Genomic DNA, 112622 nt, shown 5'->3' with positions numbered 1-112622 from the left:
GGCGAGGAACACGAGGTAGTAGTTCAGGAGCCGCCCGTCGGCGCGCACGCCGAGGATATCTCCTTCGGCGAAGCGGAACGCGGGCGTCAGCGCGCGCGGGATGCGCAGGGTCATGCCGTCCTCGCCGCCCGTCAGCCCGCTCATCTGGCTGACCAGCACCGCCACGGCGGATGCCACGGCGAGGGTGATCATGGCGAAGAAGATCGCCCGCACCCGCAGGCTGAAGAGCGCGATCGCGAAGGCCAGCGCGGCGGCGAGCAGCGCCCCCGCGACGGTGCCGAGCAGCACCGGCGTCCAGCCCCGCTCCATGTTCTCGACCGCGATGGCCACGCCGTAGGCGCCGCAGCCGAAGAACATGGTGTGCGCGAAGGACACGATGCCGGTGTAGCCGAGCAGGAGGTCGTAGCTGGCGACCAGCACGATGAAGACGCAGATGCGCGCCGCGGTCTCGACCGAGCGCACGCCGGGGAACAGGAACGGGGCCAGGGCGAGGCCCACGAGGATCGCCAGCAGCAGCAGCGAGAGCACGCGCGAGCGGGGGCGGTCGCCGGAGAGGAGGGCGGTGAGCATGGCTATTTCGCCTTCACGACGGGCATCATCCCCTGGGGGCGCCACATGAGCACGGCGGTCATCAGCCCGATGTTGCCGATCAGCGCCGCCTTCGGCTCCAGGAAGGCGACGTAGTTCTGCAGGAGGCCCACGAGGAGTGCGCCGATGAACGCGCCCTCGACCGAGCCGAGGCCGCCGATGATGACCACGATGAACACCAGCACCATCATCTCCTCGCCCATGCCGGCGGTGAGCACCTCCTGGTAGAGCGCCCACATCACGCCGCCGAGGCCCGCGAGGGCCGAGCCGGCCACGAACACGCCCACCAGCACCCGGCGCAGGCGGTAGCCCATGGCCTCGACCATGGGGCCGTTCTCGACCCCGGCGCGCACGATCAGCCCGATCTTGGTGCGCCGCAGCACGAGGCGCATGGCCAGGAACACGGCGAGCCCCACGGCCACGGCGAGCAGGCGGTACTTCTCGAGGGCCGCGCCCGCAAAGGTGACGGCGCCCTTCAGCGTCTCGGGGCGGGCGAAGAAGATCTCGTCCGGCCCCCAGAGCATCACGATCACCTGCTCGATCACGATCAGGCCGCCCACGGTGATCAGGATCTGCTTGAGGTGCGCGCCGTAGACGGGGCGCACGATCACCCGCTCGAAGGCCCAGCCCAGCGCGCCGGTCACGAGCGCGGCGGCGGCCACGGCCAGCATCACCGCGGCGAGGTTCAGCGCCAGCGACGGCGCGCCGGCCCAGGTGCCCAAGGCCAGGATCACGGAGACGCCCACGAAGGCGCCCACGGAGATGAACGCGCCGTGGCCGAAGTTGATCACGTCCATCAGCCCGAACACGAGGGTCAGGCCCGAGGCCATGATGAAGATCATCATCCCCATGGCGAGGCCCGAGACCGTCAGCGTCAGCCAGCTCGACGGGTTGCCGATCAGGAGGAAGCCCACCGCCACCAGCACGGGGACGAGGAGGTAGGGCGCGGCCCGACCCACCCGCTCGCCCCAGGTGGGGGCGTCGAAGGTGGGGCGATGCTCGGGGGCGTCGTCGCGGGCGGCGTCGCTCATGGCGCGGTCTCCAGGCTCAGGCCCATCAGGCGCTCCTGCAAGGCGGGGTCCGCCGCCAGCTCGGCCATGGCGCCGGTCCAGACGACGCGGCCGTCGTCCATCACCGCCGCATGGTCGCCGAGCGCGCGCGCGACCGCGAAGTTCTGTTCGACCATGAGGATCGAGGCGCCGCCGCGCTTCAATTCTCCCAAGGCGCGCGCCATGGTCGAGACGATCGCAGGGGCAAGGCCCTTGGTGGGCTCGTCGATGAGGTAGAGCGCGCGCTCCTCGGCCACCGCGCGGGCGATCGAGAGCATCTGCTTCTGCCCGCCTGAGAGCGTTCCGGCCGCGCCGCGCCAGAAGGTGCGCAGGGGCGGAAAGGCGGCGAAGATCCACTCCAGCCGGGCCGGGTCGAGGGGGCCGCCGATGGCGGCGAGGATCATGTTCTCCTCGACCGTGAGGTCCGAGAACACGTCCATGGTCTCGGGCACGTAGCCGATGCCGGCGCGGGCGCGCTCCGAGGTGGGCAGGCGGGTGACGTCGGCTCCCATGAGGCGAATGGCCCCCTCGCGCGCCGCGAGGTGGCCGACGACGGTGCGCAGGGTGGTGGTCTTACCCACGCCGTTGCGGCCCAGCAGCATGGTGACCGCACCGCGGGGCACGTCGAGGTCGACGCCGTGGAGGATGCGGTACTGGGCGATGTCGGCGTGGACGCCGCGAAGCTGAAGGGCGGGCTCAGACATCGGCGAGCGCCCGGCCCATGTAGGCCTCCTGCACCACGTCCGAGGCGATGACCTCGGCGGGCGGGCCGTCGGCCACCAGTGCCCCGTTGTGCAGCACCACGATGCGGTCGGCGAGGGTGCGGATCACGTCCATCTTGTGCTCCACCAGAAGGATCGTGCGGCCCTCGCGCCCCTTCAGCCCGGCGATCAGGTCCAGCACGGCGGGCGCCTCGGCGGCGCTCATGCCGGCGGTGGGCTCGTCGAACATGTAGACGGCCGGGTCGAGGGCGATCAGCATCGCGACCTCCAGCTTGCGCTGGTCGCCATGGGACAGGCCCGAGACCGCCTGCCCGGCCAGTCGGTCCAGCCGGACCTCGCGAAGTAGGGCGTCGGTCTCCTCGGCGATGGCGCGGTGGCCCGCGGCCATGGACAGGAGGTCGAAGCCCCGGTGGCGGCGCGACTGGATCACGAGGCGCAGGTTCTCGTGGACCGTGAGTGCGGGAAAGAGGTTGGTGAGCTGGAAGGCGCGTCCGATGCCGCGCCGGCAGCGCTCGGCCACGCTCATGCGGGTGACGTCGCGGCCCCGGAACAGCACCTGGCCGGCGGTGGGCGCGATCTGGCCTGAGACGAGGTTGAAGTAGGTGGTCTTGCCGGCGCCGTTCGGGCCCACGATCGCGGTGATCGTGCCCGGCGCGAAGGCGCAGGTGACGGCGTCCACGGCCACGTGGCCGCCGAAGCGCACCGTGAGGCCGCGCGTCTCGAGGAGTGGATCGGGCATGGCGGGGCTCCGGTGGGGGAGGGGCGGCGGGTCGCCGCCCCGGCCCGGGTCAGTTGCGGACGGGGATGTCCATGTCGTCGATGCCCAGCTCGCGCACCAGCACGGGGACGCCGTAGTCCACGCCGTCGCGCACCTCGGTGCGGAAGTGGTACATGGACTGGAGCGCCTGATGGTCCTCGGGACGGAAGCGCATCGTGCCCTTCGGCGTCTCCCACTCCATGCCCTCCATGGTCTCGATCAGCGCCTCGGTGTCGGTGGAGCCGGCGCGGCGGATCGCCTCGACCACGGCGAGGCCCGCCGCCATGCCGCCCGCGGTGAAGAAGTCAGGCGGGCCGTCGAAGCGGGCCTGATGCTCCTCGACCAGCCAGTCGTTCACGGCGTTGTCGGGGATCTCGTGGTAGTAGTAGGTCGCGCCCTCCATGCTGGGCAGCTCCCGGTAGGCCGTCAGGGCCGCGAGGATGTTGCCTCCCGTCGCGATCTCGACGCCGCGGCGCGCGGGGTCCATGGCGTTGATCTTGCCCATCGGGTTGCCGCCGCCGGCCCAGATGATGAACAGCTTCTTCTCGCCCTCGACGCCGTCCATGGCGTTGAAGATGCGCTCCGCGGCGGCGGTGAAGTCGGTGGTGTCGGTGGGCACGTACTCCTCATGGACGATCTCGGCACCGGTTGCGCCCAGCGCCTCGCGGAAGGCGGCCACGCCGTCGCGGCCGAAGGCGTAGTCCTGCGCCAGCGTGGCGACCTTCACGTCCGCTCCGCCCAGCGCCACGGCGTTGGCGATGGCGTCTTGGGAGGAGTTGCGCCCCGTCCGGAAGATGTAGCGGTTGAAGTTCTCGCCGGTGATCGAGTCGGCCACCGCCGGCTCCACCACGAGGATGCGTTCGTACTCCTCGGCCACGGGCAGCATCGCCAGCGCCACGCCCGAGGAGACCGGACCCACCGCGATGTGCGCGTCGTCGTCGCCGAAGGCCTCGGCCAGCATGGCGCGGCCCACCTCGGGCTTGGCCTGCGTGTCCTTCTGGATCACGACGATCGGCTCGCCGTCGATCTCCATGGTGCCGTCGGTGGCGTATTCCAACCCGAGCATGAGGCCGCGGTGCGACTGCTCGGCGTAGGCCTCCAGCGCGCCGGTCTGGCCGTAGACGTGGGCGATGCGGATCTCGGCGCCGGCGGGCGCGGCGAGCGCGGCGGCGGCCGCAAGGGCTGCGGTGGCGGTGATGCGTCTCATGGGGTGTCCTCCCGTTGCCGCGCCGCCCCCCATCCCGGGGCGGCACGTGAACCGTGCCGCACGCTAGGAACGGGGAACGGGGGGGTCAACGACGCGATGCCCGCGCAGCGGCGCCCGCGCGCAAACCCGCAGTGGGCGCGAAGGGGGGGTGGTATCTCCCGTGTTCGCCGGCCCCCGGGTCGGGGACCGGCGCCTAGGTTACTGGGCCGGCTCGAAGGCCGTGCCGGCGAGAGGGCCGCAGGATGGGCCCTCGCCCGGCGCCTCGCCGAGCGCGAAGCCCGCGCCCTCCACGGCCACCGCGCAGCGCAGGGGGAAGCCCACGCCGCGGCGCAGGTCGCCCTGCGGCTCCGACAGGATCAGCAGGCCGTCGGCGGCCTCGAAGCGGCCCGCGACGCGGCGCCCGCGCGCGGTGTCGCGCATCTCGAAGGCGCCGCCGCTGCGGAAGTCCGCCTCGATGTCGCCGGTGCGGTAGAGGCCGGGGCGCACGGTGCCCTGGCCGTCCGCGGCCTCGGCGGCGGTGACGGTGCCCGCGTCGGCCACCCCGAGCGCGGTCTCGGTCTCGCCCTCGGCGCCCGCGTTCGCGACGTCGGCGGGCGTCTCGACGCCCTCGGCCACGGCATCGCCCTCCGGCTCCGCGTCGCCGGAGATCGCCCCGGCGACGCGCTGCTCGATCGCGGCCAGCTCCTCGGAGCGGGTGGCGAGCAGCGCGGTCAGGTCGGCCAGCTCGTTCTGCACCTCGGCGCGCTGGGCCTCGGCGGCGGCCACGTCGGCGGACAGGGTCGCCTCGCGCTCCTCCAGCTCGGCCACCTCGGCGGCCAGCGCCTCGCGGCGGGCCTCGACGGCGGCCAGCTCCTCGGTGGAGCGGTCCATGAGCGCGCGCAGATCCGCCTCGGCGCTGCGCGCCTCCTGGGTGCGGCTCTCGGCGTCGGCCAGCGTCTCGGTGAGCGCAGAGGCCTCCTCCTGCAGGGCGCTGAGGGTCTCGCGCAGGGACGCTTCCTGCGCGCGGGCGTCGGCGAGGCGGGCGCCGACCTCCTCGACCTCGGCGGTCAGCCCGGCCATCTGCGCCTCGGCCTCGTCGCGGCGCGCGGTGGCCTCGGCGGCGGCGGCCTCGGCCTCCTGCAACTGCGCGGCGAGGCCCTCCACCTCGGCGGTGCGCCGGTCCAGCTCGGCGCGGACCTCGGCGAGCGAGGCCTCCACGGTCTCGGCTTCGGCGAGCGCCGCATCGCGCCGCCCGGTGAGCTCGGCCAGCTCGGCCTCGAACCCGGCGCGCGCGGTCTCGATCTCCGCGGTGACGCGGGCGATCTCGGTCTCCAGCTCGCTCTCGGCGGCGGTGCGGCGCTCGTCCAATCCGGCCAGGAGGGTCTCGAACTCGGCCTCCGACAGGGCGCGGCGCTCCTCGATCTCGGCCAGCGTCGCGCCGCCCGCCTCGACCCGCGCCTCGACGTCCCCGAGCTCGCCCGACGCCGCCTCGAGCGCGGCCAGCGCCTCGGCCACGGTCTGGCGCTCCAGCGTCGCCGCCTCGAGCTGCGCGGCGTAGTCCTCCTCCAAGCTCCCGCGCGAGGCGGCGAGCCAGATCACGCCGATCCAGCCGGCCACCGCGAGCGCCGTGGTGGCGATCAGCAGGGTGCGGGCGTTGCCCGGCGATCCCGTCGGCCCGGCGGGCTTTCCGGCAGGCGTCTTGTTGGGTTGGGCCATGGTGCTCCCTCCACGCGGCATGGTTCGGATCGAACGTCGTCGCGCCCCAACGCGAGGGGGGCGCTTTCGATCCCGTGGCTCGGCGTTTCCCGTCCGCCTCCGCCGCGTCGCGCCCCCGGGGCTGGATCGAAACCGCCCCGCGCGCCGTTGGGACAGGGACCGCAAGACGCCGGGGGACTCCCATGACTACGCACCACGCACCACCGACCGACGCCCTCCTGCGGGAGGGCACCACCTGCTGGCGCCGCGCCCGCGCCGCGCGGCTGGCGCTGATCGTCGACGCCGCCGACTACTTCCGCCACCTGCGCACCGCGCTCACCCGCGCCGAGCGGGCGGTCTACCTGATCGGTTGGGACTTCGACCTGCGGATCGACATGCTGCCCGGCGAGAGCGACGCGGACGGCCTCGCCCCCGACGGCTGGCCGAATGCCCTGGGCCAGTTCCTGGAGGCGGTGGTGGAGCGGCGCCCGGGCGTGCAGCTGCACATCCTGAAGTGGGACGGCGCCATGATCGCCGAGATCGCCACCCAGGCCTGGGAGACGATCTCGCTCAAGATGGCCTCGGACCGCATCCACTTCGCGCTCGACAGCCACCATCCGGCGGGTGCGTGCCACCACCAGAAGATCGTGGTGATCGACGACGCGCTGGCCTTCTGCGGCGGCATCGACGTGACCACGGGCCGCTGGGACACGCGCGACCACACCCCGGATGACGATCGCCGCGCCGACCCCGACGGCTCGCTGCACCAGCCGTGGCACGACGTGACCACCGCGCTGGAGGGCCCCGTGGCGAAAGCCCTGGGCGACCTCGCGCGGATGCGCTGGAGGAACGCCACCGACGAGGACCTTCCGGAGCCTTCGGGCGGTCCCTCGCCCTGGCCCGACGACCTGGAGCCGAGCATCCGGGACGTGGAGGTCGCCATCGCCCGCACCGCGCCGCGCTACCACGGGCGCGATCTTGTGAACGAGATCGAGGAGCTCTACCTCGCCGCGATCCGCGCCGCCCGGCGCACGATCTACGTCGAGAGCCAGTACCTCGCCTCGGGCTCGATCTGCGAGGCGATGGAGGCCCGCCTGCGCGAGCCGGACGGCCCCGAGATCGTGATCGTGAACCCCCAGTCCGCCCAGAGCTGGCTCGAGGACAAGGCGATGCACTCGGTGCGCTCGCGCATGATCGAGCGCCTGCGGGACGCCGACGGCGGCCGGGGGCGCTTCGCCATCTTCCACCCCGTGAACGAGGGCGGCACGCCGATCTACGTCCACGCCAAGGTGTTCGTGGTGGACGACCGGTTCCTGAAGGTCGGCTCGTCCAACATCGACAACCGGTCCATGGGTTTCGACACGGAGTGCGACGTCGCCATCGACGCGTCCTCGGAGAAGGAGCGCACCCTGGTGAGGGACTTCACGCTCTCTCTCCTGGCCGAGCACCTCGATTGCGAGCCGGACGCGGTGCGCGCGGCCTGGGACGAGCACGGCGCGCTGCGCCCCGCCGTGGACGCCCTGCGCCGCGACGAGGGGCGCAGCCTCCAGCCGATCGAGGCGCTGCCGCTCGACGCGCTGGAGCGGGCGCTGGCGGACTCCAAGATCTTCGATCCCGACCACCGGCCCGAGAACCAGGTAAGCGTGAAGGACCGCGCGAAGCACGCCTGCAAGCGCGCGGTGGAGCCGTATCATCTCGAATCCGTCGGAATAGGCACGATCCTAGCCGCCGCCGGGATCGCGGTGCTCGGCGTCTGGGCGGGGCGGAAGGCGCTGCGCAGCGTCCGCGCGCGCCGCCGCCCGCCGCTGGCCGCGCCCGCCGTCGTCACGCGCGGCACCTTCCGCCCCCCGGTCCCGCCCGCGCCGCGGGACTGACGGCGCCCCCTCCGTCCGGCCCGTGCATTCCGGCGGAGCGATCGCCGTTGCGCCCCGCCCTGACCCGCGCTTAGGGTTCGGGGGCGCCGCCGGGGGGCGGCGCGCTGCCGGGGGGACTGGAATGGCCGCGACCGCCGCCGAAGGCGCCTTCCTGACGTTCGACGACGTCAAGAAGAGCTACGACCAGAAGTCGCTGGTCGTGAAGGGCTACTCCATGGCGGTGGAGCGGGGCGAGTTCATCACCCTCCTCGGGCCCTCGGGGTCCGGCAAGACCACGGTGCTGATGATGCTGGCCGGCTTCGAGAGCGTCACCTCGGGCGACATCCGCATCGAAGGCCGCTCGATCACCCGGATCGCCCCCTACCGGCGCAACATCGGCATGGTGTTCCAGAACTACGCCTTGTTCCCGCACATGACCGTGGCCGAGAACCTGGCCTATCCCCTGAAGGTGCGGGGCATGGACAAGGCCGAGGTCGGGCGCCGGGTGCGCGAGTACCTCGACCTCGTGGAGCTGGGCAGCTTCGGGAACCGCCATCCCGGCCAGCTCTCGGGCGGGCAGCGGCAGCGGGTGGCGCTGGCGCGGGCGATGATCTTCGACCCCTCGCTGATCCTCATGGACGAGCCCTTGGGCGCGCTCGACAAGAAGCTGCGCGAGCAGATGCAGTACGAGATCACCCGCATCCACGAGCAGACCGGCTTCACCGTGATCTACGTGACCCACGACCAGGCCGAGGCCCTGTCGATGTCGAGCCGGATCGCGGTGTTCAACGACGGCGTGGTGCAGCAGTGCGCGCCGCCCGCCGAGCTCTACGAGCGGCCCGCCAACGCCTTCGTGGCTGAGTTCATCGGCGAGAACAACTTCGTGGAGGGCACCGTGGAGCGCATCGAGGGCGGCCGCGCCGTGGTGGCGACGCCCGGCGGTGACCGGATCGCGGCGGTGGCGGCCGAGGGGCTTGCGGCGGGCGCGCCCTGCCGCGTCTCGGTGCGGCCCGAGAAGATCTTCCTGCCGCCCACCGACCATGCCCACGACAACGCCGTGGCCGCGCGCTTCGTGACGCGCGCCTACGTGGGCGACTTCATCCGCTACTACTTCCGCCTTCCGGGCGGCTCCGACATCGTGGTGAAGGTGCTCAACGACCTCTCGGCTCCGGAGTTCGCCTCCGGCCAGGAGGGGCGCCTTCTCTGGCTGGCATCCGACTGCATCGCCTTTCCGGGGGCGGCGCAGCCGGCGGGATAGGCGGGGCCCCGACAGCCCCCGCGCGAGACGACCAACAGGAGAGAGTCGATGACCAAGACGACGAAGCTGCTGACGGGCGCCGCGGCGCTGGCCCTCGCGGCCGGCGCGGGCCACGCGCAGGACCTCACCGTGACCTCCTTCGGCGGCGCCTACGGCGCGGCCCAGAAGGAGCACATGATCGACCCCTACATGGAGCAGTCGGGCGCCAACATCCTGTTCGAGGACTACGGCGGCGGCGTGGCCGAGATGAAGGCGCAAGCGGAAAGCGGCAACGTCCAGTGGGACGTGGTCGACGTCGAGGTGATCGACCTCGAGCGCGCCTGCTCCGAGGGCTACGTCGACGTGATCGACCACTCGGTGCTGCCCCCCGGCGACGACGGCACCCCCGCCGCCGAGGACTTCATCCCCGAGGCGCTGCACGAGTGCGGCGTGGGCAACATCATCTGGTCGGTGATCTGGGCCTACAGCGAGGACGCCTTCGACGGCGCCGCGCCGCAGACCATCGAGGACGTGTTCGACACCGAGGCGTTCCCCGGCAAGCGCGGCCTGCGCAAGCGCCCGCAGGTGAACATGGAGTGGGCGCTCCTGGCCGACGGCGTGCCGCGCGAGGAGGTCTACGAGGTGCTCGCCACCGAGGAGGGCCAGGCCCGCGCCTTCGCCAAGCTCGACACCATCAAGGACGACATCGTCTGGTACGACAGCTGGTCGCAGGCGCCCGTTCTGCTGAACGACGGCGGCGCCCAGATCGTGCAGTCCGCGAACGGCCGCATCTTCGCCGCCATCCAGGACGACGGCGCGCCCTTCGCCATGGGCTGGGACGACAACGTCTACGACCTCGACGTCTGGGCGATCATGGCCGGCACCGACAAGAAGGACGCCGCCATGGAGTTCGTGAAGTTCGCCACCGGCACCGTGCCGCTGTCGGGCATGCAGGACGTGGCCTACGGCCCGACCCGAAAGTCGGCGCAGGCGCTGATCCCCGAGGAGCTGCAGCCGAACCTTCCGTCCGCCCACACCGACGAGGGCCTGAAGGCCGACGGCATCTTCTGGGCCGACTTCGGCGAGTCGCTCGGCGAGAAGTTCAACGAGTGGCTGCTCCAGTAGCGGCCTGAACCCCGCGCCCCGCGCCGGCATCCGGCGCGGGGCCATTCGAGGAGGCGACGTGACCGACAGCAGCCTGCCCGAGCCGGGCGTCCGCCGCTCCGACGCGCTGGACCGCACCGACGCTGCCAATGCCGCGCGCAACGAGCGCCGCCGGCGGGGCCGCGCGTTCCTGTTCGTCGTGCCCCTGCTGGTCTTCATCGCCTTCGCCTTCGTCGCGCCCATCGGCACGATGCTGTTCCGCAGCGTCTACAACCCCACCACCGCCGCGCTCGTCCCCGAGACGCTGGAGGCGCTGCGCGACTGGGACGGCGAGGGCACGCCCGACGCCGAGGCCATGCGCCGCTTCGCCGTGGACATGAAGCGGATGGCGGGCGACCGCACCTCGGGCCAGCTCGCCGAGGAGGTGAACCGCCTCCTGCCCGGCACGTCCTCGGTGGTGAAGAGCACCGCCCGCGCCCTGCGCCGGGTCGACGACGCGGAGCTGGCCGCGAATGGCGACGCGCTCCTGGTCGAGGCCAGCGAGCGCTGGGCCGAGCCGGGCATCTGGCGTGCCCTGCGCCGCTCGGGCCGCACCTACACCGAAGGCTACTACCTCACGGCCTTGGACCTCGAGATGACCCGCGAGGGGGACATCCAGCAACGGGATACGCAGATCTACCTCAAGCTCTACGGCAAGACCCTGTGGATGGCCTTCGTGATCACCGTGCTGACGATCGTGCTGGGTTACCCGCTCGCCTTCTACATGGCGGGCGCCCCGCCCAAGGTTGCCAACATCCTGATGGTGTTCGTGCTGCTGCCGTTCTGGACCTCGCTGCTGGTGCGCACGACCGCCTGGATCGCGCTCCTCCAGACCAACGGCGTGGTGAACTCGACGCTGATGGCGCTGGGCGTGACGAATGCCCCGCTGGAGATGCTCTACACCCAGTTCTCGACCATCATCGCCATGACGCACATCCTGCTGCCGTTCATGGTGTTGCCGCTCTACTCGGTGATGCGGGGTATCGACCCCAGCTACATGCGCGCGGCCATGTCCATGGGCTCGCCCCCGATCCCGGCCTTCCTGCGCATCTACCTGCCCATGAGCCTGCCGGGCCTGTCCGCGGGCGCGCTGCTCGTGTTCATCATCTCGGTGGGCTACTACATCACGCCCGCGCTGGTGGGCGGCACCGACGGGCAGATGATCTCCAACATCATCGCGTTCCACATGCAGCAGTCCAACAACTGGGAGCTGGCCGCGGCCCTCGGCTCGCTGCTCTTGGCGCTGATCCTCCTCCTCTACTGGCTCTACGACCGCTTCGTGGGCGCCTCGAACATCAAGCTGGGGTAGGCCATGGCGCTTCCCGCATACTACGGGCCCCTCCACCGCGCCGGGCACTACGGGCTGCGCATTCTCGCCGGGCTGGTGCTGGTGTTCCTGATGCTGCCGATCCTCGTGATCGTGCCGCTCAGCTTCAATGCCCAGCCCTACTTCACCTTCACCGAAGGCATGCTGGCACTCGATCCGGACGCCTACAGCTTGCGCTGGTACCGCGAGATCTGGACCGACGCGAAGTGGACGCTGGCGATCCGCAACAGCTTCGCGATCGGCATCGCCGCCGCCGCACTCGCGACCCTGCTAGGCACCGTGGCCGCCGTGGGCCTCGCCTCGCCGCACATGCCGTTCAAGCGGCTAGTCACGGCGCTGCTGCTCTCGCCCATGATCGTGCCGCTGATCATCATCGCGGCGGGCATGTTCTTCTTCTACACGAACTTCGGCCTCGTCGGCACCTACCCGGGCCTCGTGATCGCCCACGCAGCGCTCGGCGTGCCCTTCGTGATCATCACCGTGACGGCCACGCTGGTGGGCTTCGACCAGTCGCTGTTCAACGCCGGCCTGAGCCTCGGCGCCTCGCCCACGCGGGTGTTCTGGGACGTGGTGATCCCCTTGATCCGCCCCGGCGTGATCTCGGGCGCGCTGTTCGCCTTCGTGACCTCGTTCGACGAGGTGGTGCTGGTGCTGTTCCTGGCCGGCCCCGAGCAGCGCACGATCCCGCGGCAGATGTTCTCGGGCCTGCGCGAGCAGATCAACCCGACGATCCTCGCGGTGGCCACGCTCCTGGTGGTCCTGTCCATGGCGCTCCTGCTGACGCTGGAGATGCTGCGCCGCCGCTCCGAGCGCCTGCGCGGGGTCGAGGCCTGACGGGGCTGGCCGGGCACACCGGTCCGGCCTAGGTCGGGAGGACGCCGCCCGAGGAGCCTCCATGACCGACGACCGCACCCCCTGGTGGAAGACCGGGGTCATCTACCAGATCTACCCCCGCTCGTTCATGGACGCGGACGGCGACGGCGTGGGCGACTTGGCTGGCATCGCGGCGCGGCTCGACCATCTCGTGGACCTCGGCGTGGACGCGGTGTGGGTCTCGCCCGTGTACCCCTCGCCGATGCGGGACTTCGGCTACGACGTGGCGGACTACTGCGGCATCGACCCGCTGTTCGGCACGCTTGAACACTTCGACGCGCTGGTCGAGGCGGTGCACGGACGCGGCATGAAGCTCCTGATGGACTTCGTGCCGTCGCACTCCTCGGACGCGCACCCGTGGTTCCGGGAGGCGCGAGCGTCGAAGGACAGCCCGAAACGCGACTGGTACCTCTGGGCCGACCCCGCCCCGGACGGCGGGCGGCCCAACAACTGGGTGTCGGAGTTCGGCGGCCCCGCCTGGACCTTCGACGAGGCGACGGAGCAGTACTACCTCCATATCTTCCTGCCCTCGCAGCCCTCGCTGAACTGGCGCAATCCGGACCTGCGGGCCACCATGCTGGATGCCATGCGCTTCTGGTACGACCGGGGCGTGGACGGCTTCCGCATCGACGCCGTGGAGCACGCCGCGCCCGACCCGGCGTTCCCGGACAACCCGCCCAACCCCGCGTGGGACGGCGACGACCCGGCGCAGGCGGTGCTGCGGACCCATTCCGCGCACCAGCCCGAGGTGTTCGAGATCGCCCGCGCCATGCGCGCGGTGGCGCGGGAGTACGAGCCCGAGCGCCTGCTGGTGGGCGAGGCCTACGGCACGTTCGAGGAGGTGGTGCGCTACTACCGCCCGCCGGCGTTCGACGGGTTCCAGCTACCCTTCAACTTCGCGCTGATCCGTTCGCCGTGGACCGCCCAAGATGTGGGCAGGCTGGTGGACGACTACGAGGCCGCGCTGCCCGAAGGGGCCTGGCCGAACTGGGTGCTCGGCAACCACGACCGCCCCCGCATCGCCACGCGCGCGGGGCGGGCGCAGGCGCGGGTGGCGGCGATGCTGCTGCTGACCCTGCGGGGCACGCCGACGCTGTATCAGGGGGAGGAGCTGGGCAAGGAGGACGCCGTGATCCCGTCCGAGATGGTGCAGGATCCGTGGGGCCGGAACGTGCCGGGGCTGGGGCGCGACCCGGTTCGGACGCCGATGGCCTGGGAGGCGGGCGAGGGCGCCGGCTTCACCACCGGCACGCCCTGGCTGCCGATCGCGGTGCCGCCCGAGGGGCCGGTGGCGGCACAGCACGCCGAGCCGGGGTCGATCCTCAACCTCCATCGCGCGCTCCTGCGCCTGCGCCGCGGCTCGGACGCGCTGCGGCTGGGCGGGTACCGGCGGCTCGACGCCCCCGAGGGGGTGCTGCTCTACGAGCGGCGCCACGGGGGCGAGGCGCTGCGGGTGGCCCTCAACTTCACCGGCGCGGCGGTGGCGATGCCGCTGGAGGGCGATGTGGTGCTGTCCACGCATGGCGGGAGCGATCCCGCCACGCTCCTCGCGAACGAGGGCCGCATCCTGCGCTGAGGGAACCCGCGGGGGCGTTTGGGGATTCGCACCCCATGGCCGACCCCGCCGCCCTCCGCCGCCTCGCATTGGAAATCCACGAGCGTCTCGCGCCCGTCTACGGCGCGCCGCTGCCGCGCTTCCAGTCGCTCGGGCCGCTCGAGGAGCTGGTGTCCTCGTTCATCAACCACCGCACCCGCAACCGCGACGCCAAGCGCGCGTACCACGCCCTGCGCGAGCGCTTTCCCGACTGGGCGGACTTGCGCGACGCGCCCACGGCGGAGGTCGAGGCGCTGCTCGCCCCCTGCACTTGGCCCGAGCAGAAGGCGCCACGCCTGCAGGAGGTGCTGCGCCGGATCACCGAGGCCCGGGGCGCGCTCGACCTCGACTTCCTCGGCGACCTCCCCGTGCCCGAGGCGCGGGCTTGGCTGGAGGCGCTGCCGGGGGTGGGACCGAAGACCAGCGCGGCGGTGCTAAGCTTCTCGACGCTGCGGGGCCGGGCCCTGCCGGTGGACAGCCACCACCACCGCGTGGCGCAGCGGGTGGGTCTGATCCCGAAGTCGGTCGCGGTCGGCCCCAGCCACGCGCGGCTGGAGGCGCTGATGCCGGAAGCGTGGGGCGAGCAGGAGGTCTACGACCACCACCAGCTCTTCATGCGCCACGGTCAGAAGGTCTGCCACTACCGCGGCCCCGAGTGCGACCACTGCGTCCTGCTCGACCTCTGCCCCGAGGGCCGGGCGCGCCTGCCGGACGCCGTGGCGCACGAGGCGGGGCCTTCCGGCGAGGCCCCTCCACCGGAGCGGCGCGACCTGTTCGGCTAGTCACGCCCCGGCCCCGCGCCGGGGCCTCCGGGTGCTATTGGCGATGAAACTGCGGAGCGAAGCGCCGGTGAACAGCGGAGGCCCCGGCGCAGGGCCGGGGCGTCAGGGACGCGGCCCCACCCTCATCCTGCCGAAAATACCTCGGGGAGCGCGAGGGGCGGCGCCCCTCGCCCACCGATCACCCCGCCGCGCGCGCCTGCCGCTTGCGCTCGTGGGGGTCGAGGAACCGCTTGCGCAGGCGCACGGCATTCGGCGTCACCTCCACCAGCTCGTCGTCGTCGATGTAGGCGATGGCCTGCTCCAACGACATCTTCACGGGCGTCGTCAGGCGCACCGCCTCGTCGGTGCCCGAGGCCCGCACGTTGGTCAGCTTCTTGCCCTTGAGCGGGTTCACCTCGAGGTCGTTGTCGCGGCTGTGCTCGCCCAGGATCATGCCGGTGTAGACCTTGTCCTGCGGCGAGATGAAGAAGCGGCCCCGGTCCTCGAGGTTCCAGATGGCGTAGGCCACGGCCTCGCCGTCCTCCATCGAGATCAGAACGCCCTGGCGGCGGCCCGGGATCGGGCCCTTGTAGGGCGCCCAGTCGTGGAACACGCGGTTCAGGACGCCCGTGCCGCGCGTGTCCGTCAGGAACTCGCCGTGGTAGCCGATCAGCCCGCGCGAGGGCACGTGGGCCACGATGCGGGTCTTGCCGGCGCCGGCGGGCTTCATCTCCACGAGGTCGCCCTTGCGGGTGCCGGTGATCTTCTCGATCACGACGCCCGAGTACTCGTCGTCCACGTCGACGGTGACCTCCTCGACCGGCTCCAGCCGCTGGCCACCCTCGTCGCGGAACAGCACCTGCGGGCGCGAGATCGACAGCTCGAAGCCCTCGCGGCGCATGTTCTCGATCAGCACGCCCATCTGCAGTTCGCCCCGGCCCGCGACCTCGAAGGCCTCGCCGCCGGGGGTGTCGGTGACCTTGATGGCGACATTGGTCTCGGCCTCCTTCATCAGGCGGTCGCGGATCACGCGGCTCTGCACCTTCTTGCCGTCGCGCCCCGCGAGGGGGCTGTCGTTGATGCCGAAGGTCACGGTGATGGTGGGCGGGTCGATGGGCTGGGCCGGGATCGCCTCGGAGACGCTCGTGTCGCACAGCGTGTCGGCGACGGTGGCCTTGGCCATGCCGGCGATGGTGACGATGTCGCCCGCCTCGCCCGCGTCGATGGCCTGCTGGCCAAGGCCGCGGAAAGCCAGCACCTTCGAGACACGGAACTGCTCGATCTTCTCGCCCTCGCGCGATAGCGCCTGGATCGTCTGGCCGGCCTTCACGGTGCCCGACTCCACGCGGCCCGTGAGGATGCGGCCGATGAACGGGTCAGCGCCCAGGGTGACGGCGAGCATGGCGAAGGGCTCGTCCTTCTTCGCGATCTGCGCGGGCTGGGGCACGTGGGCGTTGATCAGCTCGAACAGGGCATCGAGGTTCTCGCGCGGGCCGTCGAGGTCGGCGTCGGCCCAGCCGGCGCGGCCCGAGGCGTAGAGGTGCGGGAAGTCGAGTTGCTCGTCCGAGGCGCCGAGGTTGGCGAAGAGGTCGAACACCTCGTCGAGCGCGCGGTCGGGCTCCGCATCCGGCTTGTCGACCTTGTTGAGCACCACGATGGGCCGCAGGCCCAGGGCGAGGGCCTTCGAGGTCACGAACTTGGTCTGGGGCATCGGGCCCTCGGCCGCGTCCACCAGGAGGACCACGCCGTCGACCATGCTCAGGATGCGCTCCACCTCGCCGCCGAAGTCGGCGTGGCCGGGGGTGTCCACGATGTTGATGCGCGTGCCCTGCCACTCCACCGAGGTGGCCTTGGCGAGGATGGTGATGCCGCGCTCGCGCTCGAGGTCGTTCGAGTCCATGGCGCGCTCGGCCGTGCTCTCGTTCTCGCGGAACGTGCCGGACTGCTTGAGCAGCTCGTCCACGAGCGTGGTCTTGCCATGGTCCACGTGCGCGATGATCGCGATGTTGCGAAGGTCCATCGGGTGTTCTCCGGGGCGGATGGGCGCCGGGAAGCGCCGAGGGGTGGCGCGCGGTCGCGCCCTTGCGAGGCGCGCATGCGCCTGGATCGGGCGCGCCTATACCGGCTGCGGCCCTTTGACCAGATGGGGCGTCTCGCCACGCACGCAACCGCATGGCAGGAATGCGCCATGCGCATCCTCGCCCTCACGCTCGCCCTGCTCGCCGCCCCGGCCGCCGCGTTCGAGTTCCCCGCCGCCGTCACGGACGAGGCCTACCGCCCCACCGACCCCGCCGTGGTCGCCTGGGGGCGGCTGCTGTTCTGGGACCCGGTGCTCTCGGGCAACCGCAACGTCTCGTGCGGGACCTGCCACCACCCGCGCTTCGGCACCTCGGACGGCGTGTCGCTGGGCCTCGGCGAGGGGGGCATGGGGCTCGGGCCAGAGCGCGCGGGCGATTCCGCCAACCCGCCCGAGGAGCGGATTCCGCGCAACGCGCCGGGGCTGTGGAACCTCGGGGCGCACGAGTTCACCGTGCTGTTCCACGACGGGCGCATCGAGGAGACCGCCGACGGCCTGCGCACGCCCATGGGGGCGGAGATGACGGAAGGCTTCGACACGCTGCTGTCGGCGCAGACCATGTTCCCGGTGCTCTCGGACGACGAGATGGCGGGGCACCTGGGCGAGAACGACGTCTCGCGCGCCGTGCGCCAGGGCGTGATCACGGGCGAGGGCGGGGCCTGGGACCGGATCGCCGCGCGGGTGCGGGCGATCCCCGAATACGAAGCGATGTGGCGCACGGCCTTCCCCGGGGACGAGGCGCTCGACTTCACCGATATCTCGGACGCCATCGCTCAGTTCGTGGAGCACGAGTGGCGCTCGGACACCGCGCCCTTCGACGCGTGGCTGCGGGGCGAGGGCACGCTGCATCCCCGGGCGCTGGAGGGGCTGGAGCTGTTCTACGGCTCCCTGGGGTGCGCGGACTGCCATGCGGGACCGTTCCAGACCGACCACGGGTTCCACGCCACGGGCCAGCCGCAGCTCGGCCCCGGCAAGCGCGCCGCGTTCGAGACCCATGCCCGCGACGAGGGCCGCATGCGGGTCACGGGCGATCCGGCCGACCGCTTCGCGTTCCGCACGCCGTCCTTGCGGAACGTCACCGAGACCGGCCCCTGGGGCCACGCCGGCGCCTACCGCGACCTGCGCGCCTTCCTCCAGGACCACGCCGCGCCCCGCCGGGCGCTGGCCGCCTATGCGCGCGACGCCGTCCTCCCGGCGCTGGAGGGGGCCGAGGACTGGCGTGCGATGGACGACGCCGAGGAAGTCGCCGCGATCCAGGCGCAGATCCGCGGCCCGGACCGGGTTCTGACGGAGGGCGAGGTCACGGCGCTGATGGCGTTCCTGGAAGCCCTGCGCGACGAGGCGGCGCTGGAGGGGCGGCTCGGGATACCGGAGACGGTGCCTTCGGGCCTTCCCGTGGACCGGTAGCCGCAACGCACGCCCCAGCCTTGCGCCGGGGCCTCCGGCTGGGACCTGCGCGCAAAGTTCGGAGGGGTGCGCCCGTGGTGGCCAGAGGTTCCGGCGCGAGGCCGGGGCGTCACCGCTCGATCGTCACCCGCCCCGCCTCCACCCGCTCCCACGCCCCCACCGTCCCGTCGGGCCAAAGCACCCGCACCTCGGCCTCGCTCTCCCCACCGATCCCGAAATGCACCGGCCCTGCCGTCCCCCCCGCATGACCCCCGCCCACGGTCACCTCCTGCGTCTGCACCCCCAAAGCCGTCCGCACCTCCACCCACGCCCCCACGGCCCGCCCGTTCGAACCACCCTGCCGCGGCTCCACCGCCACCGCGTTGCCCGCGTCCGAGACGTTGCGCCACACCTCCAGCGGCGCGCGCCGGTTCATCACCGCGAGGTCGAGCCGCCCGTCGCCGTCGAGGTCGGCCAGCACGGCGCCGCGCCCGCGGTGCATCGAGGCGACCCCCGCCTCCACCGACGCCTCGCGGAACCGCTCGCCCTCGCGCAGCAGCAGCGTGTTCGGGTCCTCCATCGCCATGCCCGGCATCTGGTCGACGTTGCCCTTGGCGATGAAGAGGTCGGCGTCGCCGTCGTTGTCCACGTCGCCCCACGCCGCGTGCCAGCCGGTCGAGGGCCGCCCGTCGCCGCCCGCGTGGGGCCGCTGGGCCGCCGTGCCCATCTCGTAGGGGGCGCGCGCGTGGCCCGAGGGGGTCGACAGCATGAGAAGCTGATCGCCCATGGAGGTGAGGGCAAGGTCGGGCCGCCCGTCGCCGGTCACGTCGCGCGAGGCGATGCCCATGCCCCAGATCGAGGGCGCCGCGAAGCCGTCCTCCGGGCCGAGGAACCGACCCTCGCGCAGGGAATAAAGCTGCTCGGCCCCGCCGCGCACGTAGTAGTGCCGGTCGTTCGACAGGCGCAGGGTCGCCGCGCCGTCGCGGTCCTCGTCGGAGAAGAGGGCGGAGAGGGCGCAGAAGCCGGGATCGAGCACGGTCTCCGCCCAGCCCCCGCCCTCGGGGCGCACGAGAAGGTTGCGGTCGCAGGTGCCGAACGGGCCGTCGGGATCGGCGCGGTCCACGTAGTTGCCGAAGGCCATGGTTGGCCGGTCCTCGCCCTCCCACGTCGCCGAGAACGCCGTGGTCCAGGCGTCGCCGCCGTCGGGGAGGCCGCCGAAGTCGTCCACTTCGAACCCGCAGGCCCCGTCGCCGCGCAGGAAGAGGTTGGGGCCGACCCGCAGCACGGCGAGGTCGAGCGCGCCGTCGCCGTCGATGTCGAGCGGGTAGGCGCCCGTGGCGCCGGTGATCTCGGGGAACGTGCCGGTCTCGAAGCGCATCCCGCCCCGGTTGCGCAGCAGCGTCATCGGGTTCGCGCCGCCCGCGGCCAGGAGCTCGGGCAGGGCATCGCCGTCGCAGTCGAACGCGGCCAGGCCGCCGCCCACGAAGTGCTCCCAGCCTCCGGCATAGACATGCTCGGGGACCGGAACAGGCTCGAACCGGACCTCGGCGGCGGCGGGCAGCGCGGCGAGGGCGAGGAGAAGCGCCGATCTCACGCCAGCAGCCCCGGCGTCGCGCGGTCCAGCGCCAGCGCGGCGGCGCCGCGGGCCCAGACGCCGTCGTCCCAGGCGTTCACCTCGACCGGGGGCGGGTCGGCCAGCACCATCGCCGCCATCGTGTCGAGCATGCCCTCGGCCCAGAGCAGGTCGTAGCGCATGCGGCTGCCCGACAGGATGATGCGCCGCGGCTCGAACAGGTTGGCCACGTTGGCGAGGCCCACGGCCAGGTGCCGCGCCGCGCGCTCGAAGATCGCGCGCGCCGCTGCGTTGCCGCCCCGCGCCTCGGCCAGCAGCGCGTCGAGCACGTCGCCGCCCTCGGGAACGGGCGATTCCAGCACGAGGGCCGCATCGCGCACCAAGGCGTAGTCGGCCACGTAGGCCTCTAGGCAGCCGCGCCCGCCGCAGCGGCACAGCGCCCCGTCGGGATGCACGCGGGTGTGGCCCAGTTCCATGCCGAGGCCCCGCGCGCCGCGCCAGGGCCGGTGGCCGATCACCAGCCCCATGCCGACGCCGTACTCGATGGTGACCACCGCGAAGTCGGGCAGGGCGCGGCCGCGCCCGAACCACAGCTCGGCCACCGTGAGGCAGGCGGCGTCGTTGTCGATGGCGACGGGCACGCCCAGCCGCGCGGCGAGGCGCTCGCCGAAGGGCACGTCGCGGCCCTCGAGCACCGGCGACCAGTGCAACCGCCCGGTGTCGCCGTGGACCATGCCCGGCAGGCCCACCCCGGCGCCCACCACGCGCCCGCCGCACCCTGCCAGCAGCCGCTCCACCAATGCGGCGATGGCGGCGATGGCGGCCTCCGGGTCGCGGTCCGCGGGGTCGCGCGGGGCCGTTCCTTGCGCCACCGGCGTGCCGGCGAGGTCCACCAAGACAGCGGAAATCTCGCGGTCCGACAGCTTCACGCCCACCGCCAGCCCCGCCTCGGGCGCGATGGCGAGCGTCACGGGCGGGCGCCCCCGGCCCGAGGGGGCGGCGCCGGCGACCTCGCGCAGGAGGCCCGCGCCGAGGAGGTCGGAGACCACGGGCGTGACCGATCCGGGCGAGACCTGCAGCTCCTTGGCGAGCGCGGCGCGGCTGAGGTGCCCGGCGGCGCGCACGCTCTCGTAGATGCGCTGGCGCAGGGGCACGGCGGGGGCGTGCGGCGCGAGGCGCAGGGGGCCGATGCCGGAGACGTCCGCGGCGAGGTCGTGGGGGGCGGCTCCCATTCGTTCGGCTCCAGAATTAACTTTGCCGCTCGGTCGGGGTCCGGCGGCGTCCCGTGGCCCAGCAAGACGGCATCGGCGCCGATCCGTCAAATTGTTTGTTCGGTTGCCGAATATATTTGACAGGAGGCCCCGGGATCGGCCAGATCGCCGCATCCGCCTCTCGGGAGAAGGGGCGCGCAAAGGGAGAACACCATGAAGACCACCCTGCTGGCGGCGCTCGCCGCCTCCACCGCCTTCGCGGGCGCCGCCCTCGCCGACGCCCACGCCCCCACCGTCGGGGTGAGCTGGTCGAACTTCCAGGAGGAGCGCTGGAAGACCGACGAGGCCGCCATCAAGGAGGCGCTCGACGCCGCCGGCGCCACCTACATCTCGGCCGACGCCCAGTCGTCCGCCTCGAAGCAGCTCTCGGACATCGAGTCGCTGATCGCCCAAGGCGCCGACGCGCTGATCATCCTCGCCCAGGACAGCCAGGCCATCGGGCCGGCGATCCAGGCCGCCCGCGACGAGGGCATCCCCGTGGTCGGCTACGACCGCCTGATCGAGGACCCCTACGCCTTCTACCTGACCTTCGACAACGTCGAGGTCGGCCGCATGCAGGCCCGCGCCGTGCTGGAGCAGGCGCCCTCGGGCAACTACGTGATGATCAAGGGCTCGGGCACCGATCCCAACGCCGACTTCCTGCGCGGCGGCCAGCAGGAGGTGCTGCAGGAGGCCATCGACGCGGGCGACATCACCATCGTCGGCGAAGCCTACACCGACCAGTGGCTGCCCGCGAACGCCCAGCGCAACATGGAGCAGATCCTGACCGCCAACGACAACCAGGTCGACGCGGTGGTGGCCTCGAACGACGGCACCGCCGGCGGCGTGGTGGCCGCGCTCACGGCGCAGGGCATGGACGGCATCCCGGTCTCGGGCCAGGACGGCGACCACGCGGCCCTGAACCGCGTCGCCAAGGGCACCCAGACCGTGTCGGTCTGGAAGGACGCGCGCGAGCTGGGCCGCGAGGCCGGCGAGATCGCCGTGGCGCTCTCGGGCGGCACCGAGATGTCCGCGATCGAGGGCGCCGAGGAGTGGACGAGCCCGGGCGGCACCACGCTGACCGCGAAGTTCCTGGCCCCCGTGCCGGTGACGCAGGACAACCTCGACGTGGTGGTCGACGCCGGCTGGATCGAGAAGGACGCGCTCTGCCAGGGCGTCGAGGCCGACCTCGAAGTCTGCATGTAAGCCTGCACCGGCCCCGCGCGCCCGCCGCGCGGGGCCACCCCCGACACTCCACCGCGCGCCGCGCCGGAGAATCCCCATGACCGACACCACGGACACCCGCGTCTCGCCGCCGCCGGGCGCGCCCCGGCTGCGCGGCTTCCGCGCGCTCGAGCTCGACACCCGCCTCCTGGGCATGATCGGGGCCTTCGTGCTGATCGCGCTGGCGTTCCACTTCGCCAGCGACGGGCGCTTCATCACGCCGCGCAACCTGTTCAACCTCACGATCCAGACCGCCTCGGTCGCCATCATGGCCACCGGCATGGTGTTCATCATCGTGACCCGCCACATCGACCTGAGCGTGGGCTCGATCCTCGCCACCTGCTCGGCCGTGATGGCGATGACGCAGACCGCGTTCATGCCCGACGTGCTGGGCCTGCCCCTGAACCATCCCCTGACGGCGCCCGTCGCCATCGCCGTCGGCATCGTGGCGGGCACGGCGATCGGCGCGTTCCACGGCTGGCTGGTGGGCTACCGGGCGATCCCGGCCTTCATCGTCACCCTCGGCGGCCTGCTCGTGTGGCGCAACGTCGCCTGGTACCTGACGAGCGGTCAGACCATCGGTCCGCTGGATGCGAACTTCATGCGCCTCGGCGGCATCAACGGCACGCTGGGCGAGTTCTGGTCCTGGGTGGTCGGCCTCGTCGCCGTGGCCCTCGCCCTCTGGGGCCTGTGGGCCGCGCGGCGCTCAAAGATCGCCCACGAGGCGCCCGTGAAGCCGCTCTGGGCCGAGGCTGCCGTGGCCGCCGCCATCGCCGCCGTGATCCTGGGCTTCGTGGCCCTCCTGAACGCCTACGACGTGCCGAGCCGCCGGCTGGAGCGCAGCTTCGAGGCGCAAGGACTGGCGATGCCCGAGGGCTACACCGAAGGCTACGGCCTGCCGCTCTCGGTGCTCCTCGTGCTGGCCGTGGCGATCGCGATGACCGTGGTGGCGCGGCGCACCCGCTTCGGGCGCTACATCTTCGCCACCGGGGGCAACCCGGATGCTGCCGAGCTGTCGGGCATCGACACGCGCTGGCTGACCGTGAAGATCTTCGCGCTGATGGGCGCGCTCTGCGCCATCTCGGCGGTGGTCGCCTCGGCGCGCCTCGCCAACCACTCCAACGACATCGGCACGCTCGACGAGCTGCGCGTGATCGCCGCCGCGGTGATCGGGGGCACCGCGCTGAAGGGCGGGGTGGGCACGATCCACGGCGCCATCCTCGGCGCGCTCATCATGCAGTCGCTGCAGTCGGGCATGGCGATGGTGGGCGTGGACGCGCCGCTTCAGAACATCGTGGTCGGCACCGTGCTGGTGCTCGCCGTTTGGATCGACATCGAGTATCGCAGGCGCATGGGGGCGCGGGACTGATGGGCATGGCAAAGGCACCCGTGGACCGCAGCGGCACGCCGCTGGTGGAACTGCGCGACATCTCGATCGCCTTCGGGGGCGTGCGCGCCGTGGACGGCGTCTCGCTCGACCTCTGGCCCGGCGAGGTGGTGGGCCTGCTGGGCCACAACGGCGCCGGCAAGTCGACCCTGATCAAGTGCCTCTCGGGGGCCTACCGGCGCGACTCCGGCACGATCCTGATCGACGGCGAGGAGGCCGACATCCGCTCTCCGGCGGACGCCCGGCGCTTCAACATCGAGACGATCTACCAGACCTTGGCGCTGGCGGACAACCTCGACGCCCCCGCCAACCTCTTCCTCGGGCGCGAGATCACCAATCGCTTCGGGCTGGTGAACGACGCGGCGATGGAGGCCGAGACGCGCCGCATCATGGCGCGCCTCAACCCGAACTTCCGCAAGATCAACGAGCCTGTCTCGGCCCTTTCGGGCGGCCAGCGCCAGTCGGTGGCGATCGCCCGCGCGGTCTACTTCAACGCCCGCATCCTGATCATGGACGAGCCGACGGCGGCCCTGGGCGTCCACGAGACCAAGATGGTCGCCGACCTGATTCAGGAGCTGAAGGCGCAAGGTCTGGGCATCTTCCTGATCTCCCACGACACGCGCGAGATGATGGAGCTGTGCGACCGCGTCTCAGTGATGAAGAACGGCCAGCTCGTCGGCACCGAGCGGGTCGAGGACGTCACCGAGGACGACATCCTGTCGATGATCATCCTGGGCAAGAACCCGAAGGCGGCGGTGCCCGCCTGAGGCCGGGGGAGGGAGCACGCGCATGTATCTCGGCTTCGACCTCGGGACGTCGTCGCTCAAGGCTCTTCTGGTGGACGACGCGCAGCGCGTCGTCGCCGAGGCCTCCGCCCCGCTGACGGTCCGGCGGCCCCATGCCGGCTGGGCCGAGCAGGACGCCAGCGACTGGGAGACGGCGCTGCGGGACGTGGTGGCCAAGCTACGGGCGAACGCCGACCTCTCGGGCCTCCGTGCCATCGGGCTGGCCGGGCACATGCACGGTGCCACGCTGGTGGACGAGGGCGGCCGCCCCCTGCGCCCCTGCATGCTCTGGAACGACACCCGCGCCCATGCCGAGGCCGCGGAGATGGACGCCGACCCCCGCTTCCGGCGCATCACCGGCAACATCGTGTTCCCCGGCTTCACCGCGCCGAAGGTGGAGTGGGTGCGCCGCCATGAGGCCGAGACCTTCGCCCGCACGGCCCGCGTCCTCCTGCCCAAGGACTACCTGCGCCTCGTGCTGACCGGCGAGGCCGTGTCCGAGATGTCGGACGCCTCGGGCACGAGCTGGCTAGACGTCGGAGCGCGGGACTGGTCGGACGAACTGCTCGCTGCCTGCCACCTGGACCGCGCCCGCGTGCCCCGCCTCGTGGAGGGCTCCGATGTCTCGGGCACCCTGCGCCCCGCGCTCGCCGCGGACCTCGGCCTGCCGGTCGTCCCCGTCGCGGGCGGGGCGGGCGATAACGCGGCGGCCGCGGTGGGTACGGGCGCGGTCGAGCCGGGCACGGGCTTCGTCTCGCTGGGCACCTCGGGGGTGCTGTTCGTCTCGACGCCCGGCTTCGCGCCCGACCCCGCCACGGCCGTGCACAGCTTCGCCCACGCGGTCCCCGGCACGTGGCACCAGATGGGGGTGATCCTGGCCGCGACCGACAGCCTGGAATGGGCCGCGCGCCTCACGGGGCGCCCGGCGGCGGAGCTGGCGTCGGGCGAGGTCGCCGCGCCGGGCCGCCCGCTGTTCCTGCCCTATCTCGGCGGCGAGCGGACGCCCCACGACGACGCGGGCGTGCGCGGCATGCTGCTCGGGCTGGAGCACGCCACCGACGCCGCCGCGCTGGGCCGCGCGGTGATGGAGGGCGTGGCCTTCGCGTTCCGCGACGCGCTTGATGCCCTCGCCGCCACGGGCACGCGCGCGGACCGGCTGCTGGCCGTGGGCGGGGGCGCGCGATCGGAGACCTGGCTCGGCATCGTGGCGAACGCGCTGGAGCTGCCGCTGGAGGTGCCCGAGGGCGGGGCCTTCGGCGCGGCGCTCGGGGCCTGCCGGCTGGCGATGATGGCGGACGGAGCGGGGCGCGCGGTGCTCCACCCGCCCCGCACGGCCCGCACGGTCGAGCCGGACCCGGCCCTGGGGGACGCGTACCGCGCGGCGCAGGCCCGCTACCGCGCCGCCTACGCGGCCGCGGCGCCGCTGTCCTGAAGGGGGGGTCGGGCCGCGCCGCACGCTCGTGCGGGCGGCGACGGCTGGGTCGTTAGGCCGCGGCTGCGGCGCCCCGCGCCCTGCGCCGTCTCCACAGCGCGCCGCCCAGCAGCGCGCCGGCCAGCAGCGCGCCCGGGGCGGGCAACGGCACCACGGCGGCGCCGTTCACGGTCAGCACCGCGTCGTAGAGCAGGAAGTCGTTCGCGGTCCCCGACACGTTCTCGTCGAAGCCGAAGTCCAGCTTGAGGGTGTCGAGGGCGGTCGCGAACACGTCCACGTCCGCATCGTCGGTGTTGTAGTCCACCCGCAGCGACACGGTGCCGGTATCCAGGATGCCGATTTCCGGCATCCGGGTGTACAGGTTGTCGGAGATGGAGCCCTGCACGCTGCCGTAGATGTCGAAGTACCACCGCTCGGTCGGCGCCGCGCCCGTTCCCGAGAAGCTGAGCGTGAGCGTGAGGCTGCGGATCACGTAGCTCGCGAGGCTCGACAGGTCGAAGCTGTCGCGGAACGCGCCGGCCCTGTCGCCGGTGGGGCTGTCGTCCACCACCGCCGCGGTGGGCAGCATCGTGATGCTGCCCTGGGGTATGTGCTGGCCCGCGAGCGGCCCCAGGAGGCCGTAGTCGTGGGTGAACACGCCGATGGTCCCGGCCGCCGCGGGGAGCGGGGCGCACAGGGCGGCGAAGGCGAGGGCGAGCATGCGTCGCGTCATGGGGGAAACTCCTGCTTGCCCCGGTGATACCGCCGGAATGCGATCAAGGTTTGACGCGGATCGGCGCCGGTTCGCGCACGATCCGCCGCCGGGGCGGGCACCGTTTCCCCGCGCCCCGCGCCCCGCGCCGTGCGCGGGGTCGGCGGCGCCTCCGCTCCGGGCGATCCCATCCGGCCTTGCCGCGGGGTCGCACGGCAGGCATGGCGCGTTCATGACTGGGGGCGAGAGCGGACGGCGGCGCGCGACGCTGGTGGGGTTCGGGGCGGTGCTGCTCTGGGCCACGCTCGCGCTGTTCACGGCGCTGTCGGGCACGGTGCCGCCGCTGCAGCTCTTGGCGATGTGCTTCGGGGTCGGCGGCACGCTCGGCCTCCTGTGGGGCGGCGTGCCGCGGGGCGTGCCCCCCGGCGCCTGGGCGCTCGGGGTGGGCGGGCTGTTTGGCTACCACCTTCTCTACGTGCTCGCCCTGCGCGCGGCGCCGCCCGTGGAGGCGAGCCTCGTGGCCTATCTCTGGCCGCTCCTGATCGTGCTCCTGTCGGCCCTGTTCCAGCGCCTGCGGTGGTTCCACGTGGCGGGCGCGGCCCTCGGGCTCCTGGGCGCGGCGCTCGTGGTGTCGGGCGGGCGGGGCATGGCCTTCGCGCCGCTGCCGGGACACGCCATCGCGCTCGCGGCCGCCTTCGTGTGGACCGGCTACTCGGTGCTCCAGCGGCGCTACGCCGAGGTGCCCACCGCCGCCGTCTCGGGCTTCTGCCTCGGCGCGGCCCTGCTGGCGGGGGCGGCGCATCTCCTGCTGGAGGAGACGGTGGTTCCGCAAGGGACAGAGTGGCTGGCGATCCTGGGGCTGGGGCTCGGCCCCGTGGGGGCGGCGTTCTTCCTGTGGGACGTGGGCTGCAAGCGCGGCGACCTCGCCGTCCTGGGCGCGTCGAGCTACGCCGCGCCGCTCCTGTCCACACTGGTGCTGGTGGTCTTCGGGCTGGCCGAGCCCACGTGGACGCTGGCGCTGGCCTGCGCGCTGATCACCGGGGGCGCGGCGCTGGCCGCTTCGGAGATGCTGCTGCGGAGATCCTAGTCCCGGTGGGTCAGGGCCACGAACACGTCCTCCAGATCTGGCTCCTCGGTGCGCACGTCGCGGACCTCCACGCCGCCCGCGTGGACGGCGGCGAGGATGGCCTCCACCGATGCCCGCGCGCGGCTGTAGGTGAAGGCCAAGGCCCCGTCGGCGCGGCGCTCCAGCTCCACGCCCTCGGGCGCGGCGACGGATGCCCCGTCGCCCTCGGGGACCACCACCAGCGTCTTGGAATCGAGCCGGTTCAAGAGGTTCTCGGTGCGGTCGCGGACGATGAGCTTGCCCTCGCCGACGATGGCGATCTCGTCGCACATCTCCTGCGCCTCCTCGAGGTAGTGGGTGGTCAGGATGATGGTCATGCCGCGTTCCCGATTCAGGCGGCGGACGTTGCGCCAGAGCATCTGGCGCAGCTCGATGTCGACGCCCGCGGTGGGCTCGTCGAGTACCAGGATCTGGGGGTGGTGGACCAGCGCCTTGGCGAGCAGGAGCCGCCGCCGCATGCCGCCCGAGAGGGTGCGGGCGTAGGCGTCGGCCTTGTCGGATAGTCCAACCAGTTCAAGGATTTCCGCCGTCCTGCGGTCGCGGGGGGGCACGCCGTAGAGGCCGGCCTGCACCTCGAGCGCGCCCTCGGGCGTGAAGAACGGGTCGAGGTTCAGCTCCTGGGGCATCACGCCGATGGCGGCGCGGCTCTGGCGGGGGTTGCGGTCCTGGTCGAAGCCCCAGATGCGCACGCGCCCCGCGGTCTTGCGCACGAGGCCCGCCAGGATGTTGATCGTGGTGGACTTTCCGGCGCCGTTGGGCCCCAGAAGACCGAAGATGGAGCCCTCCGGAATCGAGAGGTCCAGACCCTCCAGCGCCACCTTCTCGGGGGAGCGCCCGTCGCCCGCATAGACCTTGCGCAGGCCCTCGATCTCGATCGCGTCGGTCATGGCTCGGCTCCCGGTTCGGGACGGACCTAGCGGCGGGCGGATAGGGCGGCAAGCGGGGGGCGCCCCCCGTGCACCCCCCGTACACCCCCCGTGCAGACAGAAGGGCGCCGGTCCGGCGGGCCGCTTCGGGGCGCGGGCCGCCTTGCCGCCGCGGCCCCGCGCGCCCATAACCCGACCCAGCCACGTCGGAGCCGCCCCCATGACCACCGGAACCCCCCGCTACCCCTCGCGCCAGCACGACCTGCCGCCGCCCGAGACCGAGGAGGTCACGACGCTGCGGGTGGCCTGCGACGGCGCCGGCGGCGCGCTGGGCCATCCGCGCGTGTGGCTGACCATCGACCCGCAGGTGGGCCACGTGGACTGCGGCTACTGCGACAAGCGGTTCGTCCTGGCGGGCGACGGCCACTAGGCTGCCGCCCCCGGCCTTCCGCCACGTCGTGCGCGCACGACCCCGAGAGCGGGCTGGCGCCGGCGACGATCGGGCCGAACTGTGGAGGGAACGAACGGGGCGCTCCGGCGCTTTCGTCGTGCCACCGCACTCCACCGGACCGCTCCATGACCGCCGACCTCGCCCTCGCCACGCCGCCGCCCGCTCCGGGCGCGCGGCGCGCCTACTCCCGCGGCGAGCGCCTCTCGGACGCGGCCGTCCACCTCGCCGGTCTCGCCCTCGCCATCGGCGCACTGCCGGTGCTGATCGCCTATGCGGCGACCTGGCACGCCAGCCCCTCGGGGCTGGCGGGGCTGTCGATCTACGGCGTGACGCTGGTGGCCATGCTCTCGGCCTCGCTGGCCTACAACCACGTGCCGCGCCCCGACCTCGCGGACCGGCTGCGGCAGCTCGACCTCTCGGCGATCTACCTCAAGATCGCCGGCACCGTGACGCCCTTCGCGCTGCTCTCGGGCACGGGCGCCGCGTTCCTGGCCGCCATGTGGTCGGCCGCCGGGCTGGCCGCCGCCACGGTGTTCCTGCGCCGCCGCCGCTCCACCGCGCTGTCGATCGCGATCGGGCTCGGGATGGGCTGGGCCGTGCTGCTCGGCGGGCAGGGCGTGATCGCCACCGTGAGCTGGCCCGTGCTGTGGCTGATGGTGGCGGGGGGCCTGCTCTACACGCTGGGCACGCCGTTCCTGGTGATCGAGCGGATGCGCTACCACAACACGATCTGGCACGGCTTCGTGGTGGCCGCGAGCGTGCTCTACTTCGTGGCGATCTTCCTCCACGCCGCGGACATGGCAACCGCCGCGACGTGACGCGGCGCCACGGCAGGGCCCGCTAGCGCCGCGCCGCCCCGCGTGGCACATCGGGCGCGAGCTTCGCGGAGGACGACGATGGATTTCGGCAAGGGTTGCCACCTGCACCTGATCGACGGGTCGGCCTACATCTTCCGCGCCTTCCACGCGCTGCCCCCCCTCACGCGCAAGTCCGACGGGCTGCCCGTGGGCGCCGTCTCGGGCTTCTGCCAGATGCTGGACCGCTACGTGGAGGCGAACACCGGCGCCGATGCGGCGACCCACGTCGCGGTCGTCTTCGACAAGGGGAGCCACACGTTCCGCAACGAGATGTTCGCGGACTACAAGGCCAACCGCTCGGCCATGCCCGAGGACCTGGCGCCCCAGATCCCGCTGACCCGCGAGGCGACCCGCGCCTTCAACATCGCCTGCCTGGAGATGGCCGGCTTCGAGGCCGACGACATCATCGCCGCGCTCGCCTGCCAAGCGCGCGACGCGGGCGGGCGCGTCACGATCCTCAGCTCCGACAAGGACCTGATGCAGCTCGTGGGCGGCGGGGTCGAGATGCTCGACCCGATGAAGAACAAGCGCATCGACGCCGACGGCGTGCGCGAGAAGTTCGGCGTAGGCCCCGAGCGCGTGGTCGACGTGCAGGCGCTGGCCGGGGACTCGGTGGACAACGTGCCCGGTGCGCCCGGCATCGGCATCAAGACCGCGGCCCAGCTCATCAACGAGTTCGGCGACCTCGAGACGCTCTTGGACCGGGCGGAGGAGATCAAGCAGCCCAAGCGGCGCCAGACCCTCCTGGAGCACCGCGCGCAGATCGAGCTGTCGAAGCGGCTGGTGCAGCTGGACTGCGACATGGCGGTGGACGTCTCGCTGGATGACTTGGAGATCCGCGACGCCGACCCCGACGCGCTCTTGGGCTTCCTGAACGCCATGGAGTTCCGCACCCTCACGCGGCGCATCGCCGACCGGCTGGGCGCCGAGGCCCCCACGATCGAGACCGCCGCGCCCGCCGACGCCCCCGCCGAGGTGGAGATGCCCGCCATCGACCACGCCGCCTACGAGGTGGTGCGCGACGAGGCGGCGCTGGCCCGCTGGATCGACATGATCGTGGCCGAGGGCGCGGTGGCGGTGGACACCGAGACCACGGCGCTCGACGAGATGCTGGCGGAGCTGGTGGGCATCTCGCTCTGCGTCGGGCCGGGGCGGGCGGCTTACGTGCCGCTGATCCACAAGCGGGGCGCGGAGGCGGAAGGCGAGGGGGGCGACCTGTTCGGGGCGCCGGACGCGGATGCGCTGGCCGAGGGGCAGATGGCGCCCGCGCGCGCGCTGGAGATGCTGCGCCCCGTGCTGGAGGATCCGGCGATCCTCAAGATCGGCCAGAACATGAAGTACGACTGGAAGGTGCTGCGCCGGGCCTGGGCTGCCGCGTTCGGGCCGGAGAACCCGCTCGACGTGGCCCCGATCGACGACACGATGCTGCTGAGCTACGCCCAGCACGCGGGCCTGCACGGCCACGGCATGGACGAGCTTGCGGAGCGCTACCTCGGCCACCACTGCATCCCGATCAAGCAGCTGATCGGCACGGGCAAGGCGCAGGTGACCTTCGACCGGGTGCCGATCGACAAGGCCGCGCCCTACGCGGCCGAGGACGCCGAGGTGACGTGGCGGCTGTGGCACCTGCTGAAGCCGCGCCTCCACGCCGAGAAGGTCACCAAGGTCTACGAGACCTTGGAGCGGCCCATGGTGCCCGTGCTCAGCCGAATGGAGATGCACGGGATCGAGGTGGACCGCGCCGTCCTCAGCCGCATGTCGGGCGCCTTCGCGCAGAAGATGGCCGCGCTCGAGGAGGACATCCATGCGCTGGCGGGGCGGCCGTTCAACGTCGGGTCTCCGAGCCAGCTCGGCGAGATCCTGTTCGGCGAGATGGGGCTGCCGGGGGGCAAGAAGACCAAGACCGGCGCCTGGGCCACGGGCGCCGACGTGCTGGAGGACCTCGCCACCGAGCACGACCTCGCGCGGCGGGTGCTGGACTGGCGGCAGATCGCGAAGCTCAAGAACACCTACACCGACAACCTGCAGGGTCACATCCATCCCGAGACGGGGCGGGTGCACACGTCGTACTCCATCGCGGGGGCCAACACCGGGCGGCTGGCCTCGTCGGACCCCAACCTGCAGAACATCCCCGTGCGCACCGAGGAGGGGCGGCGCATCCGCGAGGCCTTCGTGGCGCCAGAGGGACGGTTGCTGGTGTCCCTGGACTACAGCCAGATCGAGCTGCGCCTTCTGACCGAGTTCGCCGACGTGCCCGCGCTGGAAGAGGCGTTCCGGGCGGGCGACGACGTCCATGCGGTGACGGCGTCCGAGATGTTCGGCGTGCCCCTGGCGGAGATGACGCCCGACGTGCGGCGCTCGGCCAAGGCGATCAACTACGGGATCGTCTACGGCATCTCGGGCTTCGGGCTGGCGCGCAACCTGCGCATCCCGCGCGAGGAGGCGACCGAGTTCATCCGGCGCTACTTCGAGAAGTTCCCGGGCATCAAGGAGTACATGGACGCCACCACCGCGCGGGCCAAGGCGGACGGCTTCGTGCGCACGCTCTTCGGGCGCAAGGTGCACACGCCCGGCGTCGCGTCCAAGGGCCCGCAGGCGGGCTACGCGCGCAGGGCCGCGATCAACGCGCCGATCCAGGGCAGCAACGCCGACATCATCCGCCGCGCCATGGCGCGCATGGAGCCGGCGATCGCGGGACTGGACGCCAAGATGCTCTTGCAGGTCCACGACGAGCTCCTGTTCGAGGTGGCCGAGGGGGACGCCGACGCCCTGATCGAGCGCGCGCGCGAGGTGATGGTGGCGGCCAACCTGCCGGTGCGCCCCCTCTCGGTGCCGATCGTGGTGGACGCGGGACGGGGGCGAACCTGGGCCGAGGCGCACTAGGGGCCGCCCGGTGATCCTCCTCCTCAACAAGCCGATGAACGTGCTGTCGCAGTTCACGCCCGAGGGGCGGTGGCGGGGGTTGGCGGACTGGGTCGACGTGCCGGGGGTCTATGCCGCTGGGCGGCTGGACCGGGACAGCGAGGGGCTGCTCGTGCTGACCGACGACGGGCGGCTGCAGGCGCGGATCGCGTCGCCGCGGACCGCCACGCCGAAGGTGTACTTCGCGCAGGTGGAGGGGGCGCCGGACGCGGGCGCGGTGGAGGCGCTGCGCCGGGGCGTGGCGTTGAAGGATGGACCCACCCGGCCCGCGGAGGTGGAGGCGGTGCCGGAGCCGGACTGGCTCTGGCCGCGCGATCCGCCGGTGCGGGTGCGCCGGTCGGTGCCCGACCACTGGCTGCGCCTCGCGATCACCGAAGGACGCAACCGGCAGGTGCGGCGCATGTGCGCCCACGTGGGCCTGCCCGTCCTGCGGCTGGTGCGCTGGTCGGTGGGCGGCTGGACGCTGGAGGGCCTCGCCCCCGGCGCGTGGCGCGCGGCGTGAGCGTCGGCGACGACGGCCGCCCGCTGGTGCGCGCCCCGACGCGCGATGCGTTGCGGGCGTGGCTCGCGGAGCACCACGAGCGCCCCAACGCGGTGTGGCTCGCGGTCTGGAGCCGCGCCGACCCCATGGCGCTGCCCTGGGACGAGGCCGAGGCGGAGCTGGTCTGCTGGGGCTGGGCCGCGCGCCCGGTGCAGCCCGACGCGGGCGCCCGGCTGGTGGCGCGGCGCGACCCGGCGCGGGGGTGGCGCGAGCGCGAGAAGCGCCTCGTGGCGCGCGAGCGGCGGATGGGGCGCATGGAGCCGCCGGGCGAGATCGCCGTGGCCCAAGCGCGGGAGACCGGCACCTGGAGCCTCCTCGATCCGGTGGAGCGCGGCGTGGTGCCGCCCGACCTCGCGGACGCCCTGGGCGACCTGCGGCCCCGCTTCGACCTCTGGCCCCGCGCGGTGCGCCACGACGTGCTGGAATGGCTGATCGTCGCGCCCTCGCCCGGCACCCGTGCGCGGCGCATCGCCAACGTGGTGGACGACGTGGCCGCGAACCGCCCGCCGGCGCACCTCCTGCGCTAGCGGTCCGGGTCGCCGGCGGGGCGGGGCAGCGGGCTGTGGGGCAGGCCCCGCTCGAAGGCGGCGAGGCCGCGTTCGGGGTCGGGCGCGAAGGGCGCGCCCGCCTCCACCCCCTCCATGCGGTCGACGCGGAACACGCGGAACGCCCCGCGCAGCTCGCACCACGCCACCAGCGTCCAGACCTTGCCCCAGAACCACAGGCCGAGGGGGCGCACCGTGCGGCGAGTCGGCGCGCCCGCCTCGTCGCGGTAGCCGAACCGGACGTGCACCGCGCGCGCGCAGGCGTCCTCCAGGAGGTCGAGCCGGCCCGCGGTCTCGGGCGTCTGCTCCAGCGGTCGGAAGGCGTGGACGTGGACCGAGCCGGCGCGCGCGGCCTCGGGGTCGGGCAGCACGGCGGCGATCTTGTCGAGCGCCGCGGTCGCCGCGCGGCCCATGCGCCCGCCGCCCCAGGCGCGGATCAGCCGGGCGCCGCCGACCAGCGCCACCACCTCCTCGGCGGTGAACATGATCGGCGGCAGGTCGTAGCCCTCGCGCATCACGTAGCCGACCCCCGCCTCGCCCTCGATGGGCACGCGGTTGGCTTGGAGGTCGGCCACGTCGCGGTAGATCGTGCGGCGCGAGACCTCCAGCTCCCGCGCCAGCGCCTCGGCTGTGTGGAGCCGGCCGCCCCGCAGGATGTCGACGATCCTCAGCAGGCGGTCGGCCCGGCGCATCAGGCGGCCCGCGGCTCGAACAGGCCGACCGAGTTGCCGTCCGGATCCTCGGCGTAGAGGAACCGGCCCACCGGGATGTCGACCGGCGGGATCGGCAGCACCGTGCCCCCCGCCGCGCGCAGGCGGTCGGCGGTGGCATCGAGGCCGTCGGGCGCGTGGAGGTGGATCGTGGCGCCCGCGCCCGCGCCGGGCCGGCCGGGGTAGAGGTGGCCCGCGACGGCGTCCTCGGCGGCGACGATGGTGGCGAAGTCGTTGGTGGGGGCGGAGTCGCGCTGGAAGCTCCAGCCGAAGACGTCGCCGTAGAAGCGGCAGGCGGCGTCGAGGTCGCGGACGGGGATCTCGACCCAGACGACGGGGCGGGCGGGAAGGGAGGACATCGGTTCGGCTCCTTTGCGGGTTGATGCGCCTTCCGTGTCGCACCCCCCTGCTGACAGGGTGGTGTCAGCATGGTGCCATCCTCCTGCCGGAGCGTCGAGGATCAGTCGTTGGGCACGCGCCCGTCCTCCCAGCGGCCCGCCATCGCGAGGATGCGGTCCGGGGCCTCGAAGGCGGCGCGCAGGGTCCGCTCGTAGAGCGCGCCTTCCGCCGCCCGCGTGACCGCGCCGCCGATCAGCGCGCCGAGGGCCGCCTCGCGCGCGGCGACCACGCCCGAGCCCTCGTCGAACTGCGCCTTGGCGCGCCACACGAGGTCCGAGGGCAGGAGGTCCGCGCAGGCGCGGCGCAGGATCCACTTCTCGACCGTGCGGCCCGATGCGGGGTCGCGGCGCATCTTCAGGCTCGCGGGCAGGGTCTGTGAGAAGAGGAGGAGGTCGCGGTCGAGGAAGGGCGTGCGCGCCTCCAGCCCCACCGACATGGTCATGCGGTCCACGCGCTGAAGGTTGATGTTGTGCATGGTGCCCAAGGAGCGGGTCAGCTCCAGCGCCAGGGCCTCGGGGTCGTCGGCCATGCGGTGGTGGTAGCCGTAGCCGGCGAACAGCTCGTCGGCGCCCTCGCCCGTCAGCACGGCCTTGACGCGCTCGCGGGCGAGGCGGGCGGCGAAGAGGGTGGGGACGGCGGAGCGCACGAGGTCGACGTCGGCCGATTCCAGGTGGCGGATCACGTGGGGCAGGGCGTCCGCCACGTCCCCCGGCGTGAAGGTCGCCTCGTGGTGGTCGGAGCCGATGTGGGCGGCGACCCTGCGCGCGGCCACGAGGTCGGGGGCGCCCTCGGTGCCCACCGCGAAGGTCTTGAGGGGCGGGAGGCCGCGGGCCTGCCGCTCGCCCTGCGCCAGCGCGGCCATGATCGAGCTGTCGAGGCCCCCAGACAGGAACGCGCCCACCTCGACGTCGGCCACGGTCCACTTCGCGGCGGCGGCCTCCAGCAGGAGGCGCAGCTCCGCCGCGGCGCGTTCGGTATCGAAGCCCGGCTCGGGGCGGGCCTGCCCGGCGGGGATGCGCCACCACTGGCGGGACGCGGCGTCGGTGCTCCAGAGCGTGCCGGGGGCGATGGCCTCGACGCCCTCCACCGCCTCGCCGTCGAAGGCTTTCAGCTCCGACGCGAAGGCGAGGCCGCCTCCCATGCGCGCGACGTAGAGCGGCTTGATGCCGAGGGGGTCGCGCCCGGCCACGATGCCGTGCGGCGTGGCGAGCACGAAGGCGAACATGCCGTCGAGCCGGTCGATCCAGCGCGGCGCGCCCGTGGCGGCGAGGTGGAGGATGGTCTCGCTGTCGGAGTGGGTCGCGAACCGCGCCTCGCCCAGCTCGCGGCGCAGGGCGGCGTGGTTGTAGATCTCGCCGTTGGCGACCAGCGCGGCGCCGGTCCCGTGGATCGGCTGGCGCCCGTCCTCAGGGCCGATGATGGCGAGGCGGCAGTGGCCCAAGGTAGCGCCATGCGCCTCGGTGACCTGCAGGTCGTCGGGGCCGCGATGGGCGATGCGCTCCGTCATGCGCCGGGCCACGCTCGCGTCGCCGGTCCGCCAGAGGCACACGATGCCGCACATGGATGTCCCTCCCCCCGCCCCCACCCTAGCGGCGCCCTGCCGCATGTCACGCGCGGAACGGGGCGCGGGATGGCGCGTTCGGGCCGCAAAGGAGACCTGCCATGAGCGATCACGAAACGCAGAGCAAGGGCCACGACGCGGGCCCCAAAAAGGACGGCAAGGAGCTGGCCTATGATGCCGACACGCCGCTCGAGGAGCGCGAGGGCGCCACGGCGGCGATGCTGAAGGACGACATCTCGTCGGGGCGCACGGGCGACAAGACCGGCTTCCCCGACCCCGGCGCGGCCCCCCTGGGCACCGGCGCCGAGGCGGCCGGCACCCCCACCAGCCGCGAGCAGATGGCGACCGCGCGCCGCCAGGAGACGAAGCGGCCCGACGAGCGCTCCAGCAGCACCGAGGAGCGGCCCGTGAGCGTGAAGGGGCCGGGCGGCGACAAGGACTGACGCTCGGGGACCGAGACGCGGGGCGGACGCGCTAGCGCAGCGCGTCCGCCGCCACGATGGGGAAGAAGGCGCCGTTCGAGGCCACGCCGAACTGGCCGCCGCGCTCCTCGCCGAGCTCCACCAGCCGGTAGAAGCTCTTGCGGTCGATCAGCGCCTCCAGCCCGCGGCGCACCTCGACGTAAGGGGACGGCTCGCCGTCCTCGGCCAGCGCCACGCGGATCGGGTGCTCGGGGCCGGCGGCCACGCGGTCGCCCACGTTGGTCTCGAACACGATTGCTTCCCCCTCGCGCTCGAAGTCCACGGCCACGAAGGGCGCATCCTCGACCTGGATGCCGACCTTCTCGACGGGGGTGACGAGGTAGTGCCGCCCGTCCTCCAGCTTCAGGATCGACGAGAAGAGGCGCACCATGTTGGGGCGCCCGATCGGCGTGCCCTCGTGGATCCACGTGCCGTCGCGTTTGATGGTGATGTCGATCTCGCCGCAGTAGGGCGGATTCCAATGGTGCACGGGCGGCGCGCCGCGCTTGCCCTCCTTCGCGGCGGCCTGGGCGGCGGAGATCAGCCCGTCGGCCGACGGTGTCACGCGCTCGTGTTCGCTCATTGCCCTTTGCCCCCGAAGCTGGCTGCCATACGTGGGGTGGATGGTAGGCGGGGACGGAGAGGGCGCAATGGCCGACGAGCTTCTGGACGAGATCGAGGCGCTGGGCGAGCGGCTCGGCGAGGCGCGCCGCGCCGTGGCCACCCGCATCGTCGGGCAGGAGCGGGTGGTGGACCTGACCCTCGCCGCGATGCTGTCGGGCGGTCATGCGCTGCTGATGGGCCTGCCGGGCCTCGGCAAGACGCTGCTGGTCGAGACCCTGTCGCGGGTGCTGGGCCTCGACGGCAACCGCATCCAGTTCACGCCCGACCTGATGCCGTCCGACATCCTTGGGTCGGAGGTTCTGGAGACCGGCGAGGGCGGGGCGCGCGCGTTCCGCTACCTCGAAGGGCCGATCTTCGCGCAGCTCCTGATGGCCGACGAGATCAACCGCGCCTCGCCCCGCACCCAGTCCGCCCTCCTGCAGGCCATGCAGGAGCGCGAGGTCTCGGTCGCGGGCCAGACCCGGCCGCTGCCGCGCCCGTTCCACGTGCTCGCCACCCAGAACCCGCTGGAGCAGGAGGGCACCTATCCGCTGCCCGAGGCCCAGCTCGACCGGTTCCTGCTGCGCGTCGACGTGGCCTATCCCGACCGCGCCACGGAGCGGGCCATCGTGCTGGCCACCACCGGGGCCGAGGAGGCGGAGGCGCCGCGGATCATGGACGCCGCGCAGCTGATCGCCGCGCAGGGCATCGTGCGCCGGATGCCCGTGGGCGACGGCGTGGTGGAGGCGATCCTCGACCTCGTGCGCGCCTGCCGCCCCGATGACGAGACCGCGGACGACCACGTGCGCGCACACGTCGCCTGGGGCCCCGGCCCGCGCGCCGCGCAGGCGCTGATGCTGGCGGTGCGCGCGCAGGCGCTGCTGGAGGGACGCCTGGCCCCCTCGACCGACGACGTGGCGCGGCTGGCCCGCCCCGTGCTCCTGCACCGCATGGCGCTGAGCTTCGCCGCCCGCGCCGAGGGCGCGACGCTGGAGGCGATCATCGACGGCGCCGCGGACCGCGCCGTGCGCGCGCCCCGGGCGGCCTGATTGGCCGAGGCCCTCCATAGCGCCGCGTCGCTCCGGGCCCGGTCCGAGGGCGCGGCGGCGACGCTGCCGCCCCTGCTGATGCACGCCGAGCGGCTGGCCGCCACGGTGCTGATGGGCGAGCACGGGCGCCGCCGCGCCGGGCCCGGCGACAGCTTCTGGCAGTACCGCTCGGCCCAGCCGGGCGATGCGCGGCGCGCCATCGACTGGCGCCAGTCGGGCCGCTCCGACGGGCACTTCGTGCGCGAGACCGAGTGGCAGGCCGCGCAGACCGTGATGCTGTGGGTGGACGATGCCGCCTCGATGCGCTTCGCCGCCGGGGACCGCCCCTCGAAGCTGCGCCGCGCGCAGACGCTGGCGCTGGCGCTGGCCTCGCTCGCGGTGCGCGCGGGCGAGCGGGCGGGGCTGGCCAACCTCGCGGAGCCGCCGCGCGCGGGGCGCGCGCAGCTCCAGCGGCTGGCGGACGCGATGATGGAGGGTGGCGACGCCCCCGAGTACGGCGCGCCCCGACCGCAGGTCATGCCCATGGGGGCGCGCGCCGTGTTCCTGTCGGACTTCCTGGGCGATCCCGCGCCCGTGCGCGAGGCGCTGGCCCGCGCCGCCGACCGGGGCGTGGCGGGCGTGATGGTGCAGGTGCTCGACCCCGAGGAGGAGGCCTTTCCCTACGACGGGCGCACCGTGTTCGAGAGCATGTCCGGCGCGATCCGCTTCGAGACCCTGAAGGCCGGCGCGCTGCGCTCCGAGTACCTCGCCCGCCTCGAATCCCGCCGGGCGGAGCTGCGCGAGCTGGCGCGGCGCACCGGCTGGCGCTTCCAGGTGCACCACACCGACGCCGCCGCCGCCGCGGCGCTGCTGCATCTGCACACCGCGCTGGGGCCGCGGCGATGAGCGCGCTGGCCTTCGCCTCGCCGCTGCTGCTGCTCGGGCTGCTGGCGCTCCCCGTGCTGTGGTTCCTGCTCCGCGCGGTCCCGCCCGCGCCGATCCGCCGCCGCTTTCCGGGGATCGTGCTGCTGCTGGGTCTGCGCGACGACGAGGCGCAGGTGGCGACCACGCCGTGGTGGCTGCTGCTCCTGCGGATGCTGGCGCTCGCGGCCGTGATCGTGGGCTTTGCCGGGCCGATCCTGAACCCGCGCGCGGCCGGTACCGGGTCGGGGCCGCTGCTCGTGGTGATGGACGCCTCCTGGGCCTCCGCGCGGGACTGGCCCGCGCGGATGGAACGGGTCGAGGGCCTCCTGCGCGATGCCGCCCGTGCCGGGCGGGTGGCGGCCGTTCTGCCACTTACCGATCCGCTGCCCGAGGAGATCCCGTTCCAAGCGGCGGATGCGTGGATCGAGCGCCTGCCCTCGATCCTGCCCCGCCCCTGGGCGCCGGACTACGAGGCCCTCGCCGCGCTGGATACCGGCGGCGCGGAAGTGGTGTGGTTCTCCGACGGGCTGGCGCGCGAGGGGCGCGACGCCGCCGACGCGCGCGTGATCGAGAGCGGGCGCCCGATCCTGGCGCTCACGCCGCCCGCCTACGAGGACGGGGCGATCGCGCTGACCGCCCGGCGGGTGGGCGACGATGCGGCCCGCGAGGTGCCCCTGCGCGCGGTCGGCCCCGGCCCGAACGGCGCGCCCGCCGAGCTGGGGACGGCCATCGCCCGCTTCGAGGCGGGGAACGCCGAGGCCGCGGTCGAGCTGATCTTGCCGCCCGAGCTGCGCAACCGCGTGGCCCGCTTCGAGGTGGTTGCCGAGCGCTCCGCCGGCGCCGTGACGCTGGCCGACGACAGCCTCGCGCGGCGCGAGGTGGCGCTGCTGACGCAAGCGGAAGAGGAGCGGGACGACCTGCTCGATCCCCTGTTCTACCTGCGCCGCGCGCTGGCCCCCACGGCCGACCTGATCGAGGGCGACCTCGACACGATCCTGCCCGCGAACCCGGACGTCCTCGTGATGGCCGACGTGGCGCGCCTGTCGCCCGCCGAGGCCGAGCGCGTGGCGGCGTGGGTGGACGGCGGAGGCCTGCTCCTGCGCTTCGCCGGCCCGAACCTCGCCGCCTCGGACACCGCGCGCGACGCCGAGGAGCCGCTCCTGCCGGTGCGCCTGCGGGCGGGCGGGCGCTCGGTGGGCGGGACCCTGAGCTGGGGCGAGCCGCGGGGGCTGCGGCCCTTCGCGGAGGACAGTCCCTTCTTCGGCCTCGCCATCCCCGGGGACGTGACGGTGGAGAGCCAGGTCGTGGCCCAGCCCGACCCCACGCTCGCCGCGCGCGCCATCGCGGCACTTGAGGACGGCACGCCGCTGGTCACGCGCAAGGCGCTGGGCGAGGGGCAGGTGGTGCTGTTCCACGTCACCGCCAACGCCGAGTGGTCGACGCTGCCCCTTTCGGGCCTGTTCGTGCAGATGCTGGAGCGGCTCGCCGTCTCGACCCGTCCCTCCGCCCCGGACCTGGAGGCGCTGGAGGGCACGACCTGGACGCCGCGCACCGTGCTCGACGGCTTCGGCACGGCGCGCGACGCGGGCGACCTGCCGGGCCTGCCGGGCGAGGCGCTGCTGGAGCCCGTGGGCCCCGACCTCGCGCCGGGCGTCTACGAGGGGCCGGGGCAGAGCCTCGCCGTGAACGTCGTGGCGCGCGGCGCCGAGCTGCGGGCGGCGCGCTACCCCGCCGGCACTTCGGTGGAACGGCTCAGCGTCGAGGAGGAGACCCCGCTGATGCCGTGGCTGCTGGCCCTCGCGCTGGTTCTCCTCGCCGCCGACGCGGTGGCCTCGCTCGCGCTGGGCGGGCGCCTGCGCCGCGGGGCCGTGGCCGCCACCGTGCTGCTGGCCCTCGCGGTGGCCCCCGAGGCGCGGGCGCAGGAGGCGCTGGCCGTGCCGACCGACGTGGCGCTGGCCTACGTGCGGACGGGCGACGCGCGGCTGGACGACGTCTCCGAGGCGGGCCTCCGGGGCCTGTCGCAGACCCTGACCCAGCGAACCAGCGTCGAGCCCGAGGCGCCGCGCGGCGTGGACCTCGAGACCGACGAGCTGGCCTTCTTCCCGCTGCTCTACTGGCCCGTGACGGCCGAGCAGCCGATCCCGTCCGCCGAGGCCTACGCCCGCCTCAACCGCTACCTGCGCGGCGGCGGCATGATCGTGTTCGACACCCGCGACGCCGACCTGGGCGGCTTCGGCTCCTCCTCGCCCGCGAGCCAGCGCCTGCGCGACCTGGCCGCCCCCCTCGACGTGCCGCCGCTGGAGCTGCTGCCCGCCGACCACGTGCTGACGCGCGCCTTCTACCTCCTGCAGGACTTCCCGGGCCGCCACGCCTCGCGCGACGTCTGGGTCGAGGCCGCGCCCGCCACCGAGGCCGTGCCGGGCATGCCGTTCCGCAACCTCAACGACGGCGTGACCCCGGTGCTGATCGGCGCCAACGACTGGGCCTCGGCCTGGGCCGTGGACGAGCGGGGCCGCCCCCTCCTGCCCATCGGCGCGGGCTTCGCGGGCGAGCAGCAGCGCGAGATCGCCCTGCGCTTCGGCGTGAACCTCGTGATGCACGTGCTCTCGGGCAACTACAAATCCGATCAGGTGCACGTGCCCGCCCTGCTCGACCGGCTGGGGAACTAGGCCATGGCCCGCGAGATCGTCCTCGACCCGATGCTGCCCTGGTGGCTGATCGCCGCCGTGGCGGGCCTCGGCCTCCTCTCCGTGGCGCTGGCCGCGTGGCGCCGCCTGCCGGGCTGGTGGCTGCGCGGGCTGGCCGTCGCGGCCCTTGGCTTGGCCCTTGCCGACCCGTCGCTCAAGACCGAGGCGCGCGAGCCGCTCACCGACATCCTGCTGGTCGCCGTGGACCGGAGCGCGTCGCAGACGCTGTCGGACCGCGGCGCGCAGACCGACGCCGCCCTCGCGGACCTCCTCGCGGAGGCCGAGCGCGAGGGGCTGGACGTGCGCGTGGCGCCCGTGGGCGACGGCGAGGGCGACGCCGGCACCCTGGCTATGGCCGCGCTGGACGGGCTGCTGGCCGAGGTGCCCCGCGACCGCGTGGCCGGCGCGGTGCTGGTGTCCGACGGGCGCGTCCATGACGCCGCGCTGGCGCCCGACCTGCCCGCGCCGCTGCACCTCCTGCGCACGGGCCGGGCCGCGGACTGGGACCGGCGGCTCGTGATCCGCAACGCGCCGGCCTTCGCGATCCTCGACGAGGAATTCACGATCACCCTGCGGATCGAGGACGAGGGCGCGGTGCCCGCGGGCCTCGGGCCCATGGCCGACATCGTGCTCGCCGTGGACGGCGGCCAGCCGCGCACCTACCGCGTGCCCGTGGGCGAGGACCTGGAGCTGCCTATCGTGCTGCCCCACGGCGGGCTCAACGTCATGGAGTTCCGCCTGCCCGAGGCGCCGGGCGAGCTGACGGACCGCAACAACGCCCAGATCGTGCAGATCAACGGCGTGCGCGACCGCCTGCGCGTGCTGCTGGTCTCGGGCGAGCCCCATCCCGGCCAGCGCACCTGGCGCAACCTCCTGAAGTCGGACGCCGCCGTGGACCTCGTGCACTTCACGATCCTGCGGCCCCCCGGCAAGCAGGACGGCGTGCCCGTCACCGAGCTGTCGCTGATCGCCTTTCCGACGCGCGAGCTCTTCTCCGAGAAGATCGACGAGTTCGACCTCATCATCTTCGACCGCTACCAGCGCCGCGGCATCCTGCCGTCGATCTACCTCGACAACGTGCGCGCCTACGTCGAGGGCGGCGGCGCGCTGCTGATCGCCGCCGGTCCCGACTACGCGACCGCCGACAGCATCTACCGCTCGCCGCTGGCCGACATCCTGCCCGCCGCGCCCACCGCGCGCGTGATCGACGCGCCCTTCCTGCCCGCGATCTCGGAGTTGGGCGAGAAGCACCCCGTCACCGAGGGCCTGCCGGACGGCTTCGGCGAGGACGGCGCGCCCTGGGGCCGCTGGTTCCGCCAGGTCGAGGTCGAGGCGCTGCCCGGTGCGCAGGTCGCCATGACCGGCGACGAGGACCAGCCGCTGCTGGTGCTCGACCGCGTGAAGGCCGGGCGCGTGGCGCTGCTGGGCTCCGACCACGTGTGGCTCTGGGACCGGGGCGTCGAGGGGGGCGGGCCGCAGGCCGAGCTGCTGCGCCGCCTCGCGCACTGGCTGATGGGCGAGCCGGAGCTGGAGGAGGAGGCGCTGACCGCGAGCGCGCTGGGCCAGGAGATCACCGTGACGCGCCGCACGCTCGAGGGGCCGCCGGGACCGCTCGCCGTGACCGCGCCCGACGGCACCGAGACCGAGCTGGCGCTGGAGGAGGAGGCGCCGGGGCGCTTCAAGGCGCGTCTCGTCGGGGCGGAGCAGGGTCTCTACCGCTTCCGCGAGGGCGAGCGCACCGCCGTGATCGGCCTCGGCCCCGCCGCGCCGCGCGAGTTCGAGCGGACCATCGCGACCGACGCCGAGATGGCCCCGGCGCTGGAGGCCACGGGCGGCGGCGCGCTCGCCGTGGAGGCCGGCGCGCCCGACCTGCGCGCGGTGCGCGCGGGCGGCACCGCCGCGGGGCGCGGCTGGCTGGGCTACGTGCCGCGCGGCGCCTACCTCACCGCCGACGTGCGCCTCCTGTCGCTGGTGCCGCCCTGGCTGTTCCTCCTGCTGGCCGCGGGCCTCGCCACGCTGGCCTGGCTGCGCGAGGGGCGCGGCTAGGCCTCCGCTCGGGCGTGGCCTTCCCCGCGCGATCCCGCTAGGGGGATCGCGCCCCCCGGCGGCTTGCGGACCGGGGCAAACATCCCGATGCTCGCGCACGGCCCCGCCGGGGTCGAACCGACTGCGCCAGAGACCCCGGAGTTCGCGTGTCCCTTCTCCTGATCGTCGCGCTGCCCTTCCTCGGGGCGCTGCTGCCCGGCCTGATGAACGGCGCGGGCCGCAAGGTCTGCGCGCGCGTCACCTTCACGGTCACGCTGGCCGCCTTCGTCGGACTGCTGACCACGCTGCCCGACGTGCTCGCGGGCACGCCGGTGCTGTGGCGCGCGGAGTGGATCCCGCAACTGGGTCTCAACTTCACGCTGATGCTGGACCCGCTGGGCTTCTTCTTCGCCGCCCTGATCCTCGGCATCGGCCTCCTGATCATCGCCTACGCGCGCCACTACCTCAGCCGCGACGACAACATGGGCGAGTTCTTCACCTACCTGCTGCTGTTCCAGGGCGCGATGGTGGGCATCGTGCTGAGCGACAACGTCCTGCTGCTGCTGGTCTTCTGGGAGCTGACCTCGCTGTCGTCGTTCCTGCTGATCGGCTACTGGAAGCACCTGCCCGAGGGCCGCCAGGGCGCGCGCATGGCGCTGACCGTCACGGGCATGGGCGGGCTGGCCCTCGTCGGGGGCATGCTGCTCCTGGGCCGCATCGCGGGCTCCTACGACCTGAGCGTGATCCTCCAGTCGCGCGAGGCGATCCAGGCCTCGCCGCTCTACGTGCCCGCGCTGCTGCTGATCCTGCTGGGCTGCTTCACCAAGTCGGCGCAGTTCCCGTTCCACTTCTGGCTGCCCCACGCCATGGCCGCGCCCACGCCGGTGTCGGCCTACCTCCATTCGGCGACCATGGTGAAGGCGGGGCTGTTCCTGCTCGCGCGCCTCTGGCCGGTGCTGTCGGGCACGCCGGAGTGGTTCGCGCTCGTCACCGGGGCGGGGCTGGTGACGATGGTGCTGGGCGCCGCCATCGCCCTCTTCAAGCACGACTTGAAGGCGCTCTTGGCCTTCTCCACCGTCAGCCACCTCGGGCTCATCACCATGCTGCTCGGCACCGGCACGGCGTTCGGCGCCATGGCGGCGGTCTTCCACATCCTGAACCACGCCACTTTCAAGGCCGCGCTCTTCATGTCCGCCGGCATCATCGACCACGAGACCGGCACCCGCGACGTCCTGCGCCTCGGCGGCCTGCGGCGGCTCATGCCGATCACCTTCGCGATCGCCACGCTCGCCGCGCTGTCGATGGCGGGCATCCCTCTGCTGAACGGCTTCGTCTCCAAGGAGATGATGCTCGAGGAGGCGCTCCACACCACGCTCTTCGGCCTGCCCTGGCTGGTGCCGGTGCTGGCGGGGCTCGGCTCGCTGTTGTCGGCGGCCTACTGCTTCCGCTTCGTCGGCCACACCTTCCTCGGCCCCGTGCGCGACGACTACCCCGCCCATCCCCACGATCCCGGCCCCGGCCTCTGGCTGCCGCCCGCGATCCTGGTGGTGCCGGTGGTGGTCTTGGGCGTCGCGCCGTTCCTGGCCGAGCCCTTCGTGAAGCTGGTCACCGCCGCCGTGCTGGGCGGCGCCGCCGAGGTGCCCGACGCCCACCTCGCGGTGTGGCACGGGCTGGTGCCCGCGCTGTGGGTGTCGATCATCGCGGTGGCCGGCGGCCTCGCGCTGCTCTGGGCGTACAGCCCCGCGCTGCGCCTCTGGGACCGCTCGCCGCGCCCCGAGGCCAAGCGGCTGTTCGACGGCGTGATCCGGGGCGCGGTGCGCGCCGCCCGCGGCGCGGTCCTCCCCCTCCACGACGGCGCCTTCACTCGCTACGCCGCGGTGTTCGCGGTGGCCGTGGTGGCGCTGGGCCTCCACGCCTTCCTTTCGGGCACCGTCGCGCCCCCGACGCGGGCGCTCCAGGTGCCGTCGGTGGTCCACGTCGCGGGCTGGGCGATGCTGGTGGCGGCCGCCGCCGGGCTGGTCTTCCTCCACCGCAGCCGCCTCCTGTCGCTGATCCTGATCGGCATCGTCGGCCTGATGGTCACCGCGGGCTTCGTGCTGTTCTCGGCGCCCGACCTCGCCATGACGCAGCTCACGGTCGAGGTGGTGACGATCATCCTCCTGCTGCTCGCCCTCAACTTCCTGCCCAACCACACCCCGCGCGAGAGCGGTGCGGCCCGCCGGGTCCGCGACGCCGCCATCGCCGTCGCCGGGGGCGCGGCCACGGCGGCGCTGTCGTGGCACTACCTCCTGCGCGACGCGGTGGCGCCGCCGATCTCGGGCTTCCACCTCGCCAACAGCTACGAGGGCGGCGGCGGCACCAACGTCGTGAACGTGATCCTCGTGGACTTCCGCGGCTTCGACACCTTCGGCGAGATCATCGTGCTCTCGATCGCGGCCGTCCTGATCTACGCCCTGACCGAGGCGCTGCTGGGCGGCCCGGTGCGCGCGCGCCTGCTGCACCGCCGTCCCGACCAGCCGCGCGCGGGCGGGCGCCACCCGATCCCGATGGTGATGGTGACCCGCGTGATGATGCCGGTGGTGCTGGTGGTGGCGCTCTACGTCTTCTGGCGCGGCCACAACGAGCCGGGCGGCGGCTTCATCGCCGGCCTGATCGTCGCCATCGCCTTCGTGATGCAGTACATGGCCAGCGGCTTCGCCTGGACCTCGGCGCGGCTGCGCTACCCCTACCACGGCGTGATCGGCGCGGGCGTGCTGGTGGCGGGGCTGACGGGCATCGGCTCGTGGTTCTTCGGCGCGCCGTTCCTCTCGTCGGCCTTCACCTACGTGCGCATCCCGCCTTTCGAGAAGTTCGAGCTGGCCACCGCCGCGCTGTTCGACGTGGGCGTGCTGCTCGCGGTCGTCGGCGCGGTGATGCTGTCGCTCGAGAGCTTCTCGCGCCTCGCCCGGCGCGCCCACGACCCGGAGGACGAGCACCCCATGGAGATCGACCCATCCCGCGACGCGGCCGGGGAGGCCTGACGTGGAGCTTCTCGTCGCATCCGGCATCGGCGTCCTGACCGCCGCGGGCCTCTACCTCGTGTTGCGCCTGCGCACCTTCCCGGTGATTCTGGGCACCTCGCTGCTGACCTACGCGGTGAACGTGTTCCTGTTCGCCTCGGGGCGCCTCGTGGTGGGCGCGCCGCCGATCCTCGGGGACGCCGCGCGCTACACCGACCCGCTGCCGCAGGCGCTGGTGCTGACCGCCATCGTGATCTCGTTCGGCATGACCGCGGTGGTGGTGATGATCGCCCTCGGCGCCTTCCTCCACGCCGACGACGACCGGGTCGACGACCCCGCCCCGGAGGACGCCCCGTGAGCCACTGGTCCGTCGTCCCCATCGTCCTGCCGGCCTTCCTAGCCTCGTTCATCATCCTGGCCGCGCGCCACCACGTCGCGATCCAGCGCGTGGTCTCGGTGGGCGGCACCGCGGTGCTCCTTCTGCTGTCGGTCGCCCTTGCGTGGGAGGCCTCGGACGGCACCGTGACGCTCTACCGCCTGGGCGACTGGGCGGCGCCCTTCGGCATCGTGCTGGTGGCCGACCGCCTCTCGACGCTGATGCTGGTGCTGACCTGCGCGCTGGCCCTGCCGGTCCTGCTGTATGCGGTCGGGTCCGGGTGGGACGCCCGCGGCAAGCACTTCCACGCGCTGTTCCAGTTCCAGCTCATGGGCATCCTCGGCGCGTTCCTGACGGGCGACCTGTTCAACCTCTTCGTGTTCTTCGAGGTGCTGCTGATCGCCTCCTACGGGCTGATGATCCACGCGGGCGGCACGGCGCGGCTGCGGGCGGGCACGCAGTACGTGCTCTACAACCTCCTTGGCTCCACGCTCTTCCTGTTCGCGATGGGCGCACTCTACGCCGAGACCGGCACGCTCAACATGGCCGACCTCGCCGGGCGCGTGGCGCTGATCGGGCCCGAGGGGACCGCGGGCATCCGCGTCGCCGCGGTGCTGCTGCTGCTCGTATTCGCGGTGAAGGCGGCGCTGGTGCCGCTGCACTTCTGGCTGCCATCCAGCTACGCCGAGGCGCCTGCGCCCGTGGCGGCCCTCTTCGCGATCATGACCAAGGTGGGGGCCTACAGCATCATCCGGGTCTTCACGCTGATCTTCCCGCCGGGGCTGGAGGCCACCGCCGGGCTGCACGGCGCGTGGCTGCTGCCCCTCGCCCTCGTCTCCGTGGCGGTGGGCATGGTGGGCGTCCTGGCGGCGCGGCGGCTGGACCGGCTGGTGGCCTTCGCGGTGATCGGCTCCATGGGCATGGTGATGACGGCGATCTCGCTGTTCACCGCCGCCGGCATTTCGGCTGCGCTCTACTACGTCGTCCACTCCACGCTGGCGGCGGGGGCGCTGTTCCTCGTCGTCGACCTCGTGGCCGGGGGGCGCGGGCAGGACGACACGGCGGCCGACGTCGTGCCGCGCGCCGGGGCCACGCGCACCGCCGCGCTGTTCTTCGCCGCCGCGATCGCCATGGTGGGCCTGCCGCCGCTGTCGGGCTTCATCGGCAAGCTGCTGATCCTCGACGCCGCCTTCGGGCGGCCCGGCGCGGTCTGGGTCTGGGCCGTGGTGCTCGGCACCAGCCTCGTGGCGATGGTGGGCTTCGCGCGCGCGGGCTCGGCGGTGTTCTGGCGCGGCCGCGCGGTGCGCGCGGCGGACGTGCCCGCGGACCCCGGCGCGCCCGTCGAAGCCGAAGCGCCCGCCGCGGACCCCCGCCCCGCGCCCCCCGCGCTCGGCTTCGCGGCGGTGGGGATGCTGGTGGCGCTGCTGGTGCTCCACACCGCCTTCGCCGGTCCCATCACCGCCTACGCGGACGCGGTGTCGCGCCAGCTCCTGACCCCCACGCGCTACGTCGCCACCGTGCTGGAGACGCCGGGCCGCCTCTGGGACCCCGCCGCCGCCCGCGTCCCGACCGAGGGAGACCGCTGACATGGCCCGCTCCGCGCTGCGCCGCCTCCTGCCGCACCCGCTGCTGACGCTGCTGCTCACGCTGGTGTGGATCCTGCTGCAGCCGGGCTTCTCGGCCGGCATGGCGGTGGTGGGGCTGATCCTCGGCATCCTCGTCCCCGTCCTCACCGCGCCGTGGTGGCCCGACCGGCCGCGGCGCGTCCGGCTTCTGCCGCTGCTGGGCTACGTGTTCCTGGTGATCTGGGACATCGCGGTGGCCAACGTGCAGGTGGCCTGGATCGTGCTCACCAAGAGCAACGCCGCGATGCGCCCCGCCTGGGTGGTGATCCCGCTCGACCTGCGCCAGCCCGAGGCGATCGCGGTGCTGATGGGCACCATCACGCTGACGCCCGGCACCGTCTCGGCGGACCTGTCCGAGAGCGGGCGCTTCCTGCTCGTCCACGCCCTCGACGCGCCCGACCCCGACGGGGTGCGCGACGACATCAAGCACCGCTACGAGCGCCGCCTCCGGGAGATCTTCGAATGACCCTTGCCGCCGACCTCCTGCGCTGGACCCTCTTCGCCGCCTTCGCGGGCACCGCGCTCGCGCAGATCATGGCCATGGTGCGCCTGTGGATCGGGCCCTCCACCGCGGACCGTATCCTCGCGCTCGACACCATGTTCATCAACGCCCTCGGGCTGATCGTGCTGCTGGGCATCGCGCAGGGCACCGCGATCTACTTCGAGGCGACCCTCATCATCGCCATGCTCGGCTTCGTCTCCACTGTGGCCTACGCGCGCTTCGTCCTGCGCGGGGACGTGATCGAATGACCCTCGATACCCTCGTCCTCCTGGCGATCGCGCTGTGCCTCCTGGTGGGGCTTGTCTTCACGCTCGTGGCCGCGATCGGCCTCCTGAAGCTCGACGACCCCATGACCCGCCTCCATGCCCCCACCAAGGCGGGCACGCTGGGCACCGGCTCGTTCCTGCTGGCCGCCATGATCCACGCCCTCGCCACCGGGGGCAGCGCGCTGCACGAGCTGCTGATCATGGCGTTCCTGTTCGTGACCGCGCCGGTCTCGGCCAACTTCCTGGCCCGCGTGAACATCCACCAGAGCACCTGCGCGCCGCCGCCCGCGCCGCCGGGCGAGACCTGGTCCACGCTCGACGTGCCCGAGGCCGACCGCGACATCGAGGCCGGCCCCCCGGTCTGATCCGCAGGCCCCGGTCCGGGCGCATGGACGCGGATCCGTCCCGGAATCGGTCCGCCGGAAACAGGGTGTTGCCCCATTCGCGACAGAGCCGTCCGGCATCACGGTCCCCGGAGGACCCGACATGCCCGACACTCACGCCACGCCCGAGACGACCCCCGCGACCGACGACTTCTTCGACCTGGTGGACCCCCCCGCCGCCGTTCCCGCCGCCGAGCGGCGCACCCGGCGCCTCGCCGCCGTCGGGGTGACCGCGCTGGTCCTCGCGCTCGGCGCGGGCGTCGGCGCGGGCCTCATGGCCCCCTGGCCCTCCGCCGCCCCGGTGGCGGAGGGGGTCGCCGTGCTGCCGCCCGTGGTGGAGCGCGCCGCCGCGGCGCTGCCCCCGGCGCCCGCCGTCCGCGAGGCCGCCGTGGCGCCCGCGCCGCGGGCCGTGGCGCCGGTCTCGCTGTCGGCGCCGGTTCCCGACGCCGCGGGCATCGTGCGCATGACCGCCGCGATCTGCGACGTCGCGGTGGAGGCCGCGCCCATCGCCGCCGCCACGGTGGAGCTGTCGATCCGCGCCGCCTGCGACCCCGGCGCCCGGCTCGAGGTCTCCCACGACGGCATCGCCATCACCGCCGCGCTCGACGCGGGCGGGCGCGCGGTGCTGGAGATGCCCGCGCTGAGCGAGGCGCCGCGCTACGCGGTGGCGGTGGACGGCCACGATCCGGTCGAGGTGCGGCACGCGCCGCTGGACCTGCCGGGCTACGCGCGGGCGATGCTGGTGATGGACGCCGCCGCGGGACTGGAGCTCCATGCCTTCGAGCGCGGCGCCGCCTGGGGCGAGCGCGGCCATGTCGGCCCCCTCAGCCCCGGGATCCGGCCCCACGCCCTGTCCGGGCGGGGCGGCTTCCTGCAGGAGCTGGGGACCGCCGCCACCGGCGGCCGGATGGCGATGATCTACACCGCGCCCGCGGACCTTCCCGTGGAGTTGTCGGTGGATGCCGTGGTGACCGAGGCGAACTGCGGCCGCGACATCGAGGCCACCGCGATCCGCGCCGTGCCCGGCGCCGCGCCGCGGGCGACGCCGATCCGCGTCGCCATGCCCGGCTGCGACGCCGTGGGCGAGGTGGTGATGCTGGGCGCCCTGCCGGGCTGAGCGAGGGCGGCGGCGCCCCCCGGACCCCGCGGTCCGGGGGGCGCCGCCGTGTCAGGCGTCGGCGCCCATCATCTCGCGCACGTCCGTCAGGCGCCCGGTGATCGCCGCCGCCGCCGCCATCGCCGGCGACATCAGGTGCGTGCGCCCGCCGCGGCCCTGGCGTCCCTCGAAGTTGCGGTTCGAGGTCGCCGCGCAGCGCTCGCCGGGGGCGAGCTGGTCGGGGTTCATGGCCAGGCACATGGAGCAGCCCGCGAGGCGCCACTCGAAGCCCGCGGCCTTGAAGATGTCCGCCAGCCCCTCCTCCTCGGCCTGCGCGCGCACGAGGCCCGAGCCGGGCACCACCATGGCGCGGATGCCCTCCTTGACCTTGTGCCCCCGCAGGATCTCGGCGGCGGCGCGCAGGTCCTCGATCCGGCCGTTTGTGCACGACCCGATGAACACCGTGTCGATCGGCACCTCGCGCAGCGGCGTGCCGGGCTTGAGCCCCATGTACTCCAGCGAGCGCTTCGCGGCGGCGACCTTGCCGCCCCGGAAGTCCTCGGGCGAGGGCACGGCGGCGGTGATCGGCAGCACGTCCTCGGGCGAGGTGCCCCAGGTCACCACCGGCGCGATGTCCTCGCCGCGGATGGTGACGACCTTGTCCCAGTGGGCATCGTCGTCGGAGCGAAGCGTCTTCCACCAGTTGAGGGCAGCCTCCCACTGCGCGCCCTTCGGCGCGTGGGGGCGGCCCTTCACGTAGGCGAACGTCGTCTCGTCGGGGGCGATGAGGCCGGCGCGGGCGCCGCCCTCGATGGCCATGTTGCAGACCGTCATGCGGCCTTCCATCGACAGCGCGCGGATCGCCTCGCCGCAGTACTCGATCACGTAGCCGGTGCCGCCCGCGGTCCCGGTGTGGCCGATCACCGACAGGGTGATGTCCTTGGCGGTGACCCCGGGGGCGAGGCGGCCGGTGATCTCGACCTTCATGTTCCGCGATTTGCGCTGGATCAGCGTCTGGGTGGCGAGCACGTGCTCCACCTCCGAGGTGCCGATGCCGTGGGCGAGCGCGCCGAAGGCGCCGTGGGTGGCGGTGTGGCTGTCGCCGCAGACCACGGTCATGCCCGGCAGCGTCCAGCCCTGCTCGGGGCCGACGATGTGCACGATGCCCTGACGGACGTCCGACACCGGGTAGTAGTGGATGCCGAACTCCTTGGCGTTGCGGTCGAGCGCCTCGACCTGGATGCGGCTGTCCTCGGTCATGGTGGAGGCGTCCGCGCGGTCGAGCGTGGTGGGCACGTTGTGGTCGGGCACCGCGATGGTGCGCTCGGGCGCGTGGACGCCGCGTCCCGCCATGCGCAGGCCCTCGAAGGCCTGCGGCGAGGTCACCTCGTGGACTAGGTGGCGGTCGATGTAGAGCAGCGCGGTGCCGTCCTCGGCCTCGTGCACGAGATGGGCGTCCCAGATCTTGTCGTAGAGCGTCTTGCCGGCCATGGCGGCGTCCTCCGGATGGAGTGGAAGGGGGGAGTGGGGGCGGGGGGCGCCGCCTAGAGCCGCGCGAGCACGGACCGCCGGGCGCCGTGGAAGCGCCAGGGCAGGAAGTCGCGGTCGCTCAGGTCATGCACCCGTCTCATAGCGCCGACCGATCTACGCCCCGTGGGCCCCGGCGGCAAGGCGCGGTGGAGAGGCTAGGGTGGCAGGGGGCTCTGCCCCCGCCGCCTTCGGTGGCTCCCCCGAGGTATTTTCGAAACGAAGACCGAGGGGGCTGGGCAACCTTGCCCACGAGGGGGCCGGGCGGTGCGGCGGATCGCGCGGGACGGGAGCGCCATGCCGCCGGCGGAAGCGGCGGGCGATCTCGCCGGGTGCGCGCTCGCGCGCGGTTGCGCGGGGCGGGCGGGCGCAGCAAGAGTGCCGCATGGACCCCGCCCTCCAGGATCTCGTGCCGCTGGCCGAGCAGCTCTCGCTCCTGTGGACCCGCGCCACGCTGTTCGCGGACGACCTCCTGCGGCCGCGCAACCTGTGGCAGCTGCTGATCCTCGCCTTCGTGGCGCTCGCCGCCCTCGGGCTTCGGCACGTGCTGGCGGCGCGGATGACCGAGTGGATGCGCGGGCTCACGCACCGGCCCAAGTGGCAGCTCCGCGCGCTGGTGATCCTGCGCAACCGGCTGGGGCTGATCTCCTTCGCGGCGCTCGCCTGGGTGGCCTACCTCGTCGCGTTCGAGACGATGCGCTGGCCCACGCAGTACCGCCTGCTGCAGCTGGCCGCGACCATCGGCACCGCCTGGGTGGTGGTGGCCTTCCTCACGCGGCTGGTGCGCAACCCGTTCCTGCGCCGCATCGTGGCCTGGGGCCTGTGGATCTGGGTCACGCTGTTCTACCTCGGGCTGCTCGACGAGACCGAGGCCGCGCTCGACGGGCTGGCCGTTCAGATGGGCGGCATCCGCATCTCGGTCTGGAGCGCCATCAGCGCCTTCGCCCTGATCCTCGTGCTCTTCGCGGCCGCGCGCTTCGTCTCCACGGCCTCGGCCGCGCGCGTGACCCGCAACGAGGACCTCAGCCCCTCGATGCGGGTGCTCGTGGTCAAGATGCTCCAGATCGTTCTCTACGCGGGCGCGTTCTTCCTGGGGCTGAAGGCGGTGGGCGTGGACCTCACGGGCCTCGCCGTCCTCTCGGGCGCCATCGGCGTGGGCCTAGGCTTCGGCCTGCAGAAGGTGATCTCGAACCTCGTGTCGGGGGTGATCATCCTCCTCGACAAGTCGATCAAGCCCGGCGACGTGATCTCGATCGGCGACACCTTCGGCTGGGTCACCACGCTGACCGCGCGCTACGTCTCGATCACCACGCGCGACGGCAAGGAGTACCTGATCCCGAACGAGGACCTCATCACCGGGCAGGTGGTGAACTGGTCGCACTCCAACGACCTCGTGCGCCTCGACATCTTCTTCGGCACCGCCTACGGCGACGACCCCCATCTGGTGCGCCGCACGGCGATCGCGGCCGCCAAGGGGGTGGGGCGGGTGCTCTCGGCCAAGGCGCCGGTGTGCCACATCGTCGGCTTCGGCGACTCCAGCGTGGACTACATCCTGCGCTTCTGGATCGCCGACCCCACCGAGGGCCTGACCAACATCCGCGGCAACGTCTACCTCGCCCTGTGGGACGCGTTCCAGGCGGAGGGCATCTCGATCCCGTTCCCGCAGCGCGAGGTGCGGATGCTCGGCGGGGACGGGGACGCGGGCGAGCGGGCCGAGGGGGGCTCGCGAGTGTCGTAGCGGCAACACGCCCCGGGCGATGTGATTGAGCGCACGTAATTTTCCCCGCCGGGGCGCCGGATCGGAGCTAATGGCCGCGCGCCCGGGGGGGGCGCGTTACCAGTCAAGGATTTCTCCATGTTCGACATGACACACGGCCGCGCCGCGCTGCGGAGCGGGGTCGCCGCCGCGGCGTTCCTCGCATTCGCAACGCCCTTCGCGGCGAGCGCGCAGACGGTGGCCTGCGAGGACGCTACGTCGGGGACCGCTCAGGGCGCCACGGCCTCGGGCGCCGACGCCACGGCTTGCGGCGCGAACGCCGACGCCAGCGGTGATGAGAGCGTCGCAGTAGGCGCCGATTCCGAGGCCTCGGGCTTCGGCGCGGTGGCCGTGGGCGGCGAGAACACCGACGGCGGACAGAACGCGGTCGCCACCGGCGTCGATGCCGTGGCCGTGGGCGCGGGTGCACAGGCGCTGGCCAACTCCACCACCGCCGTGGGCGGCGAGAGCCTCGCCGAGGACCCGGGCAACACCGCGCTGGGCTGGCAGTCCTCGGCTACCGGCGACTTCGGCACCGCGCTGGGCCACCAGTCCTCGGCGGACGGAAACCAGAGCATCGCCATCGGCGAGGACAGCGCCGCCTCGGAGTACGGCAGCATCGCCATCGGCGGCAACGACGACGGCGACGGCGACGGCACGGGCGATCAGGGCGCGGGCGCCACGGCCGCGGGCGTGGACGCGATCGCGATCGGCGCGGGCTCGGCGGCCACCGGCCCTTCGACCACCGCCGTGGGCGGCGAGACCGTCGCCACCGGCCCCGGCACCACCGCCGTGGGCTGGCGGGCCGAAGCTACCGCGGAGCGCGCGCAGGCCTTCGGCCACCTCGCCGCGGCGAACGGCGTTCGCTCGCTCGCGGTGGGCGAGGCAGCGACGGCGGTCAGCGACAACAGCACCGCGATCGGCAACGAGTCCTCCGCCAACGGCGCCGACGCGCTCGCGCTGGGCGACACGGCGGCAGCCACGGGTCCCTCCACCACCGCCCTGGGCGGCGAGACGGTCGCGACCGGTCCCGGCGCTTCGGCGGTGGGCTGGCAGGCCTCGGCCACTGCGGAGCGGGCGCAGGCCTTCGGCCATCTTGCCACGGCGGCGGGCATCCGCTCCCTTGCAGTGGGCGAGGGCGCCTTGGCGGCCAGCGACAACAGCACCGCTATCGGCAACCTCGCGGCGGCCGATGGCGCGGATGCGATCGCGTTGGGCGACACGGCAGCGGCTGCCGGTCCCTCCACCACCGCCCTGGGCGGCGAGACGGTCGCCACCGGCCCTGGCGCCACGGCGGTTGGCTGGCAGGCTATGGCCACTGCGGAGCGGGCGCAGGCCTTCGGCCATCTTGCCATGGCATCGGGCATTCGCGCCCTCGCGGTGGGCGAAGCGGCGATGGCGACGAGCGACAACAGCACCGCGATCGGCAACCTCGCCGTCGCCAACGGTGCCGACGCGCTTGCGCTCGGCGATACCGCGGCGGCCGCAGGACCCTCGACCACTGCGCTGGGTGGCGAGACCGTGGCCCGCGGCCCTGGCGCGACCGCGGTCGGCTGGCAGGCCTCGGCCACCGCCACCCGCGCCCAGGCCTTCGGCCACCTCGCCACGGCGTCGGGCGTGCGCGCCACGGCGGTGGGCGAGGCGGCCACGGCCTCGGGCGGCGGCAGCGTCGCGCTGGGCAACCGGGCCAGCGCGAGCGGCCAGAACTCGGCGGCCATCGGCAACCGGGCGCAGGCCACGCGCGACGACCAGTTCGTGCTGGGCAACAGCGACAACACCTACACGATGCGGGGCCTGGCCTCGGACGAGAGCCGCGCCGCGCAGGGCGGGGACCTGCGCTTCGTGACCACGGACGCGAACGGCAACCTCGCCGCCTCCACCGTGGGCACCGCGTCGCTGGGCGTGATGTCGGACCAGATCGCCTCGCTCGGCGAGGAGGTGGACATCAACCGGGCCGGCGTCGCCATGGCGCTGGCGCTCGACGTGCCCTACGTCCCGGTCGGCAGCCAGTTCGTGCTGTCGAGCGGGCTGGGGATGTTCGAGGGCAGCACCGCGATCGGGCTGTCGGGCGGCTACCGCGTGAACCCCAACGTGCAGATCGACGCCGGCATCGGCATCGGCGAGAGCACGCGCGGCGGCCGCGTGGGCTTCACCTACACGTGGTGAGACCGCGCCGCCCCGGGCCGCCGCTGCTGCTGGCAGCGGTGGCCGCGGCCCTGCTCCTCGCCCTCGCGCCGGTGGCGCGGGGGCAGACCGCCGGGCCCGCCGTGGAGCCGTCCTTCGCGGCGGCGCTGGTGCGCGACGCGCTGGCGGCGGTGAACCACGCCAACTGGACCGGCAACTACACCGTGCTGCGCGACTACGCCGACCGGGGCTTCGCGGAGGCCAACGACCCCACCCGCCTCGCCGCCCTGTTCGAGCCGCTGCGCCGGGCGCACCTCGACCTGCGGCGCACGCTGGTGGTGGCGCCCGTGATGCTGCGCGCCGAGCTGGGCGAGGGGCGGCGGATGCAGCTGACCGGATACTTCCCGCTGGAGCCGGAGCACGTGAGCTTCGACCTCCTGTTCCGCGAGGAGGCGGGGCGCTGGTGGCTGCTGGGCGCGTCGGTGGGCACCTTTCCGCCCATCGCGCCCGCGGATGCGGCAGGCGCGGCGCGCGATTGAAGCGGGGCGTCCTCGGCCCCATATCCCCCTCGTCCGGGACGCGTCCGGATGCTACCATCGCCCCGGCCCAGTCCCGGGCCGCCCCCAGGAGGACCCGACCCCTGTCCGCTCAGACGACCGCGGCCGACGCCGCCCCCAAGGCCCGCAAGGGCTCCGACCGGCGCCAGAGCGACGAGATGCTCGCGCTGATCCTCCAATCCCTCGACGACGACAAGGCCGAGGACGTCGTGCAGATCGACCTGCGCGGCAAGTCCACCGTGGCCGACCACATGATCGTCTGCTCGGGCCGCTCCACGCGCCAGGTGACCGCCATCGCCGAGAAGCTCTCGGACCGGCTCAAGCCGATGCTCGGCCACGCGCCGCGCACCGAAGGCAAGAGCCAGGGCGACTGGGTGCTGCTCGATGCGGGCGACGCCATCGTCCACATCTTCCGCCCCGAGGTGCGCGAGTTCTACCAGCTCGAGAAGATGTGGCTCGACGGCGACGCCGCCGGCGGCGGCAACGGCACCACCACCGCGCACTGAGGTGCGCATCGCGCTCGTCGCCGTGGGCCGCCTGCGCCGCGGCCCCGAGAAGGCTCTGGTGGACGACTACCTCGCGCGCTTCGCGAAGGCGGGGCGCGGGCTGGGCCTGCCCCCGGTGCAGGTCGCGGAGGTGGAGGGCAAGTCTTCGGAGTCCGAGGCGGTGCGGCGCGCCGTGCCCGAGGGGGCCCGCCTGATCCTCCTCGACGAGCGCGGCGAGACCTGGTCCTCGCCCGATCTCGCCGCCCGCATCGCCGCGGCCCGCGACGAGGCCCGCGACCTGTGCTTCGCGATCGGCGGCGCCGACGGCCACGACGCGGCGCTGCGGACGCGGGCCGATCACCTCCTGAGCTTCGGGCCGATGGTCTGGCCGCACATGCTGGCCCGCGCGATGCTCTGCGAGCAGCTCTACCGCGCCGCGTCGATCCTCGGCGGCAGCCCCTACCATCGCGCCTGAGCCTCGCCTAAACCCCTCCCGGACCAGTCCCGGAGGCGTAGTCATGACCCGCAAGCCCGTCGTCCTGTGCATCCTCGACGGATGGGGCATCTCGGACCGCCCCGAGCAGTCCGCGCCCGACGTGGCCGACACCCCGAACTTCGACCGCCTCATGCGGACCTGCCCCAACGCCACGCTCGTCACCTACGGCCCCGCCGTGGGCCTGCCCGAGGGGCAGATGGGCAACAGCGAGGTGGGGCACATGAACATCGGCGCGGGCCGCGTGGTGCGCATGGACCTCGGGCTGATCGACCACGCCATCGAGACCGGCGCGTTCCGCGAGAACGAGCGCATCGCCGCCTGGGCCGCCTGCCTCGCCTACACCGGGGGCACGGCGCACCTGTTCGGCGTGGTCTCGGACGGGGGCGTCCACGGGCACCTCGACCACCTGATCCATGCCGCGAAGGTGGTGGCGGACCAGGGCGTGCCCGTGGCCGTCCACGCCATCACCGACGGGCGCGACGTGGCCCCCCGCTCGGCGGAAGGGTTCGTGGACACGTTGGAAAAGGCCCTGCCCGAGGGGGCGAAGGCCGCCACCGTAATCGGGCGCTACTTCGCCATGGACCGCGACAACCGCTGGGACCGGGTGGAGCGGGCCTTCCGCGCCATGGTCCACGCCGAGGGCGAGCGGGCGGCGGACATGGGCGATGCGGTCGCGAAGGCGCGCGGGCGCGACGAGTCCGACGAGTTCATCCAGCCCACCGTGCTGGAGGGCTACGGGGGCATGCGCCCGGGCGACGGCGTGTTCTGCCTCAACTTCCGCGCAGACCGGGCGCGCGAGATCATGGCGGCCCTCGGCGACCCGGCGTTCGACGCCTTCGACGTAGGCGGGCGCCCGGAGCTGCGGATGCTCGGCATGGTGGACTACTCCGTTAGCCACGATTCTTACATGCCCGCCGCCTACCCCAAGGAGACCGTGCCCAACACGCTGGGCCACTGGGTCGCCGCCAGGGGCCTGCGCCAGTTCCACATCGCCGAGACCGAGAAGTACCCGCACGTCACGTTCTTCCTGAACGGCGGCCGCGAGGAGCCGGAGCCGGGCGAGGACCGCTTCATGCCCAAGTCGCCGGACGTCGCGACCTACGACCTGAAGCCCGAGATGTCGGCGGGCGAGGTGACGGACCGGCTCGTGGAGGCGATCGGCGAGGGCTACGACCTCATCGTCGTGAACTACGCGAACCCCGACATGGTGGGCCACACGGGCGACCTTCAGGCCGCCGCGCGCGCCTGCGAGGCCGTCGACCGCGGGCTGGGCCGCGTGCTGGAGGCGCTGGAGCCGACGGGTGGCGCGATGATCGTCTGCGCCGACCACGGCAACTGCGAAACCATGGTCGACCCGGACACCGGCAAGCCCCACACCGCGCATACGCTGAACCCCGTGCCGGTGATCCTCTGGAACGGCCCCGAGGGTGCGCGGCTCGGCGATGGCAAGCTGGGCGACCTCGCGCCGACGCTTCTGCAGCTCATGGAGCTGGACCCGCCCGCCGAGATGACGGGCGAGAGCCTCCTGCGATGATCCGCGCTGCGCTCTTGGCCCTCCTGCTCGCGCTGCCCGTCCCGGCGGCGGCGGTCGAGGCCGCGCGCGCGGCGGCGGCGATGCTGGAGGACGCGGCGCGGCGGCTGGAGCGCGCGCGGGGCGCGGGCGACCGCATCGCCGCCCTCACCGAGGCGGTGCAGGCCTACGAGGCGGGGCTCGCCGCCCTGCGCGAGGGGCTGCGCGCCGTGGCGGTGCAGGAGACGGCGCTCGCGGGCGACCTCGATGCGCGCGAGGACCGGGTGTCGCGCCTGATCGGCGTTCTGTCCGGGATCGAGCGCACGCCCGCGCCGCTGCTGATGCTCCACCCCGGGGGGCCGCTGGGCACGGCGCGGGCGGCGATGCTGCTCGGAGATGCCGCGCCCGCGCTGGAGGCGCAGGCCGCCGCGCTGCGCGCCGACCTCGCGGCGCTGCGCGACCTGCGCGCGCTGCGGGAGGCGGCCATGGGGGACCTGGAGGCGGGGCTGGGGGGCATCGCCGCCGCGCGCGAGGCCCTGAGCGAGGCCATCTCGGAGCGCGGCACGCTGCCCGACCCGCCGGGCGGCGCGGCGCTCGCCGCCCTCGTGGCGCGGGCCGGCACGCTGCGCGCCTTCGCGGACGGGCTGGCCGACCTGCCGGGCGGGCCGCCCCTCGACGCGGCGCTGACGCTGCCGCTGCCCCTTCCGGGCGACCTGCGCCTCCTGCGCGGCTTCCGCGAGCCCGATGCCGCCGGCATCAGCCGTCCCGGCCTCGTGCTGGCCGCCGCGCCCGGCGCGCTCCTGACCGCGCCCGCCTCCGCCACGGTGCGCTACGCGGGGCCGCTCCTGGATTACGGCCTTGTGATCGTGCTGGAGCCCCGCGCGGGTGCGCTGGTCGTCGTCGCGGGGCTTCACGAGAGCTATGTGAGGCGTGGCGACATCCTCGCCGCCGGCGCGCCGCTGGGCCTGATGGGCGGCGATGCGCCGGAGGCCGTGGAATTTCGATCGGGCGCCGGGGGGGGAGGTGGCGCTTTCCGCCCCGAGACGCTTTATGTGGAAACGAGGGAGGGTGGCGTGCCCGTGGACCCGTCGACGTGGTTCGACCTGTCCGGCGCGGCCTCCAAGAGCGAATAGGGATGCAGGAATGAGAAAGTTCGCGATGGCCGCCGGCGGCGGGATGCTGGCCGGCGTGCTGGTGGCGACGCAGCTGGCCGGGCCGCTGCTGGCGCAGGAGGCCGAGAACAACGCGAGCGTCTACGAGCAGCTCGACCTGTTCGGCATCGTGTTCGAGCGCATCCGCAACCAGTACGTCGAGGAGGTCGATGAGGGCGAGCTGATCGAGGCGGCCATCAACGGCATGCTGACCTCGCTCGACCCCCACAGCTCCTACCTGCCGCCCCGCGACTTCGAGGACATGCAGACCGACACGCGCGGCGAGTTCGGCGGCCTCGGCATCGAGGTGACGCAGGAAGAGGGCTACGTGAAGGTCATCACGCCCATGGACGGGACCCCGGCCTACGAGGCCGGCGTCGAGGCGGGCGACTTCATCACCACCGTGGACGGCGAGAGCCTGCTCGGCCTCACCCTCGAGGAGGCGGTGGACCTGATGCGCGGGCCCGTCGGCTCCGAGGTGCTGATCACCGTGGTACGCGAGGGGCTCGAGGAGCCGCTCGAGATCGCGATCACCCGCGACACGATCCAGCTCACCGCGAGCCGCGTGCGCCTCGAGGGCGACAGCGTGGTGATCCGGGTCGCCACCTTCAACGACCAGACCATGCCCCAGGTCCGCGAGGGCCTCGAGGAGGTGCTGGAGGAGGCCGGCGGCCTCGATGCCGTGAACGGCGTGGTGCTGGACCTGCGCAACAACCCCGGCGGCCTCCTGAACGCCGGCGTGGCGCTGGCCGACGCCTTCCTTGAGCAGGGCGAGATCGTCTCGACCCGCGGCCGCGAGGCCGAGCAGGGCGACCGCTTCAACGCCCGCGAGGGCGACATCATCGAGGGCAAGCCCATGGTGGCCCTCATCAACGGCGGCTCGGCGAGCGCGTCCGAGATCGTGGCGGGCGCGCTGCAGGACCACCGCCGCGCGGTGGTGGTGGGCACCAAGAGCTTCGGCAAGGGCTCGGTGCAGACGATCATGCCGGTGCAGGGCGACGGCGCGATCCGCCTGACCACCTCGCGCTACTACACGCCCTCGGGCCGCTCGATCCAGGCGCTGGGCATCTCGCCCGACATCGTGGTGCCGCAGCCGCCGCGCGTGCCCGTGGACCCCGATGCCGAGGAGGACGAGGAGGAGACCTCCGCGAACCGCCCCCGCCGCTCGGAGTCGAGCCTGCGCGGCTCGCTCTCGAACGACAGCCTGAGCGAGGACCAGCAGGAGCAGGTCCGCAAGGAGCAGGAGGCCGCCGAGAAGGCCGCCGAGCTGCGCGACGAGGACTACCAGCTCGCCTACGCGATCGACATCCTGAAGGGCCTGTCGGCGATCGACGTGGCCGCCGGGAACTGAGACGGCACGGGCCGCGCGCAACCCCGCGCGGCCCCCATCCCATGACCCCCGAGCAGATCCTCGCCCTCCCCTACCGTCCCTGCGCGGGTGTGTGCCTCCGCAACCCCGCGGGCCTCGTCTGGGTGGGGCGCCGCATCGACGCGCCTGCGGGCGCGCCGCCCGCGTGGCAGATGCCCCAGGGCGGCATCGACCCCGGCGAGACGCCCGAGGCCGCCGCGCTGCGCGAGCTGGAGGAGGAGACGGGCCTCGATGCGGGCGCCGTCCGCGTGCTGGGCGCCACCGCCGAGCCGATGCCCTACGACCTGCCCGTGGACCTGGTGCCGCGGCTGTGGAAAGGGCGCTTCCGGGGGCAGATGCAGCACTGGTTCCACATGGCCTACGACGGCCCCGATTCGGCCGTGGACCTCGACCGCCACGTGCGCGAGTTCTCGGAATGGCGCTGGATGCCGCCCGCCGAGGTGCTGGACCACATCGTGCCCTTCAAGCGGGCGATCTATGTCGAGGTGTTCCGCGAATTCGGGCTCCTGCGGCCCGGTTAACCCATAACACGGCCCCGGACATGGCCTATCGGGGCCATCCCGCCCATCTGCCCCTCACCACCAGGAGGCGCCGGATGGCCCGCACCGCACACATCTCCGCCGTTCTCGTCGCCGCACTCATCGCGGCGGGAACGGCGGAGCGGGCCGATGCGCTCTCCTGCCTGCGTCCGAGCGTCGAGAGCAGCTTCGCGGCGGCGCAGGCGTCGTCGCAAATCTATGCGATGGCGGTGGGACGCCTCGCCGTGCCGCCCGGCGCGGCCCGCCCCGAGCTGGTGAATCCCGACGAGCCGGAGGGCGTGGAGCTTCCCGCGCGCTTCACGGGGCGCATGGCGACGCTGGGCGGCTTCGACCGCGCCATCGACCTCGCCGTGACCGCCTCCATCGAATGCGCCGGCCCCTGGTGCGGCGGCGTACCCGAGGGCGAGGTGCTGGCCTTCGTGGAGCAGACGCCGGACGGCTGGCGCCTCCAGCTCGGCCCCTGCCCCCAGTGGGCGCTGGACGTGGAGCCCGGCACGGAGGCCCGCGCCCTGCGCTGCCTCCGCGAAGGCTGCTGAGTTGGAAGGGGGGCACCGACCTTTGCCGATCCCCCCCTCATCTTGCCATAAATACCTCGGGGGTCCGGGGGCAGAGCCCCCGGCGCTCTCCACTCACTCCCCGATCGCAACCCCCTCGCGCCGCGGGTCCGCTCCGCCGACCAGCCCGTCCGCGGTCACCGCGATGGCGTGCAGCCCCGACGTGAGGTCGCGCACGTTGGTCTCGAACCCCATCTCGCCCAGCGGCCTGGCCATGGCCTCGGCGGCGGTGCCCTCCTCCAGGTCGTAGGTGCCGAAGCGGTTCACGAGGTGCGGCATGGCCACGGCGGTCTGCGGATCGAGGCCCCAGTCCATGTGCGCCACGATCGTCTGCGCCACGTAACCGATGATCCGGCTTCCCCCGGGCGAGCCGACCACCAGGACCGGCGCGCCGTCCCGCATCACGACCGTGGGCGCCATCGACGAGCGGGGGCGCTTGCCCGGCTCGACCCGGTTGGCCACGGGGCGGCCGTCGTCGTGGGTCGAGAACGAGAAGTCGGTCAGCTCGTTGTTCAGGAGGAACCCGCCCGGCGCCATGACCCGGCTGCCGAAGCCGTTCTCGATGGTGGTGGTCATCGACAGTGCGTTGCCCTGAGCGTCCACGATCGAGATGTGCGATGTCGAGGGCATCTCGGGCGACCAGCCGGGCGCGAGGTCGAGCGCGGCGTGGTCCCAGGGGGGCGAGCCGGCGGAGACCTCCGGCAGCGCGTCGTCGCCTTCGAGCAGCTTCGCCCGCTCCTGCAGGTAGGCCGGGTCGAGCAACTTCGGCATGGGCACGTAGTCGCTGTCGGCCATGTAGAGGCCGCGGTCCGCGAAGGCGAGGCGCGAGGCGTCGCCGATCAGGCGCCAGGCCTCCGGCGAGTCCGGGCCGAGGGCCGCGATGTCGTGAGGCTCGATGAGGCTCAGGATCTGGCCCACGGTCAGGGCGCCCGAAGAGGGCGGGCCCATGCCGCAGACCTCGGCGCCGCGGTAGGGGGCGCAGACGGCCGGGCGTTCGACCACGTCGTAGGCGGCGAGGTCCTCCATGGCGAGCAGGCCCGGCTGCGAGGCCTCGCGCACGGCGCGCACGATGCCTTCGGCGATCTCGCCCTCGTAGAAGGCGTCCGCGCCTTCGGCGGCGATGGCGCGCAGGGTGTCGGCGTAGGGCTGGTTGGTGAGGGTCGCGCCTTCGGCGAGCGGGGTGCCGCCGGGCAGGAAGTACGCGGCCGTGGCGGGCTGGGTGGCGAGGCGCTCCTGCCCGTCCGCCACCAGCGAGGCGAGACGGGGCGAGACCGCGAAGCCGCCTTCGGCGTGCGCGATGGCCGCGTCGAACAGCGAGCCCCAGTTGGCTCGGCCCCAGCGGCGGTGCGCCTCCTCCATCAGCATGGGCGTGCCGGGGGTGCCGACCGAGAGGCCCCCGATCACCGCATCCCAGAAGTCCATGGTCTCGCCGTCCGTCTGGAACAGGGTCGGGGTGGCGGCCATGGGGGCCGTCTCGCGGCCGTCGAGCGTGGTCAGCTCGCCGGTCCCGGCGTCGTACCACACGAGGAAGGCGCCGCCGCCGAGGCCGCTCGACTGCGGCTCCACGAGGCCCAGCACGGCCTGCACGGCCACCATGGCGTCGGCGGCCGAGCCGCCCGCGCGCAGCACCTCGGCGCCGGCCTCGGCGGCCAGCGGGTTGGCGGCGGCGACCATCCAGTCCCGGGCGGTGGCGGGGGCGGCGGCGTCGGGCACGAGGGTGGGGGCGTCGGCGGTCTCGGTGCCGGCGGCGGCCGGGGCCTCGGCGGCGGCGGGCGCTTCGGCCGCGGCGGGCGCCTCGACCCCGGCGGGGGCCTCGGGGTCCACCGCGTCGGTGGCCTGCTGCGCGAGCGCGGGCGCGGCGGCGAGGAAGGGCAGGGCGAGCAGGAAACGCATGGGGGGACCTCCGGCTGGGAACCCCTTCACCGTGAACAGGTATCTACGCTGCGGCAACCCCACGGCGCTGGCCGAGCGGCACCTCGCGGATCGGCAGGTGGACGATCGCCGACAGCGCGCCCACGCCCACGCCGACCCACCAGACGGCCTCGTAGCCGCCCGTGGCATCGTAGAGCGTGCCGCCCAGCCATACGCCGAGGAAGCTGCCCAGCTGGTGCGAGAAGAAGACGATGCCGTAGAGCGTGCCCATGTAGCGCACCCCGTAGATGTGGGCGACGAGGCCGGAGGTCAGCGGCACCGTGGCGAGCCAGAGCGAGCCCATCGCCACCGAGAACAGGATCACCGAGAGCGGTGTGATCGGATTGAGGATGAACAGGGCGGCGGCCACCGTGCGGCCCACGTAGATGCCGGCCAGCAGGTACTTGCGGCTGTAGCGCTTGCCGAGCCAGCCCGCGTAGAGCGTGCCCGCCACGTTGGCGAGGCCGATCAGCGAGATCGCCACCGCGCCCAGCGTCGAGGTCGAGGTGATGCCTATCCCGTAGAGCACCCCGTTCGGGTCTATGGGGCCGCACATCTCGGTCACGAGCGCGGGGAAGTGCGCGGTCACGAAGGCGAGCTGGTAGCCGCACGAGAAGAAGCCCACGAAGATCAGCGCGTAGGACGGGTCGCGGAAGGCCCGCCCGAGGATCGCGCCCATGCTCTCCTCCAGCTCGGCGCGGGAGGCGGGCTCGGGCGAGCGCATCGCCGGCAGGGCGAGCAGCGACAGCGAGACGATCCCGGCGAAGACGAGGAACACCGCCTGCCACGTGTAGAAGCCCAGCAGGAACTCGGCGAGGGGGGCGCCGAACACCTGCCCCGCCGACCCGGCGGCGGTGGCGATGCCGAGCGCCATGGACCGGTTCTCGTCCGACGCGGCGCGGCCCACGATGGCAAGGATCACGCCGAAGCCGAGGCCCGCGATGCCGAAGCCCACGAGGATCTCCAGCACCTGGTGCGCGCCCGGCGTGACGGCGAAGGACGACAGCACGAGGCCGGCCGCGTAGCAGACCACGCCCAGCACGATGGCCTTCCGGTCGCCGAACCGCTCGGCGATGGCGCCGAAGATCGGCTGGCCGATCCCCCAGGCGAGGTTCTGGATCGCGATGGCGAGCGAGAACTCGGCGCGGGGCCAGCCGAACTCCGCGGCGATCGGGATCTGGAACACGCCGAAGCTGGCGCGGATCGCGAAGCCGATCATCAGGACGACGGAGCCGGCCACGAGCACGGGCGTGACGAGGCGGGCGGGGGCGGCGGTGGCGGTCATGGGCGGGCTCCGGGGAACGGCGATGACCTTCCCGCGGGCGCCTGCGGCGTCAATCGAAATCCGCCTTGTCCGCCGGGCGTGCTAGGGTGGCCCGGGGAGGAACCGCCCATGGACGAGGCCACCCATCACGAAGGCGGATGCCTGTGCGGCGCGGTGCGCTTCCGGGTCGAGGGGGCGCCCGACTGGGTGACGATCTGCTTCTGCCGCTTCTGCCAGCGGCTGACGGGCTCCACGCAGATGGTGGAGCCGGTCTTCGCGGCCGGCGCGCTGGAGGTGACGGCGGGGCGACCGCGGCGCTACACCCACACGTCGGAGGGAAGCGGCTTCCCGGTCCACGTGCATCGCTGCGGCGCCTGCGGGACCGCGCTGTTCATCCGCTTCGGCCGTTGGCCGGACCGGGTGGGCGTGCTCGGCGGTGCCTTCGACGCGCCGGGCTGGTTCGCGATCACGCCCGAGACCACCAAGTTCATCTTCCTCGACGAGGCCCGCCCCGGCACGCTGGTGCCGCCCGGCTTCCGGGTGTTCCGAGCCCATGCCGCCGCGCTCGACGGCACGCCCGAGGTGCCGGAGGTGTTCGAGACGGACCACGTGACGGGCGGCTAGGCGATCCGCCCTTCCCCTCGGACCGCGGATGCGGGACCAAGCGGGCATGACCGTGACCGAACTCTTCGAGGCGCGCATCGCCTCGGGCCGCCTCGAGGACGACCCCGCGCAGCGCGCCGCCCTCGTGCCCCTCGAGCGCATCCACGCCAAGCTCCTAGAGTCGCCGCGCCGCGACTGGCTGGGCCGCCGCAAGCCGCCCGAGGACCCGATGGGCGCCTATCTCTGGGGCGGCGTCGGGCGGGGCAAGTCGATGTTGATGGACCTGTTCCACGAGGCGGCGCCGGTGCCCTCGCGCCGGGTCCACTTCCACGCCTTCATGCAGGAGGCGCACGAGGCCATGCACGCCGCCCGCGCCGCCGGGACGCGCGACGCGCTGGCCCCCTTCGCGGACGGGGTGGTGGAGGCGGTGCGGCTGCTGTGCCTCGACGAGATGCAGGTGGGCGACATCACCGACGCCATGGTCGTGGGCCGCCTGTTCGAGCGGCTCTGGGAGGGGGGCGTGCACGTCGTTACCACGTCGAACCGGGTGCCGGGGGACCTCTACAAGGAAGGCCTCAATCGCGCGCTCTTCGTGCCGTTCATCGAGGCCATCGAGCGGCGGATGCTGGTGCACGAACTGGCCGCCGCGCGCGACTACCGCCGCGACCGGCTGGCGGGCGCGCGGCGCTACTTCACGCCCGAAACCACCGACGACATGGACCTCGAAGACCTGTGGAACAGGCTCTCGGACGGGCGATCCGAGGGTCTGACGCTGCGCGTGAAGGGCCGCGACCTGCGGCTCGACGACTATTCGGCGGGGGTCGCGCGCGCCCGGTTCGAGACGCTGTGCGGGCGGCCCCTCGGCGCGGGCGACTACCTCGCATTGGCAGGCGCGGTGCGGGTTCTGGTGCTGACCCACGTGCCCCGGCTGGAGGGGCGCCACCACAACGAGGCGCGCCGCTTCGTGACGCTGATCGACGCACTCTATGAGGCCGGCACGGAGCTGATCGTGAGCGCCGCGGCCGAGCCCGAGGACCTGTATGGCGAGGGCCGGGGCCGGTTCGAGTTCGACCGCACGGCGTCGCGATTGCGCGAGATGCGCTCGGAGGGGTGGCCGCCGGAGAAGGGCTGAATAGGGGGGCACCACCCGTGCACCCCCTGTGCACCCCCCGTGCATACCGGAGGGCGCCAGGTGGGGGCTCCGCCCCCGCGCCTTCCGGCGCTCCCCCGAGGTATTTTCGAAACGAAGACGAAGAGGAAGGCGGCCGCGTTCGCTGCCCGGCTCAGGGAACGGCGCGTCCCATAAGCACCGGGCCGCAGGGATTGCTCGGGTCGGGGGCGATGCGGAGCGGGGTCGCGGGGGGGATGCCGGACTCCTCGGCGAAGGTGCCGTCGACGCAGACGTCCTGCGCGAGGTTGCCGCCGTTGAACCCGAAGCCCGGGTCGCCGCAGTCGTCCACCGTCCCGCCCGCGTTCCACGCCTGGTAGGTGCCCAGCGCGGGGTCGCCCCCGGTGGGGAACAGCAGCCGGTCCGCGTCGAAGCGGATCACCACGGGGCCGGGCCCATTGCCGAGCCGCCACGTGCCGAGCGGCTCGGCATCGCGGAACCCCCGGATGCGGAAGTCGGTGAGGTCGACCTCGGTGAGGATGCCGCGCGCGCCGTCGGGGAGGGAGATGGTGCCCTCGATCCGGTAGCCCGCCTCGCCCTGCCAGCAGAAGGCGTGGGTGGCGGCTTGGGCCGGGGTGGCGGCTAGGGCGGCGAGGAGGAGGGGGCGCATGGGGCGGGGTATGAGGGGGGATCGGGTGAACGGCCAGACTGTATGTGGATAAGGCCCAAGTTGACCGCGCAGCAAAGTGATACCCGCCCCCCTTACGTACGTTAACGTCGCCCCCACATTTGCCATGATATGCAAGGGACACTTGCCCTTCCTGCCCGAGTTCGTGACATCTGCGTGCTATGTGCTAGGATTGCCAGCGAGGCGGGGCAGGCAACGACTGGAACCGCTCACAGGGAGACGAACCGATGCCGATGGGACCACTGGGTCAGAAGCGTCCGGCGGACGTGATCGGCAATGCTGTATCTGCTGCTTGGATTGTCATCGGCAAACAGCAGGGGACTACGCTTCCTCCGACCCGCCACGTGAGCGACTTGGCGGGTGCCAGAGCACGCCAAGAGAACATCAACGCAGAGGAGCGCAAAGGGATTGCCTGTAAGGTGACCCTTGCGATGTGGGAATAATGTTGCTTACGCGACCCCGTTGGAGTCTTGCTGAGCGAACGGCAAATAATCTGACGAAAGATTATAGTTCCCCACCAATTCCCGTGCTGGAGATTGCTGAGCGCTCGGGCGTAAACGTAGTGTTTGAAGATTTTGCCGCACATTCAGAGAAAGTGTCTGGCTTCTGTGATTTCGAGAATGCCCGGCTTTACGTGAATGCGGACGATATGCCGGAGCGCCAAAGTTTTACTATAGCTCACGAGTTGGGTCATTGGCTCCTACATCGGAATTTTTATCTGGATCACCCGGACGAATACCCCGTCTTGCCGAGATTCACCGACCCGAACCGAGGCGATCCAAAGGAGAAGGAGGCGAACAAGTTTGCCGCGTGCCTTCTTGTGCCTGAGCGACTTCTTCAGCCGGTCAAAGGTGCACCCGTTAGTTCGCTTGCCTCTGTGTTTGGGGTGTCTCGGACGATGATGGAGTGGCGTATTAAGAATATTTCTTGATGCCAGAGGAAGATTTCGATCCTCGCGAAGGTTCGCGGATTACTCCGCGTGACGTTCTTTCTGGCATTGAGTCAAAAGACGGTAAGCCTGGAAGTGTATCACGGGCTGAGCGGAAGTACATTGAAGGATTCGATAGGCGCTCAGTTTCCTCTCAGGTAGCTTATGAGCATCTGAAGGGTATTCGGGATCATTACAATCATAAGAAAAAGTGGTCTTGGCTTCTGATGGCCGCAATTGGTGGTATGATTTGCTTCCAAGGCGTTTTGCTTTGGCAGGTTGGAGAGGGCGATCTTGATTTTACAGCATACGAATGGCTGCTCCCTGCCTTGCTCGTTCAAAACTTAGGACAGGTAGTTGGACTGGCGGTCTACGCTGTGAGATACTTGTTTAGTGACATAACAAATCAAAAAATAGACTAAGTTCGCTTTTTCCAAGAAGCGTACGGTCACCCCATCCGAAGCACAAACCCCGCCAGATACAACGACCCGCACACCAGCACCCGCACCCCCGGATGCTCGGCCTTAATCACCCCCACCGCCGCCTCCACCCCCTCCGCCGGTTCCGCCGCCAGCCCCACCGACCGGGCCGCCGCCGCCGTGGCCTCGGCGCTCAGCGTGGCGGTCTCGCCGGGGATGGCGATGGTGCGGACCGACTGCAGCTGCGCGGCGAGGGGGCGGAAGTAGCCTGCCGCGTCCTTGGTGCTCAGGAGGCCGCAGACGGCGAAGGTGGGGCGGGGGGGCATGGCGGCCAGGGTTGCCGCCAAGGCCGCGCCGGCGGCGGGGTTGTGGCCTCCGTCGAGCCAGAGCTCGGCCTCGGGGGCGAGGCGGTTCAGGGGGTGGTCGCGCAGGCGCTGCATGCGGGCGGGCCATTCGGCGCGCCGCATGGCGGCCTCGGGGTCGCCGGTGCCCAAGGCGCGCAGGGCGGCGAGGGCGGTGCCGGCGTTTTGGATCTGGTGGGGGCCGGGGAGCGCGGGGAGGGGGAGGTCGAGGAGGCCCGTCTCGTCCTGGAACACGAGGCGGTCGCCCTCGCGGGAGACGTGCCAGTGCTGGCCGTGGGCGAGGAGCGGCGCGCCGAGGCGGGCGGCGCGGGCCTCGATGACCTCCGCGGCGGCGTCCTCCTGGGGGCCGACGACGCAAGGCACCCCGCGCTTGAGGATGCCGGCCTTCTCGCCGGCGATCTTCGCGAGCGTGTCGCCGAGGAAGCCCTCGTGGTCCATCGAGACGGGGGTGACGACGGTGAGGGCAGGCGTCTCGACCACGTTGGTGGCGTCGAGGCGGCCGCCGAGGCCGACCTCCAGCAGGAGGAAGTCGGCGGGGGTGCGGGCGAAGGCGAGCAGGGCGGCCGCCGTGGTGATCTCGAAGTAGGTGATGGGGGCGCCGCCGTTGGCCTCTTCGCACTCCTCGAGGAGGTCCGCGAGGGCGTCCTCGGCAATGAGCGTGCCCGCGAGGCGGATGCGCTCGTGGAAGCGGGCGAGGTGGGGCGAGGTGTAGGCGTGGACGCGGTGGCCGGCGCCCTCGAGGCCTGCGCGGATCATGGCGAGGGTCGAGCCCTTGCCGTTGGTGCCGGCGACGTGGACCACCGGGGGCAGGGCGCGCTCGGGGTGGCCGAGGGCGGCCAGGATGCGGTGCATCCGGTCCAGGGACAGGTCGATGACCTTGGGGTGGAGGCGCAGGAGGCGGGCGAGGATGGCGTCGGAGGTCGGCATGAAGATATCCCTTCGGAGCAGCGGCGGAGGAGCTGTCCTTCGTCCCACGGCCACCCGGGGCTTCGCCCGTTCGCAGGCGGATCGGTCCACTGGACCGATCCTGGGAAGCCTGCGAACCCCCTCGGTATTTCCGGCAAGATGAGGGTCGGGGGCGTATCCGGTCGGGCCGTCAGCCCTTGGGAGCGGCGGCGGGGGCGGCCTCGGGGGCGGGCTTGGGCTCCGGGGCGGGGGCCTCGGGCTTCGCCTCGGGGACGGGAAGGTCGCCGTGGACCACGGGGCCCTGGCCGGTGAGCATGCGCAGGATCGTGGCCAGCTCCTCGCGCTGGTCGCGGCGCGGGGTCACGCGGTCGAGCATGCCGTGGTCCAGCAGGTACTCGGCGCGCTGGAAGCCCTCGGGCAGGGTCTCGCGGATGGTCTGCTCGATCACGCGGGGGCCGGCGAAGCAGATCAGCGCGTTCGGCTCGGCGATCTGCACGTCGCCCAGCATGGCGTAGGAGGCGGTGACGCCGCCCGTGGTGGGGTGGGTGATGACAACGACGTACGGCAGCCCCGCCTCGCGCACCATGTCCACGGCCACGGTGGTGCGGGGCATCTGCATGAGGCTGAGGATGCCCTCCTGCATGCGCGCTCCGCCGGCGGCGGTGAAGCACACCAGGGGGCGGCGCCGCTCCACTGCGCGCTCGGCGGCGGCGATCAGGGCGTTTCCGACGTACATGCCCATGGAGCCGGCCATGAAGCCGAAGTCCTGGGCGGCGGCCACGATGGGGGTGCGCAGCACCTCGCCCTCGGCGACCAGCATCGCCTCGTGCTCGCCGGTCGCCTTCTGCGCGGCCTTGAGGCGCACGGGGTAGGGCTTCTGGTCGCGGAAGTGCAGCGGGTCGGCGATGGGTTTCGGGACGGCGACTTCCGTGAACGTGCCGCCGTCGAACAGCGCCTCGAAGCGCTCGCGGGGCGGCAGGTACATGTGGTGGCCGCAGTTGGTGCAGACCCGCAGGTTGTCCTTGAGCTCGCGGTGGAACAGCATGGTCCCGCACTCGTCGCACTTGGTCCACAGGTTGTCCGGCGTCTCGCGGCGCGAGAACAGCGAGTTGATCTTGGGGCGGACGTAGTTCGAGATCCAGTTCATGGCGGCTTTCCTGCTGCTCCCGGCGGAATAGGCCGCGCGGGGCCCGAACGCAATTCAGGCGGCGACGCGGTGGCGCGCGGCGCGGGCGAGCCAGAGACGGATCACGGCCCAGATCACCACGAGGAGGCCCATGTCGGCCAGGATCAGGGCCGGCAGCGCCTCCAGGTCGTCGCCCGAGAAGGGCGTGCGCCACAGGGCCATGCCCGACAGGATGTCGTCGATGGCGACCACGAGGAGGGCCTGCACGTTGTTTGCGAAGTGGAGGCCCCAGGCGGCGCCGAGCGAGCCCGTCACGCGGGTGAGGTCGGCCGCCAGGAGGCCCACGAGCGTGGTGGCGGCGAGGATCAGGCCGTCGTTCTCGGCCAGGCGCCCCTCGGCCAGGAGGAAGCCCGCGTCGAGGTGCAGCGCGCCGAACAGGAGCGAGGGCAGGAGCATCCACGCCACGGGCGAGCGGAAGCGCGCGGCGAGCTGGGTCTGGAGGTAGCCGCGGAACACCAGCTCCTCGGCGCCGGTCTGGACGGCGAGGGCCGCGAGCGCGAGGGGCAGCAGCAGGGCGAAGGTGGTGGGCGCGACGTTGGGCACCAGCTCCATCCCGCCCAGCCCCACGAGCGCCGCGGCCCCGCCGATGAGAAGCGTGATCGCGGCGGCGGGCACGAAGTCGCGCAGGAGGTGCGGGCCGGCGAGCGAGCGGGCCGTGCGCCCGTGCAGCCAGCGCACGGCCAGCGCGGCGCCGGCGGCCATGCCGGCGAAGGTAGCAAGGAGGAGGAGCACGCCCCAGGGCGTGCGCCCCGCCGCGAACAGCGCGAAGCGCGCGGCCGCATCGGCCTGCTCGGCGGGCGGGCGGCCCCACGACCACCACAGCGCCACGAGCGCGAGCGCGCCCGACACCACCGCCACGTAGACGGCCACGATCAGCAGGGTGCCGAGCCCGGTGCGCCAGAGTTCGGGGCGGAGGCGGGCGGGCGCGACGAAGCGCTCGAAGGCGGGGGTCCACATGGCGGGGGGCTCCGTCCGGGGGTCGGCGGGGCAGTACCTAGGGGGCGGGCGCGGGCGCGTCCACGGGGGGGTTGCCGCTTGCCCGGTTCCCGGCCCGCCGCTATCCCCGGCGGCAACCGAGGAGACCTGCCATGCTCAAGGGCCCTACCGACAAGACCCGCCTGCCCAGCCGCCACGTGACCGAAGGCCCCGCCCGGGCGCCGCACCGCTCGTACTTCCACGCCATGGGGCTGGACGACGAGGCGATCCACCAGCCCTTCGTAGGCGTGGCCACCTGCTGGAACGAGGCCGCGCCCTGCAACATCGCGCTGAGCCGCCAGGCGCAGGCCGTGAAGCTGGGCGTCAAGCAGGGCGGGGGCACGCCGCGCGAGTTCACCACCATCACCGTGACCGACGGCATCGCCATGGGCCACGAGGGGATGCGCTCGTCGCTCGCCAGCCGCGACGCCATCGCCGACACGGTGGAGCTGACCATGCGCGGGCACTGCTACGACGCGCTCGTCGGGCTGGCGGGCTGCGACAAGTCTCTGCCAGGCATGATGATGGCGATGGTGCGCCTCAACACGCCTTCGGTGTTCATCTACGGCGGCTCGATCCTGCCGGGCCGCGTGCCCGCGGGGTCGGACGTGCCCGAAGAGTACAAGAACCGCGACCTCACGGTGCAGGACATGTTCGAGGCGGTGGGCAACCACCAGGCGGGCAACCTCTCGGACGAGGCGCTCGCCGTGCTCGAGCGGGTCGCCTGCCCCTCGGCGGGGGCCTGCGGCGGCCAGTTCACGGCCAACACCATGGCCTGCGTGTCCGAGGCGATCGGCCTGGCGCTGCCCAACTCCTCGGGCGCGCCGGCGCCCTACGAGAGCCGCGACCAGTACTCCATCGCGTCGGGCGAGGCGGTGATGCGCCTCCTGGAGCTGAACATCCGCGCCCGCGACGTGGTGACGCTCAAGAGCCTCGAGAACGCGGCCCGCGTGGTCGCCTGCACCGGCGGGTCCACCAACGCAGGGCTGCACCTGCCGGCCATCGCCCACGAGGCGGGCATCGCGTTCACGCTTCAGGATGTCTGCGAGATCTTCCGCGACACGCCCTACTTCGTGGACCTCAAGCCCGGCGGGCAGTACGTGGCCAAGGACCTCTACGAGGCGGGCGGCGTGCCCGTCGTGATGAAGGAGCTGCGGAAGGCGGGCCTCATCCACGAGGACTGCATGACCGCGACCGGCAAGACCATCGGCGAGGTGATCGACGCGTGCCGGGGCGAGGCGGACGGGCGCGTCATCCACCCCGTCGCGACCCCGATCACCAGGACGGGCGGCGTGGTGGGCCTTCAGGGCAACCTCGCGCCCGACGGGGCCATCGTGAAGGTGGCCGGCATCAAAGCCGAGGACCAGCGCTTCACCGGCCCGGCCCGCGTGTTCGAGTGCGAGGAGGACGCCTTCGCCGCCGTAAAGGCCCGCGCCTACGAGGAGGGCGAGGTGCTCGTCATCCGCAACGAGGGGCCGGCGGGCGGGCCGGGGATGCGCGAGATGCTGGCCACCACCGCCGCGCTCTCGGGGCAGGGCATGGGCAAGAAGGTGGCCCTCATCACCGACGGGCGCTTCTCGGGCGCGACGCGCGGCTTCTGCGTGGGCCACGTCGGCCCCGAGGCGGCCCACGGCGGCCCGATCGCCCTGGTGCGCGACGGCGACCGGATCACCATCGACGCGGTGGACGGCGTGCTGTCGGTGGACGTGGACGCGGCCGAGATGGAGCGCCGGCGGGCGGAGTGGGGCGGCCCGCGCGAGACGATCTACGCCACGGGCGCGCTGTGGAAGTACGCGCAGCTGGTCGGGCCCGCGCGCACCGGGGCGCCGACCCATCCGGGCGGCGCCCGGGAGAAGCACGTCTACATGGACCTCTGATGCCCTTCCGCTCGCCCTCGGGGCGGCGCGGCGGCCCGGCGCACCTCCTGCAGGCGCTGGGCGACCGGCGGCTGCTGCGCCGCTTCCGGGCGCCGCCCGAGGAGCGCAGCCTCGCGGACCTCGCCGCCCTCCTGCCCGAGGCGCGGCGCCTGCGCGCGCAGGCCGACGCGGTGGCGCGCGGCGCGGAGCGGATGATGTCGGCGCGCGCCGGGCGCATCGACCTGCCGCCCCAGGCGGACTGGGGCTGGCGCCCCGAGCCCTGGGCCGTGGCGCTGCGGCCCGACTGCTGGCCCGGCGCGGCGGGCGGCACGCCGCTCGCCCCCGGCGCCACGCTGTTCCACGACTGCCCGCTCTCGGAGATCACCCTGCGCCAGCGCCGCGCCGCCGACCCGCAGGCCCGCGCGCCCTTCGCGCTGGCGATGGACGTGCTGGGCTTCCGCGGCTCGTTCCTCTCCATCGTGGTGGACCTGCCGCCCGCGGGGCGCGACGGCCTGAGCCCCTCGCACATCGTGGGCCTGCGGGGGCGGGTGACGACCGAGCGGCCGGGCGAGCTCTTCGCGCGGCTCAACGTGCGCCACGGGCCGAACACCGAGACCATCGTGCGCGAGCTGCGCCCCGGCGACACGCCGGGCGGCGCGGTGGAGGCTGAGTTCGACCTCGGGCTCGAGGACTTCAACCCGCGCAAGGTCACCCACGCCTGGGTGGACGTGATCTTCGAGCAGCCCGCGATGACGGCGGCCACGGTGCACGACCTCGTGCTGACGCGGCGCCCGCGGGCCAACCTGTGAGGCGGCGATGGACTGGGTGCTGAACCGGACGGGGCTGGCGGGCGGGATCTACCGCGGCTTCCTGAGGGGCGGGGGCGAGCCGCCGGCGCTGGAGATGGCGCTCGACGACGCGGTGCTGGGGGGGATGCAGGTCTCGGCGGCCGAGGGCGGCTGGCGCGTCGAGGGCGACCTCGGCACCGCGCCGCTGACCGAGGGCGTGCGCACCGTCGCGATCCGCGTGGCGGGCGGCGGCGCGGTGCTCGACACGCTGACCGTGGTGGCGGGGCTCGATGCGGCCCACGACCTGCGCGCCGACCTCGATGACCTGCGGGTGGAGCTGGCGCAGCTCAAGCGGGCGTTCCGGCGCCACGTGGCCGAGACGGAGTAGCGCGGGGGGGGGCTCTGACGCCGCGTCCGTGGTGACAGCCGCGCCCCGCCCCGCCATGACGTCGGGCAAGGAGGCCCGCCCCATGTCCCAGTATCCCCACCTGCTCGCCCCGCTCGACCTCGGGCACGTCACGCTCCCGAACCGGGTGCTGATGGGCTCCATGCACACCGGGCTGGAGGAGACCAAGGACTGGAACCGGGTCGCCACCTTCTACGCCGAGCGCGCCCGGGGCGGCGTGGCGCTGATGGTCACGGGCGGCATGGCGCCGAACCGCGAGGGCGGCGTGTTCCCGGGCGCGGCGGGCCTCTTCTCGGACGAGGACATCGCGAACCACCGCATCGTGACGGACCGGGTGCACGAGGCGGGCGGGCGCATCGCGATGCAGATCCTCCACGCCGGGCGCTACGCCTACTCGCCGGACTGCGTCGGACCCTCCCCCATCAAGTCGCCGATCTCGCCGTTTCCCCCCAGGGAGCTGGACGAGGCGGGGATCGAGAAGCAGGTCGCCGACATCGTCGCGGCCGCCGTGAATGCGCGGCGCGCGGGCTACGACGGCGTCGAGGTGATGGGGTCCGAGGGCTACTTCCTGAACCAGTTCCTCGTGGCCCATACCAACAAGCGCGAGGACCGCTGGGGCGGGAGCCTCGAGAACCGTCAGCGCCTGCCCGTGGAGGTCGTGCGCCGCGTGCGCGAGGCGGTGGGCGCGGACTTCATCGTGATCTACCGCCTCAGCATGATCGACCTCGTGCCCGGCGGGCAGACCTGGGAGGAAGTCGTCGGCCTGGCTCGGAAGATCGAGGCGGCGGGCGCCTCGATCCTCAACACCGGCATCGGCTGGCACGAGGCGCGCATCCCCACCATCGCCACCTCCGTGCCCCGCGCCGCCTTCGCCTGGGTCACGCGCAAGCTGATGGGCAAGGTGGGGATCCCGGTCATCACCTCGAACCGCATCAACACCCCCGAGGTGGCCGAGGGGCTGCTGGCGGACGGCTGCGCCGACATGGTGTCGATGGCCCGGCCCTTCCTGGCGGATTCACAGTTCGTGCGGAAGGCCATGGAGGGGCGGAGCCGGGAGATCGCGCCCTGCATTGCCTGCAACCAGGCCTGCCTCGACCACACCTTCTCGGGCAAGATCAGCTCCTGCCTCGTGAACCCCCGCGCCTGCCACGAGACCGAGCTCGCCTACGAGCCGACCGAGACCCCCCGCCACGTCGCCGTGGTGGGCGCGGGCGCCGCCGGCGCCACGGTCGCCATGATCGCGGCGCGGCGCGGGCACCGCGTCACGGTCTGGGACAAGGCGGCGGAGGTGGGCGGGCAGCTCAACCTCGCCAAGGCGATCCCCGGCAAGGAGGAGTTCGTGCCCTTCGTGGACTGGATCGCCACGATGCTGGATCACGAGCGCATCGACCTGCGCCTCGGCCGGGCGCCCGAGGTGGCGGACCTGCGCGAGGCCGACGACGTGGTGATCGCCACCGGCGTGCGCCCCCGCGACCCGGGGATTCCGGGGCAGGACGGGCCGAACGTGCTGTCCTACGTGGAGGTGCTGCGCGGCGCGCCCGTGGGGCAACGCGTGGCCGTGGTGGGCGCGGGCGGCATCGGCTTCGACACCGCCGACTACCTGACCCATCCCGGCGGCCCCACCCCCACCGAGGAGCTGCCGCGCTGGCTCCATGAGTGGGGCGTGGCCGACCCCGAGGCGCACCGGGGCGGCCTGGACCCCCAGGGCCCGCGCCCCGAGCCGTCGGCGCGCGAGATCACGCTGCTGCAGCGCAAGAGCGAGAAGCTGGGCCGGCGCCTCGGCAAGACCACGGGCTGGATCCACCGCGCCTCGCTGGCGATGAAGGACGTGAAGATGGTCCCCGGCGCCACCTACGAGCGCATCGACGCGGACGGCCTGCACGTCACGGTGGACGGGAAGCCGCACGTGATCGCCTGCGACACGGTGGTGCTGTGCGCGGGGCAGGAGCCCGAGCGCTCCCTCGCCGACGCGCTGATCGCCGAGGGCATCGAGCCCCACGTGATCGGCGGCGCCGACGTGGCCGCGGAACTGGACGCCAAGCGCGCCATCGACCAGGGCGCGCGGCTGGCGGCGACGCTCTAGCGCGGCGCCCCCCCGCGACAGGACCTCGCATGGATTGGGCTGCCCCTCCGCGCGCCCGGTCCAGCATGGCCGCTATCGCATAACACCCGCGGCGTACTTGCTTGCACATCGGACCGGGGACAGGTCGACCCCCGTGGGTGACACGGCGTTTCGGCAGCTTTGCCGCAATCGACTCGGATTACGCCGAAACGATCCCGCAAACTTCGCGTCATTGGCCCCCCCCGGGCACGTTTCCGCCCGATTGACCCATCAAACATGGTGGAGAGATCGAAGGTATTGTGAGGCCCGAATGGATCGACTGTCTGAAATGGAAGCCTTCGCCACGGTGGTCGATCAGGGTGGGTTCACGGATGCGGCCAAGAAGCTCGGCATCAGCAAGTCGGCGGTTTCCAAGCACGTCTCCTCCTTGGAGACGCGTCTCGGGGCCCGCCTCCTGAACCGTACCACGCGCAGGGTCAGCCCCACCGAGATCGGCCTCGCCTACTACGACCGGGCGCGGCGGGTGCTGAACGACGCCGGCGAGGCGGACGCCCTCGTGACCTCGATGCAGTCGGCGCCCTCGGGCCTGCTGCGGGTGTCGGTGGCCACCGACTTCGGCGTGAACCACCTCAGCCCGAACCTCGGCTCGTTCCTGCACGAGTACCCGGACATCACCGTCAACATGGTGCTCGACAACCGCTTCGTGGAGCTGATCTCCGAGGGCTTCGACCTCGCGGTCCGCATCGGCGAGCTGGAGGACAGCAGCCTGCGCGCCCGCAAGCTGGCCGAGAGCCACAAGATGATGATCGCCTCGCCCACCTATCTCGAGGAGTACGGGCGCCCGGCGCGGATCGACGACCTGAACGACCACAAGCTCCTGCACTACTCGAACCAGTCGGGCGGCAACGTCTGGCGCATCACCGCGCCCTCGGGCGAGAAGCGGCAGGTGCGCTCGGCGGGCTGGCTGACGGTGAACGACGGGCAGTCGCTCCTGAACGCGGCGCTCGGCGGCCTCGGGATCGCCTACCTGCCTGCCTTCCTCTACGCGGACGCGGTGCGCGAGGGGAAGCTGGTGCCCGCGATCGAGGGGCTGGAGCCGGAGACGCAGGGGATCTACGCGGTCTATCCGCCGGGGCGCTACACCCAACCCAAGGTGCGCGCCTTCATCGACTTCCTGGTCGAGAGCTTCCGCGACCGCGGCGCCGCCGACTGGTAGGCGCGCCCCGCCGCACGGACCGAAGGCCCCGCCACGGCGGGGCCTTTCGTCGTCGCTACTCCGGCACCGAGACCAGCACCGCCTCGACGCGGCGGTTCGCCTCGCGCCCCCGCGCCGTGTCGTTGCGGGCGAGCGGGGCGAAGTAGCCGACGCCGTGGGTCTCGACCCGGGACGGCGCCACGCCCAGGGCCACCAGCCTGCGCCGCGCCGCCTCGGCCCGCGCGCGGCTGATCGCGATGTTGCCCGCCGCGCCCCCTTCCGCATCCGTGTGGCCCACGAGGGCGACGCGGGCGTCCGGGACCTCCCGCAGGTAGGCGGCGAGAGCGTCCAGCGAGGCGTATTCCGCCTCGGGCAGCGCCGCGGAGCCGGTGGCGAAGACGAGGTCGCCCAGCACCGCGCGCCCCGTGGCCGCCAGGGCCGCGCCCACCGCGCCGGGGGGCGTCGGGGCGGCGGCGACGGCCAGGGCCGGCTCCGTGCCTTCGGGGGCGACGTGCACGGCCTGGAGGTAGGCGCGCGCGCCCGAGGGACTGACGAGGAGGGCGAGGCGCTCGGGCCCGCGGGCGAGGGCGAGGTAGCGGAAGTCGGCGAGGTTCACGAACATCGCCGGCGCCTCGGCCACGTCAAGCCAGAAGCGGAAGTCCCAGCCGCCGCAGCCCCGCGTCTCGCAGGCGAAGCGCGGCTCCCAGCCCTCGGCCACCAGCGCATCGCGGACGGGTGCGAGGACGGCGAGGCTGCCGGTGCCCTCGGGCACGCGCATTTCCACGGCGCGGCGGGCGACGGCGCCTTCGACCGTCTCGAAGGGCACGGCGCCGTCCCGCGCGGGGCCGGTGGCGATGCGGTGCGAGGCGAGGGGCTGCGACGTGCTCAGGGTCTCGGTGGCCGGGAAGGGCAGGGCGAGGTCCTGCGCCGCGGCGGGCAGGGCGGCGGCGAGCAGCAGCATGGCCGCCGCCCGCATCACCGCGCCTGGCCGTGGTACTCGGGGTTCGGCTCCATCGCCGTGGCCGAGGCCACGCGGTTCGTCATGTTGAAGAACGCGGCCACCGAGGCGACGTCCCAGATGTCGCGGTCCGACAGGCCCTCGTCCCGCAACGCCTGCCGATCGGCCTCGGCGATCTCCGCGAAGGCGCGGGTCATGCGGACCGCGAAGGCGAGCATGGCGCGCACGCGCGGCTCGAGCGCGGCGGTGCGCCAGTTGAAGGCGATGCGCTCGCCAAGCTCGGGGTCGCCGGAGAGCTGGCGCACCGCGGCGCCGTGGGCCACGAGGCAGTAGAAGCAGCGGTTCTCGGCGGAGACCGCCACCGCGATCATCTCGCGCTCCAGCTTCGAGAGGCCGGAAGGCCCCAGCATCAGGTCGTTGTAGAGCGCGGTGAAGGCGTTCAGCTTGTCCACGTCGAAGGCGTAGGCGCGCAGGACGTTGGGCACGAAGCCCAGCTTCTCGACGCAGAGCGCGAAGTAGCGCTGCGTCTCCGGGGGAAGCGGGTTGGCCTGCGGCAGGTCGAGGGCGGTGGGGGTCATGGGTGGCTCCAGTATCGGTATCCGCCCCGCCGCACGAGGCCGCCGCGCCGGTAGAGCGCGACGGCCGCGGCGTTCGAGGCCTCGACGGGCAGGGCGAGGTGGGTGGCGCCGTGGGTCTCGGCCCAGGCCGCGGCGTGGCGCAGGCCAAGCAGGCCCACCCCCTGGCGCCGGGCGCGGGGCAGGGTGACGACGAGGTGCAGCACGGCGAGGCCGTCGTGGATCGCGGCGAACAGGGCGCCCGCGGCGCGGTCGGCGTGGCGCAGGAGGATCGCGGCGCGCGGCGCGGGCGTGCGGTGCATGGGCGCGCGGCGGGGCGCGGGGTTGCCGTGGTCGTCCCAGATCGCGCCGCAGATCGCGAGCGGCGGCCAGTGCGCGAAGCCGCTGACGCGGGGCAGCGGCTCGCCGAGCAGCGGCGCCACGGGGCCGGCCATGAGGTCCGACACGCCGCCCTCGCGGTAGCCGCGCGCGGCCAGCAGGGCGGCGAGCGCGTCCTCGGCGCCGTCGAGCGTGCCGAACACGGTGCCGGGGCGGGCGCGCTCCACCGCCGCGACGTCGGCGTCGGTGGCCGCCTCGCCCTCCCGCAGGCGGGCCGCCGTCGCGCGGCGGGTGCCGGTCCGCTCGGCGGGCAGCGCGAAGGGGCCGCAAGGGGCCAGCGCCGAGGGCGGCCAGGTCGCGCGGACCGCCGCCATGATCCGCGCGGCGCCCGGCGCGGTCACGCGAAGGCGGCGCGCAGGGCGGCCTCGGCCTCGGCCACGCGGGCGCCGTCCGCCCCGCGCACCACGAGGTTGGCGCCGTGGCGCCCGTCCGCGTCCTGGAACGGATAGGAGCCGAAGCTCAGGTCGGGATAGCGCGCTGCCAGCTCGCCCAGGGGGCCGGCGAGGTCGCCCTCGCCCCGCTCCACGCGCACCGATGCCGAGACGGGCGGGGTGCCGCCCTGCAAGGTGGGCAGCACGCTCTCGACCATGGCGGCGAAGATCGCGGGCACGCCGGCCATGACATGCACGTTCCCGACGGTGAAGCCGGGGGCGGCGCTCACGGGGTTGTCGATGAGGGTCGCGCCCTCGGGCACGCGGGCCATGCGCAGGCGGGCCTCGTTCAGCTCCTTGCCGGTGCTGGCGTAATGCGCGGCGAGGATCGTGCGCGCGTCGTCCCTCACGTCCACCGGGACGCCGAAGGCGGCGCCCACGGCGTCGGCGGTGATGTCGTCGTGGGTCGGCCCGATGCCTCCGGACGTGAACACGTGGTCGTAGGCGCCGCGCAGGGCGTTCAACGCCTCCACGATGCGCGGCTGCTCGTCGGGCACCGTGCGGGCCTCGCGCAGGTCGATGCCGCTATCGCCGAGGCGGCCCGCGAGGTGGTGGGTGTTGCCGTCGCGGGTTCGGCCCGAGAGGATCTCGTCGCCGATCACGAGCATCGCGGCGGTGGGGTTGGGCATCTGGCTCTCCGTGGCTCGTGCACGGTATAGGGCGCGCCCATGCGCTTCGCCACGCCCCTCGTGCCCGCCCGCCTCGTCCGCCGCTACAAGCGGTTCCTGGCCGACGTGGCGCTGGAGGACGGACGCGAGGTGACCGCGCACTGCCCCAACCCCGGCGCCATGACCGGGCTGGCCGAGCCGGGCATGCGCGTCTGGCTAGAGCCGAACGACGACCCCCGCCGCAAGCTCGGCTGGGGCTGGCGGCTGGTGGAGATGCCGTGCGGGCGGCTCGCGGGGGTGGACACCGGCGTGCCGAACCGCGTGGTGGGCGAGGCGCTGCGGGCGGGCCTCGTGCCGGGGCTGGAGGGCGCGGTGCGCGCCGAGGTGCGCTACGGCGAGCGCTCGCGCATCGACTTCATGGTGGGCGACACCCACGTCGAGGTGAAGAACGTCCACTTCCGCCGCGACGGCGACTGGGCCGAGTTCCCCGACAGCCGCACGGCGCGGGGTGCCCGGCACCTCGACGAGATGGCCGCGGTGGTGCGCGCCGGGGGGCGGGCGGTGACGCTCTACCTCGTGCAGCGCCCCGACTGCGCGCGGCTGCGGATCGCCGCCGATCTGGACCCGGTCTACGGCGCGGCCTTCGCGCGGGCCCGCGAGGCGGGGGTGGAGACGCTGGCGTATGGGACGCGCATCACCCGCGAGGGGGTGTGGCTGGGGGAGCGGATGCCGGTGGAGTAAGGGCGTCCCGCCCCGCCCCGCCCCGGCCTCGAGCCGGGGCCTCTGGCTGCCGCTGGCGCCCCCGCTCCGGAGCGAAGCGCTCGCGCAGGGCCGGGGCGGGACGGCAGGAAACCGGGACCGCCACGCCCCGGACTTGATCCGGGGCCTCTGGCCGCCGGTAGCGCACCATTGCGCAGCGGAGCGCCCCCGGCGACCGAAGGCCGCCCGCTCCCCGTCTTCAACTCGCGCCCCGCGTCCCCTATGTTGCGCCCTCACGACGGGAGACACGCCTTGGACGAACACCGCGGCCGACTGACGCGCGACGGCATCCGCATCCACGAGGACGCGGACTTCGCGGGCATGCATGCGGCGGGCCGCCTCGCCGCCGAGATCCTCGACCGCGTGGCGCCGCTGGTGCAGGTGGGCGTCACCACGGGCGAGATCGACGCCGCCATCACCCGCTGGATCGAGGAGGCCGGCGCGGCCTCGGCCACGATCGGCTACAAGGGCTACCGCCACGCCTCGTGCATCTCCGTGAACCACGTGGTCTGCCACGGGATTCCGGGCGACAAGCGCCTGAAGGACGGCGACATCGTCAACGTGGACGTGACCGTGATCGTCGACGGCTGGTTCGGCGACACGAGCCGCATGTACGTGGCAGGCAACCTCAGCCGGAAGGCCGAGCGCCTGATCCAGGTGACCCACGACGCGCTGATGCGCGGCATCGAGGCCGTGCGCCCCGGCAACACCTTCGGCGACATCGGCCACGCGATCCAGAGCTTCGTGGAAGCCGAGCGCATGTCAGTGGTGCGCGACTTCTGCGGCCACGGGCTGGGCACCGTGTTCCACGCGCCGCCCAACGTGCTCCACTACGGGCGCCCGGGGACGGGGCCGGTGCTGGAGGAGGGCATGTTCTTCACGATCGAGCCCATGGTGAACCTCGGGCGCCCCGAGACCAAGGTGCTGGCCGACGACTGGACCGCGGTGACCCGCGACAAGTCGCTGTCGGCCCAGTTCGAGCACTCGGTGGGCGTGACGGCCACGGGGGCCGAGATCTTCACGCCCTCGCCCGCCGGGCTGTTCCACCCGACCTGGGCGGCGACGGCGCAGGCTTAACCCCCCGTTTACACCTGCGCGCCCAGATGGGCGCATGACGAGACGATCCATGGCCGAGGCCGCGAACGCGGCCGACCTGTTCGCCCGGGCCGTCACGGTGCCCGCCGCCGAGGCGGCCCGTGCCGCCGAGCCCGACCACCGCCTGCGCCACCGCGCGCGCCTGCGCGAGCGCTTCATGCAGGGCGGCGCGGACGCCATGCCCGACTACGAGCTCCTGGAGCTGATCCTCTGCCGCGCCGTGCCGCGGGGCGACGTGAAGCCCGTGGCCAAGCGCCTCCTGCGCATCTTCGGCGACCTGAACCGCGTCATGGCCGCGCCGCCCGCCCGCTTGGCGGAGGTGCAGGGCGTGGGGGCGGCGGTCGTGGAGCAGCTGAAGATCGTGGAGGCGGCAGCGCACCGAATGGCGCGGGCCACCGTGATCGACCGCCCCGTGCTGTCGTCCTGGGACGCGCTGCTGCGCTACCTGCACACCGCGATGGCCCACCGCACCACGGAGTGCTTCCGCGTGCTCTACCTCGACCGCAAGAACGTGCTCGTGGCCGACGAGGTGGCGGGGCGCGGCACCGTGGACCACGTGCCGGTCTATCCGCGCGAGGTGGTGAAGCGCGCGCTGGAGCTGGACGCCTCGGCGCTGATCCTCGTGCACAACCACCCCTCGGGCGATCCCACCCCCTCCGAGGCCGACGTCACCATGACCCACGCCATCCGCGAGGTGGTCGAGGCGCTGGGCATGGTGCTGCACGACCACATCGTGGTGGGGCGCGGCCGCGAGACGAGCTTCCGCGCCGAGGGGCTGCTCTGAGGCCCCCCGGCCTGCGCCTCAGCCGAGGATCGTGCGCTCGATCACCCACCAGACGCCCTGCGCGGCGATCAGGAGCGAGCCCACCACCGCCACCGCGTGGAAGCCTTCGGCCACCGGCGACAGGCGACGGCCCATCACCCGGAACGCGGCCAGGATGAACGCGAAGGCCACCGCGATCACGAGGAGCTGGCCCAGCTCCACGCCGACGTTGAAGCCGATCAGCTTCACCGCGAGGTTGCCCGACACGTCCAGTTCCGAGAACACGCTGGCGAAGCCGAGGCCGTGCAGGAGGCCGAAGGCGAACACCACGGCGATGCGGTCCCAGCCGATGCGCGGCGTCTCGACACCGCCCTCGGTGACGGGGCCGCCCGCGGCGGCCGCGGCGGGCACCCGGCGCGCGCGCCGGATCGCCACGAGGTTCTCGACCGCCACGTAGACGATCGAGGCGGCGATGATGGACTCGACGATCCACATGGAGGTGCCGGGGATGCGCACGATCCCCACCGTGGCCAGCGCCAGCGTGACCGTGTGCGCCGCCGTGAACGACGTCACCTGCCAGAGCAGGGGCCGCCAGGCGAGCGCGTAGAAGAAGAGGCCGAGCACGAACAGGATGTGGTCGAGGCCCATGGGCACGATGTGCAGCACGCCCTGCCAGAGATACTGCCCGAACACCTGCGCCGCGTTCTGCGCGGCGACCGCATCGCGCGGCATCGGGTCGGTGAGGTCGCCGCCCGACAGGAACGCCTCGTAGGAGGCCTCGCCGTCGCCCTGGCGCACGATCAGCGCGCCGCGGTCGGGGGCGAGGCCCATCCGCACGCCCGAGCCGTCGGCGGGCAGGGGCGCGCGCAGCACCAGCACGCTGTCGCGGCGCAGCTCGGGGTCGCCCACCTCGGGGATCTCGACCGCCTCCAGCTCCGGCTCCAGCGCGGCGTCGCCCGCCAGCAGCACGAAGTCCTCGCGGATCGCGGGCCAGCTCTCGCGAAGGGCCGCCTCCAGCGCGGCCGGCTCCAGGCGGCGCAGGGCGTCGTGGCGCTCGGCCTCGGGGGCCTCGTCGGTGTCCGCGACGGCGCCCAGGTCGATGCCGGCGATCAGCGCCTCGGCGGCGGTGCGCAGCCGCACCTCGACCGCGTCGGCGCCCACGGCGACGTCGGCCACCGTGGGCTCGATCTCGTGAGCGGTGGCGAGCGCCCCCGGCATTGACAGCACCGCCGCCAGCAACAACCTCGTGCCCAACCCCAGGAGCCTCGTACCCATGCACCGTCCTTTCGCAATCCTCGCCGCAATGTGCACCTTCGCCCTGCCGGGGCAAGCGCACGAGTTCTGGATCGCGCCCGAGCGCTACCAAGTGAGCGAGGGCGAGGGCGTGGTCGCCGCGTTCCGCAACGGCGAGGAGCTGGAGGGCTCGTCGCTGAGCTACGTGCCCGCGCGCGCGGCGCGCTACGACATGATCGTGGGCGGCGAGACCTACCCCGTGCCGGTGCGCATCGGCGACAACCCGGCCTTCCGGGTCGAGGGCCTGCCCGACGGGCTGCTGACGATCGTGCACGAGACCTCGGACGCCCTGGTCACCTACCGCGAGAAGGACGGGCGCTCGGGCTGGGAGCGGTTCCTGGGCTTCGCCGAGCACAAGGACTTCCCGGACGCGGAGGCCGAGCACCTCGCGCGGGGGCTGCCGCAGGAGGGCATCACCGAGCGCTACCGCCGCTACGCCAAGGCGCTGGTGGCCGTGGGCTCAGGCATGGGCGAGGACCGCGCGACGGGCCTGCGCACCGAGATCGTGGCGCTCGCCAACCCCTACACGGACGCGCTCGCCGGCGGGCTGCCGGTGCGGGTGCTCCTCGAGGGCGAGCCGCGCGCGGACGCCCAGGTGGAGCTGTTCGCGCGCGCGCCCGACGGTTCCGTGGAGGTCACGCTCCACCGCACGGACGCGTCGGGCGTGGCGATGCTGCCGGTGGCGCCGGGGCACGAGTACCTGGCGGATGCCGTGACGCTGCTGCCGGTGGAGGAGGGGGCCGCGGACGGCGCCATGTGGGAGACGCTCTGGGCCGCGTTGACCTTCGCGGTGCCGGGGGCGTAATCACGCCCGCACACCCCGGAGGGCATCCCATGGACAAGTTCGAGACCATCACCGGCGTCGCCGCGCCGCTGCCGCTGATCAACGTCGATACCGACATGATCATCCCCAAGCAGTTCCTGAAGACCATCAAGCGCTCGGGCCTCGGCGTGAACCTCTTCGACGAGATGCGCTACCGCGACGACGGCAGCGAGATCCCGGACTTCGTGCTTAACCAGCCCGCCTACCGGGGTGCCCAGATCCTGGTGGCGGGCGACAACTTCGGTTGCGGCTCCAGCCGCGAGCACGCGCCCTGGGCGCTTCTGGACTTCGGCATCCGCGTCGTGATCGCCCCCTCCTTCGCCGACATCTTCCACGGCAACTGCTTCAAGAACGGCATCCTGCCGATCGCGCTGCCCCAGGAGGAGGTGGACGCTGTGATGGAGGACGCGCAGCGCGGCGAGAACGCCCGCATCACCGTGGACCTGGAGGCCCAGGAGGTGCGCCTGACGGACGGGCGCGCGATTCCCTTCGAGGTCGATCCCTTCAAGAAGCACTGCCTGCTGGAGGGCCTCGACGACATCGGCCTGACCGAGCAGAAAGCCGGCTCGATCGAGACCTTCGAGGGGCGGATGGGGCAGGACCGCCCCTGGGTGTGACGCCGCGGCGCCGCCGTGCGATGCGGGCTTGCGCACATCAAGTCCGCTTCGCAAGGCACTGATCGGAAACGGAAATCACGTTCCTTATCCGCGTCCTGTCGCGCGGGGGACACAAACGCCCCACGTTTCTTTCCCGGCCAAATCAGGCAGTTGCCGGATGAAGTTAATCAGGGCAACCTCTAGGCGAGAATGAGGCACGGTGCCTTCGGGCACCATATCCGCCGGACACGGGAAGGCACGTACCGACCCGGACGGCAGGAAGAGGCAGACAGTGATTTCGCAGCTCACCGGCGCGGGACTTCGTGCACTCCTGGTGGTGGCCATGATCGTCACCCCGTCGCTCCTGCTCCCGCAGGACGCGCCCGAGGTGGCCGACGCCGTGATCCTGATCGCCTTCTGCGCGGCGGTGTTCACGGTGCTGGAGTACGGCGCGATCTATCCCGGCCTCGTGGAGTTCCGCGACGCGCCGCCCTTCAACCGCACGCGATTCGCCATCCTCGCCCTCACGGTGCTGATGATCGCCGGGATCTGCGCCGGGCGCGAGGAGCCCTCGGCCCTCAGCCGCCTCGTCTTCGCGGTGGGCGTGATGCTGGGCCACGCCATGGACTTCCCCTGGAGCCCGATCCGCCTGATCCTCTGGCTCCTGCCCGAAGGCACCACCATGGCCGAGGCGCAGATCGTGCGCGCCGCGGCCGGGCTGGCCTATCTCGTGGCGCTGGTCGGCATCACGCTCTTCGCGATCCTGATCCGTCTCTACCGCTGGCCCGGCCGCTCGGGCGCGTTCAACGTCTGGATCAACCTGCCCACCTTCGAGCCGACGGCGGGCGCCGACGTGGTGCGCCGCCTGCGCTCGGACGGGCGCTTTAACATCCTGTTAGGCATCGTGCTGCCATACCTCTCCCCGCCGGTCGCCGGCTTCGTCGGCGGCGTGAACGGCATCTCGCTGATCGAGAGCGATCTCGTGCTGGTCTGGTCGGTGGCGCTATGGGCCTTCCTTCCCGCGTCCCTGTTCCTCCGGGGCATCGCCATGCGCCGCCTGGCGCTGATGATCGAGGCCAAGCGCCGCCGCGTGGCCGTCGACCACGCCGCCGTCGGCACGGACTTCCTGCCGGCCTGATCGCCGCCTTGCTGCTGCTGGCGGCTCCCGTCGCCGCGGACACGCTGCGCGTCGCCACGTTCCACTCCGGCCTCGGCCGCCGCGGGCCCGGCCTCATGCTGCGCGACGTCCTGCGCGGCGAGGCGCAGGCCGCTGCCGCCCTCGACGTGATCGCCCACGTCGGTGCCGACGTGCTGGTGCTGGGCGACGTGGACTGGGACGCGGGCGGGGCGGGGCTGGACGGCATCCGCGCCGGCTTGCGCGCGCGGGGGCTGGACTATCCCCACGCCGTGCACCTGCGCCCCAACGCGGGCCGCCCCTCGGGGCTCGACCTCGACGGCGACGGGCGGCTGGGTGAGGCGCGCGACGCGCTCGGCTACGGGCGGTTCACGGGCGATTCGGGGCTGGCGGTGCTGTCGCGGCATCCCCTCGGCGCGGTGGCGGACCATTCGAGCGTGCCCTGGGACGCGCCCCGCGGCCTCCTGCCCGAGGGGGCCGTGGTGCCCGTCGCCACCGTGGCGCAGTGGGTGGTGCCCGTGGCGGGCCTCAGCCTCGTGACCCTCGCCGCCGGCCCGCCCGTGTTCGACGGCCCCGAGGACCGCAACGGCCTGCACAACGCCGCAGAGCTGGCGCTGGCGCTCCGGCTGGCCGAAGCCGAGGCCCTCCCGGTGCTCGCGGGCCGCGCCAACGTCGATCCCCGCGACGGCGAGGGGCGGCGGGACGCCCTCGCGGCGCTGCTGGCGCACCCGCGCCTCCGGGACCCCGAGCCGCGCGGCGCGGGGGGCGGCGGCGCGGGACACCGAGGCGATCCGGGCCTCGACACCGCCGCGTGGGAGGGGCCGGGGCCGCTGCGCGTGGACTACGTGCTGCCCGCGCGCGGCCTGCGGATCGTGGCGGCGGGCGTGCTCTGGCCGCCCGAGGGCGACCCTCTACGCAAAACCGTGGACGCGGCCGGCACGGGGCGCGCGGTGTGGGTGGACCTCGCCCTGCCGGTTGACCACGCGGAGGGGCGGGAGTAGCGCGGCCGGCGATCCAACAGATGCGAAGGACCGCCGCGATGGCCAACACCCTCCTGATCCTGCCGGGCGACGGCATCGGCCCCGAGGTCATGGCCGAGGTGCGGCGCGTGATCGACTGGTTCGGCGCGAACCGCGCGCTGCAGTTCGAGGTGTCCGAGGACTTGGTCGGCGGCGCCGCCTTCGACGCCCACGGCACGCCTCTGACGGACGCGACGATGGCCAAGGCGCAGGAGGTGGACGCGGTGCTGCTGGGCGCCGTGGGCGGGCCGAAGTACGACCAGTTGGACTTCTCCGAGAAGCCCGAGCGCGGCCTCCTGCGCCTGCGCAAGGAGATGGACCTGTTCTCGAACCTGCGCCCCGCGCAGTGCTTCGACGCGCTGGCGGACTTCTCGTCGCTCAAGCGCGACGTGGTCGCCGGCCTCGACATCATGATCGTGCGCGAGCTGACCTCGGGCGTCTACTTCGGCGAGCCCCGCGGCATCCACCGCGAGGGCAACGAGCGCGTCGGCATCAACACCCAGCGCTACACCGAGAGCGAGATCGCCCGCGTGGCGCGCTCCGCCTTCGAGCTGGCCAAGCGGCGCGGGAACCGCGTCTGCTCCATGGAGAAGGCCAACGTCATGGAATCGGGCGTGCTGTGGCGCGACGTGGTGCAGGAGATCCACGACGCCGAGTACCCCGAGGTGGAGCTCAGCCACATGTACGCCGACGCCGGCGCCATGCAGCTCACGCGCTGGCCCAAGCAGTTCGACGTGATCGTCACCGACAACCTGTTCGGCGACCTCCTGTCGGACCTGGCCGCCATGCTCACCGGCTCGCTGGGGATGCTGCCCTCGGCCTCGCTCGGCCTGCCGATGGCGAACGGCCGGCCCAAGGCGCTCTACGAGCCCGTGCACGGCTCGGCGCCCGACATCGCGGGGCAGGGCCTCGCGAACCCCATCGCCTGCATCCTCTCGTTCGCGATGGCGCTGCGCTACAGCTTCGACGAGGGCGCGAACGCGGACCTCCTGGAAGGCGCGGTCCAGAAGGTGCTCGCCGACGGCGTGCGCACCGCCGACCTCATGGGCCCCGAGGGCGGCACCCCCGTCTCCACGAGCGGGATGGGCGACGCCGTGCTCGCCGCCCTCGACGCCGCCGCCTAGACCCCTCCGGCGCCGCCCCGGGGAGGGGGCGGCGCACCACCCGAAAGCTCCGGTCCCATGACCACCCCCCAAGGCTCCGCCGCCACCTCCCCGCTGCCCGGCATCCTCGGCGCCCTCGCGGCCTTCGCGCTGTTCTCGGTGCACGACGTGGCGATCAAGATGCTGGGCGGCTACGCCGTGTTCCAGATCGTGTTCTTCTCGGTCCTGCTGACCTTCCCGCTGGTCGTGATGATGCTGCTGCGCGACGACGTGGAGGGCAACCTGCGGCCGCGGCACCCGTGGTGGACCGCGCTGCGCACCGCCTCCACGGTGGTGACGGGCATGTGCGTGTTCTACGCCTTCACCACGCTGCCCCTCGCGCAGGTCTACGCGATCATCTTCGCGATGCCGCTGATCATCACGGTGCTGTCGATCCCGGTGCTGGGCGAGCGCGTGGGCCCCCACCGCTGGGGCGCGGTGGTCTGCGGTCTCCTGGGCGTGCTGGTGGTGCTGCGCCCCGGCGGCGGGGTGGAGCTGGGCTGGGGCCACGCGGCGGCGCTCACGGGGGCCTGCGCCTCGGCGCTGGCCTCGGTGATCGTGCGCAAGATCGGCCGCGAGGAGCGCACCGCGGTGCTGCTGCTCTACCCGATGGTGGCGAACGTGGCGGCGATGGGGGTCGTGCTGCCCTTCGTGTACCGGCCCATGCCGCTGGGCGACCTCGGCCTCTGGGCCGTCATGGCCGCCTGCGCCTTCGGGGCGAGCCTGCTGATGATCGAGGCCTACCGCCGCGCCGACGCGGTGCTGGTCGCGCCCATGCAGTACAGCCAGATCCTGTGGGCCGCGCTCTACGGCTGGCTGTTCTTCGACGAGACCGTGGACGGCGGCACCGCGCTGGGCGCCGCGATCATCATCGCCTCGGGGCTCTACATCGTGTTCCGCGAGGGCCGCGGCAATTCGCCCACCCGGCCCGTGCGCCGCACCCGCTCGCGCCCCGAGACAGGGACCGCCCCGCGGATCGGCCCGATGCTCTCGGACGCGGATCGCGACAGGTCGCGGCATTAGGGCGATTGCCGGGCCGCGGGGGGCGGGATAAGGAAACCGGATGAACGAGATCTCCCCCGAGACGCAGGACTGGGAGCACGACCCGGTCGTCCTCCTCGAACGCCACCTCTGGCCCCTGGCGCCGGCGCTCCTGCGCGCGGCCCTGGACCGCGACGCCGCCATCGTCGCGCGCGCCTCCGTCGACGAGGCGGTCGCCACGCTCGGCGGGCGCTGGGAGGACCTGCTCGCCCCCTACGACGTCCAGATCGACGACGCACAGCGCGCGACGGTGGCCGAGACCGCGGCGTGGCTCTCGGAGCTGCGCCCGCGCGTGGGCGCGGACGGCTGGCTCGCCGAGGCCGCCGAGGCCACGCGCGAGGCCGAGGAGCGGGTGAAGGCCGCGCTCGACATCTTCCGGAAGGTCTTCATCTCCACCGTGATCGCCCGCCAGGAGGAGCACGCCCACCGCGCCTCCAACAACGCGCTGCGCCTGATCCAGCTCCACCGCAAGCTCGAGCGCATCGCCGCCCACGCCGCCTTCGAGGCCTCGCGCCTCGGCGACGACGCGGGGGGCGTGGCCGCCGTGGCCGAGGAGCTGCGCACCCTCACTGAGGTGACCCGCCAGACGGTGGACGAGGTGGAGCAGAAGACCCGCCGCCTCTGACGCGCGCGCCCCTTGCGCTCCGCCCCCGCGGCGCGTATCGCGCGGCCACGGTCGGGCAGTGGCGCAGCCTGGTAGCGCACCTGCTTCGGGAGCAGGGGGTCGGAGGTTCGAATCCTCTCTGCCCGACCAGACACCCCCCGCCATTCCGAGGCGTCGCGACGGGGGGCGGGCGGCCGGATCAGATGGCCGCGAACACCACGAACATCGCCAGCACGTAGATCAGGATGCCGCCGCCGATCAGCAGGTAGTGGAAGTTGCCCATCGCCTGCGCCCGGAGCATCGAGCGCATCTGCCCCATCAGCTCGGGCCACGTGTAGCTCACGAAGTCGCCCTGCGTGAACACCGCCTTGATGCGTCCGTCGCCGTCCACCACCGGCAGGCGGCGGAAGCGCTCGTTCGACATGATCCGCAGCCAGTTCAGCATGTCGTCGGTCTCGCGCGCGAGGCGCGGCTCGGGCGTCATGATCGCGCTGAGCGGCGTGGTCGCCGCATCGAGGCCCTTGGCCACCACCTTGTTCATGATGTCGCGCTCGGTCACCACGCCGATCACCTTGTCGTCGGCGTCGACCACGATCACGCAGCCGTAGTTCCGGTCGCTCATCGCCGAGACCGCCTCGCCGATCATCGCGTCCGGCCCGCGCGTCAGCGGCCTCGGCTTGCTGGCGTATTCGGGGCGGTCCATCAGCCGGTTTCCGCTGCGCGTGTCGTCTGCCATCGTCGGTCCTCCTGCGATGCGGGGTGACCTAGCGGCGCCCGGGCCGCTGTCGAGCGCATCTAGGGCGCCTGAAGCCCCAGCCCCCGCAGCGCCGCCTGCACCACCTGCGCGACGGGGCGGTCCACGGCGAGGCGCACCGCACCCTCGTCCGCGCCGGGCGGCTCCAGGGTCTCGAACTGGCTGCGGATCAGCGAGGCGGGCATGAAGTGTCCCTCGCGCGCGCGCAGCCGCTCCTTGACCAGCGCGCGGGGGGCATCGAGGAACACGAACCGCACGCCGCCCCCGGCGGCCCGGTCGATCGCGGTGCGGTAGCGGCGCTTCAGCGCCGAGCAGGCCACCACGCAGTCGCCCCCCTCGGCCAGCGTCCGGCCCACCTCGGCCAGCCACGGCGCGCGGTCGGCGTCGTCGAGCGGCGTGCCCTCCGCCATCTTCCGCCGGTTCGAGGCCGGGTGGAGGTCGTCGCCGTCGACGAAGCGCGCCCCCAGCGCCTCGGCCAGCGCCGCGCCCACGGCCGACTTGCCGGTGGCCGTGACGCCCATCACCACGATCCGCCGCGCGCTCACAGCGACGCCGTGATGCCGCCGTCGACGTAGAGCACCGTGCCGTTCACGAAGCTCGCCGCATCCGAGCACAGGAAGATGCAGGCCCCCACCAGCTCCTCGACCTTGCCCCAGCGGCCTGCCGGGGTGCGCTTGGCCAGCCATGCCGAGAACGCGGGGTCGTCCACCAGCGCCTGGTTCAGCGGCGTCTCGAAGTAGCCCGGCGCCAGCGCGTTGACCTGCAGCCCGTGGGGCGCCCAGTCCGTCGCCATGCCCTTCGTGAGGTTGCCCACCGCGCCCTTCGTGGCCGTGTAGGGCGCGATGCCGGGCCGGGCGAGCGCGGTCTGCACGCTCGCGATGTTGACGATCCGCCCGCGCCCGCGCCCGATCATGTGCCGCGCCACCGCCTGGCCCACGTGGAACACGCTCGCCACGTTAGTCTGGAGCAGGCGCTCGAAGGCGTCCGCCGGGAAGTCCTCCAAGGGGGCGCGGTGCTGCATGCCCGCGTTGTTCACCAGGATGTCGATGGCCCCGTGCTCGGCCTCGAACGTATCCACCGCATGGCGCACGGCATCGTGGTCGGTCACGTCGAAGGGGAGCACTTCGGCGCCCTCGATGCCCTCCGCGGCCCGCTCCAGCTTCGCCCGGTCGCGCCCGTTCAGCACCACCCGCGCGCCGGCCTCCGCCAGCCCCTTCGCGAGCGCCAGGCCGATGCCCTGCCCCGAGCCGGTCACGAGGGCGCGGCGGCCCGAGAGGTCGAACAGGGCGAGGGTCATGGACGTCTCCGGCGGGGCTTGCGGCGGACGGGCCGCCGCGCCACGGTCACCTTCGCACGCCCCGCCCGGGGCGCAAGCCTCGGAGATCCCCATGAAGGCCGTCGTCGCCCACGCTGCCCGCGACCTGCGCATCGAGGAGCGGCCCGACCCCGGCCCGCCCGGCCCCGGCGAGGTGCGGGTGCGCGTGGCCACGGGCGGCATCTGCGGCAGCGATCTGCACTACTTCGACCACGGCGGCTTCGGGCAGGTGCGCCTGCGCGAGCCCATGATCCTCGGCCACGAGGTGGCGGGCCACATCGAGGCGGTGGGCGAGGGGGTCTCGATCCCCCGCGGCATGCTGGTGGCCGTCTCGCCGTCGCGCCCCTGCCGCGACTGCCCCGAATGCCTGCGCGGCCTGCCCAACCACTGCGCCGCCATGCGCTTCTACGGCTCGGCCATGCCCTTCCCCCACGTGCAGGGCGCCTTCCGCGAAGTGCTCCTGGCCGACGAGGCGCAATGCGCCGTGGCGACCAGCCTCTCGCCCGCCGAGGCGGCGATGGCCGAGCCGCTGGCCGTGGCCCTCCACGCGGTGCGCCGGGCGGGCGACCTCGTGGGCCGCGCGGTGCTGGTCACGGGCTGCGGCCCCATCGGCGTCCTCGCCATCTTGGCCGCGCGGCGCGCGGGCGCAGGCCTCGTGGTGGCGACCGACCTGTCGGAGTTCTGCCTCGACATGGCCCGCCACGCGGGCGCCGACGTGGCCCTGGAGGCGGGCGACCCGAAGCTGGCCGAGTACCGCGCGGGCAAGGGGACGTTCGACGCCGCGTTCGAGTGCTCCGGCTCGGCCTCCGCGCTCGGCGCCGCCGTGGCCGCCCTGCGCCCGCGCGGCGTCTTGGTGCAGCTGGGGCTCGGCGGCGACATGCACGTGCCCATGCAGAGCATCACCGCCAAGGAGATCGACCTGCGCGGCTCGTTCCGCTTCGGCGAGGAGTTCGCCGCCGGCGTCGGGCTGATGCGCCGCGGACTGATCGACGTGGCCCCGCTGGTCACGCGCAGCTTCGCCGCCGCCGACGCCGTGGCCGCGTTCGAGACCGCCGGCGACCGCACCCGCTCCATGAAGACGCAGATCACCTTCGGCTGATCCCCCATTCCGGAGACCCCCCATGTCGCTCGCCTTCCCGCTGCCGCCGATCCCCACGCTCAAGGTCGAGGAGGGGGGCGAGTACGCCGTGCGCCGCATCTTCTGCGTGGGCCGCAACTACGCCGAGCACACCCGCGAGATGGGCCACGAGCCGACCCCCGAGGCGCCGTTCTACTTCACCAAGTCGCCCGCCCACATGGTGCGCGCGGACGCGGACATCCCCTTTCCGCCCGAGACCGCCGACTATCACCACGAGGTGGAGCTGGCCGTGGCTCTGGGCGCTGACGTTTTTCGTGCCTCCGAGGAGGAAGCGGCGGCCGCCGCGTGGGCCTACGCGGTGGCGCTCGACATGACGCGGCGCGACCGCCAGCAGGAGGGCAAGGACCGCCGCCGCCCCTGGGACCTCGGCAAGGACGTGGAGGCCTCCGCTGTTGTCGGCACCCTGCGCCGCGACTTCGAGCCGGCGGACCAGCGCATCGAGATGCGCCTCAACGGCGAGCTGCGCCAGGACGGGCGGCTCTCGGACATGATCCACGGGGTGCCGGCCATCGTCGCCGACCTCTCGCGCTTCTACCACCTCGGGCCGGGCGACCTGATCCTGACGGGCACGCCCGCGGGCGTGGGCAAGGTCGAGGCGGGCGACGCGATCATGGCGCGGGTCGAGGGCCTGCCGCCCTTCGACCTGCGCATCGGCCCGCCGCTCTAGCGAGCGGTCGACAGGGGCGCGGCCCCGTGGCACCTGTCGCCGCGATACGCCTCCGCAGGACCCCGCCGCCATGACACGCACCCTCCTCGCCGCCCTCCTGGCCCTAGCCGCCCTTCCCGCCACCGCGCAGGAGGTGACGCTCAAGATGCACCAGTTCCTGCCCGCGCAGGCCAACGTGCCGAAGCTGATCCTCGACGTGTGGGCCGACCGCATCGAGGAGGCCTCCGAGGGGCGCATCCAGGTGGACCGCTACCCGTCGATGCAGCTCGGCGGCACGCCCCCCGACTTGATCGACCAGGCGATCGATGGCGTGGCCGACGTCGTCTGGACCGTGGTGGGCTACACGCCGGGCCGCTTCCCCTCCACGGAAGTGTTCGAGCTGCCCTTCATGGTGCCCGACGCGCGCGCCGCCTCCTGCGCCTACTGGACCCTGTTCGAGCGCCACATGGCCGATGCGGAGTTCGCGGACCTCAAGGTGCTGGGCACCTGGGTCCACGGGCCGGGCGTGATCCACGCCGCCGAGCCGGTCGAGACGCCCGCCGACCTGCGGGGCCTCAAGGTCCGGGGCGGCTCGCGCATGGTCAACGAGCTGCTGGAGGCCGCGGGCGCGACCCCGGTGGGCATGCCCGTGCCGGCGGTGCCCGAGGCGCTGTCGAAGGGCGTGATCGACGGCACCACGGTGCCGTGGGAGGTGACGACCTCGCTGCGCATCCCCGAGCTGGTGGAGTTCCACACCGAGTTCGAGGGCCCCGCGCTCTACGTGCTCACCTTCGTGCTGGCCATGAACAAGGGCCGCTACGAGGCGCTGCCCGCCGACCTGCAGGCCGTCATCGACGACAACTCCGGCCTCGCGTTCTCGGTCTTCGCGGGCGGCACGCAGGAGGACGCCGACGCCCCCGCGCGCGAGGTCGCGGTGGAGATGGGCAACGAGATCTTCACGGTGACCGACACCTCCGAGTGGAAGACGCTGGTGGCGCCGATCCGCGAGGCCTGGACGGCGGACATGGCCGAGCGCGGGCTGGACGGGGCGATGCTGATCGCCGAGGCCGAGGCGCTGATGGCGGGCGCGTGCGCCGGGGGCGGGGCGACGGCGGCGGAGTAGGCCTCAGGCCGCCATGTTGCGCTCGTGGTGGGCGATCGCGGCCTCGAGGTCCTCGTAGTAGGTCAGCTTGCCGTTCTCGAGCACCGCGCCCGCCTGGCACAGGTCGCGCACCTGCTTCATGGAGTGCGTCACCACCACCGCCCCCGCGGTGCGGGTGCGCGCGTTCAGGAGCGCGGTGCAGCGGGCCTTGAACGTGGAGTCCCCCACCGAGGTCACCTCGTCGATCAGGTAGGTGTCGAAGGCGATGCCCATGGACACCCCGAAGGCGAGGCGCGACTTCATGCCCGAGGAGTAGGTGCGCACCGGCAAGCGGAAGTGGTCGCCGAGCTCCGCGAAGTCCTCCACGAAGTCGCACAGCTCGTCGGTGTCCACGCCGTAGATGCGCCCCACGAAGCGGGTGTTCTGCAGGCCCGTCATGTCGGGGTGGAACGAGCCGGCGAAGCCCACCGGGAACGAGATCGACCCCGTCGAGACGATCTCGCCCGAGGACGGCGTCTGGATCCCGCCGATCATGCGCAGGAGCGAGGACTTGCCCGCCCCGTTGCGGCCCAGCAGCGCCACCGAGACCCCGGACGGGAAGGTGGCGTTGAGGTTCTGCGCGACCACCTTGCGGCGCCCGTTCAGCACGTAGGTCTTGGTGACATCGATCAGCCGGATCACCGGGCGGGTTCCTAGCGGCGGTCGCGCAGCGAGTAGCCGGCGAGAGCGAGGATGGTCCAGGCGAGGAACGCGAAGCCGGCCACGAGCAGGAGCAGCAGGCCGCGCTGCGGGAAGCGCGCGGTCTCGGCGGTGGTCGGCTCCACGTGGGTGGCGAGGTAGCGCGTCTGGCGCCGCGCCTCGCCGCGGGCCACGTCGTAGGCGGCCAGCGCGGCCACGTAGGCGCTCTCGGCGAACTCGCGCTCCACCGAGAGGCGCTCGAACTCGCCCACCACCTCGGCCAGCGCGGCGCCGCCCTCCTCGCTGCCGGTGTCGTCGCGCTCCTGGGCGATGCGCTCGCGGATCACGTCGATGCGCCGGTTCGCGGCCACCATGCGCGGATCGCTCGCGCCGGCGCCGTCGCCCAGCAGCTCGCGCTCGATCAGGGCCTCGGTGAGCTGGCCCTGCAGCGTGGCCAGCACGCCGGCCTGCGTGGCGGTGTCGGTGGTGGGGTCGACGATGCGGTTCTCGACGCGGAAGCGCGTCACCGCCTCGCGCGCCGTCTTCAGGCGCTCCTCGGCCTCGTCGAGGTCCTGGCGCGCGTAGCGGATCGCGTCCTCGCGCGCGGCTGCGCTGAGCGCGTTGATCATGGCCGAGGAGTGCGCCAGCAGCGCCCGCGCGATCGCGGTGGCGTCCTCGGGGCGGAACGCCAGCACGCGCACGTCGATCAGCCCGGTTCCGCCGTCGAAGCCGATCTGGATCATCCGCTCCCAATGCTCGAGCAGGTCCTCGATCGAGCCGTCGGGATCGTAGGCGAACCAGGGGTCGCGCTCCTGCGGGACCGACCAGATGCGGCTCAGGCCCAGCTCCGCCTCCAGCTCGCTCACCAGCGCCTGGCTGTTGAGGAAGTCGTAGAGGATCTCGGCGTCCGAGGTGCCGCTGCCGATGTTGGTGATGCCGCCAAGCAGCTCCAGCGGCGAGCTGCTCTCCTCGCGCTGCACCGAGAAGCCCGCGTAGGAGGCGAACTGGTCGGCGGCGCGGGTCTGCAGGTAGTAGCCCGCCAGCGCGGTGGGCAGCGCCACCATGAGCAGGAACGAGAAGATCAGCGCGAGATGTCGCTTGCGCAGGCGCGCCCGGCGGACGGGGGGCGCGACGCGGAAGGCGCGCGGCTCCACGGTGCCGGTGCGGGCGGGCTTGGCCACCGCGATCGGCTTGGCGGCGGTGGCGGGCTTCGGGGCGGGGGCGGGGGCCTCCACGGCCTTCGGGCCGGGACGGTCCGCGGCCTCGCCGCCTTCGGGCGTCGCCGTCTTGAGGGGCGTTGTGGCCAAGCGTGCGCTCCCGAGGTTCCGTCGTGCTCGGGGCGGTGTTACACGATGCCGCTGCCGGTGCCCAGAACCCCGCACGGGGGTGCGACGTGGCGGCACCCCGCCGGGAGGACCGAGACGTGACGGCCACCACCACCGATGCCGCGCCGCTGCGGGCGCGGCCCCCCCGCGGCGCCGCGCCGCGGCCGCCGCAGAAGCCGCGCGCGTTCCGCCGCCGCTTCGGCACGCCGCGCACCGTGATCGCGCTGATGCTGCGCGAGATGTCGAGCACCTACGGCCGCTCGCCCGGCGGCTTCCTGTGGGTCCTGCTGGAGCCCATCGCCGGCATCGCCCTGCTCACGGCGGTGTTCTCGATGGCGCTGCGGACGCCGGCGCTGGGCTCGAACTTCCCGCTCTTCTACGCCACCGGCGTGCTGCCCTACCTCTCGTTCCTGGGGCTGGCGGGCAAGCTGGGGCTTTCGCTGCGCTTCTCGCGGCATCTGCTGGCCTATCCCACCGTCACCTGGGTCGACGCGCTGCTCGCGCGCACCATCCTCAACGCGCTCGTGGACGTGCTCGTGGCGGTGCTGGTGTTCGGCGGCATCCTCCTGATCTTCGACGTGCGGGTGATCGTGGACGCCGGCGCCATCGCCCTCGCGGCGACGATGGGGCTGGCGCTGGCCTTCGGGGTCGGCACCATGAACTGCTTCCTGTTCATGCGCTTCCCGGCGTGGCAGCTCGTCTTCGGCATCGCCATGCGGCCCATGTTCTTCGTGTCCGGCATCTTCTTCCTGCTGGAGAGCGTGCCGATGCCGTTCCGCGACTGGCTGTGGTGGAACCCGATCGCGCATCTTGTGGGCATGATGCGGCGCGGCTTCTACGCCTCCTACGAGGCGCCCTGGGTCTCGCCGCTCTACGTGTTCGGCCTCTCGGCGGCGCTCTGCGCGATGGCGATGCTGCTCCTGCGGCGCAACTACCAGGACCTGCTGACCCGATGACCGCCGCGCCCTCGGTCCTGATCCTCATGGCCACCTTCGACGGCGCGCGCCACCTCGAGGGCCAGCTCCGCAGCATCGAGGCGCAGCGGCACCGCGACTGGGCGCTGTGGGTCTCCGACGACGGCTCCTCGGACGGCACGCGCGAGCTGGTCGAGGCCTGGGCCCGCGGCATCCCCCAGGAGGTGCGGGTGGTGGCGGGGCCGCGCCGGGGCGCGACCGCGAACTTCCTCCACCTCCTCGCCCGCGACGACCTGCCCCTCGGCCCCGGCACCCACGTGGCGTTCTCGGACCAGGACGACGTGTGGTTCCCCGAGAAGCTCGGGCGCGCGCTCGCGCGCCTGCGCCGCACCCACGACGGGCGCCCCGCCCTCTATGGCGCGCGGGCGGAGGTGACCGACGAGGCGCTGCGCCCCGTGGGCCTCCTGCCGGGCCCGCCGCGCGGCGGGCTGCGCCTCGCCGATCCCTTCGCCTGGAACCCGGTGGGCGGGCTGACGGCGATGCTCGACCCGGGCGCCGCGGCCCTCCTGCGGGGCGCGCGCCCGCCGCGCGACGTGCCGTTCCACGACTGGTGGATCTCGCTCGCGGTGGCCGCCTGCGGGGGGCGCATCGAGATGGACGAGGCGGTGGTCATGCGCTACCGCCAGCACGGCGCCAACGTGATGGGCGCGCGGGGCGGACCGGCCGCCGCGCTGCGCCGCCTCGGCGGCCTCACCGACGGCCGCTACGGCGCGTGGATGCAGAGCAATGCCCGCGCGCTGCTGGCCTCGGGCCTGCCGCTCCTGCCCGACGCGCGGGCGCTGGCGCGCGAGCTGGCCGCCCCCGCCGGCCCCCTGTTCCGCCTGCTGGCCTTGCGCCGCCACGGCCTGCGCCGGCGCGACCGCGTCGGCACCGTGGCAATGTGGGCCGCCGCCGCCACGGGAAGGCTCTAAGCGGCGTTAACCTGTTGATAACGTTTGTAAACCGCTGATTTCGGTCGACAAAGGCCGAAATTGCCGACTGGCGAACTTTTTCGCGGCCCCCCCGAGCCCGACAGGACCGACGCCTCGTCTTCGTTTCCGAAATACCTCGGGGGGAGGCCCGAAGGGGCCAGGGGGCAGAGCCCCCCAAACCTCAGACCACCTTCCCCGGATTCATGATCCCCAGCGGATCGAGCGCCGCCTTCACCGCCCCCATCACGTCCACCGCCTCGCCCAGCTCGCGCCGCAGGAGCGCGCGCTTGCCCTGGCCGATCCCGTGCTCGCCGGTGCAGGTGCCGTCCATCGACCACGCCAGCTCGGCCAGCCACGCGACGTAGGCGTTGGCCGCCGCGCGCTCCTCGGCCGAGTCCACGTCCACCAGCAGGAGCACGTGGAAGTTGCCGTCGCCCACGTGGCCCAGCACCGGGGCGAGGAGGTCCATCGCGCGGGCCTTCGCCTGCGCCGCCTCGACCGCCTCGCCCAGACGGCCGATCGGCACGCAAACGTCCGTGGACAGGCCGCGCGCGCCGGGGCGCAGGGCGCAGGCGGCCCAGTAGGCGTCGTGGCGGGCCTGCCAGAGCGCGGTGCGCTCCTCGGTCGAGGCGGTCCAGCGGAAGCCGGTGCCGCCCGTGTCCTCTGCGATGGCGCCGAAGGTCTCGGCCTGCTCGGCGGCGTGGGCGGGCGAGCCGTGGAACTCCAGCAGCAGGAGTGGCGCCTCGGGCAGGTCGAGCTTCGAGTAGCGGTTGCAGGCGCCGACCTGCAGCGCGTCCAGAAGCTCCATGCGCGCCACGGGCACGCCGGACTGGATCGCCAGCATCGCCGCCTCGCAGGCCGCCGCCACGGAGGGGAACGAGCAGGCCGCGGCGGTGATCGCCTCGGGGATGCCGTGGAGGCGCAAGGTCAGCTCGGTGATGAGGCCGAGCGTGCCTTCCGCGCCGACCAGGAGGCGGGTGAGGTCGTAGCCCGCGGAGGTCTTGCGCGCGCGGCTGGCGGTGCGGATCACCCGGCCGTCGGGCATCACCGCCTCGAGGCTCAGCACCGCGTCGCGCATGGTGCCGTAGCGCACCGCGTTGGTGCCCGAGGCGCGGGTGGAGGCCATGCCGCCCAAGGAGGCGTCGGCGCCGGGATCGATCGGGAAGAAGAGGCCGGCGTCGCGCAGGTGCGTGTTGAGGGCCTTGCGCGTGACCCCCGGCTGCACCGTGCAGTCGAGATCCTCGGCGTGGACGGCGAGGATGCGGTCCATGCCGGCGAGGGTGACGCAGATGCCGCCCCCCGGCGCGTTCACGCCGCCCTCGAGCGAGGTGCCGGTGCCGAAGGGAACGACGGGCACGCGGTGGGCGGCGCAGGTGCGCACGATCTCGGCGACCTCCGCGGTGCTCTCGGGCTGCGCCACGGCGTCGGGCGGCTGGGCGTCGAGCCATGTGGCGGAGTGGCTGTGATGCCGCCGGAACGCCTCGCCGGTCTGGAGGCGCGGCCCGAGGCGCCCGCGCAGGATGCCGACGACGGTGGCGACGGCATCCGCGTCGCGGGGCAGGGACTGGAGGGCGACCATGGGGGGAGTATGGCCGTGCGCGCGGCGGCTGCAATGGGGGAGGAGCTGTCGGACCACGCCCCGGCCCCGCGCCGGGGCCCCGGCCCACCACGGGCGCCCCGCTTCGCAGCGAAAACGCAGCCGGCAACAACAGGCCCCGGATCGGGTCCGGGGCGTGCATCGCCCTCGTCCCCCGTCGCATCCCGGCGACGCGGCGTCGCTTGCCCGTCTGTGCAACCCGGCCGCGATTCCCTATGGGTGCAGCGAGGGGGACGCGCGCATGGCGTTGGACGAGAGCAAGGGCGTCTGGAAGTCGGGCCGCGGACGGGGCCGTGCGACGCCCAAGGGTCGCCAGTACCACGACGACGCCCTCGCCGAGGTGCGCCGCCTGCTGGGCGCCCGCCCGCGCCGCCGCGACCTGCTGATCGAGTTCCTCCACCTCCTCCAGGACGCCCACGGCCACCTTTCGGCGGCGCACCTGCGGGCGCTGGCCTTCGAGATGGACCTCGCCATGGCCGAGGTCTGGGAGGTCGCCACCTTCTACGACCACTTCGACCCGCGCCGCGAGGACGAGGCGGTGCCGCCCGCTCTGACGATCCGCGTCTGCGACTCGCTGTCGTGCGAGCTGGCCGGGGCCGAGGCTCTGAAATCGGCTCTTGAGAGGGGCACCGACCCCTTGGAGGTCCGCGTGCTGCGCGCCCCCTGCATGGGCCGCTGCGACACCGCGCCGGTGGCCGAGGTCGGGCACCGGCACGTCGACCAGGCCACCCCGGAGTCGGTGCTTGCCGCCGCCGCCGCGGGCGAGACGCACGCCGTGATCCCCGACTACGAGACGCTCGACGCCTACCGGGCGGGCGGCGGCTACGAACGGCTCGCCGCGTTGCGCGCGTCGGGCGACTGGGAGGCGGTGCAGGAGCAGGTGGCCGCCTCCGGCCTGCGCGGCCTCGGCGGGGCGGGCTTCCCGTCCGGAAAGAAGTGGGGCTTCGTGCGCACCAATCCCGGGCCGCGGCTGATGGCCGTGAACGGCGACGAGGGCGAGCCGGGCACGTTCAAGGACCGCCACTACCTCGAGCGCCGGCCGCACCTGTTCCTGGAAGGTATGCTGGTCGCCGCCTGGGCGGTCGAGGCCGAGCGGGTCTATCTCTACATGCGCGACGAGTATCCGGCCGTGCTGGAGATCCTCGCAACCGAGATCGCCGCATTGGAGGCGGCGGGCATCGCCGTGCCGGGCTTCGTCGAGCTGCGGCGGGGAGCGGGGGCCTACATCTGCGGCGAGGAATCGGCGATGATCGAGTCGATCGAGGGCAAGCGCGGGCTGCCCCGCCACCGGCCGCCCTACGTCGCCCAGGTCGGCCTCTTCGGGCGGCCGACGCTGGTGCACAACGTCGAGACCCTGCACTGGATCGCCCGCGTGGTGCGCGAGGGGCCCGAGGTGCTGTCGGCGCACGAGCGGAACGGGCGCAAGGGCCTGCGCAGCTACTCCGTCTCGGGCCGGGTGCGGGAGCCCGGCGTCCACGTGCTGCCCGCCGGCTCCACCATCCGCGACGTGATCGAGGCAGCCGGCGGGATGGCCGAGGGTCACGCGTTCAAGGCCTACCAGCCCGGCGGCCCCTCCTCGGGGCTGCTGCCTGCCACGCTGGACGACGTGCCGCTCGACTTCGACACGCTCCAGCCCCACGGCACCTTCATCGGCTCGGCCGCCGTGGTGGTGCTGTCGGACCAGGACTCCGCGCGGGACGCGGCCCTCAACATGCTGCGCTTCTTCGAGTCGGAGAGCTGCGGCCAGTGCACCCCCTGCCGGGTCGGCTGCGAGAAGGCCGTGAAGCTGATGGAGGCCCCCGCGTGGGACACCGCGCTCTTGGAGGACGTCTGCGAGGCCATGGCGGACGCCTCGATCTGCGGGCTGGGACAGGCCGCGCCGAACCCGATCCGGCTGGTGGCGAAGCATTTTCCGGAGGAGGTGGGCGGCGCCGGCGCGCTGGCCGAGGGCGAGACCCCGGCCACCGCGAACTACGCCACCGCGCAGGCGGCCGAGGGCGGCGGGCGCCGCTCGCGCGCGGGGCTTGCGATGGCGCCCCCCGCGGAGGATGCGCCATGATCGAGGCCTACCTCGCCGCCTGGGCCGGCGTCGTGGCCGCGCAGGCCTCGCCCGGGCCGAACCTCGCGGCGACCGCGTCCGTGGCGCTGGCCGAGGGGCGGCGGCCCGCGCTGTTCGTGGTGGCGGGCATCGCGTCCGGGATGCTGGTCTGGTCGGCGCTCACGGCGGGGGGGCTCGGCGCCCTGCTCGCGGCGTTCCCGCTGTCGCTCGTGGCGATGAAGGTCGTGGGGGGCGGGTACCTGCTGTTCCTCGGCCTGCGCGCTGCCCGCGCCGCCCTGCGCGGCGAAACTGCGGCGATCCGGCCCGCGACCGCGCGCCTCGCGCCCGGGGCCGCGTGGCGGCGGGGGCTGCTCGTGGTGCTGTCGAACCCCAAGGCGGGGCTGATGTGGGCGGCGGTGGCGACGTTCCTGTTCGGGCAAGGATTGAATGCTGCCGAAGTGCTGCTCTTCGGCCCGCTCGGGGCGCTGTCGGGGCTCGCCGTCTACGGCACGTACGCGGCGCTCTTCTCCACCGGGATCGCGGTGCGGACCTACGCGCGGGCCGCGCGCGCGGTCGAGGCCGCCTTCGCGGCGGCCTTCGGCGCCATGGGCCTCGGCCTCCTCGTCTCCGGCCTGCGGGAGCTGCGCCCATGAAGGACATCGTCGACACCGTCACTTTCACGCTCGACGGGGCCGAAGTCTCCGTTCCCGCCGGGACCACGATCTGGGAGGCGGCGCATGGGCGCGGGCTGGTGATCCCGCATCTGTGTCACAAGCCCTCGCCCGGCTACCGGCCCGACGGAAACTGCCGGGCGTGCATGGTCGAGGTCGAGGGCGAGCGCGTGCTGGCCGCCTCCTGCGTGCGCGAGGCCGCGAATGACATGGTGGTGCGGACGGACTCGGGACGCGCAGAGAAGGCCCGCGCGACCGTGATCGAGATGCTGCTGGCCGACCAGCCGGCGCGCGCGGACGCCCACGACCGGTCCTCGCACTTCTGGAAGACCGCGCAGGCCGCGGAGAGCCGCCTGCCGGCGATGGACCGCGGGGCGGTGCCGCAGCTCGACGCCTCGCACGTCGCCATGCGCGTCAACCTCGACGCCTGCATCCAGTGCGGCCTGTGCGTGCGCGCCTGCCGCGAGGTGCAGGTCAACGACGTGATCGGCATGGCCGGGCGCGGCCACGACACGTGGCCCGTGTTCGACTTCGCCGACCCCATGGGCGAGTCGACCTGCGTGGCCTGCGGCGAGTGCGTGCAGGCCTGCCCCACGGGCGCGCTGATGGAGGCCTCGCTCGTGGACGAGGCGCAGCGGGGCGACTCGGCCGCCTTCGACACGGAGACCAAGAGCATCTGCCCGTTCTGCGGTGTGGGCTGCCAGGTCTCGGTGAAGGCGAAGGGCGGCCGCGTGGTCGCCGTAGATGGCGTGAACGGCCCCGCCAACGAGGGGCGGCTCTGCGTGAAGGGCCGCTTCGGCTTCGACTACATCCACCACCCGCACCGCCTGACCGTACCCCTGATCCGCCGCGACGATGCCCCCGCCAAGGGCCTGAACGTCGATCCCGGCGACTGGACCACGCACTTCCGCGAGGCGACGTGGGACGAGGCACTGGAGCGCGCTGCCGGGGGCCTCCGGGGGAGGGGCCGCGAGGTGGCCGGCTTCGGCTCGGCCAAGTGCACGAACGAGGAGGCGTACCTCCACCAGAAGTTCATCCGGCAGGCGTTCGGGCACAACAACGTCGACCACTGCACGCGCCTGTGCCACGCGTCCTCGGTCGCGGCCCTTCTGGAGAACGTCGGATCGGGCGCTGTCACCGCTACGTTCAACGAAATCGAGAACGCCGACGTCGCCATCGTGATCGGCGCCAACCCGGTCGAGAACCACCCCGTCGCGGCGACCTACTTCAAGCAGTTCGCCAAGCGCGGCGGCAAGCTGATCGTGATGGACCCGCGCGGGCAGGCCCTGCGTCGGCACGCGTCGCACATGCTTCAGTTCCGCCCCGGCGCCGACGTGGCGATGCTGAACGCCATCATGGCTACGATCGCCGAGGAGGGTCTGGCCGACCGCCAGTACGTCGAGGCGATGACGGAAGGCTGGGAGGCGCAGCGCGCCCACCTTAAAGGCTTCGCGCCCGAGGCCATGGCCGAGCACTGCGGCATCCCCGCCGAAGTCCTGCGCGACGTGGCGCGCACCTTCGCCGGGGCGCGCGCGGCCATGATCTTCTGGGGCATGGGCGTCTCGCAGCACGTCCACGGCACCGACAACTCGCGCTGCCTGATCTCGCTGGCCCTCATGTGCGGGCAGGTGGGCCGTCCGGGCGCGGGGCTGCACCCGCTGCGGGGGCAGAACAACGTGCAGGGGGCCTCGGATGCGGGACTGATCCCGATGTTCCTACCGGACTACGCCTCCGTCCAGTCGGACGAGGTGCGCGCCAAGTTCGAGGCGCTGTGGGCGGGCGAGGGCGGTGCCGCGATCGCCCTCGAGAAGGGCCTGACGGTCACCGAGATCCTCGATGGCGTGCACGAGGGGCACGTGCGGGCGATGTACATTCAGGGCGAGAACCCGGCCATGTCGGACCCGGACGTGGAGCACGCGCGCGACGCGCTCGCCAAGCTCGACCACTTGGTCGTGCAGGACATCTTCCTGACCGAGACCGCCAACTATGCCGACGTGATCCTGCCCGCCTCGGCCTTCGCCGAAAAGACGGGCACGGTGACCAACACCAACCGGCAGGTGCAGATGGGGCGACCGGCGGTGCCGCCGCCCGGAAAAGCGCGCGAGGACTGGTGGATCACCACCGAGCTGGCGCGCCGCTGCGGGCTGGATTGGTCCTACGCCCACCCGCGCGAAGTGTTCGCGGAGATGGCTCAGGTCATGCCGTCCCTCGCCAACATCACCTGGGAGCGGCTGGAGCGGGAGGACGCCGTGACCTACCCCTCGCTGTCCCCGACCGACCCGGGCCAGCCCATCGTCTTCGGCGACGCCTTCCCGCGCGAGGGCGGCCGCGCCAGGTTCACGCCCGCGAGCGTCATCCCGCCCGACGAGGTGCCGGACGCCGAGTATCCGATGATCCTCACCACGGGGCGGCAGCTGGAGCACTGGCACACCGGCTCCATGACCCGCCGCGCCACGGTGCTTGACGCGGTGGAGCCCGAGGCCAACTGCTCGCTCCACCCCTCGACCTTGCGCCGCATGGGCGTGGAGCCGGGCGGGCGGGTGCGGCTCGTGACCCGCCGCGGCGCGATCGAGATCATGGCCCGCGCCGACCGCGCCGTGGCCCCCGACATGGTGTTCGTGCCCTTTGCCTACGTGGAGGCCGCGGCCAACGTGCTGACCAACCCGGCCGTGGACCCCTACGGCAAGATCCCCGAGTTCAAGTTCGCCGCCGTGCGCGTCGAGCCCGCGGCCGTGGCCGCCGAATAGCATCCCCAGCAGAAGAGACCCCGCCGATGGCCCCCAAGTCCGACATCGAGATCGCGCGCGCCGCCGACAAGAAACCGATCCGCGAGATCGGGGCGCGCCTCGGCATCCCGGAGGCGGACCTGCTGCCCTACGGCCACGACAAGGCCAAAGTGGGCCAGACCTTCATCGACGGGCTGCGTGACCGCCCGAACGGCAAGCTCGTGCTCGTCACCGCGATCAACCCGACGCCCGCGGGCGAGGGCAAGACGACCACCACCGTAGGCCTCGGCGACGGGCTGAACCGCATCGGCAAGAACGCGGTGGTCTGCATCCGCGAGGCCTCGCTCGGGCCGAACTTCGGCATGAAGGGCGGCGCCGCCGGGGGCGGCTACGCGCAGGTGGTGCCCATGGAGGAGATGAACCTCCACTTCACCGGTGACTTCCACGCCATCACCAGCGCGCACAGCCTCCTGTCGGCCATGATCGACAACCACGTCTACTGGGGCAACGAGCAGAACATCGACACCCGCCGCGTCGTGTGGCGCCGCGTGGTGGACATGAACGACCGGAGCCTCCGGCAGATCACCTCGTCCCTGGGCGGCGTCTCGAACGGCTTCGCGCGCGAGGACGGCTTCGACATCACCGTGGCCTCCGAGGTGATGGCCTGCCTGTGCCTGGCCTCCGACCTCAAGGACCTGGAGCGGCGCCTGGGCGACATGATCGTGGCCTACCGCCGCGACCGCTCGCCGGTGTTCTGCCGCGACATCAAGGCGGACGGGGCGATGACCGTGCTCCTGAAGGACGCGATGCAGCCCAACCTCGTGCAGACCCTCGAGAACAACCCCGCCTTCGTCCATGGCGGCCCCTTCGCCAACATCGCCCACGGCTGCAACTCGGTGATCGCCACCAAGACGGCGCTGAAGCTCGCCGACTACGTGGTGACCGAGGCCGGCTTCGGCGCGGACCTCGGCGCCGAGAAGTTCATGAACATCAAGTGCCGCAAGGCGGGCCTCGCCCCCGACTGCGTGGTGCTGGTCGCCACCGTGCGCGCCATGAAGATGAACGGCGGCGTGGCGAAGGCCGATCTGGGCGCCGAGAACGTGGATGCCGTGCGCAAGGGCTGCGCCAACCTCGGGCGGCACATCTCCAACGTGAAGTCGTTCGGCGTGCCGGTCGTGGTCGCCGTGAACCACTTCACCGGCGACAGCGAGGCCGAGGTCGAGGCGGTGCGCGACTTCGTGAAGGGGCAGGGCTCCGAGGCCATCGTCTCGCGGCACTGGGCCGACGGGTCGGCGGGCTCCGAGGCGCTGGCGCGGCGCGTGGCCGAGATCGCCGACGCCGGCATGGCGAACTTCGCGCCGCTCTACCCCGACGACATGCCCCTGTTCCAGAAGATCGAGACGGTCGCCAAGCGCATCTACCACGCCGACGCGGTGCTGGCCGACAAGAAGATCCGCGACCAGCTGCGCGCCTGGGAGGAGCAGGGCTACGGCAACCTGCCCGTGTGCATGGCCAAGACCCAGTACTCCTTCTCGACCGACCCCAACCTGCGCGGCGCGCCCACGGGGCACTCGGTCCCCATCCGCGAGGTGCGCCTGTCGGCGGGCGCGGGCTTCGTGGTGGTGGTCTGCGGGGAGATCATGACGATGCCGGGCCTGCCGCGCACGCCGGCCGCGGAGTCGATCCGGCTGAACGAGGCAGGCGAGGTGGAAGGGCTGTTCTAGGGTCTTCGCTGGACTGAGATCGCCGGGGGCGCTGCCCCCGGACCCCCGAGATATTTTTGGCCAGAGGAAGGGGGGGCCGCGGGAAGGGACGGGCCATGGCGGCTGAGATCATCGACGGAAAGGCCTTCGCGGCCAGGGTGCGGGTGCGGGTGGCGGACGAGGTGCTGCGGCTGAAGGCGGCGGGGGTGAACCCCGGGCTGGCGGTGGTGCTGGTGGGCGAGGACCCGGCCTCGGCGGTCTACGTGCGCAACAAGGGGCGCCAGACCCGCGAGGCGGGCATGGAGAGCTTCGAGCACCGCCTGCCCGCGGACGTCTCCGAGGCGGACCTCCTGTCGCTGATCCACCGCCTCAACGTGGACGACGCGGTGCACGGCATCCTGTGCCAGTTGCCCCTGCCGGCCCACGTCGATGCCGCCAAGGTGCTGGCCGCCGTCGCGCCCGCGAAGGACGTGGACGGGTTCCACGTCTCGAACGTCGGGCTTCTGGGGACGGGCCAGAAGGCCATGGTGCCCTGCACGCCGCTCGGCTGCCTGATGATGCTGCGCGAGCGGCTCGGCAACCTCGCAGGCCTCGAGGCGGTGGTGATCGGGCGCTCCAACATCGTCGGCAAGCCCATGGCGCAGCTGCTGCTCGGCGACAGCTGCACCGTGACCATCGCCCACTCGCGCACACGGGACATCGAGGCCGTCACCCGCCGCGCCGACATCGTGGTCGCCGCCGTGGGTCGCCCCGAGATGGTGCGAGGCGACTGGATCAAGCCGGGCGCCACCGTGATCGACGTCGGTATCAACCGCGCCGCGGGGACGGGCGGCAAGGACCGGCTGCTCGGCGACTGCCATTTCGAGAGCTGCGCGGAGGTCGCGGGCGCCATCACCCCCGTGCCGGGCGGCGTCGGGCCGATGACCATCGCGTGCCTGCTCGCCAACACCGTCACCGCCGCCTGCCGTGCCAACGGGCTGGCGGAGCCCGAGGGCCTGACCGCCTAGCGCAGCGCCTCGGGCGGGACGCGGGCGCGCACCGACCCCGGGGCCGGCAGGCCGAGCGCCACGCGGGCGAGCACGCCCGCGGAGGTCCAACGGCCCCAGCTCAGAGCCTGCGCCGCCTTCGCGAGGGTCCAGAGGCGCGGCACGACCCTCGCGCCGAAGTGCCGGGCGGCGAAGCGCTGGCGGCTGCGGTGGAGGAACCACAGCGACAGCGGCGAGGGCTCGCGATCGGGGCGTCCCGAGCCGATGGAGTGCCCGGCCGCGTGCAGCACCACCGCCTCCGGGTCGTGGGCGAGGGCGAGGTCGCCCCTCCGCCGCGCCCACGCCACCTCCTCGTAGTAGAGGAAGTAGTCCTCGGGCATCGGCCCGGCGCGGCGGAGGAAGGCGCGGCTCGCCACGAGCGAGGCGCCGGTCACGAAGTCCATCGCCGCCGGGTCCGGGGCGGGCGCGTCCGCAGGCGCGCCCTGGTGGACGTTGCGCGTGCGGCCCGTGCGGCGGTCCAGCGTCCCGCCGTCGGTCTGGATGCGGCCCGACCCTTCGTAGAGCACCCGG

Annotated in this window: 103 protein-coding genes and 1 tRNA gene (2 of these 104 running past the window's edge); 70 read left to right on the top strand and 34 right to left on the bottom strand. The window is 73.0% G+C overall.

The genetic code is table 11. The features are described 5' to 3' along the window. From K3554_RS02660 to K3554_RS02635, 6 genes are all read right to left on the bottom strand, one after another. On the bottom strand, positions 1–570 hold the 5' portion of the coding sequence (locus K3554_RS02660) for a branched-chain amino acid ABC transporter permease (RefSeq protein WP_259943154.1). It extends 492 nt beyond the left edge of the window; 570 of the gene's 1062 nt are visible here — the first part of the coding sequence; its start codon is at positions 568–570; its stop codon lies beyond the left edge, outside the window. A gap of 2 nt (positions 571–572) precedes the next feature. Next, positions 573–1619, bottom strand: a complete 1047-nt coding sequence (locus K3554_RS02655) for a branched-chain amino acid ABC transporter permease (RefSeq protein ID WP_259943153.1) — start codon at positions 1617–1619, stop codon at positions 573–575. Further along, the gene (locus tag K3554_RS02650; protein ID WP_259943151.1) at positions 1616–2341 is read right to left on the bottom strand and encodes an ABC transporter ATP-binding protein; all 726 of its coding nucleotides are present in this window, start codon (positions 2339–2341) and stop codon (positions 1616–1618) included. The genes K3554_RS02655 and K3554_RS02650 overlap by 4 nt, the downstream gene beginning before the upstream one ends. Further along, positions 2334–3098 carry an ABC transporter ATP-binding protein gene (locus tag K3554_RS02645; RefSeq protein ID WP_259943149.1) on the bottom strand — a complete coding sequence of 255 codons (765 nt, stop codon included), beginning with the start codon at positions 3096–3098 and terminating at the stop codon, positions 2334–2336. The genes K3554_RS02650 and K3554_RS02645 overlap by 8 nt, the downstream gene beginning before the upstream one ends. Before the next feature lie 49 nt (positions 3099–3147). Further along, positions 3148–4323 carry a substrate-binding domain-containing protein gene (locus K3554_RS02640; RefSeq protein WP_259943147.1) on the bottom strand — a complete coding sequence of 392 codons (1176 nt, stop codon included), beginning with the start codon at positions 4321–4323 and terminating at the stop codon, positions 3148–3150. Between the two features lie 198 nt (positions 4324–4521). Next, positions 4522–6018, bottom strand: coding sequence for a hypothetical protein (locus tag K3554_RS02635; protein ID WP_259943145.1), 1497 nt, complete (start codon positions 6016–6018; stop codon positions 4522–4524). 182 nt (positions 6019–6200) lie between these two features. Between K3554_RS02635 and K3554_RS02630 the strand changes: the two genes are divergently transcribed. From K3554_RS02630 to nth, 7 genes are all read left to right on the top strand, one after another. Next, positions 6201–7871, top strand: a complete 1671-nt coding sequence (locus K3554_RS02630) for a phospholipase D-like domain-containing protein (protein WP_259943141.1) — start codon at positions 6201–6203, stop codon at positions 7869–7871. 121 nt (positions 7872–7992) lie between these two features. Beyond that, the gene (locus K3554_RS02625) at positions 7993–9108 is read left to right on the top strand and encodes an ABC transporter ATP-binding protein (protein ID WP_259943139.1); all 1116 of its coding nucleotides are present in this window, start codon (positions 7993–7995) and stop codon (positions 9106–9108) included. 48 nt (positions 9109–9156) lie between these two features. Next, positions 9157–10212 (top strand): ABC transporter substrate-binding protein, encoded by a 1056-nt coding sequence (locus tag K3554_RS02620; protein ID WP_259943135.1) that lies wholly within the window; start codon positions 9157–9159, stop codon positions 10210–10212. Between the two features lie 58 nt (positions 10213–10270). After that, a complete protein-coding gene (locus tag K3554_RS02615) occupies positions 10271–11539 on the top strand; it encodes an ABC transporter permease (RefSeq protein ID WP_259943133.1) in 1269 nt (422 codons plus the stop codon). 3 nt (positions 11540–11542) lie between these two features. Then, on the top strand, positions 11543–12391 hold the full coding sequence (locus tag K3554_RS02610) for an ABC transporter permease (RefSeq protein ID WP_259943131.1): 849 nt from the start codon (positions 11543–11545) through the stop codon (positions 12389–12391). A gap of 61 nt (positions 12392–12452) precedes the next feature. Next, positions 12453–14006, top strand: a complete 1554-nt coding sequence (locus K3554_RS02605; protein ID WP_311200358.1) for an alpha-amylase family glycosyl hydrolase — start codon at positions 12453–12455, stop codon at positions 14004–14006. A 35-nt stretch (positions 14007–14041) separates the two neighbouring features. Further along, complete coding sequence (gene nth, locus K3554_RS02600) at positions 14042–14806, top strand: endonuclease III (protein WP_259943129.1); 765 nt, start codon at positions 14042–14044, stop codon at positions 14804–14806. Between the two features lie 178 nt (positions 14807–14984). Here nth and typA read toward each other — a convergent pair whose 3' ends face one another. Then, on the bottom strand, positions 14985–16805 hold the full coding sequence (typA, locus tag K3554_RS02595; protein ID WP_259943124.1) for a translational GTPase TypA: 1821 nt from the start codon (positions 16803–16805) through the stop codon (positions 14985–14987). A gap of 168 nt (positions 16806–16973) precedes the next feature. Here typA and K3554_RS02590 point away from each other — a divergent pair, with 168 nt between their 5' ends. Beyond that, complete coding sequence (locus K3554_RS02590) at positions 16974–18269, top strand: cytochrome-c peroxidase (protein WP_259943121.1); 1296 nt, start codon at positions 16974–16976, stop codon at positions 18267–18269. Between the two features lie 109 nt (positions 18270–18378). On the opposite strand, the gene K3554_RS02585 is transcribed toward K3554_RS02590, so the two are convergent. Together K3554_RS02585 and K3554_RS02580 are read right to left on the bottom strand one after the other, a co-directional pair. Continuing rightward, the gene (locus K3554_RS02585) at positions 18379–19842 is read right to left on the bottom strand and encodes a CRTAC1 family protein (RefSeq protein ID WP_259943118.1); all 1464 of its coding nucleotides are present in this window, start codon (positions 19840–19842) and stop codon (positions 18379–18381) included. After that, positions 19839–21053: an ROK family protein gene (locus K3554_RS02580; protein ID WP_259943115.1), complete on the bottom strand. Its 1215-nt coding sequence runs from the start codon at positions 21051–21053 to the stop codon at positions 19839–19841. The genes K3554_RS02585 and K3554_RS02580 overlap by 4 nt, the downstream gene beginning before the upstream one ends. 192 nt (positions 21054–21245) lie before the next feature. Here K3554_RS02580 and xylF point away from each other — a divergent pair, with 192 nt between their 5' ends. The 4 genes from xylF to xylB all read left to right on the top strand — a co-directional run bounded on the left by xylF (position 21246) and on the right by xylB (position 25899). After that, positions 21246–22277 carry a D-xylose ABC transporter substrate-binding protein gene (gene xylF, locus K3554_RS02575; RefSeq protein ID WP_259943112.1) on the top strand — a complete coding sequence of 344 codons (1032 nt, stop codon included), beginning with the start codon at positions 21246–21248 and terminating at the stop codon, positions 22275–22277. A gap of 76 nt (positions 22278–22353) precedes the next feature. Continuing rightward, the gene (locus K3554_RS02570) at positions 22354–23664 is read left to right on the top strand and encodes a sugar ABC transporter permease (protein WP_259943109.1); all 1311 of its coding nucleotides are present in this window, start codon (positions 22354–22356) and stop codon (positions 23662–23664) included. A gap of 5 nt (positions 23665–23669) precedes the next feature. Beyond that, positions 23670–24449, top strand: a complete 780-nt coding sequence (locus K3554_RS02565) for an ATP-binding cassette domain-containing protein (RefSeq protein ID WP_259943106.1) — start codon at positions 23670–23672, stop codon at positions 24447–24449. Positions 24450–24471: 22 nt separating this feature from the next. Then, positions 24472–25899, top strand: coding sequence for a xylulokinase (gene xylB, locus K3554_RS02560; protein ID WP_259943102.1), 1428 nt, complete (start codon positions 24472–24474; stop codon positions 25897–25899). 52 nt (positions 25900–25951) lie between these two features. Here the strand turns inward: xylB and K3554_RS02555 are convergent, their stop codons facing one another. Then, entirely contained in the window at positions 25952–26611 is a 660-nt protein-coding gene (locus K3554_RS02555; protein WP_259943099.1) for a hypothetical protein, read from the bottom strand. A gap of 211 nt (positions 26612–26822) precedes the next feature. On the opposite strand from K3554_RS02555, the gene K3554_RS02550 reads away from it, so the two are divergent. Continuing rightward, positions 26823–27677 (top strand): DMT family transporter, encoded by an 855-nt coding sequence (locus K3554_RS02550; RefSeq protein WP_259943095.1) that lies wholly within the window; start codon positions 26823–26825, stop codon positions 27675–27677. On the opposite strand, the gene K3554_RS02545 is transcribed toward K3554_RS02550, so the two are convergent. Next, positions 27674–28603, bottom strand: coding sequence for an ABC transporter ATP-binding protein (locus K3554_RS02545; protein ID WP_259943093.1), 930 nt, complete (start codon positions 28601–28603; stop codon positions 27674–27676). The genes K3554_RS02550 and K3554_RS02545 overlap by 4 nt on opposite strands. A 199-nt stretch (positions 28604–28802) precedes the next feature. Between K3554_RS02545 and K3554_RS02540 the strand changes: the two genes are divergently transcribed. The 5 genes from K3554_RS02540 to K3554_RS02520 all read left to right on the top strand — a co-directional run bounded on the left by K3554_RS02540 (position 28803) and on the right by K3554_RS02520 (position 33880). Beyond that, a complete protein-coding gene (locus tag K3554_RS02540; RefSeq protein ID WP_259943090.1) occupies positions 28803–29012 on the top strand; it encodes a zinc-finger domain-containing protein in 210 nt (69 codons plus the stop codon). A gap of 146 nt (positions 29013–29158) precedes the next feature. Next, the gene (gene trhA / locus K3554_RS02535; protein ID WP_259943084.1) at positions 29159–29851 is read left to right on the top strand and encodes a PAQR family membrane homeostasis protein TrhA; all 693 of its coding nucleotides are present in this window, start codon (positions 29159–29161) and stop codon (positions 29849–29851) included. A 78-nt stretch (positions 29852–29929) separates the two neighbouring features. Continuing rightward, positions 29930–32773, top strand: coding sequence for a DNA polymerase I (gene polA, locus K3554_RS02530; RefSeq protein WP_259943083.1), 2844 nt, complete (start codon positions 29930–29932; stop codon positions 32771–32773). A 34-nt stretch (positions 32774–32807) separates the two neighbouring features. Continuing rightward, positions 32808–33314, top strand: coding sequence for a pseudouridine synthase (locus K3554_RS02525; protein WP_409197342.1), 507 nt, complete (start codon positions 32808–32810; stop codon positions 33312–33314). Further along, on the top strand, positions 33311–33880 hold the full coding sequence (locus tag K3554_RS02520) for a YdeI family protein (protein ID WP_259943080.1): 570 nt from the start codon (positions 33311–33313) through the stop codon (positions 33878–33880). The genes K3554_RS02525 and K3554_RS02520 overlap by 4 nt, the downstream gene beginning before the upstream one ends. Here K3554_RS02520 and K3554_RS02515 read toward each other — a convergent pair. The 3 genes from K3554_RS02515 to asnB form a co-directional block, all read right to left on the bottom strand. Then, positions 33877–34590 carry a YafY family protein gene (locus K3554_RS02515; protein WP_259943079.1) on the bottom strand — a complete coding sequence of 238 codons (714 nt, stop codon included), beginning with the start codon at positions 34588–34590 and terminating at the stop codon, positions 33877–33879. The two genes, K3554_RS02520 and K3554_RS02515, sit on opposite strands and share 4 nt — an antisense overlap. Beyond that, positions 34590–34967 carry a VOC family protein gene (locus tag K3554_RS02510; protein WP_259943077.1) on the bottom strand — a complete coding sequence of 126 codons (378 nt, stop codon included), beginning with the start codon at positions 34965–34967 and terminating at the stop codon, positions 34590–34592. Before K3554_RS02510 ends, K3554_RS02515 begins: the two co-directional genes overlap by 1 nt. 101 nt (positions 34968–35068) lie before the next feature. Then, the gene (asnB, locus tag K3554_RS02505) at positions 35069–36568 is read right to left on the bottom strand and encodes an asparagine synthase (glutamine-hydrolyzing) (protein WP_259943075.1); all 1500 of its coding nucleotides are present in this window, start codon (positions 36566–36568) and stop codon (positions 35069–35071) included. 101 nt (positions 36569–36669) lie between these two features. Here asnB and K3554_RS02500 point away from each other — a divergent pair, with 101 nt between their 5' ends. Continuing rightward, positions 36670–37011 (top strand): hypothetical protein, encoded by a 342-nt coding sequence (locus K3554_RS02500; RefSeq protein WP_259943072.1) that lies wholly within the window; start codon positions 36670–36672, stop codon positions 37009–37011. A gap of 31 nt (positions 37012–37042) precedes the next feature. On the opposite strand, the gene K3554_RS02495 is transcribed toward K3554_RS02500, so the two are convergent. Next, positions 37043–37612, bottom strand: a complete 570-nt coding sequence (locus K3554_RS02495) for a DUF1285 domain-containing protein (RefSeq protein WP_259943069.1) — start codon at positions 37610–37612, stop codon at positions 37043–37045. A gap of 67 nt (positions 37613–37679) precedes the next feature. On the opposite strand from K3554_RS02495, the gene K3554_RS02490 reads away from it, so the two are divergent. The 11 genes from K3554_RS02490 to K3554_RS02440 all read left to right on the top strand — a co-directional run bounded on the left by K3554_RS02490 (position 37680) and on the right by K3554_RS02440 (position 51564). Further along, positions 37680–38681 (top strand): MoxR family ATPase, encoded by a 1002-nt coding sequence (locus K3554_RS02490; protein ID WP_259943066.1) that lies wholly within the window; start codon positions 37680–37682, stop codon positions 38679–38681. Further along, positions 38682–39566, top strand: a complete 885-nt coding sequence (locus K3554_RS02485; protein ID WP_259943064.1) for a DUF58 domain-containing protein — start codon at positions 38682–38684, stop codon at positions 39564–39566. Continuing rightward, complete coding sequence (locus tag K3554_RS02480; RefSeq protein ID WP_259943061.1) at positions 39563–42253, top strand: DUF4159 domain-containing protein; 2691 nt, start codon at positions 39563–39565, stop codon at positions 42251–42253. Before K3554_RS02485 ends, K3554_RS02480 begins: the two co-directional genes overlap by 4 nt. A gap of 3 nt (positions 42254–42256) precedes the next feature. Beyond that, positions 42257–44317 (top strand): hypothetical protein, encoded by a 2061-nt coding sequence (locus K3554_RS02475; RefSeq protein WP_259943058.1) that lies wholly within the window; start codon positions 42257–42259, stop codon positions 44315–44317. A gap of 146 nt (positions 44318–44463) precedes the next feature. After that, a complete protein-coding gene (locus tag K3554_RS02470; protein ID WP_259943055.1) occupies positions 44464–47316 on the top strand; it encodes a monovalent cation/H+ antiporter subunit A in 2853 nt (950 codons plus the stop codon). A gap of 1 nt (position 47317) precedes the next feature. Further along, a complete protein-coding gene (locus K3554_RS02465; protein WP_259943053.1) occupies positions 47318–47653 on the top strand; it encodes a Na+/H+ antiporter subunit C in 336 nt (111 codons plus the stop codon). After that, a complete protein-coding gene (locus K3554_RS02460) occupies positions 47650–49257 on the top strand; it encodes a monovalent cation/H+ antiporter subunit D (protein ID WP_259943051.1) in 1608 nt (535 codons plus the stop codon). Before K3554_RS02465 ends, K3554_RS02460 begins: the two co-directional genes overlap by 4 nt. Before the next feature lies 1 nt (position 49258). Next, positions 49259–49762 (top strand): Na+/H+ antiporter subunit E, encoded by a 504-nt coding sequence (locus K3554_RS02455; protein WP_259943035.1) that lies wholly within the window; start codon positions 49259–49261, stop codon positions 49760–49762. Continuing rightward, a complete protein-coding gene (locus K3554_RS02450) occupies positions 49759–50046 on the top strand; it encodes a K+/H+ antiporter subunit F (protein ID WP_311200357.1) in 288 nt (95 codons plus the stop codon). Before K3554_RS02455 ends, K3554_RS02450 begins: the two co-directional genes overlap by 4 nt. After that, positions 50043–50429, top strand: coding sequence for a monovalent cation/H(+) antiporter subunit G (gene mnhG / locus K3554_RS02445; RefSeq protein ID WP_259943014.1), 387 nt, complete (start codon positions 50043–50045; stop codon positions 50427–50429). The genes K3554_RS02450 and mnhG overlap by 4 nt, the downstream gene beginning before the upstream one ends. A 121-nt stretch (positions 50430–50550) precedes the next feature. Next, positions 50551–51564, top strand: a complete 1014-nt coding sequence (locus tag K3554_RS02440; RefSeq protein WP_259943013.1) for a hypothetical protein — start codon at positions 50551–50553, stop codon at positions 51562–51564. Between the two features lie 51 nt (positions 51565–51615). Here the strand turns inward: K3554_RS02440 and leuC are convergent, their stop codons facing one another. Next, positions 51616–53034 (bottom strand): 3-isopropylmalate dehydratase large subunit, encoded by a 1419-nt coding sequence (leuC, locus tag K3554_RS02435; RefSeq protein ID WP_259943010.1) that lies wholly within the window; start codon positions 53032–53034, stop codon positions 51616–51618. A gap of 421 nt (positions 53035–53455) precedes the next feature. On the opposite strand from leuC, the gene K3554_RS02430 reads away from it, so the two are divergent. From K3554_RS02430 to K3554_RS02385, 10 genes are all read left to right on the top strand, one after another. Then, positions 53456–54808: a mechanosensitive ion channel family protein gene (locus K3554_RS02430; protein ID WP_259943007.1), complete on the top strand. Its 1353-nt coding sequence runs from the start codon at positions 53456–53458 to the stop codon at positions 54806–54808. Positions 54809–54925: 117 nt separating this feature from the next. Beyond that, entirely contained in the window at positions 54926–56992 is a 2067-nt protein-coding gene (locus K3554_RS02425) for a YadA-like family protein (RefSeq protein WP_259943006.1), read from the top strand. Beyond that, positions 56989–57489: a hypothetical protein gene (locus K3554_RS02420; protein WP_259943004.1), complete on the top strand. Its 501-nt coding sequence runs from the start codon at positions 56989–56991 to the stop codon at positions 57487–57489. The genes K3554_RS02425 and K3554_RS02420 overlap by 4 nt, the downstream gene beginning before the upstream one ends. 176 nt (positions 57490–57665) lie before the next feature. Beyond that, complete coding sequence (gene rsfS, locus K3554_RS02415; protein ID WP_409197330.1) at positions 57666–58013, top strand: ribosome silencing factor; 348 nt, start codon at positions 57666–57668, stop codon at positions 58011–58013. Position 58014: 1 nt separating this feature from the next. Continuing rightward, the gene (gene rlmH, locus K3554_RS02410) at positions 58015–58467 is read left to right on the top strand and encodes a 23S rRNA (pseudouridine(1915)-N(3))-methyltransferase RlmH (RefSeq protein ID WP_259943002.1); all 453 of its coding nucleotides are present in this window, start codon (positions 58015–58017) and stop codon (positions 58465–58467) included. Positions 58468–58510: 43 nt separating this feature from the next. Next, on the top strand, positions 58511–60022 hold the full coding sequence (gene gpmI / locus K3554_RS02405) for a 2,3-bisphosphoglycerate-independent phosphoglycerate mutase (protein WP_259943000.1): 1512 nt from the start codon (positions 58511–58513) through the stop codon (positions 60020–60022). Further along, positions 60019–61131 (top strand): murein hydrolase activator EnvC, encoded by a 1113-nt coding sequence (locus K3554_RS02400; protein ID WP_259942997.1) that lies wholly within the window; start codon positions 60019–60021, stop codon positions 61129–61131. The genes gpmI and K3554_RS02400 overlap by 4 nt, the downstream gene beginning before the upstream one ends. 10 nt (positions 61132–61141) lie before the next feature. Further along, positions 61142–62500, top strand: a complete 1359-nt coding sequence (locus tag K3554_RS02395) for a S41 family peptidase (protein WP_259942994.1) — start codon at positions 61142–61144, stop codon at positions 62498–62500. Between the two features lie 41 nt (positions 62501–62541). Further along, complete coding sequence (locus tag K3554_RS02390; protein ID WP_259942991.1) at positions 62542–63039, top strand: RNA pyrophosphohydrolase; 498 nt, start codon at positions 62542–62544, stop codon at positions 63037–63039. Positions 63040–63113: 74 nt separating this feature from the next. Then, entirely contained in the window at positions 63114–63593 is a 480-nt protein-coding gene (locus K3554_RS02385) for a hypothetical protein (protein ID WP_259942988.1), read from the top strand. 93 nt (positions 63594–63686) lie between these two features. Here the strand turns inward: K3554_RS02385 and ggt are convergent, their stop codons facing one another. Beyond that, a complete protein-coding gene (ggt, locus tag K3554_RS02380) occupies positions 63687–65504 on the bottom strand; it encodes a gamma-glutamyltransferase (protein WP_259942986.1) in 1818 nt (605 codons plus the stop codon). A gap of 43 nt (positions 65505–65547) precedes the next feature. Next, positions 65548–66807 (bottom strand): MFS transporter, encoded by a 1260-nt coding sequence (locus K3554_RS02375; RefSeq protein WP_259942984.1) that lies wholly within the window; start codon positions 66805–66807, stop codon positions 65548–65550. 108 nt (positions 66808–66915) lie between these two features. Between K3554_RS02375 and K3554_RS02370 the strand changes: the two genes are divergently transcribed. Beyond that, positions 66916–67410: a GFA family protein gene (locus tag K3554_RS02370; RefSeq protein ID WP_259942982.1), complete on the top strand. Its 495-nt coding sequence runs from the start codon at positions 66916–66918 to the stop codon at positions 67408–67410. Positions 67411–67456: 46 nt separating this feature from the next. Beyond that, positions 67457–68521: a cell division protein ZapE gene (gene zapE / locus K3554_RS02365; RefSeq protein WP_259942979.1), complete on the top strand. Its 1065-nt coding sequence runs from the start codon at positions 67457–67459 to the stop codon at positions 68519–68521. Positions 68522–68672: 151 nt separating this feature from the next. Here the strand turns inward: zapE and K3554_RS02360 are convergent, their stop codons facing one another. Next, positions 68673–69167, bottom strand: a complete 495-nt coding sequence (locus K3554_RS02360) for a hypothetical protein (protein WP_259942976.1) — start codon at positions 69165–69167, stop codon at positions 68673–68675. A gap of 544 nt (positions 69168–69711) precedes the next feature. On the opposite strand from K3554_RS02360, the gene K3554_RS02355 reads away from it, so the two are divergent. Together K3554_RS02355 and K3554_RS02350 are read left to right on the top strand one after the other, a co-directional pair. Further along, entirely contained in the window at positions 69712–70116 is a 405-nt protein-coding gene (locus tag K3554_RS02355) for an ImmA/IrrE family metallo-endopeptidase (protein ID WP_259942974.1), read from the top strand. Then, positions 70116–70535 (top strand): hypothetical protein, encoded by a 420-nt coding sequence (locus tag K3554_RS02350; RefSeq protein WP_259942973.1) that lies wholly within the window; start codon positions 70116–70118, stop codon positions 70533–70535. The genes K3554_RS02355 and K3554_RS02350 overlap by 1 nt, the downstream gene beginning before the upstream one ends. Positions 70536–70561: 26 nt before the next feature. Here K3554_RS02350 and K3554_RS02345 read toward each other — a convergent pair whose 3' ends face one another. The 3 genes from K3554_RS02345 to K3554_RS02335 form a co-directional block, all read right to left on the bottom strand. Continuing rightward, entirely contained in the window at positions 70562–71827 is a 1266-nt protein-coding gene (locus tag K3554_RS02345; protein WP_259945745.1) for a folylpolyglutamate synthase/dihydrofolate synthase family protein, read from the bottom strand. Between the two features lie 163 nt (positions 71828–71990). Continuing rightward, on the bottom strand, positions 71991–72947 hold the full coding sequence (accD, locus tag K3554_RS02340; protein ID WP_259942972.1) for an acetyl-CoA carboxylase, carboxyltransferase subunit beta: 957 nt from the start codon (positions 72945–72947) through the stop codon (positions 71991–71993). Between the two features lie 54 nt (positions 72948–73001). Then, the gene (locus K3554_RS02335) at positions 73002–73943 is read right to left on the bottom strand and encodes a CPBP family intramembrane glutamic endopeptidase (RefSeq protein WP_259942970.1); all 942 of its coding nucleotides are present in this window, start codon (positions 73941–73943) and stop codon (positions 73002–73004) included. Between the two features lie 131 nt (positions 73944–74074). Between K3554_RS02335 and ilvD the strand changes: the two genes are divergently transcribed. The 5 genes from ilvD (at position 74075) to K3554_RS02310 (ending at position 80289) form a co-directional block, all read left to right on the top strand. Then, positions 74075–75838 carry a dihydroxy-acid dehydratase gene (gene ilvD / locus K3554_RS02330; RefSeq protein ID WP_259942968.1) on the top strand — a complete coding sequence of 588 codons (1764 nt, stop codon included), beginning with the start codon at positions 74075–74077 and terminating at the stop codon, positions 75836–75838. Then, entirely contained in the window at positions 75838–76626 is a 789-nt protein-coding gene (locus K3554_RS02325) for a DUF6478 family protein (RefSeq protein WP_259942966.1), read from the top strand. The genes ilvD and K3554_RS02325 overlap by 1 nt, the downstream gene beginning before the upstream one ends. A gap of 7 nt (positions 76627–76633) precedes the next feature. Then, positions 76634–76993: a hypothetical protein gene (locus K3554_RS02320; protein ID WP_259942964.1), complete on the top strand. Its 360-nt coding sequence runs from the start codon at positions 76634–76636 to the stop codon at positions 76991–76993. A gap of 82 nt (positions 76994–77075) precedes the next feature. Beyond that, complete coding sequence (locus K3554_RS02315) at positions 77076–79094, top strand: FAD-dependent oxidoreductase (protein WP_259942962.1); 2019 nt, start codon at positions 77076–77078, stop codon at positions 79092–79094. Positions 79095–79383: 289 nt separating this feature from the next. Next, complete coding sequence (locus K3554_RS02310; protein ID WP_259942960.1) at positions 79384–80289, top strand: LysR family transcriptional regulator; 906 nt, start codon at positions 79384–79386, stop codon at positions 80287–80289. 55 nt (positions 80290–80344) lie between these two features. Here the strand turns inward: K3554_RS02310 and K3554_RS02305 are convergent, their stop codons facing one another. Genes K3554_RS02305 through K3554_RS02290 form a run of 4 tightly spaced genes read right to left on the bottom strand, consistent with a single transcriptional unit; the run spans position 80345 to position 83239 of the window. Next, positions 80345–81244 (bottom strand): OmpA family protein, encoded by a 900-nt coding sequence (locus tag K3554_RS02305; RefSeq protein ID WP_259942959.1) that lies wholly within the window; start codon positions 81242–81244, stop codon positions 80345–80347. Next, positions 81244–81804 (bottom strand): peroxidase-related enzyme, encoded by a 561-nt coding sequence (locus tag K3554_RS02300; RefSeq protein ID WP_259942957.1) that lies wholly within the window; start codon positions 81802–81804, stop codon positions 81244–81246. The genes K3554_RS02305 and K3554_RS02300 overlap by 1 nt, the downstream gene beginning before the upstream one ends. After that, positions 81801–82520 (bottom strand): N-acetyltransferase, encoded by a 720-nt coding sequence (locus tag K3554_RS02295; protein ID WP_259942954.1) that lies wholly within the window; start codon positions 82518–82520, stop codon positions 81801–81803. The genes K3554_RS02300 and K3554_RS02295 overlap by 4 nt, the downstream gene beginning before the upstream one ends. After that, on the bottom strand, positions 82517–83239 hold the full coding sequence (locus K3554_RS02290; RefSeq protein ID WP_259942953.1) for a molybdopterin-binding protein: 723 nt from the start codon (positions 83237–83239) through the stop codon (positions 82517–82519). Before K3554_RS02290 ends, K3554_RS02295 begins: the two co-directional genes overlap by 4 nt. 39 nt (positions 83240–83278) lie before the next feature. On the opposite strand from K3554_RS02290, the gene sfsA reads away from it, so the two are divergent. From sfsA to radC, 3 genes are all read left to right on the top strand, one after another. Then, positions 83279–83959 carry a DNA/RNA nuclease SfsA gene (sfsA, locus tag K3554_RS02285; RefSeq protein ID WP_259942952.1) on the top strand — a complete coding sequence of 227 codons (681 nt, stop codon included), beginning with the start codon at positions 83279–83281 and terminating at the stop codon, positions 83957–83959. 270 nt (positions 83960–84229) lie between these two features. Then, positions 84230–85054 carry a type I methionyl aminopeptidase gene (gene map / locus K3554_RS02280; protein WP_259942950.1) on the top strand — a complete coding sequence of 275 codons (825 nt, stop codon included), beginning with the start codon at positions 84230–84232 and terminating at the stop codon, positions 85052–85054. Between the two features lie 34 nt (positions 85055–85088). After that, complete coding sequence (gene radC, locus K3554_RS02275; protein ID WP_259942949.1) at positions 85089–85856, top strand: RadC family protein; 768 nt, start codon at positions 85089–85091, stop codon at positions 85854–85856. Positions 85857–85874: 18 nt separating this feature from the next. On the opposite strand, the gene K3554_RS02270 is transcribed toward radC, so the two are convergent. Continuing rightward, complete coding sequence (locus K3554_RS02270; RefSeq protein WP_259942947.1) at positions 85875–87110, bottom strand: HupE/UreJ family protein; 1236 nt, start codon at positions 87108–87110, stop codon at positions 85875–85877. Between K3554_RS02270 and K3554_RS02265 the strand changes: the two genes are divergently transcribed. From K3554_RS02265 to K3554_RS02230, 8 genes are all read left to right on the top strand, one after another. After that, positions 87109–87933, top strand: a complete 825-nt coding sequence (locus K3554_RS02265; RefSeq protein ID WP_259942945.1) for a DUF4198 domain-containing protein — start codon at positions 87109–87111, stop codon at positions 87931–87933. The two genes, K3554_RS02270 and K3554_RS02265, sit on opposite strands and share 2 nt — an antisense overlap. Before the next feature lie 29 nt (positions 87934–87962). Further along, positions 87963–88568, top strand: a complete 606-nt coding sequence (gene leuD, locus K3554_RS02260; RefSeq protein ID WP_259942943.1) for a 3-isopropylmalate dehydratase small subunit — start codon at positions 87963–87965, stop codon at positions 88566–88568. 271 nt (positions 88569–88839) lie between these two features. After that, on the top strand, positions 88840–89685 hold the full coding sequence (locus K3554_RS02255; protein ID WP_259942941.1) for a hypothetical protein: 846 nt from the start codon (positions 88840–88842) through the stop codon (positions 89683–89685). A gap of 8 nt (positions 89686–89693) precedes the next feature. Next, positions 89694–90683 carry an endonuclease/exonuclease/phosphatase family protein gene (locus K3554_RS02250; RefSeq protein ID WP_259942939.1) on the top strand — a complete coding sequence of 330 codons (990 nt, stop codon included), beginning with the start codon at positions 89694–89696 and terminating at the stop codon, positions 90681–90683. A gap of 38 nt (positions 90684–90721) precedes the next feature. Continuing rightward, positions 90722–91825 carry a 3-isopropylmalate dehydrogenase gene (gene leuB / locus K3554_RS02245; protein WP_259942938.1) on the top strand — a complete coding sequence of 368 codons (1104 nt, stop codon included), beginning with the start codon at positions 90722–90724 and terminating at the stop codon, positions 91823–91825. Positions 91826–91882: 57 nt separating this feature from the next. After that, positions 91883–92866, top strand: a complete 984-nt coding sequence (locus K3554_RS02240) for a DMT family transporter (protein ID WP_259942935.1) — start codon at positions 91883–91885, stop codon at positions 92864–92866. Positions 92867–92906: 40 nt separating this feature from the next. Next, positions 92907–93509, top strand: coding sequence for a hypothetical protein (locus K3554_RS02235; protein WP_259942933.1), 603 nt, complete (start codon positions 92907–92909; stop codon positions 93507–93509). A 52-nt stretch (positions 93510–93561) separates the two neighbouring features. Further along, positions 93562–93638: transfer RNA gene (locus K3554_RS02230), tRNA-Pro, on the top strand. 49 nt (positions 93639–93687) lie between these two features. Here the strand turns inward: K3554_RS02230 and K3554_RS02225 are convergent. The 3 genes from K3554_RS02225 to K3554_RS02215 are packed head-to-tail and all read right to left on the bottom strand — an operon-like array spanning position 93688 to position 95539. Then, entirely contained in the window at positions 93688–94224 is a 537-nt protein-coding gene (locus K3554_RS02225) for a CBS domain-containing protein (protein ID WP_259942931.1), read from the bottom strand. A 59-nt stretch (positions 94225–94283) separates the two neighbouring features. Further along, positions 94284–94787, bottom strand: coding sequence for a gluconokinase (locus K3554_RS02220; RefSeq protein ID WP_259942929.1), 504 nt, complete (start codon positions 94785–94787; stop codon positions 94284–94286). Then, positions 94784–95539, bottom strand: a complete 756-nt coding sequence (locus tag K3554_RS02215; RefSeq protein WP_259942926.1) for an SDR family oxidoreductase — start codon at positions 95537–95539, stop codon at positions 94784–94786. The genes K3554_RS02220 and K3554_RS02215 overlap by 4 nt, the downstream gene beginning before the upstream one ends. Positions 95540–95630: 91 nt before the next feature. Here K3554_RS02215 and K3554_RS02210 point away from each other — a divergent pair, with 91 nt between their 5' ends. The 3 genes from K3554_RS02210 to K3554_RS02200 all read left to right on the top strand — a co-directional run bounded on the left by K3554_RS02210 (position 95631) and on the right by K3554_RS02200 (position 98464). After that, positions 95631–96656: an L-idonate 5-dehydrogenase gene (locus K3554_RS02210; RefSeq protein WP_259942923.1), complete on the top strand. Its 1026-nt coding sequence runs from the start codon at positions 95631–95633 to the stop codon at positions 96654–96656. Positions 96657–96678: 22 nt separating this feature from the next. After that, entirely contained in the window at positions 96679–97362 is a 684-nt protein-coding gene (locus K3554_RS02205) for a fumarylacetoacetate hydrolase family protein (RefSeq protein WP_259942922.1), read from the top strand. A 70-nt stretch (positions 97363–97432) separates the two neighbouring features. Continuing rightward, complete coding sequence (locus tag K3554_RS02200; protein WP_259942920.1) at positions 97433–98464, top strand: TRAP transporter substrate-binding protein; 1032 nt, start codon at positions 97433–97435, stop codon at positions 98462–98464. A 3-nt stretch (positions 98465–98467) separates the two neighbouring features. Here the strand turns inward: K3554_RS02200 and K3554_RS02195 are convergent, their stop codons facing one another. Both K3554_RS02195 and K3554_RS02190 read right to left on the bottom strand, forming a co-directional pair. Continuing rightward, positions 98468–99124, bottom strand: a complete 657-nt coding sequence (locus K3554_RS02195; protein ID WP_259942917.1) for an ABC transporter ATP-binding protein — start codon at positions 99122–99124, stop codon at positions 98468–98470. 11 nt (positions 99125–99135) lie between these two features. Further along, positions 99136–100428 (bottom strand): sugar transporter, encoded by a 1293-nt coding sequence (locus K3554_RS02190; RefSeq protein ID WP_259942914.1) that lies wholly within the window; start codon positions 100426–100428, stop codon positions 99136–99138. A gap of 116 nt (positions 100429–100544) precedes the next feature. Here K3554_RS02190 and K3554_RS02185 point away from each other — a divergent pair, with 116 nt between their 5' ends. Together K3554_RS02185 and K3554_RS02180 are read left to right on the top strand one after the other, a co-directional pair. After that, positions 100545–101402: an ABC transporter permease gene (locus tag K3554_RS02185; protein ID WP_259942912.1), complete on the top strand. Its 858-nt coding sequence runs from the start codon at positions 100545–100547 to the stop codon at positions 101400–101402. After that, positions 101399–102331: a glycosyltransferase gene (locus K3554_RS02180; RefSeq protein ID WP_259942910.1), complete on the top strand. Its 933-nt coding sequence runs from the start codon at positions 101399–101401 to the stop codon at positions 102329–102331. Before K3554_RS02185 ends, K3554_RS02180 begins: the two co-directional genes overlap by 4 nt. A gap of 181 nt (positions 102332–102512) precedes the next feature. Here the strand turns inward: K3554_RS02180 and K3554_RS02175 are convergent, their stop codons facing one another. Beyond that, positions 102513–103910: an FAD-binding oxidoreductase gene (locus K3554_RS02175; protein WP_259942908.1), complete on the bottom strand. Its 1398-nt coding sequence runs from the start codon at positions 103908–103910 to the stop codon at positions 102513–102515. Positions 103911–104169: 259 nt separating this feature from the next. On the opposite strand from K3554_RS02175, the gene K3554_RS02170 reads away from it, so the two are divergent. The 5 genes from K3554_RS02170 (at position 104170) to folD (ending at position 112073) form a co-directional block, all read left to right on the top strand. Beyond that, positions 104170–105987 (top strand): NAD(P)H-dependent oxidoreductase subunit E, encoded by a 1818-nt coding sequence (locus K3554_RS02170; protein WP_259942906.1) that lies wholly within the window; start codon positions 104170–104172, stop codon positions 105985–105987. Then, positions 105984–106619 carry a LysE family translocator gene (locus K3554_RS02165; protein WP_259942904.1) on the top strand — a complete coding sequence of 212 codons (636 nt, stop codon included), beginning with the start codon at positions 105984–105986 and terminating at the stop codon, positions 106617–106619. The genes K3554_RS02170 and K3554_RS02165 overlap by 4 nt, the downstream gene beginning before the upstream one ends. Before the next feature lie 5 nt (positions 106620–106624). Then, complete coding sequence (fdhF, locus tag K3554_RS02160) at positions 106625–109384, top strand: formate dehydrogenase subunit alpha (RefSeq protein WP_259945743.1); 2760 nt, start codon at positions 106625–106627, stop codon at positions 109382–109384. 26 nt (positions 109385–109410) lie between these two features. Next, complete coding sequence (locus K3554_RS02155) at positions 109411–111087, top strand: formate--tetrahydrofolate ligase (RefSeq protein ID WP_259942903.1); 1677 nt, start codon at positions 109411–109413, stop codon at positions 111085–111087. A gap of 95 nt (positions 111088–111182) precedes the next feature. Further along, positions 111183–112073: a bifunctional methylenetetrahydrofolate dehydrogenase/methenyltetrahydrofolate cyclohydrolase FolD gene (folD, locus tag K3554_RS02150; RefSeq protein WP_259942901.1), complete on the top strand. Its 891-nt coding sequence runs from the start codon at positions 111183–111185 to the stop codon at positions 112071–112073. Here the strand turns inward: folD and K3554_RS02145 are convergent. Beyond that, positions 112070–112622: the 3' portion of a glycosyltransferase family 2 protein gene (locus K3554_RS02145; protein WP_259942900.1), read on the bottom strand. 359 nt of this gene lie beyond the right edge of the window; only the last 553 of its 912 coding nucleotides appear in the window; the start codon falls outside the window, past its right edge; the stop codon is at positions 112070–112072. The two genes, folD and K3554_RS02145, sit on opposite strands and share 4 nt — an antisense overlap.

Origin of the sequence: Jannaschia sp. W003, from assembly GCF_025144335.1 — a bacterium.
GTDB lineage: Bacteria > Pseudomonadota > Alphaproteobacteria > Rhodobacterales > Rhodobacteraceae > Jannaschia.
Note: the sequence above shows the minus strand (reverse complement) of the source record. Positions and strands in the feature narration are given on the sequence as shown.

What these genes read in the sequence shown, in the direction of transcription:
- K3554_RS02655 (WP_259943153.1), bottom strand. Translation starts at nt 1,619, where the DNA reads ATGAGCGACGCCGCCCGCGACGACGCCCCCGAGCATCGCCCCACCTTC.
- K3554_RS02650 (WP_259943151.1), bottom strand. Translation starts at nt 2,341, where the DNA reads ATGTCTGAGCCCGCCCTTCAGCTTCGCGGCGTCCACGCCGACATCGCC.
- K3554_RS02645 (WP_259943149.1), bottom strand. Translation starts at nt 3,098, where the DNA reads ATGCCCGATCCACTCCTCGAGACGCGCGGCCTCACGGTGCGCTTCGGC.
- K3554_RS02640 (WP_259943147.1), bottom strand. Translation starts at nt 4,323, where the DNA reads ATGAGACGCATCACCGCCACCGCAGCCCTTGCGGCCGCCGCCGCGCTC.
- K3554_RS02635 (WP_259943145.1), bottom strand. Translation starts at nt 6,018, where the DNA reads ATGGCCCAACCCAACAAGACGCCTGCCGGAAAGCCCGCCGGGCCGACG.
- K3554_RS02630 (WP_259943141.1), top strand. Translation starts at nt 6,201, where the DNA reads ATGACTACGCACCACGCACCACCGACCGACGCCCTCCTGCGGGAGGGC.
- K3554_RS02625 (WP_259943139.1), top strand. Translation starts at nt 7,993, where the DNA reads ATGGCCGCGACCGCCGCCGAAGGCGCCTTCCTGACGTTCGACGACGTC.
- K3554_RS02620 (WP_259943135.1), top strand. Translation starts at nt 9,157, where the DNA reads ATGACCAAGACGACGAAGCTGCTGACGGGCGCCGCGGCGCTGGCCCTC.
- K3554_RS02610 (WP_259943131.1), top strand. Translation starts at nt 11,543, where the DNA reads ATGGCGCTTCCCGCATACTACGGGCCCCTCCACCGCGCCGGGCACTAC.
- K3554_RS02605 (WP_311200358.1), top strand. Translation starts at nt 12,453, where the DNA reads ATGACCGACGACCGCACCCCCTGGTGGAAGACCGGGGTCATCTACCAG.
- nth (WP_259943129.1), top strand. Translation starts at nt 14,042, where the DNA reads ATGGCCGACCCCGCCGCCCTCCGCCGCCTCGCATTGGAAATCCACGAG.
- typA (WP_259943124.1), bottom strand. Translation starts at nt 16,805, where the DNA reads ATGGACCTTCGCAACATCGCGATCATCGCGCACGTGGACCATGGCAAG.
- K3554_RS02590 (WP_259943121.1), top strand. Translation starts at nt 16,974, where the DNA reads ATGCGCATCCTCGCCCTCACGCTCGCCCTGCTCGCCGCCCCGGCCGCC.
- K3554_RS02580 (WP_259943115.1), bottom strand. Translation starts at nt 21,053, where the DNA reads ATGGGAGCCGCCCCCCACGACCTCGCCGCGGACGTCTCCGGCATCGGC.
- xylF (WP_259943112.1), top strand. Translation starts at nt 21,246, where the DNA reads ATGAAGACCACCCTGCTGGCGGCGCTCGCCGCCTCCACCGCCTTCGCG.
- K3554_RS02570 (WP_259943109.1), top strand. Translation starts at nt 22,354, where the DNA reads ATGACCGACACCACGGACACCCGCGTCTCGCCGCCGCCGGGCGCGCCC.
- K3554_RS02565 (WP_259943106.1), top strand. Translation starts at nt 23,670, where the DNA reads ATGGCAAAGGCACCCGTGGACCGCAGCGGCACGCCGCTGGTGGAACTG.
- xylB (WP_259943102.1), top strand. Translation starts at nt 24,472, where the DNA reads ATGTATCTCGGCTTCGACCTCGGGACGTCGTCGCTCAAGGCTCTTCTG.
- K3554_RS02555 (WP_259943099.1), bottom strand. Translation starts at nt 26,611, where the DNA reads ATGACGCGACGCATGCTCGCCCTCGCCTTCGCCGCCCTGTGCGCCCCG.
- K3554_RS02550 (WP_259943095.1), top strand. Translation starts at nt 26,823, where the DNA reads ATGACTGGGGGCGAGAGCGGACGGCGGCGCGCGACGCTGGTGGGGTTC.
- K3554_RS02545 (WP_259943093.1), bottom strand. Translation starts at nt 28,603, where the DNA reads ATGACCGACGCGATCGAGATCGAGGGCCTGCGCAAGGTCTATGCGGGC.
- K3554_RS02540 (WP_259943090.1), top strand. Translation starts at nt 28,803, where the DNA reads ATGACCACCGGAACCCCCCGCTACCCCTCGCGCCAGCACGACCTGCCG.
- trhA (WP_259943084.1), top strand. Translation starts at nt 29,159, where the DNA reads ATGACCGCCGACCTCGCCCTCGCCACGCCGCCGCCCGCTCCGGGCGCG.
- polA (WP_259943083.1), top strand. Translation starts at nt 29,930, where the DNA reads ATGGATTTCGGCAAGGGTTGCCACCTGCACCTGATCGACGGGTCGGCC.
- K3554_RS02525 (WP_409197342.1), top strand. Translation starts at nt 32,808, where the DNA reads ATGAACGTGCTGTCGCAGTTCACGCCCGAGGGGCGGTGGCGGGGGTTG.
- K3554_RS02515 (WP_259943079.1), bottom strand. Translation starts at nt 34,590, where the DNA reads ATGCGCCGGGCCGACCGCCTGCTGAGGATCGTCGACATCCTGCGGGGC.
- K3554_RS02510 (WP_259943077.1), bottom strand. Translation starts at nt 34,967, where the DNA reads ATGTCCTCCCTTCCCGCCCGCCCCGTCGTCTGGGTCGAGATCCCCGTC.
- asnB (WP_259943075.1), bottom strand. Translation starts at nt 36,568, where the DNA reads ATGTGCGGCATCGTGTGCCTCTGGCGGACCGGCGACGCGAGCGTGGCC.
- K3554_RS02500 (WP_259943072.1), top strand. Translation starts at nt 36,670, where the DNA reads ATGAGCGATCACGAAACGCAGAGCAAGGGCCACGACGCGGGCCCCAAA.
- K3554_RS02495 (WP_259943069.1), bottom strand. Translation starts at nt 37,612, where the DNA reads ATGAGCGAACACGAGCGCGTGACACCGTCGGCCGACGGGCTGATCTCC.
- K3554_RS02490 (WP_259943066.1), top strand. Translation starts at nt 37,680, where the DNA reads ATGGCCGACGAGCTTCTGGACGAGATCGAGGCGCTGGGCGAGCGGCTC.
- K3554_RS02480 (WP_259943061.1), top strand. Translation starts at nt 39,563, where the DNA reads ATGAGCGCGCTGGCCTTCGCCTCGCCGCTGCTGCTGCTCGGGCTGCTG.
- K3554_RS02475 (WP_259943058.1), top strand. Translation starts at nt 42,257, where the DNA reads ATGGCCCGCGAGATCGTCCTCGACCCGATGCTGCCCTGGTGGCTGATC.
- K3554_RS02455 (WP_259943035.1), top strand. Translation starts at nt 49,259, where the DNA reads ATGGCCCGCTCCGCGCTGCGCCGCCTCCTGCCGCACCCGCTGCTGACG.
- K3554_RS02450 (WP_311200357.1), top strand. Translation starts at nt 49,759, where the DNA reads ATGACCCTTGCCGCCGACCTCCTGCGCTGGACCCTCTTCGCCGCCTTC.
- mnhG (WP_259943014.1), top strand. Translation starts at nt 50,043, where the DNA reads ATGACCCTCGATACCCTCGTCCTCCTGGCGATCGCGCTGTGCCTCCTG.
- K3554_RS02440 (WP_259943013.1), top strand. Translation starts at nt 50,551, where the DNA reads ATGCCCGACACTCACGCCACGCCCGAGACGACCCCCGCGACCGACGAC.
- leuC (WP_259943010.1), bottom strand. Translation starts at nt 53,034, where the DNA reads ATGGCCGGCAAGACGCTCTACGACAAGATCTGGGACGCCCATCTCGTG.
- K3554_RS02430 (WP_259943007.1), top strand. Translation starts at nt 53,456, where the DNA reads ATGGACCCCGCCCTCCAGGATCTCGTGCCGCTGGCCGAGCAGCTCTCG.
- K3554_RS02425 (WP_259943006.1), top strand. Translation starts at nt 54,926, where the DNA reads ATGTTCGACATGACACACGGCCGCGCCGCGCTGCGGAGCGGGGTCGCC.
- rsfS (WP_409197330.1), top strand. Translation starts at nt 57,666, where the DNA reads ATGCTCGCGCTGATCCTCCAATCCCTCGACGACGACAAGGCCGAGGAC.
- gpmI (WP_259943000.1), top strand. Translation starts at nt 58,511, where the DNA reads ATGACCCGCAAGCCCGTCGTCCTGTGCATCCTCGACGGATGGGGCATC.
- K3554_RS02400 (WP_259942997.1), top strand. Translation starts at nt 60,019, where the DNA reads ATGATCCGCGCTGCGCTCTTGGCCCTCCTGCTCGCGCTGCCCGTCCCG.
- K3554_RS02395 (WP_259942994.1), top strand. Translation starts at nt 61,142, where the DNA reads ATGAGAAAGTTCGCGATGGCCGCCGGCGGCGGGATGCTGGCCGGCGTG.
- K3554_RS02390 (WP_259942991.1), top strand. Translation starts at nt 62,542, where the DNA reads ATGACCCCCGAGCAGATCCTCGCCCTCCCCTACCGTCCCTGCGCGGGT.
- K3554_RS02385 (WP_259942988.1), top strand. Translation starts at nt 63,114, where the DNA reads ATGGCCCGCACCGCACACATCTCCGCCGTTCTCGTCGCCGCACTCATC.
- ggt (WP_259942986.1), bottom strand. Translation starts at nt 65,504, where the DNA reads ATGCGTTTCCTGCTCGCCCTGCCCTTCCTCGCCGCCGCGCCCGCGCTC.
- K3554_RS02375 (WP_259942984.1), bottom strand. Translation starts at nt 66,807, where the DNA reads ATGACCGCCACCGCCGCCCCCGCCCGCCTCGTCACGCCCGTGCTCGTG.
- K3554_RS02370 (WP_259942982.1), top strand. Translation starts at nt 66,916, where the DNA reads ATGGACGAGGCCACCCATCACGAAGGCGGATGCCTGTGCGGCGCGGTG.
- zapE (WP_259942979.1), top strand. Translation starts at nt 67,457, where the DNA reads ATGACCGTGACCGAACTCTTCGAGGCGCGCATCGCCTCGGGCCGCCTC.
- K3554_RS02360 (WP_259942976.1), bottom strand. Translation starts at nt 69,167, where the DNA reads ATGCGCCCCCTCCTCCTCGCCGCCCTAGCCGCCACCCCGGCCCAAGCC.
- K3554_RS02350 (WP_259942973.1), top strand. Translation starts at nt 70,116, where the DNA reads ATGCCAGAGGAAGATTTCGATCCTCGCGAAGGTTCGCGGATTACTCCG.
- accD (WP_259942972.1), bottom strand. Translation starts at nt 72,947, where the DNA reads ATGAACTGGATCTCGAACTACGTCCGCCCCAAGATCAACTCGCTGTTC.
- K3554_RS02335 (WP_259942970.1), bottom strand. Translation starts at nt 73,943, where the DNA reads ATGTGGACCCCCGCCTTCGAGCGCTTCGTCGCGCCCGCCCGCCTCCGC.
- ilvD (WP_259942968.1), top strand. Translation starts at nt 74,075, where the DNA reads ATGCTCAAGGGCCCTACCGACAAGACCCGCCTGCCCAGCCGCCACGTG.
- K3554_RS02325 (WP_259942966.1), top strand. Translation starts at nt 75,838, where the DNA reads ATGCCCTTCCGCTCGCCCTCGGGGCGGCGCGGCGGCCCGGCGCACCTC.
- K3554_RS02320 (WP_259942964.1), top strand. Translation starts at nt 76,634, where the DNA reads ATGGACTGGGTGCTGAACCGGACGGGGCTGGCGGGCGGGATCTACCGC.
- K3554_RS02315 (WP_259942962.1), top strand. Translation starts at nt 77,076, where the DNA reads ATGTCCCAGTATCCCCACCTGCTCGCCCCGCTCGACCTCGGGCACGTC.
- K3554_RS02310 (WP_259942960.1), top strand. Translation starts at nt 79,384, where the DNA reads ATGGATCGACTGTCTGAAATGGAAGCCTTCGCCACGGTGGTCGATCAG.
- K3554_RS02305 (WP_259942959.1), bottom strand. Translation starts at nt 81,244, where the DNA reads ATGCGGGCGGCGGCCATGCTGCTGCTCGCCGCCGCCCTGCCCGCCGCG.
- K3554_RS02300 (WP_259942957.1), bottom strand. Translation starts at nt 81,804, where the DNA reads ATGACCCCCACCGCCCTCGACCTGCCGCAGGCCAACCCGCTTCCCCCG.
- K3554_RS02290 (WP_259942953.1), bottom strand. Translation starts at nt 83,239, where the DNA reads ATGCCCAACCCCACCGCCGCGATGCTCGTGATCGGCGACGAGATCCTC.
- sfsA (WP_259942952.1), top strand. Translation starts at nt 83,279, where the DNA reads ATGCGCTTCGCCACGCCCCTCGTGCCCGCCCGCCTCGTCCGCCGCTAC.
- radC (WP_259942949.1), top strand. Translation starts at nt 85,089, where the DNA reads ATGACGAGACGATCCATGGCCGAGGCCGCGAACGCGGCCGACCTGTTC.
- K3554_RS02265 (WP_259942945.1), top strand. Translation starts at nt 87,109, where the DNA reads ATGCACCGTCCTTTCGCAATCCTCGCCGCAATGTGCACCTTCGCCCTG.
- K3554_RS02270 (WP_259942947.1), bottom strand. Translation starts at nt 87,110, where the DNA reads ATGGGTACGAGGCTCCTGGGGTTGGGCACGAGGTTGTTGCTGGCGGCG.
- leuD (WP_259942943.1), top strand. Translation starts at nt 87,963, where the DNA reads ATGGACAAGTTCGAGACCATCACCGGCGTCGCCGCGCCGCTGCCGCTG.
- leuB (WP_259942938.1), top strand. Translation starts at nt 90,722, where the DNA reads ATGGCCAACACCCTCCTGATCCTGCCGGGCGACGGCATCGGCCCCGAG.
- K3554_RS02240 (WP_259942935.1), top strand. Translation starts at nt 91,883, where the DNA reads ATGACCACCCCCCAAGGCTCCGCCGCCACCTCCCCGCTGCCCGGCATC.
- K3554_RS02235 (WP_259942933.1), top strand. Translation starts at nt 92,907, where the DNA reads ATGAACGAGATCTCCCCCGAGACGCAGGACTGGGAGCACGACCCGGTC.
- K3554_RS02225 (WP_259942931.1), bottom strand. Translation starts at nt 94,224, where the DNA reads ATGGCAGACGACACGCGCAGCGGAAACCGGCTGATGGACCGCCCCGAA.
- K3554_RS02215 (WP_259942926.1), bottom strand. Translation starts at nt 95,539, where the DNA reads ATGACCCTCGCCCTGTTCGACCTCTCGGGCCGCCGCGCCCTCGTGACC.
- K3554_RS02210 (WP_259942923.1), top strand. Translation starts at nt 95,631, where the DNA reads ATGAAGGCCGTCGTCGCCCACGCTGCCCGCGACCTGCGCATCGAGGAG.
- K3554_RS02205 (WP_259942922.1), top strand. Translation starts at nt 96,679, where the DNA reads ATGTCGCTCGCCTTCCCGCTGCCGCCGATCCCCACGCTCAAGGTCGAG.
- K3554_RS02200 (WP_259942920.1), top strand. Translation starts at nt 97,433, where the DNA reads ATGACACGCACCCTCCTCGCCGCCCTCCTGGCCCTAGCCGCCCTTCCC.
- K3554_RS02180 (WP_259942910.1), top strand. Translation starts at nt 101,399, where the DNA reads ATGACCGCCGCGCCCTCGGTCCTGATCCTCATGGCCACCTTCGACGGC.
- K3554_RS02175 (WP_259942908.1), bottom strand. Translation starts at nt 103,910, where the DNA reads ATGGTCGCCCTCCAGTCCCTGCCCCGCGACGCGGATGCCGTCGCCACC.
- K3554_RS02170 (WP_259942906.1), top strand. Translation starts at nt 104,170, where the DNA reads ATGGCGTTGGACGAGAGCAAGGGCGTCTGGAAGTCGGGCCGCGGACGG.
- K3554_RS02165 (WP_259942904.1), top strand. Translation starts at nt 105,984, where the DNA reads ATGATCGAGGCCTACCTCGCCGCCTGGGCCGGCGTCGTGGCCGCGCAG.
- K3554_RS02155 (WP_259942903.1), top strand. Translation starts at nt 109,411, where the DNA reads ATGGCCCCCAAGTCCGACATCGAGATCGCGCGCGCCGCCGACAAGAAA.
- folD (WP_259942901.1), top strand. Translation starts at nt 111,183, where the DNA reads ATGGCGGCTGAGATCATCGACGGAAAGGCCTTCGCGGCCAGGGTGCGG.